General features: G+C 70.6%; 104 protein-coding genes (1 of these 104 cut by a window edge). 57 read left to right on the forward strand and 47 right to left on the reverse strand.

Features of this window, described 5'->3' with window-relative positions:
* Positions 1–331: 331 nt before the first annotated feature.
* Complete coding sequence (locus BM109_RS36410) at positions 332–1,582, forward strand: CaiB/BaiF CoA transferase family protein (protein ID WP_093354233.1); 1,251 nt, start codon at positions 332–334, stop codon at positions 1,580–1,582.
* A gap of 13 nt (positions 1,583–1,595) precedes the next feature.
* On the opposite strand, the gene BM109_RS36415 is transcribed toward BM109_RS36410, so the two are convergent.
* The 4 genes from BM109_RS36415 to BM109_RS36430 form a co-directional block, all read right to left on the reverse strand.
* Positions 1,596–1,853, reverse strand: coding sequence for an acyl-CoA-binding protein (locus BM109_RS36415; RefSeq protein WP_057592544.1), 258 nt, complete (start codon positions 1,851–1,853; stop codon positions 1,596–1,598).
* Positions 1,854–1,940: 87 nt separating this feature from the next.
* Positions 1,941–2,696, reverse strand: a complete 756-nt coding sequence (locus BM109_RS36420; RefSeq protein WP_093354236.1) for a GntR family transcriptional regulator — start codon at positions 2,694–2,696, stop codon at positions 1,941–1,943.
* Positions 2,693–4,450, reverse strand: coding sequence for a glycerol-3-phosphate dehydrogenase/oxidase (locus BM109_RS36425; RefSeq protein WP_093354238.1), 1,758 nt, complete (start codon positions 4,448–4,450; stop codon positions 2,693–2,695). The genes BM109_RS36420 and BM109_RS36425 overlap by 4 nt, the downstream gene beginning before the upstream one ends.
* Positions 4,447–5,973 carry an FGGY family carbohydrate kinase gene (locus BM109_RS36430; RefSeq protein ID WP_093354240.1) on the reverse strand — a complete coding sequence of 509 codons (1,527 nt, stop codon included), beginning with the start codon at positions 5,971–5,973 and terminating at the stop codon, positions 4,447–4,449. Before BM109_RS36430 ends, BM109_RS36425 begins: the two co-directional genes overlap by 4 nt.
* A 177-nt stretch (positions 5,974–6,150) precedes the next feature.
* Between BM109_RS36430 and BM109_RS36435 the strand changes: the two genes are divergently transcribed.
* From BM109_RS36435 to BM109_RS36460, 6 genes are all read left to right on the forward strand, one after another.
* Complete coding sequence (locus tag BM109_RS36435) at positions 6,151–7,203, forward strand: substrate-binding domain-containing protein (protein WP_057592540.1); 1,053 nt, start codon at positions 6,151–6,153, stop codon at positions 7,201–7,203.
* Positions 7,200–8,723, forward strand: coding sequence for a sugar ABC transporter ATP-binding protein (locus BM109_RS36440; RefSeq protein WP_256223017.1), 1,524 nt, complete (start codon positions 7,200–7,202; stop codon positions 8,721–8,723). Before BM109_RS36435 ends, BM109_RS36440 begins: the two co-directional genes overlap by 4 nt.
* Positions 8,724–8,830: 107 nt before the next feature.
* Positions 8,831–9,760, forward strand: coding sequence for an ABC transporter permease (locus tag BM109_RS36445; RefSeq protein WP_208509805.1), 930 nt, complete (start codon positions 8,831–8,833; stop codon positions 9,758–9,760).
* On the forward strand, positions 9,757–10,737 hold the full coding sequence (locus tag BM109_RS36450; RefSeq protein ID WP_093354243.1) for an aldo/keto reductase: 981 nt from the start codon (positions 9,757–9,759) through the stop codon (positions 10,735–10,737). Before BM109_RS36445 ends, BM109_RS36450 begins: the two co-directional genes overlap by 4 nt.
* A 51-nt stretch (positions 10,738–10,788) precedes the next feature.
* Entirely contained in the window at positions 10,789–11,652 is an 864-nt protein-coding gene (locus BM109_RS36455; protein ID WP_093354245.1) for a class I fructose-bisphosphate aldolase, read from the forward strand.
* Between the two features lie 163 nt (positions 11,653–11,815).
* Positions 11,816–16,531 (forward strand): LamG-like jellyroll fold domain-containing protein, encoded by a 4,716-nt coding sequence (locus tag BM109_RS36460; protein ID WP_093354248.1) that lies wholly within the window; start codon positions 11,816–11,818, stop codon positions 16,529–16,531.
* Between the two features lie 96 nt (positions 16,532–16,627).
* Here the strand turns inward: BM109_RS36460 and BM109_RS36465 are convergent, their stop codons facing one another.
* The 8 genes from BM109_RS36465 to BM109_RS36500 form a co-directional block, all read right to left on the reverse strand.
* Entirely contained in the window at positions 16,628–17,530 is a 903-nt protein-coding gene (locus tag BM109_RS36465) for a DMT family transporter (protein ID WP_177239552.1), read from the reverse strand.
* Positions 17,531–17,585: 55 nt separating this feature from the next.
* Positions 17,586–18,260, reverse strand: a complete 675-nt coding sequence (locus BM109_RS36470) for a helix-turn-helix domain-containing protein (RefSeq protein WP_093354252.1) — start codon at positions 18,258–18,260, stop codon at positions 17,586–17,588.
* Between the two features lie 50 nt (positions 18,261–18,310).
* Positions 18,311–18,895, reverse strand: coding sequence for a lipocalin family protein (locus tag BM109_RS36475; RefSeq protein ID WP_093354253.1), 585 nt, complete (start codon positions 18,893–18,895; stop codon positions 18,311–18,313).
* A gap of 51 nt (positions 18,896–18,946) precedes the next feature.
* Positions 18,947–19,798: a tetratricopeptide repeat protein gene (locus BM109_RS36480; RefSeq protein WP_177239553.1), complete on the reverse strand. Its 852-nt coding sequence runs from the start codon at positions 19,796–19,798 to the stop codon at positions 18,947–18,949.
* Positions 19,799–19,801: 3 nt separating this feature from the next.
* On the reverse strand, positions 19,802–20,506 hold the full coding sequence (locus BM109_RS36485) for a TetR/AcrR family transcriptional regulator (RefSeq protein ID WP_093354255.1): 705 nt from the start codon (positions 20,504–20,506) through the stop codon (positions 19,802–19,804).
* Positions 20,507–20,687: 181 nt separating this feature from the next.
* Complete coding sequence (locus BM109_RS36490) at positions 20,688–21,209, reverse strand: phasin family protein (protein ID WP_093354258.1); 522 nt, start codon at positions 21,207–21,209, stop codon at positions 20,688–20,690.
* 129 nt (positions 21,210–21,338) lie between these two features.
* On the reverse strand, positions 21,339–21,788 hold the full coding sequence (locus tag BM109_RS36495) for an acyl-CoA thioesterase (RefSeq protein ID WP_057594705.1): 450 nt from the start codon (positions 21,786–21,788) through the stop codon (positions 21,339–21,341).
* 136 nt (positions 21,789–21,924) lie between these two features.
* Positions 21,925–22,839 carry a LysR family transcriptional regulator gene (locus tag BM109_RS36500; protein WP_093354468.1) on the reverse strand — a complete coding sequence of 305 codons (915 nt, stop codon included), beginning with the start codon at positions 22,837–22,839 and terminating at the stop codon, positions 21,925–21,927.
* Between the two features lie 180 nt (positions 22,840–23,019).
* On the opposite strand from BM109_RS36500, the gene gtdA reads away from it, so the two are divergent.
* From gtdA to BM109_RS36535, 7 genes are all read left to right on the forward strand, one after another.
* Entirely contained in the window at positions 23,020–24,096 is a 1,077-nt protein-coding gene (gene gtdA, locus BM109_RS36505; RefSeq protein ID WP_093354260.1) for a gentisate 1,2-dioxygenase, read from the forward strand.
* A gap of 63 nt (positions 24,097–24,159) precedes the next feature.
* Positions 24,160–24,864 carry a fumarylacetoacetate hydrolase family protein gene (locus BM109_RS36510; protein WP_093354263.1) on the forward strand — a complete coding sequence of 235 codons (705 nt, stop codon included), beginning with the start codon at positions 24,160–24,162 and terminating at the stop codon, positions 24,862–24,864.
* An 11-nt stretch (positions 24,865–24,875) separates the two neighbouring features.
* Positions 24,876–26,129: a 3-hydroxybenzoate 6-monooxygenase gene (locus tag BM109_RS36515; RefSeq protein WP_093354265.1), complete on the forward strand. Its 1,254-nt coding sequence runs from the start codon at positions 24,876–24,878 to the stop codon at positions 26,127–26,129.
* Positions 26,130–26,191: 62 nt separating this feature from the next.
* Positions 26,192–27,178 (forward strand): Bug family tripartite tricarboxylate transporter substrate binding protein, encoded by a 987-nt coding sequence (locus BM109_RS36520; protein ID WP_093354268.1) that lies wholly within the window; start codon positions 26,192–26,194, stop codon positions 27,176–27,178.
* A gap of 69 nt (positions 27,179–27,247) precedes the next feature.
* Entirely contained in the window at positions 27,248–28,222 is a 975-nt protein-coding gene (locus BM109_RS36525) for a Bug family tripartite tricarboxylate transporter substrate binding protein (protein WP_093354271.1), read from the forward strand.
* Entirely contained in the window at positions 28,219–29,571 is a 1,353-nt protein-coding gene (locus tag BM109_RS36530; RefSeq protein WP_093354273.1) for an FAD-dependent oxidoreductase, read from the forward strand. Before BM109_RS36525 ends, BM109_RS36530 begins: the two co-directional genes overlap by 4 nt.
* A 98-nt stretch (positions 29,572–29,669) precedes the next feature.
* Positions 29,670–30,563, forward strand: coding sequence for an acyl-CoA thioesterase (locus BM109_RS36535; RefSeq protein WP_093354276.1), 894 nt, complete (start codon positions 29,670–29,672; stop codon positions 30,561–30,563).
* A gap of 9 nt (positions 30,564–30,572) precedes the next feature.
* Here the strand turns inward: BM109_RS36535 and BM109_RS36540 are convergent, their stop codons facing one another.
* The 6 genes from BM109_RS36540 to BM109_RS36565 all read right to left on the reverse strand — a co-directional run bounded on the left by BM109_RS36540 (position 30,573) and on the right by BM109_RS36565 (position 37,190).
* Positions 30,573–31,712: a porin gene (locus BM109_RS36540; protein ID WP_093354278.1), complete on the reverse strand. Its 1,140-nt coding sequence runs from the start codon at positions 31,710–31,712 to the stop codon at positions 30,573–30,575.
* A 154-nt stretch (positions 31,713–31,866) separates the two neighbouring features.
* Positions 31,867–32,730: a fumarylacetoacetate hydrolase family protein gene (locus BM109_RS36545; RefSeq protein ID WP_093354281.1), complete on the reverse strand. Its 864-nt coding sequence runs from the start codon at positions 32,728–32,730 to the stop codon at positions 31,867–31,869.
* 1 nt (position 32,731) lies between these two features.
* Entirely contained in the window at positions 32,732–34,051 is a 1,320-nt protein-coding gene (gene fahA / locus BM109_RS36550; protein WP_093354284.1) for a fumarylacetoacetase, read from the reverse strand.
* Positions 34,052–34,092: 41 nt separating this feature from the next.
* On the reverse strand, positions 34,093–34,896 hold the full coding sequence (locus BM109_RS36555) for a cyclase family protein (protein ID WP_093354286.1): 804 nt from the start codon (positions 34,894–34,896) through the stop codon (positions 34,093–34,095).
* 35 nt (positions 34,897–34,931) lie between these two features.
* Entirely contained in the window at positions 34,932–35,918 is a 987-nt protein-coding gene (locus tag BM109_RS36560; protein WP_177239554.1) for a Bug family tripartite tricarboxylate transporter substrate binding protein, read from the reverse strand.
* A 60-nt stretch (positions 35,919–35,978) separates the two neighbouring features.
* Positions 35,979–37,190 (reverse strand): acyl-CoA dehydrogenase family protein, encoded by a 1,212-nt coding sequence (locus BM109_RS36565; protein WP_093354292.1) that lies wholly within the window; start codon positions 37,188–37,190, stop codon positions 35,979–35,981.
* 261 nt (positions 37,191–37,451) lie between these two features.
* Here BM109_RS36565 and BM109_RS36570 point away from each other — a divergent pair, with 261 nt between their 5' ends.
* Genes BM109_RS36570 through BM109_RS36580 form a run of 3 tightly spaced genes read left to right on the forward strand, consistent with a single transcriptional unit; the run spans position 37,452 to position 39,152 of the window.
* Positions 37,452–37,877, forward strand: coding sequence for a VOC family protein (locus BM109_RS36570; RefSeq protein WP_093354294.1), 426 nt, complete (start codon positions 37,452–37,454; stop codon positions 37,875–37,877).
* Between the two features lie 11 nt (positions 37,878–37,888).
* A complete protein-coding gene (locus BM109_RS36575; protein WP_093354297.1) occupies positions 37,889–38,410 on the forward strand; it encodes a flavin reductase family protein in 522 nt (173 codons plus the stop codon).
* A 58-nt stretch (positions 38,411–38,468) separates the two neighbouring features.
* Positions 38,469–39,152, forward strand: coding sequence for a TetR/AcrR family transcriptional regulator (locus BM109_RS36580; RefSeq protein WP_177239555.1), 684 nt, complete (start codon positions 38,469–38,471; stop codon positions 39,150–39,152).
* A gap of 13 nt (positions 39,153–39,165) precedes the next feature.
* Here BM109_RS36580 and BM109_RS36585 read toward each other — a convergent pair whose 3' ends face one another.
* Positions 39,166–39,888, reverse strand: a complete 723-nt coding sequence (locus BM109_RS36585; protein WP_093354302.1) for a GntR family transcriptional regulator — start codon at positions 39,886–39,888, stop codon at positions 39,166–39,168.
* A 148-nt stretch (positions 39,889–40,036) separates the two neighbouring features.
* On the opposite strand from BM109_RS36585, the gene BM109_RS36590 reads away from it, so the two are divergent.
* The 12 genes from BM109_RS36590 to BM109_RS36645 all read left to right on the forward strand — a co-directional run bounded on the left by BM109_RS36590 (position 40,037) and on the right by BM109_RS36645 (position 52,170).
* On the forward strand, positions 40,037–40,816 hold the full coding sequence (locus tag BM109_RS36590) for an SDR family NAD(P)-dependent oxidoreductase (protein ID WP_093354305.1): 780 nt from the start codon (positions 40,037–40,039) through the stop codon (positions 40,814–40,816).
* A 59-nt stretch (positions 40,817–40,875) separates the two neighbouring features.
* Positions 40,876–42,087 carry an ABC transporter substrate-binding protein gene (locus BM109_RS36595; RefSeq protein ID WP_093354307.1) on the forward strand — a complete coding sequence of 404 codons (1,212 nt, stop codon included), beginning with the start codon at positions 40,876–40,878 and terminating at the stop codon, positions 42,085–42,087.
* A 16-nt stretch (positions 42,088–42,103) separates the two neighbouring features.
* On the forward strand, positions 42,104–43,006 hold the full coding sequence (locus BM109_RS36600) for a branched-chain amino acid ABC transporter permease (protein WP_057594695.1): 903 nt from the start codon (positions 42,104–42,106) through the stop codon (positions 43,004–43,006).
* 2 nt (positions 43,007–43,008) lie between these two features.
* A complete protein-coding gene (locus tag BM109_RS36605; protein WP_093354310.1) occupies positions 43,009–43,974 on the forward strand; it encodes a branched-chain amino acid ABC transporter permease in 966 nt (321 codons plus the stop codon).
* Positions 43,971–44,747 carry an ABC transporter ATP-binding protein gene (locus tag BM109_RS36610; protein WP_093354313.1) on the forward strand — a complete coding sequence of 259 codons (777 nt, stop codon included), beginning with the start codon at positions 43,971–43,973 and terminating at the stop codon, positions 44,745–44,747. Before BM109_RS36605 ends, BM109_RS36610 begins: the two co-directional genes overlap by 4 nt.
* Entirely contained in the window at positions 44,740–45,459 is a 720-nt protein-coding gene (locus BM109_RS36615) for an ABC transporter ATP-binding protein (RefSeq protein ID WP_057594693.1), read from the forward strand. The genes BM109_RS36610 and BM109_RS36615 overlap by 8 nt, the downstream gene beginning before the upstream one ends.
* 28 nt (positions 45,460–45,487) lie before the next feature.
* A complete protein-coding gene (locus tag BM109_RS36620; RefSeq protein ID WP_093354316.1) occupies positions 45,488–46,237 on the forward strand; it encodes an SDR family NAD(P)-dependent oxidoreductase in 750 nt (249 codons plus the stop codon).
* Positions 46,238–46,261: 24 nt separating this feature from the next.
* Positions 46,262–47,008, forward strand: coding sequence for an SDR family NAD(P)-dependent oxidoreductase (locus BM109_RS36625; protein ID WP_093354319.1), 747 nt, complete (start codon positions 46,262–46,264; stop codon positions 47,006–47,008).
* Positions 47,008–48,723, forward strand: coding sequence for an FAD-dependent oxidoreductase (locus tag BM109_RS36630; RefSeq protein ID WP_093354322.1), 1,716 nt, complete (start codon positions 47,008–47,010; stop codon positions 48,721–48,723). Before BM109_RS36625 ends, BM109_RS36630 begins: the two co-directional genes overlap by 1 nt.
* 22 nt (positions 48,724–48,745) lie before the next feature.
* Positions 48,746–49,354 carry a glutathione S-transferase gene (locus tag BM109_RS36635; RefSeq protein WP_057594709.1) on the forward strand — a complete coding sequence of 203 codons (609 nt, stop codon included), beginning with the start codon at positions 48,746–48,748 and terminating at the stop codon, positions 49,352–49,354.
* 328 nt (positions 49,355–49,682) lie between these two features.
* The gene (locus BM109_RS36640; RefSeq protein ID WP_093354325.1) at positions 49,683–50,393 is read left to right on the forward strand and encodes an SDR family oxidoreductase; all 711 of its coding nucleotides are present in this window, start codon (positions 49,683–49,685) and stop codon (positions 50,391–50,393) included.
* A gap of 319 nt (positions 50,394–50,712) precedes the next feature.
* On the forward strand, positions 50,713–52,170 hold the full coding sequence (locus BM109_RS36645) for a SulP family inorganic anion transporter (protein WP_093354328.1): 1,458 nt from the start codon (positions 50,713–50,715) through the stop codon (positions 52,168–52,170).
* 6 nt (positions 52,171–52,176) lie between these two features.
* On the opposite strand, the gene BM109_RS36650 is transcribed toward BM109_RS36645, so the two are convergent.
* Positions 52,177–53,127: an AraC family transcriptional regulator gene (locus tag BM109_RS36650; protein WP_093354331.1), complete on the reverse strand. Its 951-nt coding sequence runs from the start codon at positions 53,125–53,127 to the stop codon at positions 52,177–52,179.
* Between the two features lie 75 nt (positions 53,128–53,202).
* On the opposite strand from BM109_RS36650, the gene BM109_RS36655 reads away from it, so the two are divergent.
* Together BM109_RS36655 and BM109_RS36660 are read left to right on the forward strand one after the other, a co-directional pair.
* On the forward strand, positions 53,203–54,420 hold the full coding sequence (locus BM109_RS36655; protein WP_093354333.1) for a multidrug effflux MFS transporter: 1,218 nt from the start codon (positions 53,203–53,205) through the stop codon (positions 54,418–54,420).
* Between the two features lie 82 nt (positions 54,421–54,502).
* Positions 54,503–55,114: a class I SAM-dependent DNA methyltransferase gene (locus BM109_RS36660; RefSeq protein WP_093354336.1), complete on the forward strand. Its 612-nt coding sequence runs from the start codon at positions 54,503–54,505 to the stop codon at positions 55,112–55,114.
* Positions 55,115–55,121: 7 nt separating this feature from the next.
* On the opposite strand, the gene BM109_RS36665 is transcribed toward BM109_RS36660, so the two are convergent.
* The 7 genes from BM109_RS36665 to BM109_RS36695 all read right to left on the reverse strand — a co-directional run bounded on the left by BM109_RS36665 (position 55,122) and on the right by BM109_RS36695 (position 61,203).
* Positions 55,122–55,838, reverse strand: coding sequence for an ABC transporter ATP-binding protein (locus tag BM109_RS36665; protein WP_093354338.1), 717 nt, complete (start codon positions 55,836–55,838; stop codon positions 55,122–55,124).
* Positions 55,835–56,590 carry an ABC transporter ATP-binding protein gene (locus tag BM109_RS36670; RefSeq protein WP_093354341.1) on the reverse strand — a complete coding sequence of 252 codons (756 nt, stop codon included), beginning with the start codon at positions 56,588–56,590 and terminating at the stop codon, positions 55,835–55,837. The genes BM109_RS36665 and BM109_RS36670 overlap by 4 nt, the downstream gene beginning before the upstream one ends.
* Positions 56,587–57,537, reverse strand: coding sequence for a branched-chain amino acid ABC transporter permease (locus BM109_RS36675; RefSeq protein ID WP_093354343.1), 951 nt, complete (start codon positions 57,535–57,537; stop codon positions 56,587–56,589). Before BM109_RS36675 ends, BM109_RS36670 begins: the two co-directional genes overlap by 4 nt.
* Complete coding sequence (locus BM109_RS36680; RefSeq protein ID WP_093354346.1) at positions 57,534–58,454, reverse strand: branched-chain amino acid ABC transporter permease; 921 nt, start codon at positions 58,452–58,454, stop codon at positions 57,534–57,536. The genes BM109_RS36675 and BM109_RS36680 overlap by 4 nt, the downstream gene beginning before the upstream one ends.
* 97 nt (positions 58,455–58,551) lie before the next feature.
* Positions 58,552–59,745, reverse strand: coding sequence for an ABC transporter substrate-binding protein (locus tag BM109_RS36685; RefSeq protein ID WP_093354348.1), 1,194 nt, complete (start codon positions 59,743–59,745; stop codon positions 58,552–58,554).
* A 233-nt stretch (positions 59,746–59,978) separates the two neighbouring features.
* Complete coding sequence (atpE, locus tag BM109_RS36690) at positions 59,979–60,218, reverse strand: F0F1 ATP synthase subunit C (protein ID WP_057594681.1); 240 nt, start codon at positions 60,216–60,218, stop codon at positions 59,979–59,981.
* Between the two features lie 97 nt (positions 60,219–60,315).
* Positions 60,316–61,203 carry a DMT family transporter gene (locus BM109_RS36695; protein ID WP_093354350.1) on the reverse strand — a complete coding sequence of 296 codons (888 nt, stop codon included), beginning with the start codon at positions 61,201–61,203 and terminating at the stop codon, positions 60,316–60,318.
* Between the two features lie 102 nt (positions 61,204–61,305).
* Between BM109_RS36695 and BM109_RS36700 the strand changes: the two genes are divergently transcribed.
* Both BM109_RS36700 and BM109_RS36705 read left to right on the forward strand, forming a co-directional pair.
* Positions 61,306–62,076 carry a hypothetical protein gene (locus tag BM109_RS36700; RefSeq protein WP_143129331.1) on the forward strand — a complete coding sequence of 257 codons (771 nt, stop codon included), beginning with the start codon at positions 61,306–61,308 and terminating at the stop codon, positions 62,074–62,076.
* The gene (locus tag BM109_RS36705; RefSeq protein WP_093354355.1) at positions 62,073–62,552 is read left to right on the forward strand and encodes a type II toxin-antitoxin system VapC family toxin; all 480 of its coding nucleotides are present in this window, start codon (positions 62,073–62,075) and stop codon (positions 62,550–62,552) included. Before BM109_RS36700 ends, BM109_RS36705 begins: the two co-directional genes overlap by 4 nt.
* A gap of 27 nt (positions 62,553–62,579) precedes the next feature.
* On the opposite strand, the gene uvrA is transcribed toward BM109_RS36705, so the two are convergent.
* Both uvrA and BM109_RS36715 read right to left on the reverse strand, forming a co-directional pair.
* Positions 62,580–65,726 (reverse strand): excinuclease ABC subunit UvrA, encoded by a 3,147-nt coding sequence (uvrA, locus tag BM109_RS36710; protein ID WP_256223020.1) that lies wholly within the window; start codon positions 65,724–65,726, stop codon positions 62,580–62,582.
* Positions 65,723–67,090, reverse strand: a complete 1,368-nt coding sequence (locus tag BM109_RS36715) for a chloride channel protein (protein ID WP_093354358.1) — start codon at positions 67,088–67,090, stop codon at positions 65,723–65,725. Before BM109_RS36715 ends, uvrA begins: the two co-directional genes overlap by 4 nt.
* 138 nt (positions 67,091–67,228) lie before the next feature.
* On the opposite strand from BM109_RS36715, the gene ssb reads away from it, so the two are divergent.
* From ssb to pqqA, 4 genes are all read left to right on the forward strand, one after another.
* Positions 67,229–67,768, forward strand: coding sequence for a single-stranded DNA-binding protein (ssb, locus tag BM109_RS36720; RefSeq protein ID WP_093354360.1), 540 nt, complete (start codon positions 67,229–67,231; stop codon positions 67,766–67,768).
* Positions 67,769–68,304: 536 nt separating this feature from the next.
* Positions 68,305–69,351, forward strand: a complete 1,047-nt coding sequence (locus BM109_RS36725) for a ThuA domain-containing protein (RefSeq protein ID WP_256223021.1) — start codon at positions 68,305–68,307, stop codon at positions 69,349–69,351.
* A 117-nt stretch (positions 69,352–69,468) separates the two neighbouring features.
* Positions 69,469–71,685: an outer membrane protein assembly factor BamB family protein gene (locus BM109_RS36730; protein ID WP_093354362.1), complete on the forward strand. Its 2,217-nt coding sequence runs from the start codon at positions 69,469–69,471 to the stop codon at positions 71,683–71,685.
* 54 nt (positions 71,686–71,739) lie between these two features.
* Positions 71,740–71,814 (forward strand): pyrroloquinoline quinone precursor peptide PqqA, encoded by a 75-nt coding sequence (pqqA, locus tag BM109_RS41850; protein WP_093354476.1) that lies wholly within the window; start codon positions 71,740–71,742, stop codon positions 71,812–71,814.
* A 75-nt stretch (positions 71,815–71,889) separates the two neighbouring features.
* On the opposite strand, the gene BM109_RS36740 is transcribed toward pqqA, so the two are convergent.
* The 5 genes from BM109_RS36740 to BM109_RS36760 are packed head-to-tail and all read right to left on the reverse strand — an operon-like array spanning position 71,890 to position 76,698.
* Entirely contained in the window at positions 71,890–73,332 is a 1,443-nt protein-coding gene (locus BM109_RS36740) for an ELWxxDGT repeat protein (RefSeq protein ID WP_093354478.1), read from the reverse strand.
* Positions 73,332–74,612: a TRAP transporter large permease gene (locus BM109_RS36745; RefSeq protein WP_093354365.1), complete on the reverse strand. Its 1,281-nt coding sequence runs from the start codon at positions 74,610–74,612 to the stop codon at positions 73,332–73,334. Before BM109_RS36745 ends, BM109_RS36740 begins: the two co-directional genes overlap by 1 nt.
* A complete protein-coding gene (locus BM109_RS36750; protein ID WP_093354368.1) occupies positions 74,609–75,163 on the reverse strand; it encodes a TRAP transporter small permease in 555 nt (184 codons plus the stop codon). The genes BM109_RS36745 and BM109_RS36750 overlap by 4 nt, the downstream gene beginning before the upstream one ends.
* A 57-nt stretch (positions 75,164–75,220) precedes the next feature.
* On the reverse strand, positions 75,221–75,664 hold the full coding sequence (locus tag BM109_RS36755) for a type II 3-dehydroquinate dehydratase (protein WP_093354370.1): 444 nt from the start codon (positions 75,662–75,664) through the stop codon (positions 75,221–75,223).
* 26 nt (positions 75,665–75,690) lie between these two features.
* Positions 75,691–76,698, reverse strand: a complete 1,008-nt coding sequence (locus BM109_RS36760; RefSeq protein WP_218159448.1) for a TRAP transporter substrate-binding protein — start codon at positions 76,696–76,698, stop codon at positions 75,691–75,693.
* 158 nt (positions 76,699–76,856) lie between these two features.
* On the opposite strand from BM109_RS36760, the gene BM109_RS36765 reads away from it, so the two are divergent.
* Positions 76,857–77,639: an IclR family transcriptional regulator gene (locus tag BM109_RS36765; RefSeq protein WP_093354375.1), complete on the forward strand. Its 783-nt coding sequence runs from the start codon at positions 76,857–76,859 to the stop codon at positions 77,637–77,639.
* 261 nt (positions 77,640–77,900) lie between these two features.
* On the opposite strand, the gene rsmI is transcribed toward BM109_RS36765, so the two are convergent.
* Positions 77,901–78,854 (reverse strand): 16S rRNA (cytidine(1402)-2'-O)-methyltransferase, encoded by a 954-nt coding sequence (gene rsmI / locus BM109_RS36770; protein ID WP_093354378.1) that lies wholly within the window; start codon positions 78,852–78,854, stop codon positions 77,901–77,903.
* A gap of 54 nt (positions 78,855–78,908) precedes the next feature.
* On the opposite strand from rsmI, the gene BM109_RS36775 reads away from it, so the two are divergent.
* From BM109_RS36775 to BM109_RS36790, 4 genes are all read left to right on the forward strand, one after another.
* The gene (locus BM109_RS36775) at positions 78,909–79,292 is read left to right on the forward strand and encodes a YraN family protein (protein WP_093354381.1); all 384 of its coding nucleotides are present in this window, start codon (positions 78,909–78,911) and stop codon (positions 79,290–79,292) included.
* A gap of 81 nt (positions 79,293–79,373) precedes the next feature.
* Positions 79,374–80,018: an SIS domain-containing protein gene (locus BM109_RS36780; protein ID WP_057594006.1), complete on the forward strand. Its 645-nt coding sequence runs from the start codon at positions 79,374–79,376 to the stop codon at positions 80,016–80,018.
* Between the two features lie 179 nt (positions 80,019–80,197).
* The gene (locus BM109_RS36785; RefSeq protein WP_093354383.1) at positions 80,198–83,017 is read left to right on the forward strand and encodes a CehA/McbA family metallohydrolase; all 2,820 of its coding nucleotides are present in this window, start codon (positions 80,198–80,200) and stop codon (positions 83,015–83,017) included.
* A gap of 199 nt (positions 83,018–83,216) precedes the next feature.
* Positions 83,217–84,011: a BON domain-containing protein gene (locus BM109_RS36790; protein ID WP_256223022.1), complete on the forward strand. Its 795-nt coding sequence runs from the start codon at positions 83,217–83,219 to the stop codon at positions 84,009–84,011.
* Between the two features lie 72 nt (positions 84,012–84,083).
* Here BM109_RS36790 and BM109_RS36795 read toward each other — a convergent pair whose 3' ends face one another.
* Positions 84,084–84,992 carry an NAD(P)-dependent oxidoreductase gene (locus tag BM109_RS36795; RefSeq protein WP_093354386.1) on the reverse strand — a complete coding sequence of 303 codons (909 nt, stop codon included), beginning with the start codon at positions 84,990–84,992 and terminating at the stop codon, positions 84,084–84,086.
* Positions 84,993–85,096: 104 nt separating this feature from the next.
* Between BM109_RS36795 and BM109_RS36800 the strand changes: the two genes are divergently transcribed.
* Both BM109_RS36800 and BM109_RS36805 read left to right on the forward strand, forming a co-directional pair.
* On the forward strand, positions 85,097–85,582 hold the full coding sequence (locus tag BM109_RS36800) for a MerR family transcriptional regulator (RefSeq protein WP_093354388.1): 486 nt from the start codon (positions 85,097–85,099) through the stop codon (positions 85,580–85,582).
* Positions 85,579–87,129, forward strand: a complete 1,551-nt coding sequence (locus BM109_RS36805) for an MFS transporter (RefSeq protein WP_093354391.1) — start codon at positions 85,579–85,581, stop codon at positions 87,127–87,129. The genes BM109_RS36800 and BM109_RS36805 overlap by 4 nt, the downstream gene beginning before the upstream one ends.
* Positions 87,130–87,275: 146 nt before the next feature.
* Here BM109_RS36805 and BM109_RS36810 read toward each other — a convergent pair whose 3' ends face one another.
* Both BM109_RS36810 and BM109_RS36815 read right to left on the reverse strand, forming a co-directional pair.
* Positions 87,276–88,412, reverse strand: coding sequence for a PilT/PilU family type 4a pilus ATPase (locus BM109_RS36810; RefSeq protein ID WP_057594011.1), 1,137 nt, complete (start codon positions 88,410–88,412; stop codon positions 87,276–87,278).
* A 136-nt stretch (positions 88,413–88,548) separates the two neighbouring features.
* On the reverse strand, positions 88,549–89,592 hold the full coding sequence (locus tag BM109_RS36815; protein ID WP_093354394.1) for a type IV pilus twitching motility protein PilT: 1,044 nt from the start codon (positions 89,590–89,592) through the stop codon (positions 88,549–88,551).
* 51 nt (positions 89,593–89,643) lie between these two features.
* Between BM109_RS36815 and BM109_RS36820 the strand changes: the two genes are divergently transcribed.
* Complete coding sequence (locus tag BM109_RS36820) at positions 89,644–90,345, forward strand: YggS family pyridoxal phosphate-dependent enzyme (RefSeq protein WP_093354396.1); 702 nt, start codon at positions 89,644–89,646, stop codon at positions 90,343–90,345.
* 9 nt (positions 90,346–90,354) lie between these two features.
* Here BM109_RS36820 and BM109_RS36825 read toward each other — a convergent pair whose 3' ends face one another.
* Positions 90,355–90,822, reverse strand: a complete 468-nt coding sequence (locus BM109_RS36825; protein ID WP_057594014.1) for an Lrp/AsnC ligand binding domain-containing protein — start codon at positions 90,820–90,822, stop codon at positions 90,355–90,357.
* A gap of 111 nt (positions 90,823–90,933) precedes the next feature.
* Here BM109_RS36825 and BM109_RS36830 point away from each other — a divergent pair, with 111 nt between their 5' ends.
* Complete coding sequence (locus BM109_RS36830; protein ID WP_093354399.1) at positions 90,934–93,909, forward strand: L-glutamate gamma-semialdehyde dehydrogenase; 2,976 nt, start codon at positions 90,934–90,936, stop codon at positions 93,907–93,909.
* A gap of 28 nt (positions 93,910–93,937) precedes the next feature.
* Here BM109_RS36830 and BM109_RS36835 read toward each other — a convergent pair whose 3' ends face one another.
* Positions 93,938–94,408, reverse strand: a complete 471-nt coding sequence (locus tag BM109_RS36835) for a hypothetical protein (RefSeq protein WP_093354401.1) — start codon at positions 94,406–94,408, stop codon at positions 93,938–93,940.
* A 289-nt stretch (positions 94,409–94,697) separates the two neighbouring features.
* Between BM109_RS36835 and BM109_RS36840 the strand changes: the two genes are divergently transcribed.
* The 5 genes from BM109_RS36840 (at position 94,698) to BM109_RS36860 (ending at position 99,099) form a co-directional block, all read left to right on the forward strand.
* Complete coding sequence (locus BM109_RS36840; RefSeq protein WP_093354404.1) at positions 94,698–95,972, forward strand: Glu/Leu/Phe/Val family dehydrogenase; 1,275 nt, start codon at positions 94,698–94,700, stop codon at positions 95,970–95,972.
* A 57-nt stretch (positions 95,973–96,029) separates the two neighbouring features.
* A complete protein-coding gene (locus BM109_RS36845; RefSeq protein ID WP_093354406.1) occupies positions 96,030–96,566 on the forward strand; it encodes an alpha-ketoglutarate-dependent dioxygenase AlkB family protein in 537 nt (178 codons plus the stop codon).
* A 108-nt stretch (positions 96,567–96,674) separates the two neighbouring features.
* Positions 96,675–97,304 (forward strand): nucleoside/nucleotide kinase family protein, encoded by a 630-nt coding sequence (locus BM109_RS36850; protein WP_177239556.1) that lies wholly within the window; start codon positions 96,675–96,677, stop codon positions 97,302–97,304.
* Positions 97,305–97,397: 93 nt separating this feature from the next.
* Positions 97,398–98,087: a DUF2242 domain-containing protein gene (locus tag BM109_RS36855; protein ID WP_093354410.1), complete on the forward strand. Its 690-nt coding sequence runs from the start codon at positions 97,398–97,400 to the stop codon at positions 98,085–98,087.
* A 4-nt stretch (positions 98,088–98,091) separates the two neighbouring features.
* Positions 98,092–99,099, forward strand: a complete 1,008-nt coding sequence (locus BM109_RS36860) for an FUSC family protein (protein ID WP_093354413.1) — start codon at positions 98,092–98,094, stop codon at positions 99,097–99,099.
* On the opposite strand, the gene rocF is transcribed toward BM109_RS36860, so the two are convergent.
* From rocF to BM109_RS36880, 4 genes are read right to left on the reverse strand one after another with little or no spacing between them, the layout of a single operon-like run.
* Positions 99,096–100,007 (reverse strand): arginase, encoded by a 912-nt coding sequence (rocF, locus tag BM109_RS36865; protein WP_057594021.1) that lies wholly within the window; start codon positions 100,005–100,007, stop codon positions 99,096–99,098. The genes BM109_RS36860 and rocF overlap by 4 nt on opposite strands.
* A 10-nt stretch (positions 100,008–100,017) precedes the next feature.
* The gene (locus BM109_RS36870; RefSeq protein ID WP_093354416.1) at positions 100,018–100,968 is read right to left on the reverse strand and encodes a sterol desaturase family protein; all 951 of its coding nucleotides are present in this window, start codon (positions 100,966–100,968) and stop codon (positions 100,018–100,020) included.
* Positions 100,965–102,350: a sensor histidine kinase gene (locus BM109_RS36875; protein ID WP_093354418.1), complete on the reverse strand. Its 1,386-nt coding sequence runs from the start codon at positions 102,348–102,350 to the stop codon at positions 100,965–100,967. Before BM109_RS36875 ends, BM109_RS36870 begins: the two co-directional genes overlap by 4 nt.
* Complete coding sequence (locus tag BM109_RS36880) at positions 102,347–103,021, reverse strand: response regulator transcription factor (protein WP_093354422.1); 675 nt, start codon at positions 103,019–103,021, stop codon at positions 102,347–102,349. The genes BM109_RS36875 and BM109_RS36880 overlap by 4 nt, the downstream gene beginning before the upstream one ends.
* Before the next feature lie 172 nt (positions 103,022–103,193).
* On the opposite strand from BM109_RS36880, the gene BM109_RS36885 reads away from it, so the two are divergent.
* Positions 103,194–103,580: a hypothetical protein gene (locus BM109_RS36885; RefSeq protein ID WP_093354424.1), complete on the forward strand. Its 387-nt coding sequence runs from the start codon at positions 103,194–103,196 to the stop codon at positions 103,578–103,580.
* 13 nt (positions 103,581–103,593) lie between these two features.
* Here BM109_RS36885 and BM109_RS36890 read toward each other — a convergent pair whose 3' ends face one another.
* Complete coding sequence (locus BM109_RS36890) at positions 103,594–105,651, reverse strand: prolyl oligopeptidase family serine peptidase (protein WP_093354427.1); 2,058 nt, start codon at positions 105,649–105,651, stop codon at positions 103,594–103,596.
* Between the two features lie 208 nt (positions 105,652–105,859).
* On the opposite strand from BM109_RS36890, the gene BM109_RS36895 reads away from it, so the two are divergent.
* The 5 genes from BM109_RS36895 (at position 105,860) to BM109_RS36915 (ending at position 110,399) form a co-directional block, all read left to right on the forward strand.
* On the forward strand, positions 105,860–107,572 hold the full coding sequence (locus BM109_RS36895; RefSeq protein WP_093354429.1) for a WS/DGAT/MGAT family O-acyltransferase: 1,713 nt from the start codon (positions 105,860–105,862) through the stop codon (positions 107,570–107,572).
* 133 nt (positions 107,573–107,705) lie between these two features.
* Positions 107,706–108,263, forward strand: a complete 558-nt coding sequence (locus BM109_RS36900; protein WP_057594027.1) for a hypothetical protein — start codon at positions 107,706–107,708, stop codon at positions 108,261–108,263.
* 74 nt (positions 108,264–108,337) lie between these two features.
* Positions 108,338–108,862 (forward strand): phasin family protein, encoded by a 525-nt coding sequence (locus BM109_RS36905; RefSeq protein ID WP_093354432.1) that lies wholly within the window; start codon positions 108,338–108,340, stop codon positions 108,860–108,862.
* A 30-nt stretch (positions 108,863–108,892) separates the two neighbouring features.
* Positions 108,893–109,528 (forward strand): TetR/AcrR family transcriptional regulator, encoded by a 636-nt coding sequence (locus BM109_RS36910; RefSeq protein ID WP_093354434.1) that lies wholly within the window; start codon positions 108,893–108,895, stop codon positions 109,526–109,528.
* Positions 109,529–109,625: 97 nt separating this feature from the next.
* Positions 109,626–110,399: an esterase/lipase family protein gene (locus BM109_RS36915; RefSeq protein ID WP_093354437.1), complete on the forward strand. Its 774-nt coding sequence runs from the start codon at positions 109,626–109,628 to the stop codon at positions 110,397–110,399.
* Between the two features lie 18 nt (positions 110,400–110,417).
* Here the strand turns inward: BM109_RS36915 and BM109_RS36920 are convergent, their stop codons facing one another.
* Both BM109_RS36920 and BM109_RS36925 read right to left on the reverse strand, forming a co-directional pair.
* Positions 110,418–111,182, reverse strand: coding sequence for a winged helix-turn-helix domain-containing protein (locus tag BM109_RS36920; protein WP_093354439.1), 765 nt, complete (start codon positions 111,180–111,182; stop codon positions 110,418–110,420).
* A 150-nt stretch (positions 111,183–111,332) separates the two neighbouring features.
* Positions 111,333–111,828, reverse strand: partial view of a bifunctional cytochrome P450/NADPH--P450 reductase gene (locus BM109_RS36925; RefSeq protein ID WP_093354443.1) — the final stretch only. It continues 2,720 nt past the right edge of the window; 496 of the gene's 3,216 nt are visible here — the last part of the coding sequence; the start codon falls outside the window, past its right edge; it ends in the stop codon at positions 111,333–111,335.

The following is a 111,828-nucleotide window of genomic DNA, read 5'->3' on the forward strand; positions in this document are numbered from 1 at the left end:
TTTCCTTGTCTCTGCCGCTGGGCGGTTCTTCGGGATGCGTGACAGCTGGGGCGGACTGTACGAATCGCTCCCGATGCCAACAACCAGAGATGGCGGCTCGAATCGATACTTTTTTGATGCGGGGGCGAGGGCGGGTGGCGTGCATCGCGGCCTGCGCTGCGGCGCAGCAAAGGGCTTTCTCCCCGAGGGAAACGACCCGGGCGGGCCTGGATTGCTGCGGCGCGGAAGGGTGGGCGCGACCGCGCCGTGCCAGCGTCAAGAATTCATAGGTGTTTTCCCGCCCCGAAGCCTCGCAGAACGCTCGCGACGGCGCGCGGCACACTCGCAGGCCATGACGACATCCACCGCTTCCTCCTCCGCTCCCGCCGCCGGCCCGCTCGCCGGCCTCAAGGTCATCGAGCTCGGCCAGCTGATCGCCGGCCCCTTCGCGGCCCGCACGCTGGCCGACTTCGGCGCCGAGGTGATCAAGATCGAGCCGCCCGGCGCGGGCGATCCGCTGCGCAGTTGGCGGCTGATGAAGGACGGCACCTCGGTCTGGTGGCAGGTGCAGTCGCGCAACAAGCGCTCGCTGGCGCTGGACCTGCGCGAGGCCGAGGCGCAGGCCATCGTGCGCCAGCTCGCGGCCGAGGCCGACGTGCTGATCGAGAACTTCCGCCCCGGCGCGATGGAAGGCTGGGGCCTGGGCCCCGAGGCGCTGCTGGCGGCCAATCCCGCGCTCGTGATGCTGCGCATCAGCGGCTATGGCCAGACCGGGCCCTACCGCGACCGGCCGGGCTTCGGCGTGGTGGCCGAGGCCATGGGCGGGCTGCGCCACCTCACGGGCGAGCCGGGCCGGGTGCCGGTGCGCGTGGGCGTGTCGATCGGCGACACGCTGGCCTCGCTGCATGGCGTGGTCGGCGTGCTGATGGCGCTGCAGCACCGCCATGCGACCGTGAGCGCCGAGCATCCGAAGGGCCTGGGCCAGGTGGTCGACGTGGCGCTCTACGAGGCCGTCTTCAACTGCATGGAGAGCCTGCTGCCCGAGTACGGCGCCTTCGGCGCGGTGCGCGAGGCCGCGGGCAGCGCGCTGCCGGGCATCGCGCCGACCAATGCCTACCGCTGCGCCGACGGCGGCTATGCGATCGTCGCGGGCAATGGCGACAGCATCTTCCGCCGGCTCATGGGCTGCATCGGCCGGCCCGATCTGGCGGCCGATCCCGCGCTGGCGAACAACACCGGCCGCGTGGCGCAGGTGGAACTGCTCGACGCCGCCATCGGCGACTGGGCCGCCAGCCGCACCGTCGACGAGGTGCTGGCCGCGCTCGATGCCGCGCACGTGCCGGCCGGGCGCATCTACACCATCGCCGACATCGCGGCCGACCCGCACTACGCGGCGCGCGGCATGCTGCAGCGGCTGCGCATGGACGACGGCAGCGAGCTGTCGGTGCCGGGCTTCGTGCCCAAGCTCTCGCGCACGCCGGCCGCGCACCGGCTGAACGCGCCCGCGCTGGGCGCGGACACCGACGCGGTGCTCGAGGAGATCGGATTGACCGCCGGCCAGATCGCGGCGCTGCGCGAGCGCGGGATCATCGGCGGGGCGTGAGGGAAGCCGGCGCTCAGCCGCGCAGCGACTCGATCAGCGCGATGTATTGTTCCTTGGCCTCGTCGCCGCTCAGGCCCTTGCGCGAGGTCCAGGCGTCCCACTTGGCGCGCGCGACGATGTCGCTGAAGCTGGGCTTCTTGGCCGTGTTGTCGCCCTCGGTCGCCTGCTTGAACAGGCCGTAGATCTTCAGCAGCGTGGGGTTGTCGGGGCGCTCGGCCAGCAGCTTGGAATTGGCCTGGGCGGTCTGGAAGCGTTCGTCGAGGTCGGACATGGCGGGGGGCGGATGTGGGTGGAAAGAACCGGTCATCTTACTGACCCGACAGTCACCCTCGTCCGAGCCCGCGCCGCGTGGAGGGCCTCAGGTCGTGGTCTGCACGTGCAGCCGGCTCGACTTGCAGCGGTGCAGCGCGCGGTAGTGCTCGAGCGGCCTTCCGTTGAGCCCGTAGGCGATCGACTCGATGCGCAGCAGCGGCTCGGGCGCGGGCAGGTTCAGCAGCTCGCAGGTCTGGGCGTCGGGCAGCACGGCGTCGATCCAGCGCTCGGCGCGCACCAGGCGCAGGCCGTACTGGCGGCGCAGCACGTCGTAGAGCGAGCGGTCTTCCAGCCGGATGCGGTGCAGGCCCGGCGCCATGTCGGCCGGCACCACGGTCTCGACCAAGAGGCGCAGCTCGCCGTCCACGCTGCGCAGGCGCTTGAGCGCCACCACCTGCGTGTCCTCGGTCAGGCCGAGCGCGCCGGCCTCGAGGGCGGTGGGCAGGCGCAGTTCCTGGGTCAGGATCTGGGTGCGCACCGAGCGGCCCTTGCGCTCCATCTCGTCGGAGAAGCCCAGCACGGTGGAGACGAAGTCCTCGTCGCGTTCGCGCGCCGCGACGAAGGCGCCGCGGCCCTTGATCTTGTAGATGAGGCCGTTGCGCACCAGGTCGGCCAGCGCCTCGCGCACCACGATGCGCGAGATGCCGTACTGGTCGCCGAGTTCGGCCTCGGACGGCAGCTTGGCGCCGATCGGCAGTTCGCCCTGCAGGATCTGCAGGCGGACGGCGTCGCGAAACTGGGCCCACAGGGGCGATTCGGAATTCCGGTCGAGGGCGGGCGCGGTCAAGGTCGGGCTGTTCACGTGAGGACGGGCTTCGAGGCCATCAATGATGCATCCAAAGGGGAATCCGCTGCCGGGGCGGCGGTCTGCAGGCGCACGCCGTGGCGTTCGCGCAGCGCGGTGGCGCAGGCATGGAGCTCCTCGCGCTGGCGCTGCGCATCCCAGCCCAGGGCCTCGGCCGCGATGCCGGCGATCTCGGCCAGCGCGGCGTCGGTGACCTGGCCGCGGATCGCCAGCAGGGTGCGGCGCACCACCAGGTCCGACAGGTGGATCACGCCGGTCTCGAGGCACAGGTAGCCGATCTCGGCCACCGAGTAGTCGGGGGCATGCCGCAGCGGCACGTCGCCCGAGGCCGCGAGCCGCTGCGCCAGCGGCAGCGCCTTGGCGCCGTAGCGCGCGAACAGCGCCTGGGCGCGGCGGCGGCTCGCGCCGGTGGCCATCAGGCGCTCGAGCAGGCGCTCGGTGGCGGCCGCGTCGGCCGGGAACTCGGCACCGCCGCCGATCGGCAGCATGTCGGTGGAGGCGGTGCGCGCGCGGCCGAGGTGGCGCAGCACCGCGTCGGTGGCCTCCTCGGCCAGCGCGCGGAAGGTGGTCCACTTGCCGCCCACCAGGCAGACGATCGGGATGTCGCGCGTGGCGTTCGGCGGATCGATGGCCACCGAGTGGTCGCGCGAGATCTGGCCCGGCTTGTCGGCATCGGAGCGCGCCAGCGGCCGCACGCCGACATAGGTGTAGACCACGTCGGCCGGGTCGAAGGCGAGGTTCGGGAACACCTCGCGCAGCACCTCGAGCAGGTAGTCGACCTCCTCAGGCTCGGTGGCGATCTGGTCGGGGTCTTCCACCGGGATGTCGGTCGAGCCGACCAGCACGCGGTCGAGGAAGGGATAGACGATGCACACGCGCCCGTCCATCGCCTCGAAGTAGGCCATGCGGCCGTCGAGCGCGTCGCGCAGCGCGGGATGGTCGAGCACCAGGTGCGAGCCCTTGGTGCCCATCACGCGCGGCCCGCTGCCGCCGAGCACCGCGGTGCTGCGGTCCAGCCAGGCGCCGCTGGCGTTGACCACCGTGTCGGCCGTCACGCGCACCAGCTCGCCCGTGATCTCGTCGCGCAGGGTGAGGATGTTGCCGGCGCAGCCCATCACGCGGCAGTGGTTCACGGCGGTGGAGCGCGGCTGGTCGCGGCAGGCATCGGCGATCAGCTCGAGGATCAGCCATTCGGGATGGCTGATCCAGGCGTCGAAGAAGGTCGCGGTCCAGCGGATCGCCGCGCGGAACAGCTGGCGGTCGCGCGGCGGCACGCGGTCGATGCGGTGGCCCGGCATCACGCGCTGGCGCCGGCCCAGCAGGTCGTAGAGACGCAGCCCCAGCGCCACCGCGAGCAGGCCGCGCGTGCGCGGCGAGGCCGGCCGGCCGAGGAAGCGCAGCGCGCTGCCGAGCATGCCGCCGAACAGGCTCGCGAGCGGCACCACCGTCTTCAGCGGCTTCACCAGGTGCGGCGCGTTGCGCAGCAGCAGGTTGCGTTCGCGCGTGGCCTCGGCCACCAGCGAGAAGCTGCCGTTCTCGAGGTAGCGCAGGCCGCCGTGGATCATGCGCGAGGGCGCGCTGCTGGCGCCGGCGCCGAAGTCGCCCTTGTCGACGATCAGGCAGTCCACGCGCTGCAGCGAGAGGTCGCGGAACACGCCCACGCCGTTGATGCCGGCGCCGACGATGACGGTGGAGAAATGGCGTCCGGCGAGCGAGGCGGGACGGGTGAAGGGCAGTTGCCAGGCGCTCATCGTGCGGAATCCGGCATGCGGGTGGTGCCGGTGGTCAGGGTGAAGGCCGGTGCGAGGCTGTCGAGCAGCGCATCGAAGCCGGCCAGGAAATCGGCGCAGGCCGGGATGTCGCCCGCTTCGGGCGCGAGGGTCTCGCAGGGCGCGAGCAGGTGGGCGTTGGCGGGTGCGTCGAGGTCGAGGCCCTGCGAGATGGCGGCATAGAGCGCCGCGCCGCGCGCGCCGGTCTCGTCGTCGCCGCAGCGCGCGACCGGCCGGCCGAGGAAGCCGGCCAGCAGCCGCGCCAGCCGCGCGTCGCGCGCGCCGCCGCCGAGCATCGTGAGCGCTTCGGGCAGCAGGCCGTGGGCCGCGAGCCGGCCCAGGTGGCGCGCATGCAGCGCCACCACCGCGTCGACCACCGCGCGCGCCATGTCGGCGCGGCCATGGTGGCTGCGCAGGCCGACGAAGCCCGCGCTCGCGCCCGGCGGCGCGCTGCCGCCGTTGACGAAGGGCAGGAAGCGCACGCCGTGCGCGCCCAGCGGCGAGCCCATGGCGGCATCGATCACGGCCTGCTCGCTGCCGAAGCCCAGCGCCTCGGCGGCCCAGGCGATGTTGGCCATCGACGAGGGACTGTTCTCCATGTAGAGCCGGCGCTCGGCCGGCCCGAAGTTCACCACCGCGGCCACCGGCGGCTTGGGTGCGCCCGCGGGCGTGGCCGGGCCGATCGCGGCGTTCACGCTCCAGGTGCCGAACACCGCCACCGCATGGCCGCGCGCCTCGGCGCGGATCGCGGTCATCGAGGCCAGCAGGTCGATCGCGCCCATGGCCACCGGCACGCCCGCGGGCAGGCCGCAGGCCGCGGCCTGCGCGGGCAGCAGCCGGCCGTACACCTCGCCGCTGGGCACGATGCGCCCGAGCGTGCGCGGCGACAGGTCCGACAGGCCCGCGGCATCGAAGGCCTGCTGCGACCAGCGGCCGCTGGCCAGCGAGACCAGCCCGGCGGTGCTCGCGTCGCTGAGGTCGGTGGCGGTCTCCCCGGTCAGCAGGAAGCCCAGGTAGTCCTTGGCGAACAGCAGGCGCTGCAGTTCGCCGCGCTGCACCGCGTCGTGGCCGAACAGCTCGGCCGCGATCAGCGTCGGCTGTCCGGGCCAGGGCCCGCAGCCCACGTCGTCGAACAGCGCGGCGCCGTGGCTCCGTGCGAGCTTCAGCGCACGCGCGGTGGCGCGCTGGTCGGTGGAGGCGACCGCGCTGCCGCCGACCAGCCGGCCGGCCGCGTCGAGCGCATAGAGGCCGGCGCCGTGGCCGGTGCAGCCGATGGCGCGCACCGCGGCGGCCAGCGGGCCGAGCTGGCCCGCGATGGCGCCGAGCACGCGGCCCAGCGCCGCATGGATCGCCGCCTCGGCCACCTCGCAACCGCCGCCGGGGCGCCGGTCGTGCGGCAGCGCGGCGCGCGCCAGCGCCACCGTGCGCCCGCTGTCGGCATCGAGCGCGAGCGCCTTCAGGCTGCTCGACCCCATGTCTATACCCAGGTAGATGTTCGTTGTCATGTCATAACAGCTTCGGGCAATTTGGTTCAGATCGCAGTAGCGTTTCCCCTAGTATTCCAGCCAAAACGAGCCGCATACATTCTGACCTGTCATGACAACATGCATGGCACCAAGAGATCCAAAGCCACCCTCCAAGGCGGCCCATCTGCCAGGTCTGAGCAACACGAGGAGACAGAAGTGAGAAGAGATTTCCTGAAGTCCGCGGCGGCCGCCGCAGCCACCACCGGCCTGGGCCTGGCCGGCTCCAGCGCCTTCGCCCAGCAGCCCGCCGCACCGGCCGCCACCGGCCTGCGCGGCAACCCGAACGACGTCTACGTGATGAACGTGATGGTCTCGGGCGTCGAGTACTGGTTTCCGGTCTACGAAATGATGAAACAGCTGGGCCGCACGCTGGGCGTGCGCACCCGCTACACCGGCACGCCCGAGTACGACGTGAACAAGCAGCTCGCGTCCTTCGAGCAGGAACTCGCGCGCAAGCCCGCGGGCATCCTGCTGCACCCGATGAACCCCGACCCGTTCATCGAGCCGATCAACCGCGCGGTGGCGGCGGGCATCCCGGTCGTGACCTTCGCGGCCGACTCGCCGAACTCCAAGCGCGCCTCGTTCATCACCTCCGACAACGACCGCGAGGGCACGCAGGCGGCCGACGCGATCGCCGCCGCGCTCGGCGGCAAGGGCGAGTACGCGGTGCTCGAGAACCCGGGCCAGGACAACCACGACCGCCGCATCGCCGCCTTCGTCAACCGCATGAAGACCAAGCACCCGGGCATGAAGCTCGCGGGCCGCGCGGCCAGCAACCAGGACCCGAGCAAGGCCTACCAGGCGGTGCTGAGCCTGGCGCAGGCCAACCCGAACCTGGGCGCGCTGTTCATGCCCGAGGCCAACTCGGCGCTCGGCGCGGCGCAGGCCAAGATCGAGTCGAAGAAGAACATCCGCGTGATGTGCTGCGACGTCAACGCCAAGATCCTCGACATGATCAAGGCCGGCGACGTGTTCGGCGCCATCAATCCCAACCAGGGCATGCAGGGCTACATGGGGATGATGATGCTGTTCCTGGCCAAGAACCCGCAGCTCATCGACCCGATGAACGACGCCAAGCGCAACGGCACCAACCCGATGTCGGTGCCCTTCCTCGACAACGGCCTGTCGGTGGTGAGCAAGGCCAACGCCGACGACTTCTACTGGGACAAGTACCTGGCGCGCCGCGGCACCAAGGGAATCGGCGAGTGAGCGACGACCCGAAGCCGCTGCTCTCGCTGCGCGGCATCAGCAAGCGCTTCGGCGCTTCGCGCGCGCTCGCGGGCGTGGACTTCTCGCTGCGTGCCGGCGAGATCCACGCCCTGTGCGGCGAGAACGGCGCCGGCAAGTCGACGCTGATGAACATCATCGACGGCATCCACCAGCCCGACGAGGGCACGATCGCGCTCGACGGCCGCGAGGTGCGCATCGACGGCCCGGCCCATGCCATGCGGCTGGGCATCGGCCTGGTGCACCAGGAGATCGCGCTGTGCGGCGACGCCACCGTCGCCGAGAACATCTTCATGCCCGAGATCAACGCGGGCGGCCGCGCCTTCATGGACTACGGCGGCCTCAACGCGCGCGCCGCCAAGGTGCTGCGCCGGCTCGGCCAGGACATCGACCCGGCCGCGCGCGTGGACGAGCTCGGCATCTCGAGCCAGCAGCTGGTGGAGATCGCCAAGGCGCTCACGCTCGACTGCAAGGTGCTGATCCTCGACGAGCCCACGGCCGCACTCACCGAGCTCGAGTCGGCCGCGCTGTTCCGCGTGCTGCACGACCTCAAGGCGCAGGGCATCGGCATCATCTACATCAGCCACCGCATGGCCGAGATCTTCGCCAACTGCGACCGCGCCACCGTGCTGCGCGACGGGCGCAACGTGCACTGCGGCCCGCTCGCGGGCACCACGCCCGACGAGCTGGTGCGCCGCATGGTGGGCCGCGACCTCGGCAACTACTACCCGCCGCGCGCCACGCTGCCCGAGGCGCCCGAGACGCTGCTGCAGGTCGACGACATCGCCGACGGCGAGCGCGTGCAGGGCATCTCCTTCGCGCTCAAGCGCGGCGAGATCCTCGGCATCGCGGGGCTCATGGGCGCCGGGCGCAGCGAACTGGCCGAAACCGTGTGCGGGCTGCGGCCCGCGCGGCGCGGCAGCGTGCGGCTCGGCGGCAAGACGCTCGCGATCCGCAAGTACGCCGACGCGCTGCGCCACGGCATCGCCTACCTCAGCGAGGACCGCAAGGCCGCGGGCGTGTTCCTCGACCTGCCGATCGCGCAGAACGTCTGCGCGATGGCGCTGCGGCGCGTGAGCTCGCGCTTCGGCCTGATGGAACGCGCGGCCGAGCGCAAGCTGGCGCAGGACCTCGGCGCGCAGCTCAACCTCAAGTCCGACGGCGTGGCGATCGAGGTCGCGAGCCTGTCGGGCGGCAACCAGCAGAAGGTGGCGATCGCCAAGCTGCTGGCCACGAAACCGTCGGTGCTGCTGATGGACGAACCCACGCGCGGCGTCGACGTGGGCGCGAAATCCGAGATCCACCACATCCTGCGCGCGCTCGCGAACCAGGGCGTGGGGGTGATCGTGATCTCGTCGGAACTGCCGGAAATCATCGGCCTGTGCGACCGCGCGCTGGTGATCCGCGAAGGCCGGCTGGCCGGCGAGCTCGGCACGGCCGAGATGACGGAAGAGGGCCTGCTGCGGCTGGCCTCGGGACTGCGCGAACAGGAGATGCAGTGAGCTACCAATTCAGAATAGACGGCACCAACCCCGCGAGCACCGCCGGCACCGGCACGGCGGCGGGGGCCAAAGGAGACGCCGTGAACCTTCCTTTCCGACTCGGCAGCATGCGCGAGGCCGGCCTGCTGCTGATCATCGCGGTGCTGTGCGTGGGCATGAGCTTCGCGTCGCCGTACTTCCTCACCTGGGAGAACATCCGCGCGATGCTGCTGTCGTTCTCGATCGAGGGCATCGTGGTGGTCGGCATGACCATCCTGCTGATCGTGGGCGGCATCGACCTCTCGGTGGGCTCGGTGGTGTGCCTCGCGATGGTGATCACCGGCAAGCTGTTCCTCATGGGCGTCGACCCCTGGCTCGCGAGCGCGATGGCGATCGGCGCCAGCGCGATGATCGGCGCCATGATCGGCGGCTGCGTCACGCGCATCGGGCTGAACCACTTCATCGCCTCGCTGGCCTTCATGGTGATCGTGCGCGGCCTGTGCCTGGCCTTCACGCAGGGCACGCCGCAGTCGCTGTTCTCGCTGCCGGCCGAGTTCAAGTTCATCGGCCAGGGCACGCTGTTCGGCATCCCGGCCGTGATCCTGATCTTCGTCGCGATCGTCGCCATCAGCGACTTCGTGCTGCGCCGCGCCACCCTGCTGCGCAAGGTGTTCTACGTCGGCAGCAACGAGAAGGCCGCGCTCTATTCGGGCATCCGCGTGGGCCGCGTGAAGTTCTGGGTCACGGTGCTGTGCTCGGCCTCGGCCGGCCTGGCCGGCGTGATCTATACCGCGCGCTTCGGCGCCGCCACGCCCACCTTCGGCATGGGCATGGAACTCAACGTGATCGCCGCCGCCGTGATCGGCGGCGCCAGCCTCAAGGGCGGCTCGGGCACCGTGCTCGGCGCGGTGCTCGGCCTGGCGCTGCTGTCGGTGGTGACGAGCTCGCTGATCCTGCTCGACGTCTCGCCCTACTGGCAGGACGTGATCAAGGGACTGATCCTGCTCGTGGCCGTGACCATCGACCACCTGCTCAACGTGAGGAAGACCAAGAGATGAAGACGACGACGCTGGGACCGTCGGGCATACGCTGCTCGGCGATCGGCCTGGGAACCTGGGCCATGGGCGGATGGATGTGGGGCGGCGGCGACAACGCGGGCGCGACGCTGGCGATCCAGGCCTCGCTCGACGCGGGCGTGACGCTGATCGACACCGCGCCGGCCTACGGCCTGGGCCGCTCCGAGCGGCTGGTGGGCACCGCCCTCAAGGGCCGGCGCCACGAGGCCGTAATCGCCACCAAGTGCGGGCTGGTGTGGCATACGCAGAAGGGCACGCACTTCTTCGAGGAGGACGGCCACCCCGTCTACCGCTACCTCGGCCGCGATGCGATCGCGTACGAAGTGGAGCAGAGCCTCGCGAACCTGCAGACCGACTACATCGACCTCTACATCACGCACTGGCAGGACGCCACCACGCCGGTGGCCGAGACCATGGGCGCGCTGCTCGACCTGAAGAAGCAGGGCAAGATCCGCGCGATCGGCGTGAGCAACGTCGACGCCGCCACGCTTGCCGAGTACCTGCGCCATGGGCCGGTCGATGCGGCGCAGGAGCGCTACAGCCTGATCGACCGCGAGATCGAGGCCACGCTGGTGCCGCTGTGCAAGGAGCATGGCGTGGCGGTGATGGGTTATTCCTCGCTCGCGCTGGGCCTGCTCGCGGGGCCGATCGATCCCGCGCGCGCCTTCACGGGCGACGACCAGCGCGCGAGCAATCCGCGCTTCAGCGCCGACAACCGCGCGCGGCTCGCGGCCTTCTTCGCCGACCTCGAACCGCTGCGCGCCGCGCTGGGCTGCTCGTTCTCCGAAATGATGATCGCCTGGACGCTGGAGCACGGCGCCGTTTCGCTGTCGCTGTGCGGCGCGCGCAACCGGCAGCAGGCGATCCAGAACGCCGCGGCCGGCTCGGTCGCGCTCGGCGCCGACGCGCTGCTGCAGATCGATACCGCCGCGAAGCGGCACCTGGGCGCGCTCGGCTGAGACGCGTCCCGCCCCCTCGAACCATCTTCCACCTTCAAGGAGTTCTTTCGTATGTCGAAAGGCAAAGAGGTCCGCATCGCCCGCCTGCTGAAGGCCGGCCGCGGCCTGGACATCGCGCTCGATCACGGCGTGTGCAACGAGCCCAGCTTCCTCGACGGGCTCGAGGACATGCCGGGCGTCATCGACCGCCTGGTGGCCGCGGCGCCCGATGCGATCCAGCTCAACTACGGCCAAGCCGACCTGCTGCAGCTGCGCCCGGGCCGTGAGCGGCCGGCGCTCGTGATGCGGCTGGACATGGGCAATCCCTACAACGCCACGCGCCACCGCTCGATGTGGGCCGTGCTGCAGAACGAGCAGGACCCGGTGCTGCCCGCGGTGCAGATGGACGCGGCCTGCGTGGTCGTCAACCTGTTCATGCTGCCCGACGAGCCCGAGCTGTTCCGCCAGTGCGTGCAGAACATCGCGCGCGTGCGCGCCGACTGCGACCGCTACGGCATGCCGCTGATGATCGAGCCGCTGGTGATGCAGGCGCACGGCGCGGGCCGCGGCGGCTACATGGTCGACGGCGACGCCGAGAAGATCGTGACCCTGGTGCGGCTCGCGCGCGAGATGGGCGCCGACATCGTCAAGGCCGACCCGACCAGCGACCCCAAGGACTTCCATCGCGTGGTGCAGGCCGCGCGCTGCCCGGTGCTGGTGCGCGGCGGCGGCCGCGAGGACCTGCAGCAGGTGTTCGCGCGCTCGCGCGTGCTGCTCGACCAGGGCGCGGTGGGCATGGTCTACGGCCGCAACGTCTACCAGCACGCCAACCCGTCCGCGGTGGTGAGCGCGCTGATGGCGATGATCCACGAGGGCGCCAGCGCGGAAGCGGCGTGGGCCCTCTACGAATCGGGCGGCGCGGTGCGAAGCCGATAGCCCGGGTTCGGCGCGGCTTCCGGCGAACAGGTTTTTTCGTCACGGCAGGCGACGCCCGTCGCCCGCCGGGGTGCGCGCTGCGCGCGCATGTCGTGATTCGAGCCAGAGAAGAACGAGTCAGCAGATTCCCCTGCGAACTTCCAACAACACTTGGAGGCAAACGATGAAGATCCGGTATTACCTGATGGCATTGATGGTGCCGTTCGTCACCCTGTTGACGCACGCGGCGATCACCGGGGTCAGTCCGATGACGACCCTCGGCAACATGGCGACCGCGGTGTCCGAGGCCGTCGCCGATCCCCTCCCGCTGCAGGGGCCGGGGCTCGGCAACCTCACCTACACCTCGGAGGAACTGTTCAAGCCGGTGTCGGTGATCACCAGCCCGGCGCATCCGCTCGACCCCGCGCACAGCAGCGCCAACGAGTCGCGCGAGGTGCCCGCCACCTACCCGGGCCGCAAGGACTACGGCATGAACGCCGGCATCATGGTCAACGGCTATTTCCTCACGTCCTTCGCCCCCGACAGCGGCCTCGGCCCGGGCGGCTTCCTGCTGTACGACGTGTCGAACCCGCGCCAGCTCCGGCTCGTCAAGAAGATCTACGAGCCCGAGGGGCGCACCAGCGAGTTTCGCGAAACGCACTCCTTCGGCACCGCGCGGATCGGCGACAAGACCTACGTGGTGCTGCCCAGCATCAACGGCGTGGAGTTCTGGGATTTCACCGACGTCAACGACATCAAGCAGGTGAAGAAGCTGGCGCTGCCGGGTGTCAACGCCGGTGACTACGAGAACGTCGCCTGGCAGCTCTGGTGGCAGGCGCCCTACCTGTACGTGGCTTCGGCGGGCCGGGGCATGTTCATCGTCGATGCCGCCGACCCCGCGAACGCCGTGCTCGCCAACCGCGGCGCCGGCAAGGCCAACCCGGTGTCCACCGGCGAGCTCGGCGGCTTTCGCATCGGCCCGATCTTCACGATGGGCAACCACATGGTGCTGACCGCGATGGAGAGCAACGGCGGCTTCGCGAGCCTCGACATCTCCGATCCGCTCAATCCCAAGGTGCTCGACTCCATCGTGGGCACCACCCCGTTCTACTATGCGACCTGCTTCGACGGCCGGAACCTGCATGTCTCCACCCGCAACAGCGGCGCGAAGATGTACAGCTACGACCTGAGCGACCGCTCGAAATTCGTGGCCGAGGACAACCGCCTGGTCATCGACGAGCAGCTGTACTGCGCCACGCAGGACCACTACGTGATCCAGGGCGCGCAGACGCGCATCCACAAGGTCGACGTGAGCAATCCGCTCAATCACGTGGAGGTGGGCCGCGGCAGCATCCTGCGCGAGGACGATCCGAACTTCTCGCATTCGGACAACGGCCAGGTCGCGATGTTCGGCAACCTCGTGTTCGTGGGCAACGACCACGGCTCGGGCAGCGGATTCGTCGTGCACCAGGTCGACCCCGACACCACCCGGCCCGAGGTCAAGCAGGTCTCCCCCGCCAACGGCGCGAAGCAGCAGGCGCTGACCTCGCGCATCGGCCTGGGCATGACCGACAACATCCGGCCCGAGAGCGTCAACGCCAACACCTTCATCGTGCGGCCCGTGGGTGGCAACACGCTCGCGGGCACCTACAGCGTGCAGCTCGGCATCGTCAACTTCCATCCGACGCAGCCGCTGCAGCCGGGCACCAGCTACGAGGTGTTCCTGCCGGCCAACGGCGTGAAGGACTATGCGGGCAACGCCATCGGCGCCGACTTCAAGTCCACCTTCAACACCGGCAACGCGGCCGAGGTGGGCCTGAGCTACCACTGGGCGCTCAACGGCAAGCTCAGCGACCCGATCTCGAACAACGACGGCACGCCCGCCAGTGGCGACGCCTTCGAGAGCATCGGCCTGAACTTCGCGAACCGCGCGGGCGGCGTGCAGCTCAAGAACGACAGCGTGGCCACCGTGCTGGGCGGCACCGCCTCGCTGAGCTTCTACATGAAGACCACGCAGAACGGCAGCGCCAACGCCTGGACCGCGCCCGGCATCTTCGGGCGCGACCAGTCGGGCGGCGCCGACGACGTGTTCTGGGGCTGGCTCGACAACACCGGCCGGCTCAACCTGTCGGTGGCCAACGCGGCCACCAACAACCCGGGCACGCGCTCGACCTCGCCGGTCAACGACGGCAACTGGCACCACGTGGTGCTCACGCGCGACGCGGGTTCGGGCGCGCAGACCATGTACATCGACGGCGCGAAGACCAGCTCGAGCGGCCTCACCGGCGTGAAGGGCCTCGCGAACAAGTTCCAGTGGCTGGGCCAGATCCAGGGCAATGCCGACTTCTTCAAGGGCACGCTGGCCGACGTGCGGGTGTTCAACCGCGTGCTCGGCGACGCCGAGGTCGCGACCCTGCGCGGCCAGGCGGTCATCGGCGACCCCGGCATCGGCAGCGGGCCCAAGGTGGTCAACGGCACGCTGAACTTCAACCCGTCCACGCTCGGCAGCGGCGGCGCGCAGTTCCGCTGGAACTTCGGCAACGGCACCGTCACGGCCTTCTCGAGCCAGGCCGGCTACAGCTACACCTACACCACGCCCGGCCACTACACCGTGACCCTGACGGTGAAGGACAGCGCGGGCCGCGAGACCTACTACACCTACAACGTGACCATCATCGCGCCCGTCACCGCGAGCGCGCCGCGGCACACCGGCAACATCGCGGGCGACGCGAACCGGGTCTACGCGGTCAATCCCGACAGCGGCACGGTGGCGGCGATCGACGCCCAGAGCCTGGCCAAGCTGTGGGAGGTGTCGGTGGGCAGCGAGGCCAAGACGCTGGCGCTCGGCCCCGACGGCCGGGTCTGGGTCGCGGTGCAGGGCGAGGACAAGCTGGTCGCGCTCAACGCCGCCGACGGCAGCGTCTCGGTCACCGTGCCCTTCGACTACGGCAGCGGTCCCTACGGCGTGGTCTTCACGCCCGACGGCGCCAAGGGCCTGTTGACGCTGGAGAGCAAGTCGCGCCTCGTGAGCTTCAATCCCTCCACCGGCGCGGTCACGGCCACCCTGCCGCTCGACGGCACGGTGCGCGGCATCGCGGTCACGGGCGATGCGCAGGTCGCCTACGTCACGCGCTTCAAGTCGAAGATGACCGGCGGCGAGCTCTACAAGGTCAACCTGGCCTCGATGAGCGCGCTGTCGACCATCGCGCTGCCGGTGGACACCACCACCGTCGACACCGAGGCCGGCGCGCGCGGCGTGGCCAACTACCTGAGCCAGGTCGTGATCTCGCCCGACGGCAAGCGCGCCATCCTGCCCTCGAAGAAGGACAACATCGTGCGCGGCCGCTTCCGCGACGGCCGCGACCTGGTGCACGATCAGACCGTGCGCTCGATCCTGTCGCAGGTCGACCTGCAGTCGGCGGCCCACGTGGCCGGCGAGCAGATCGACTTCGACGACCGCGCACCGGCGCGCGCCGCGCTGTTCTCGCCCGCGGGCGACTACATCTTCGTGGCGCAGATGGAAGGCAACCGGGTCGCGATCGTCGACTCCTACACGCGCTCGGTGCGCGGCGAGATCGACACCAGCAGCGCGCCGCACGGGCTGTTCCTCGACGCCGCGCGCAAGCGCCTGTTCGTCAACAACTTCCTCGCGCGCTCGGTGTCGGTGCACGACGTGGCGGCGGTGCTGGCCTCGGAAAGCAACGCGGCGGTCTTCGTGCGCAACGTGCAGACCGTGGCGACCGAGCCGCTGGCCGCGGCCGCGCTGCGCGGCAAGCAGGTGTTCTACAACGCGGCTGACCGGCGCATGAGCAAGGACAACTACATCTCGTGCGCGAGCTGCCATGCCGATGGCGGCGACGACGGCATGGTGTGGGACTTCACCCAGCGCGGCGAGGGCCTGCGCCGCACCATCAGCCTGCAGGGGCGGCGCGGCACGAGCCATGGCCGGCTGCACTGGAGCGCCAACTTCGACGAGGTGCAGGACTTCGAGAACGACATCCGCAACGAGTTCGGCGGCACCGGCTTCCTGAGCAATGCCGACTACGCGGCCACCTCCAATCCGCTGGGCACGCCCAAGGCCGGACGCAACGCGCAGCTCGACGACCTCGCGGCCTACCTGTCGTCGCTCGACAAGTTCATGCGCAGCCCGGCGCGCACGGCCGACGGCAACCTCAGCGTGGAGGCCGCGCGCGGTCAGACGGTGTTCAACACCGCGCAGTGCGCGACCTGCCACACCGGCGGCACATTCCGCGACGGCCAGCGGCACGACGTGGGCACGATCCAGCTCTCGTCGGGCAAGGGCGGCAACCAGCCGCTGGCGGGCGTGGGCTTCGACACGCCGACGCTGTCGGGCACCTGGAGCGTGACCTCGTTCTTCCACAACGGCCAGGCCGCCTCGCTGCAGGCGGTGCTCGACAGCGGCCACGGCAACGCCAACGGCCTGCCGCCGGCCGACGTGGTGGCGCTGCGCGAGTACGTGCGCTCGCTCGACACCGCGCCGCCGCTGGTCGCGCGCATCCGCTCCGACGCCAGCACCCTGTGCGTGAACATCAAGGGCGTGTCGACCGCCAGCGGCGCCACCGCGGTGCAGTGGCCCTGCGGCAACGACGCCAACGAGAAGTTCACCGTGACCAGCAGCGGCGGCTACGTGCAGTTCGTGGCGCAGCACAGCGGCCTGTGCCTGGCGCAGAGCGGCAACGCGACCACCAATGCCGCCGTGGTGCAACTGGCCTGCACGGCCGGCAATGCGACGCAGTGGACGGTGGTCGGCTCGACCCTGCGCAACCGCGCCTCCGGATCCTGCCTCGACGTCCCGAACGGATCCACCACGCAGGACACGGCGCTGATCACCTGGACCTGCAACGGGGGCAACAACCAGAACTGGACCCAGCTGCCCTGAGCGGGCGGCCTTGACCGGGGAGGGCGCGCCTGCGGGCGCGCTTTTTTTTGCGCCCGTCGGGCCTTGGCCAAGGTCGGGAGCGGGCGCGGCGCGGTGTCACCGGGCCCGGCGCGCTTCGGTCCACACCACGATCAGCAGGCCGGCCAGCACCATCGCGAGCCCCGCGAAGGCCCAGGGGCCCGGGCGCTCGTGCAGGACGACCGTCGCGAGCCCGAAGGCCGTGACGGGCTCGGCCAGTGCCAGCGTGACGCCCGAGGCGCCGGAGATGTGCCGCAGCGCATGGCTGAACAGCAGGTAGGCGATGCCGGTCGACACCAGGCCCAGGTAGGCCACGAGGACCCAGCCCGCGGGCGTGGTCGAGAAGGGGCCGGAGATCAGCAGCGCGGCCGGCATGGCCGCCACGGAGGCCGTCGCGAAGAGCCACAGCGTGACCGTCGCCGGCGGCGACCGGCGCACCAGGCGCTGGCTGACCAGCGTGTAGATGGCGTAGCAGAGCCCCGAGCCCAGGCACAGCGCCAGGCCGGCGAGGTCGACGCGCGAGCCTTCGCCCGATCCCGACATCACCATCAGGCCGCCACCGCCGATCGCGAGCAGGGTGCCCGCCCACCAGGCCGGCGCGGGCGGTGTGCGAGACACGAGCGCCTGCAGCAATCCGGCCCATGCCGGCCCGCTGCCCACGGCGATCGCGGTGCCGATGGCCACGCCCGTGGCCCTGACGCCCGCGAAGAAGCTCAGGTTGTAGCCGGCCATGCACAGCCCCGCGAGCAGCACCCAGCGCCACGTGGCCGGCGCCATCGACAGCGCGATGGGCTCGCCGCGCTGCCGTCGCCAGCCGATGAAGGCCGCGAAGAACAGCGTGGCGATCGCCATCCGCAGCGTGCCGATCCAGAAGGGGGACGTGTCCAGGGGAGCGAAGCTCTGGGCGGTGCCGGTCGTGCCCCAGAGCGCGGCGGCGGCAAGCACCATGCCGGCGCCGGTGAGGGAAGCGTGCTTTGTCATGCGCGCATCCTCCAGCGCCGCGGCCGCGGCAACTGTCGAGAGACTCTCGACCTCGTCAGCCCGCGCGCGCGTGCCGGGCGCCCGACTGGCGGTCGCGCCGCAACGCGAAGCCGAGGGCGCTGGCCGAGCGGTAACCCGTGCGCAGGGCCGTCGCTTCGAGCGGCAGGCCGCCGCGCAGCAGGCGCTGGGCGGCGTCGAGCCGGCGCGCGCGCAGGTAGGCCTGCGGCGACAGCCCCGTCAGTTCGAGCAGCCGCGCATGGAAGCGCTGCGGGCTCAGGAAGAACAGGGCGGCCATGCGCGCGGTGTTCCAGGGCTCGTGCAGCGCGCCGCCGAGGGCGGTATCGAGCCGTGCCAGGTCGATGCCGCGGCGCGCGAGGATGGAGGGCGCCTCGAGCACGTGCGCCAGGTGCTGCGCGGCCCGGGCCGGGTCGACGTCGTTCCTGCAGGCCGCCGTGACCGCGAAGCGCCGGATGCGGTCGACGCCCGTGGCGGGGGGCGTGTCGATGACCACCATGCGCACGCCGCGCGGCGACATGAAGGTGTGGGCCACGCCCGCCGGAATGATCATTCCGCAGGAGCTGTCGGTGAAGGCGGCGCGGCCGCCGATCTCCAGCTCCATGCGGCCGTCCAGCGCGAACATGATCTGCGCGTGCGCATGGTCGTGGCCGGCGTATTCGCCCGCGTAGCTGCGCACGCTGTAGGCGATCCCGGAGACGAGCGGACTGTGCATGCCCGCGATTGTGCCCAGCCCCCGCGAACCCCGGCGCGCGGACGGCCGGGTCAGCGCTCCGGCCAGCGCTGCGGCACCCGGCGCAGCTTCGCGAGGTCGTAGCCCAGGGCCTCGATCTTGCGCAGCGCCTGGGCGTAGGCCTCGGGCGACAACTCGGGCGTGCGCGCCATCAGCCAGACGTAGTCGCGCTGGCTGCGCGCGACGATGGTGCTCTGGTAGTCGGGCGACACGTCGGCGATCACGTACTCGGCCTGGATCGGCCAGATGAACTGCATGCCCCAGACCGCGTTGCCGGTGCCGGGCCGCACGGTGGCCACGGGATGCAGGGTCTCGACCGGCGCGTCGAAGCTGCCGTCGCGGTAGCGGAAGTCGGTCTGGATGCGGCCGTCGGGCCGCTGCGCGTAGGACTCGACGGCGTTGAACGCGTTCTTCTCCGGAAAGGTCGGGATGTGCGCGATCACGTACCAGTCGCCCATGAAGCGCGCGATGTCGACCGCCGGCAGCGGCGCGATCGTCGGTGCCGGCGTCGCGCAGGCCGTGAGCGCGGCGCACACGCACAGGGCCAGCCAGCCGAGCGGGTGCCTGGGGCGCGCCGCGGGGGCGCGTTCGGGAGGGGGGTGTGGAAGGCAGGTCATCCGCTCAGTACGCAGCCGCGCGCCGACTGGATCCCCCGCCGTGGCAGCGGCCTATTCGGAGAGGCCGGCGCGCGCGAGCTCCACGTCCAGCCGTTCCTTCGCGTCGGCCGGCTTGAGCGCCGCGGCCTTCTCGTAGAGCCGCGTGGCCTCGGCCATGCGCGCGTCGCCATGCAGCATCAGCAGCGCGCGCGCGTATTCCATCAGCGCGCTGGCCGAATGCGGATGCAGCGCGATGCCGTGCTCGAACAGCTCGACCGCGGTCTCGGCGCGCACGCCGTAGGTCATGCGGCCGACCAGCGCGCCGACCTTGTCGATCACCTCGGCATGGAAGGCGGCGAGCGCGACATGGGCGTCGGCATGGCGCGGCTTGAGCGCGATCACGCGTTCGAGCGCCTCCTTGAGCCGCGTGCCCAGGCCCTGCGCGAGCGCGCGCGCCACGCTGATGCCCTGGCTGTAGCGGCCCATCGCATAGGCCTGCCAGTAGAGCGCCTGGCAATCGTCGGGCTCGGCCGCGACCTGCGCGCCGGCGCGTTCCACCACCTGGCGGAACATCGCGAGCCGCACGGCTTCGCGCGGCTCGAGGTAGTTGGCATAGATCGCGGTCGCCTGGTTGGCCAGGGCCAGGCCATCGGCGCCGTGCAGCAGGCCGATGGCCGCGGCGCGTTCGAACTCGCCGCTGTGATAGAGCGCCCAGCCCTCGGCCAGCGCCTCGTTGTGCTCGGGCGCCGGCATCTCGTGGCCGGCATGCAGGCGCGCCCAGTGCGCGATCAGGCTGCGCGCATCGAAGCGCGGCACGTCGGCGTAGGGCAGCGGCGCCCAGGGGCTGGAACCGGCGGTGCCGGGCGTACCGCCGGCCGTCGCGGTCGACATCAGCGGGAGCGGTTTGAAATCGTGGGGGGACATGGTTCAGGCGGCCATATCGGCAGGGGACGAGGCGGAAGGGCTGCTGGCGGCATCTTCGCCGCCGTAGGCCTGGCCCAGTGTCAGCAAATGGCGCCGTTGCTCGGCGCCGAGATAGGGCGCGAGCTGGTGCAGGGTGTGGCGGGCGCCGCGCAGCAGCGCGGCCTGCGCATGGGCCGGCTCGAGCGCCTGGCGCGGGTTGCGCACGTACTCGTAGCTGAGCCAGTAGGTCAGCACCACCACCATGCTCTGCGCCAGCGTGTCGACCTCCTGCGCGTCGATCTCGAGGTGGCCGGCGCGGCCCAGGCCCGCGATCAGCTGGCGCATCGCGCGCACCTTGTGCTTGAGCACGAGCTGGAACTGGGTCTCGAGGTGCCGGTTCTTGCTCAGCAGGTCGTTGAGGTCGCGGTAGAGGAAGCGGTGGCGCCAGATCAACTCGAACAGGCTGTGCATGAAGAACCAGGCGTCCTCCACGTCGTGGATGCCCTCGCTCGCATGGAGCAGCTCGCCGAGCTCGGTCTCGTAGCCTTCGTAGAGCTTGTTGATCAGCTCTTCCTTGGCCGGGTAGTGGTAGTAGAGGTTGCCGGGACTGATGTTGAGCTCGCCGGCCACGAGCGTGGTGGAGACGTTCGGCTCCCCGAAGCGGTTGAACAGGTCCAGCGCGGCTTCGAGAATGCGTTGTGCAGTGCGGCGTGGCGCTTTCCTGGCCATGTCGGTGCTCCCGGGTTGTCTCTTGGAAACACTCTAGCGCAGGAACGCCGCGCGAAGCGCGCAGGGGGACATTGATTTGCGGGGCACTGCGTTTGTGCAGTGCCGCATGCGCGATGCGCCTGGCAGCGCCTCGGCGCGCATTCGGCGCCGGAATCGGCCGCTTCGAGGCCGGAAAGCCGCTTTATTCGGCGCCGCTCGATTTGTTGCGCCGCACCGTGGCCTTGCGTGCCGGTGTCTCGACCGACTTGGCGTGGCGCGCGGCGCGCGCACCGCGCGCCGGACTGGCGGCGGGTTTCGCGGCGCCGGCCGCGCCGCGCAGGGCGGCCAGCTCGGCCTCGAGCGCCGTCACGCGCGCCTGCAGCGCGGCCACCTCGGCCGGCGGCGGCATGCCGAGCTTGTCGAGCGCGCGCGCCACGCGCTCCTCGAAGATGTTCTCGAGCTTGCCCCACTGGCCCGCGGCCTTGGTGCCGAACTCGTTCGCGAAGCCGGCCATGCGGGCCTGGGCCTGCGACAGGGTTTCCTCGGCCGCCTGCTGGGTGCGCTTCTGCATGCCCGCGCCGTCCTTGACCAGCGACTCGAAGGCCTTGCTGCCCTCCTGTTGCATCTTGGCGAAGGCGCCGAGGCCGGCCAGCCAGATCTGCTGCGCGGAATCCTTGATGCGGTCGGAGGTTTTGTCGAAGCGATCGTCGTCCTGGGTGGCCATGTGCGGTCCGAATGAAGGGGGAAGCGGGGAGGGGCGGTCTGCCGGAAACCGCCGAACTCTAGCCGCGCGGGCCGCGTGCGGTTAGAGCCTTTTGCCTATTCGGGTCTTTGGCGGGTCTTCGCGGACCGTTCAGGGCGTGCCCGAGGCCGCGCGGCTCGCGTCGAGGTGCGCCCGCGCGCGCTCGGCCAGCGCCATCTCGCCCGGCGTGCCCGGCACGTAGGCCTCGACCGGCAGCGGCCGGCCGTGCGAGTCGACCGAGACGAAGACGATCAGGCACTCGGTGGTCTTCTCCATCGCGCCGCCCTTCATGTCGCCGCTGCGCACCTCGACCGAGATGTTCATGCTGGTCTTGCCGGTGTAGGCCATGCGCGCCTCGACCTCGACCAGGTCGCCGATCATGATCGGGCGGTGGAAGCGGATGCTGCCGATGAAGGCGGTGACGCAGTAGCGCTTGGCCCAGCTCGTGGCGCAGGCGTAGCCGGCCTCGTCGATCCACTTCATGACCGTGCCGCCGTGGACCTTGCCGCCGAAGTTGACGGTGTTGGGCTCGGCGAGGAATCGCAGGGTGATGGAAGACATGCTGTGCCTTTTGCTTTCGGAAGGGGCCGCGGGGCCGGAACGTGGGGGAGGCGATTATGCGAGGGCGCGCATGACGGTTCGGCCGCCGCCCGTCGTCCAGGCATGCCCGCCGGGCCGCAAGCGCCATGCCACCGGCTCAGGCCGGGCCCGCCGCCTCGCCCTCGTTGAACAGCTGCGCCAGCGTGCGCCGCAGCCAGGCATTGCCGGCGTCGGCATGGAAGCGCTCGTGCCAGTGCTGCTTGACCGCGTACGAGGGCAGTTCGAACGGCGGCTCGAGCAGCTGCACCGGCTCCTGCGTGGCCAGCACCTGGCCGAGGATGCGCGGCACCACCACCAGCAGCTCGGTGTGGGCCACGATCCGCGCCACGCTGAGGAAGCTCGACAGCCGCGTCACCACGTGGCGCCGCAGCCCGAGCCGCGCGATGGTCTTGTCGACGATCGCATGGCCGGTGCCCGAGGAGGCCACCACCGCGTGCGCCTCGGCCTCGAAGCGCTTGCGCGTCAGCCGGGCACCCACGCGCGGATGGTTGCGCGCCGCCAGGCAGACGAAGTTCTGCATGAACAGCGTCTGCTGGTAGAAGCCGGCCTCGAGCTGCGGCATGAAGCCCACCGCGAGGTCGACCGCGCCGTCCTCGAGCCGGCGGCCGCTCTCGGTCGAGATGATCTCGGTCTCGATGCGCACGCCCGGCGCCACGTGCCGCAGGTGGTCGAGCAGGCCCGGCAGCAGCACCACCTCGCTGATGTCGGTCATGCAGATGCGGAAGCTGCGCTCGGCCGTGGCGGGGTCGAACACCGCGCGGCCGCCCTTGGCGCGGTTGAGCCGGTCGAGGATGTCGAGCACCAGCGGCTGGGTCTGGCGCGCATAGGGCGTGGGCTCCATGCCGCGCGAGGTGCGCACGAACAGCTTGTCGCCGAAGTGGGTGCGCAGCCTGGCGAGCGCCGTGCTCGCGGCCGACTGCGAGATGCCGAGCCGCTCGGCGGCGCTCGAGACGTTGGCGGTCTTGTAGACCTCGTCGAACACCAAGAGCCATTCCAGATCGAGTTGTGCCATGGGCGCGGCCCTCGCCGTGTGCGGCCCGCGGGCCGCCATTATCGAAAAACAGGATCGGAGCTATCGCCGGTCCCCCATTGCGCCAATAGTAGTGCGGGCGGATGATCCCGTTGATTCGGAAGTTCTAACCAGGCCGGCGCCCGAAGTCGCCGCCGCGCCATGCACCGCGAGAGACACGCCATGAACCCCTCCACCGCCCGCGCCGCGCCCTCCAATGCGCAGGAGCGCCGCGACTACTACGACCGCATCCGTCCGCTGCACCTCACGCCGCTGTGGGAATCGCTGCATGCGCTGGTGCCGCGCGAGCCGCAGACGCCCTGCGTGCCCGCGCTGTGGCGCTACGACGAGATCCGCCCGCTGCTGATGGAGTCGGCCGACCTCATCACCGCCGAGGAGGCCGTGCGCCGCGTGCTGGTGCTCGAGAACCCGGCGCTGCCCGGCAACTCCTCGATCACGCAGTCGATCTATGCCGGGCTGCAGCTGATCATGCCGGGCGAGGTCGCGCCCTCGCATCGCCACGTGCAGTCGGCGCTGCGCTTCATCGTCGACGGCCAGGGTGCCTACACCACCGTGGGCGGCGAGCGCACCACCATGTACCCGGGCGACTTCATCATCACGCCCTCGTGGGCCTGGCACGACCATGGCAACGAGGGCATCGAGGGCGTGGTGGAGCCGGTGGTCTGGCTCGACGGCCTCGACATCCCGATGCTGCGCTTCTTCGACGCCGGCTTCGCCGAGAACGACGACGCCAAGGTGCAGCACGTGGCGCGGCCCGAGGGCCACAGCCTCGCGCGCTTCGGCCACAACATGGTGCCGGTGCGGCACGACCACGCGTCGCAGACCTCGCCGATCTTCAACTACCCCTATGCACGCAGCCGCGAGGCGCTGGCGCAACTGCAGAAGCAGGAAGCGCCCGATGCCTGGCTGGGCCACAAGCTGCGCTACATCAATCCGCTGACCGGCGGCTCGCCGATGCCGACCATCTCAACCAACCTGCAGCTGCTGCCCAAGGGCTTCGCGGGCAAGACGCACCGCGCGACCGACGGCACGGTCTACAGCGTGGTCGAAGGCCATGGCAGCGCCGAGATCGCGGGCCAGCGCTTCGAGTTCGGGCCGCGCGACACCTTCGTCGTGCCTTCGTGGGCGCCGCTCACGCTGCACGCGCCCAACGGCGACTGCGTGCTCTTCAGCTTCTCGGACCGGCCCGTGCAGCAGGCCATGGGGATCCTGCGCGAAGCCTTCCTCGAGAACGCCTGAACCCCGGCCCTTTCGTTTTTTCCTTTCCCTCGACCGTTGCCGCCCCACGCGGCAGGAGCCCTCATGTCCTTCGTCTTCACGCCTCCTTCCATCGTCGGCCTGCCCATCGTCGGCAGCGACAAGCAGTTCCCCGTGCGCCGCGTCTACTGCGTGGGCCGCAACTACGCGGCCCATGCGCGCGAGATGGGCTTCGATCCCGACCGCGAGCCGCCGTTCTTCTTCTGCAAGCCCAACGACGACGCCTCGGTGGTGCCGGTGGCCGAGGGCGCGACCGGCGCCATTCCCTATCCGGCGCTGACCGCCAACTATCACTACGAGGCCGAGCTGGTGGTGGCCATCGGCAAGGGCGGGCGCGACATCCCGGTCGAGCAGGCCGCGAGCCACATCCACGGCTATGCCGTCGGCCTGGACATGACGCGCCGCGACCTGCAGATGAAGATGCGCGAGCAGGGCCGGCCGTGGGAGATCGGCAAGGCCTTCGACTTCTCGGCGCCGATCGCGCCGCTGCGCACGCTGGCCGAGGTGGGCGAGATCAATGCCGGCGAGATCCGCCTCGAGGTCGACGGCGAGGTGCGCCAGAAGAGCGACATCACGCACCTGATCTGGTCGGTCAACGAAGTGATCGCCAACCTGTCGACCCTGTTCGCGCTGCAGCCCGGCGACCTGATCTTCACCGGCACGCCCGAGGGCGTGGGCGCGGTGAAGCCCGGCCAGACGATCAAGGTCAGCATCGAGCGGCTGCCGTCGCTGAGCGTGCGCATCGACTGAGCGAGCCGCGCATGAGCCCGACCCCTTCCCCCACCGTGCTGCTGGTCGGCGGCGGCATCGGCGGCATGGCCGCCGCGCTGGCGCTGGCACGCCTGGGCGTGTCGATCGACCTGCTCGAGCAGAGCGCCGCCATCGGCGAGATCGGCGCCGGCCTGCAGCTCGGCCCCAATGCCTTCGCCGCGCTCGACGCGCTGGGCGTGGGCGAGGCGGTGCGCCGGGGCTCGGTGTTCACCGACCGGCTGGTGATGATGGACGCGGTCGACTGCTCGGAGGTGGCTTCGGTGCCGGTCGGCGAGGCCTTCCGCGCGCGCTTTCGCAACCCCTATGCGGTGAGCCACCGCGCCGACCTGCACGGCGCGATCCACGAGGCCGTGAAGCAGCATCCGCTGATCCGCTTCCACACCTCGGCGCAGGTCGAGACCCTCGACACCCGGGGGCAGGGCGTGGTCGCGGTCACGCGCGACGGCCGGCGCTTCCAGGCCGATGCCATCGTCGGCTGCGACGGCGTGAAGTCGGTGGTGCGCGCCGCGCTGATCGGCGACGCGCCGCGCGTCTCGGGCCACGTGGTCTACCGCGCGGTGGTGCCGGCGGCCGACATGCCGGTGGACCTGCGCTGGAACGCGCCCGTGGTCTGGGCCGGTCCGGACTGCCACCTGGTGCACTACCCGCTGCGCCATGGCGAGCAATACAACCTGGTCGTCACCTTCCACAGCCGCGAGCGCGAGGAATGGGGCGTGACCGACGGCAGCAAGGAAGAGGTGCTGTCGTACTTCGAGGGCGTGCATGCGCGTCCGCGCCAGCTGCTCGACCGCCCGACCTCGTGGCGCCGCTGGAGCACCGCCGACCGCGACCCGGTCGAACGCTGGAGCGAGGGCGCGGCCACGCTGCTGGGCGATGCCGCGCATCCGATGATGCAGTACCTGGCGCAGGGCGCCTGCATGGCGCTCGAGGACGCGGTGACGCTCGGCGAGGCCGTGAAGGCCTGCGACTTCGACCTGCCGGCCGCCTTCCGGCTCTACGAGGCGGCGCGCGTGGCGCGCACGGCCCGCGTGGTGCTGTCGGTGCGCGAGATGGGCCGGCTCTACCATGCCAAGGGCGTGGAGCGCCTGGTGCGCAACAGCCTCTGGCCGGGCCGCACGCCCGAGCGCTTCTACGATGCGGTCGAGTGGCTCTATGCCTGGCGCCCCGAGCGCTGCCTGGACGACGCGCCCGAGGCGCTGCGCCCGGCGGCACGCACCGAGGCCACCGTGCTTTCGCCGCACTGACACCCGACGCCTTCAAGATCCACAACCATCGAGGCCCAAAGGCCCACCGGAGACAAACGACCATGAACTTCCCGCGCGCACTGCTGACCGGCCTTCTCGCCCTGACCTCGCTGGCCATGGCCGGCGGCGCGGCGGCCCAGGCCGGCGACTATCCGAACAAGCCCGTGACGCTGGTCACGCCCTTCGCGGCCGGCAGCGGCCCCGACGCGGTGCTGCGTCTGGTCTCGGACAAGCTCTCGCGGCTGTGGAACCAGCGCGTGCTGATCGACAACCGGCCCGGCGGCGGCGGCTTCATCGCCATCGACCAGGCCCGGCGCGCCGCGCCCGACGGCTACACCCTGCTGCAGCTCGACAGCGAGCACGTGGCCGCGCTGCCGCACCTGTACAAGTCGCGCAACTTCGTGACCTTGCAGCACTTCGACCCGGTGGCCTCGCTGTTCCGCACGCCCTTCTTCGTGGCCGTGGGCAGCGACTCCAAGTGGAAGACCATGGCCGACCTGATCGCCGCCGCCAAGGCCGATCCCGACGCCATCGTCTACGGCTCCTGGGGCGTGGGCAGCCCGGGCCACCTGGGCGCGCAGCAGCTCGAGGCGCTGAGCGGCATCCGCATGCGCCACGCGCCCTACCGCGAGGTCTCGCAGCTGTACTCGAACGTGGGCACCGGCGAGGTGCCGTGGGCCTTCGCGAGCATTCCCTCGAGCCAGGGCATCTACAAGGCCGGCAAGCTGCGCTACATCGCCGTGGCCGCGCCGAAGCGCATTCCGCAGATGCCCGAGGTGCCGACCATGGCCGAGGCCGGCGGCCCGGCCGGGCTGGAGGTCAATTCCTTCGTCTCGCTGCTCGCGCCCAAGGGCGTGCCGGCGGCCATCAAGGCGAAGATCAACGCCGACGTGGCGAAGGTCATCGCCGACCCCGAGATCCGCGCCCGCTTCGACACCTTCGCCTTCGAGCCGCTGGCCTGGTCGCCCGAGGAGATCGAGCGCCAGGCCGAGGCCAAGTCCAAGGTCTACGGCGAGCTGGTGCGCAGGGGCAACATCAGCCTCGAATAGCGGCCCGTGCCTTGCTTGGGGCAGTTAAGCTGCCCGCCTGTTTTGACACTTTTTGACATTTCTTCTTCCATGCAAGCCACCAAGAGAGCCCTCCTGATCGCCTGCGGCCTGGCCGCCGCCACGCTGCCGCTGGCCGCGAGCGCGCAGGCGCCCGCCTGGCCCACCAAGCCCATCCGCCTGCTCGTCGGCTTCCCGGGCGGCTCCACGCCCGACATCGCCGCGCGCACCATCGCCGAGCCGCTGTCGAAGGCGCTGGGCCAGCCGATCGTGGTCGACAACAAGCCCGGCGCCTCGGGCAACATCGCGGCCGACACGGTGGCCAAGGCCAGCGACGACCACACGCTGGGCGTCGTCATCAACGGCAACCTCACGTCGTCGAAGCTGCTCTATCCCAAGTTGCCCTACGACCCGGCCAAGGACTTCACCTACCTCTCGCTGCTCGCGACCGCGCCGCTGGTGCTGGTGGCGCAGAACAACCTGCCCTCGGGCGAAGCCTTCTTCGACGCCGGCCGCAAGGCGGGCAACAAGTGGAACTACGGCTCGGTGGGCATCGGCTCGGTCGGCCACCTGGGCATGGAACTGCTCAAGAGCCGCGTGCCGGGCTTCAACCCCGAGCACGTGCCCTACCAGGGCAATCCGCAGGTCATCACCGGCATGCTCGGCGACCAGATCCAGATGGGCCTGATCCCGCCCGGCGTGGCGATGCCGCAGATCAAGGCCGGCAAGCTCAAGGCCATCGGCCTGACCGCCGGTCGCAGCGCGCTGGTGCCCGAGGTGCCGCCGCTGGCCAATGCCGGCGTGCGCGACTTCAACCTCGAGGTGTGGGTGGCGCTGCTGGGCCCGGCCAACCTCTCGAAGGCCGCGCAGGCGCGCATCGGGCGCGAGCTCGAGGCGGTGATGAAGCAGCCCGAGGTGCGCCAGAAGCTGTTCGAGCAGGGCTGGCAGGCCGTGGGCACCTCGCCCGACGGCATGCGCGCGCGCGTCAACGACGAGGCCGCGATCATGACCAAGATCATCTCGACCAAGGGCATCACTCTCCAATGACGGCTGCAATGACGATGGCCGAGCCGTCGCGTTCGCTGCCGGTCTACGGCAGCTACGACGTGGTGGTGGTCGGCGGCGGTCCGGCCGGCATCGCCGCCGCCGTGAGCGCCGCGCGCCACGGCGCGAACACCCTGCTGGTGGAGCGCTACGGCTTCCTCGGCGGCATGGGCACGGCGGGCGGCGTCACCAACTTCGCGGGCCTGTACGGCAAGCGGCGCGGCCAGATGACGCAGCTGGTGCGCGGCGTGGTCGACGAGCTGGTCGAGCGCATCGTGGCGCTCAACGGCATGAACGATCCGCAGGACGGCATGGGCGGGCGCATCCGCGTGCGCTCGTACGACACCTCGGCCTACAAGCTCGCGGCCGACCAGTTGCTCGAGGCGGCCGGCGTGAAGCTGCTGTTCCATGCGCTCGCGGCCTCGGTGATCCACGACGGCGAGCGCATCGCGGCGCTGGTGGTCGAGACCAAGTCGGGCCGGCAGGCGATCCGCGCCAATGCCTTCGTCGACGCCAGCGGCGATGCCGACGTGGCGGCCTTCGCGGGCGTGCCCTTCGAGGTCGGCGACGGCCACGGAAGCGGCCTGTTCCCGACCACCATGTTCCGCATCGGCCAGGTCGACGCGCCGGCCGCGCTCGAGGCGGTGGGCGAGTTCAAGGCCATCAACGACTTCATGGCGCGCGCCGAGGCGAGCAAGCCGGGCGCCTACCGCTTCCCGCGCGAGGGCGCGATCCTGCGGCCCAACAAGGACCCGCGCGAATGGCGCGCCAACGTCACGCAGATCCGCAATGCCGAGGGCCGCGCGATGAACGGCGTCGACGCGCGCGAACTCACCGAGGGCGAGCTCGAGGGCCGGCGCCAGATCGCCGAGTACTTCCGCTTTCTCAAGGCCGAGGTGCCGGGCTTCGCGCAGTCGGCCATCGTCGAGATCGCGCCGCAGGTCGGCATCCGCGAGACGCGGCGCATCCAGGGCCTGTACGCGCTCGAGCGCGAGGACATCCTGTCGTCGGCGAAGTTCGACGACGCCATCGGCCTCAATGCCTGGCCGATGGAGATGCATGCCGACGGCCGCATCGAGTGGGCCTTCCCGCGCGATGCCGACAACGCCTACAACCACCTGCCCTGGCGCATGCTGGTGCCGCGCACGGTCGCCAACCTGCTGGTGGCCGGCCGCTGCGCCTCGATGACGCACGAGGGCCAGTCGGCCGCGCGCGCCAGCGGCGGCTGCTTCGTGATGGGGCAGGCCGCGGGCACGGCGGCGGCCACGCTCGGCAGCGGCGCGTTCGCCGACGTGGACGTGGCGGCGCTGCAGGCGAAGCTGGCGGCGGACGGGGTCGACCTGGACCGCTGAGGGGCGGCAGGGGACAGAAGGCGCCCGAAGCGCGCGCGACAGCCCCCCGGCCCCATGTTTGCTATCGTTTGCGGCTCTCTTTCGTCCAGCCGCTCCCGATGACCCCCGATACCGCCACCGCCGCCCGCCTCGTCGACGACCTCGTCGCCCTCATGCAGCTCGAACCCCAGGGCGGCGACCGCTTCCTGGCGCAGAGCGAGGACATCGGCACGCCGGCCGTGTTCGGCGGCCAGGTGCTGGGGCAGTCGCTGATGGCGGCCAACCTCACGGTCGGCGCCGATCGGCCCGTGCATTCGATGCACGCCTACTTCCTGCTGCCGGGCGAGCATGCGCCCATCGAGTACAGCGTGGACCGCGTGCGCGACGGCCGCAGCTTCACCACCCGCCACGTGGTGGCGCGCCAGCAGGAGCGCATCATCTTCGAGATGTCGGCCTCGTTCCAGACCGTGGACGACGGCGTCGAGCACCAGATCGACATGCCCGAGGTGGCCGGCCCCGACGGCCTGGTCAGCGAGCTCGACCAGCGCATCGCGCTCGGCGACCGGCTGCCCGAGCCCTGGCGCAGCAAGGCGATCGAGCCGCACGGCATCGAGTACCGCCGCGTCCAGCCCGACGACCTGCTCGCGCCGGTGCCGCGGCCCGCGTCCGACAGCGCCATCTGGATGCGCGCGATCGCGCCGCTGCCCGACGACCCGATGGTGCACCGCGCGCTGCTGGCCTACGCCTCCGACCACGGCCTGCTGCGCGCCGCGATGCTGCCGCACGGCCTGAGCTTCATGACCGGCCAGGTGCGGCCCGCGAGCCTCGATCACGCGATGTGGTTCCACCGCGATTTCCGCTTCGACGACTGGCTGCTCTACGTCCTCGATTCGCCGAGCGCGAGCGGCGCGCGCGGCCTGTGCCGCGGCAGCATCTACACGCGCGACGGCCGGCTGGTGGCCTCGACGGCGCAGGAAGGCATGCTGCGCATCCGGGCGCTGAAGAAGGGCTAGACCCCAGCCTCAGAAGGTGTGGGCGATGCCGAGCTCGAAGCCCGTGGACCGGCCGCCCGCGAAATTGCCCGCGTTGACCGCGGGCCCGCCGGGCAGCGCCATGAACGACTGCCCGCGGTTCTCGATGCGCGCCGCCTGGGTGTAGAGCGTGGTGCGCTTCGACAGCGAATGCGCGTAGCCCACCACCCACATCGAACCGCCGTTGCCGTCGACGGGACCGGCCACGGTGCCGGGCGCGAGCTGGGTCGTGACCGTGCCCGACAGCCGCGTGCGGCCGTGCGAGAGCTGGATCTTGCCGCTAGACACCGGCACCGTCGCGGCCAGCATCCAGTTCGCCTGCCGGCTGCCGGCCGCGCGGAACTGGCGCCAGGTGCCGGCCAGCCGCACGGCGCCGAAGTCCCAGGCCGCGGTGGCGACCGAATCGTCGAGCCGGTTCGTCGGCGTTCCGGCGCGCAGCTGCACGTCCGAGACCGCATGCGCGACCGCCGCGCTGAAGGGCCCGCCGGCGTTGTAGCCGAGCCGGATCAGCCGCAGCCGGGCCGCGCCGGTGGCGACGGTTTCGTTCTCGCGCGGGGCCAGGGCCAGCGTGCCCGAGAAGCCATGGAGGCTGGGGCTGAAGTACTGCAGCATGTTGCGCGCGTAATGCAAGGTGGTGTCGTTCTTCGAGAGCGGGCCGAACACCGAGCGCAGGGGGCCGTTCTGCAGCGTGTCGTAGAGATTGCCCGAGCTGCCCATGCCGATGTTGAGCCAGGGATCGTTCTCCATCCAGGTGACGTAGACCGGATGGAGGTCGTAGCCCAGGCGCAGCGTGCCCCAGCCGCGTTCGAGGATCTCGACGTAGGAGCCACGGTTCCAGAACTGGCCCGGCATGCTGGTCGAGCCCACGTTGCCGGTGTCGACGCCGATCAGGGTCTCGAGCTTGATGCCCACGCGCAGGCCGCCGCCGAGGTCCTCCGAGCCGCGGATGCCGAGGCGGCTGGTGCGGTAGCCGCCACTGGACAGGCTGTCGATCGAGCCGACGCCGCTGTTGCTCACGTGGCGAAAGCCCGCGTCGACGATGCCGTAGAGCGTGAGCGACGACTGCGCCTGGACCTGTGATGCAAGGCCCGCGCACAGGGGCAGCGCGAACCGTAAAGCTCCGAACTTCATGATCTCCTCCTTGGGGTGGCGTGGAATGGGCGACAGCGCTCCGCCCAGGGGCGATGCGCCCCTGGGGTGTTGTTCTTCGCGGCCCGCGGGCCGTGGGTGGGGAAGGCGGCGCCGGTGCGGCGCTAGGGTCCCGGCGTCGGGAAGGCGCGGGCCTTCACTCGGGCGCGGCCTCGGCGGCCACGGGGTTCGACAGCAGGCCCACGCCTTCGATCTCGATCTCGATGCAGTCGCCGGGCTTCATCCACACCGGCGGGTTGCGCGCATAGCCCACGCCCGAAGGCGTGCCCATGGCCACCACGTCGCCGGGCTCGAGCGTCAGCGCCTCGCTCAGCAGCACCAGGGCCTGCGCCACCGTCACCAGCATGTGGTCGGTGCGTTCGCTCTGCATCAGGCCGCCGTTGAGGCGCGATTCGATCCGCAGCCCGCTCGCGCCGGGCGGCAGCGCCGAGGCCGCCACCAGCCAGGGACCGAAGGCGCCGGTGCCGTCGAAGTTCTTGCCGATGGTCCATTGCGCGGTGCGGCGCTGGTAGTCGCGCAGCGTGCCGTCGTTGAAGCAGGCATAGCCGGCCACGGCGTCGAGCGCCTGCGAGGGCGTGAGATGCCGGGCGCGGCGGCCGATGACGACGGCCAGCTCGGCCTCGAAGTCGAGCTTGTCGGACACGCGCGGGCGTATGAGTGGTGCCTCGTGCGCGATCAGCGAGGTGGCGCCGCGCAGGAAGAAGCTCGGGTAGTCGGGCGCGGCATTGCCACCCTCGGCCGCGTGCGCGGCGTAGTTGAGGCCCAGGCAGATCACCTTGCCGGGGCGCGCCACCGGCGTTTCCCAGCGCAGCCGCGCGGGGTCGAGCAGGGTGGCGCGCGACAGCATCGCCGCGCCCGGTCCCGAGGCCACGAGTTCCTGCCAGGCCGTATCGTGCGCGCCGGCCGGAACCTCGGCGCCCAGGCCCCAGAGTTCGCCATGGCGTTCCACCGCCCACTGGAGGACGCCGTCCGCGGGCGTCACGCGTGCATAGCGCGCCATGTCAGAGGCTCCCCGCCGGATGCGCGGCCAGCACCGTGCCGGCTGCTTCGCCGAAACCCACGCGCGCGCGTCCCGGCGCCTCGCACCAGCCGCGCAGGATCACGCGGTCGCCGTCGTGCAGGAAGGCGCGCCGGTCGTCGCTGTTCGCCAGCGCGACCGGTTCGCGACCGCGCCGGCTCAGTTCGATCAGGCTGCCGGCCTCGGGCGCGGTCGGCCCCGAGATCGTGCCGGTGCCCAGCAGGTCCCCCGCGCGCAGGTTGCAGCCGCCCACCGTGTGGTGCGCGATCATCTGGCCGATGCTCCAGTACTGGTGGCGGAAGTTGGTGCGGCTCAGGCGCGAGGCCGGCTGGCCTTCGGGCTGCAGCCAGGCCTCGAGCTCGATGTCGAGCGCGCCCGCGGCGCGATGGCCCGCGGACTCGAGATAGGGCAGCGGCTGCGGATGATCGGCCGGCCGGCGCCAGGGCACGCTGAACGGCGCCAGCGCATCGAGCGTGACGATCCAGGGCGAGAGCGTGGTCGCGAAGTTCTTGGCCTGGAACGGGCCCAGCGGCGTCATCTCCCAGGCCTGCACGTCGCGCGCCGACCAGTCGTTGAGCAGGGTGAGGCCGAACACATGGTCCATCGCATGCGCCAGCGCAACGGGCGTGCCGCGCGCGTTGCCCCGGCCGATGACCACGCCGAGCTCGAGTTCGTAGTCGAGCATCTCGCAAGGCCGCAGCACCGGCGGGTCGTCGCTCGAGGGCCGGGCCTGGCCCCAGGGGCGATGGATGCGCTCGCCGCTCACGCCGAGCGACGAACTGCGGCCGTGGTACGCGATCGGCATCCACTGGAAGTTGGGCGCGAGGCCCACGGGCGGATTGCGCAGGCGGCCGCCGTTCTCGGCATGGTGGATCGAGGTGTAGAAGTCGGTGAAGTCGCCGACGCGGATCGGCAGCGCATGCTCGATGTCCGCGAGCGGAACGAGCGCGGCCTGCAGCGCCGCGGCCTTCGGATGCAGCTCCTGCGCATCGAGCAGGCGCACCAGCGCATGGCGCAGCGCGCGCCATGCGGGCGGGCCGAGCGCGAGCAGCTCGTTGAGCGTGGAGCCGCCCGCGGCGCTCGCGGCTTGGCCGGCGAGACCGTCGAAGCAGCCGCGCGCCTGCGCCTCGGCCAGGCACAGGGCCTGGTCGCCGATCGCGACACCGCCCTGGAACGGGCCGTTGCCGCCCTTGCGGCGGAACACGCCGAACGGCAGGTTCTGCAAGGTGAAGTCGCAGCCGGGCGCATGCGCGGACGCGACGATGCAGCGGCGCGCGGGGTCGTGGGTGAAGTCGAGTGCCATGGAATCCTCGCTGGAGTGGATGGACGGTGCGTGGACGACGATCAGCCCGCGTTCAGGCGCTCGTCGAAGATCGCGACGGCGCGGGTCCAGCCGGCGGAGGCGCTGCGGATCTTGTGCGGGAAGCAGGCGACGTGAAAGCCGTCGGCGGGCAGTGCCTCGAGGTTGTGCAGCTTCTCGAGGTGGCAGTAGCCGATGTCGCGGCCGGCCTTGTGGCCTTCCCAGATCAGGCCCGCGTCGCCGGTGGCCTCGTACTTCTTCGCGGTGTGGACGAAGGGCGCGTCCCAGCTCCAGCCATCGGTGCCCGTGAGCCGGATGCCGCGCTCCAGCAGGTACATGGTGGCTTCGTAGCCCATGCCGCAGCCCGAGCTCACGTAGACCGGATCGCCGTAGAGCGCGCCGGCGCGCGTGTTGATCATCACGATCTCGAGCGGCCGCAGCGCATGGCCGATGCGCGCGAGTTCGGCCTCCACGTCCTGGGGCTGGACCACGTAGCCGTCGGGCAGGTGGCGGAAGTCGAGCTTCACGCCGGGCTGGAAGCACCACTCGAGCGGTACCTCGTCGATGGTGATCGAGGGCCGGGGCTCGCCGAGCGACTTGTCCATCGTGCTGTGGAAGTGATAGGGCGCATCGAGGTGCGTGCCGTTGTGCGTCGACAGCGACACGCGCTCCACGGCCCAGGCCTCGCCGTCGGGCAGGTCTTCCTTCTGCAGCTTGGGAAAGAAGTTCGTGAGCTGGTGGTGCGAGTTCTGGTGGTGGAAGTACTCGATCTTCGGGCCCTTGCCGGGCGGGTCCGAGAGCACGTCGTTCTCGAGGTAGATGGACAGGTCGACGAACTTGCGATGCATGGCGGTCTCCGGGGTGGGGTTCGTGGGGATGGGGTTCATTCGGGCGCGATGCCGGCCGCGGCCAGTGCCTTGGCCCACAGCGGTTCCTGGTCCTTGATGAAGCGGGCGAACTCGTCGGCCGACATCGGCATCGGCTCGCCGCCGAGGCCGCGCAGGAAGCTCGCGGTGTCCTCGCTCGCGAGGATCTGCTGCAGCGTCTCGTGCAACTTGTCGACCACGGCCTTGGGCGTGCCGACCGGCACGACGAAGCCGCTCCAGCCCGTGAACTCGGTGGCGCCGGGCAGCACCTCGCGCAGGGTGGGAACGTCGGGCAGCAGCGCGGAGCGCTGCGCCGAGGTGACCGCCAGCGCCTTGAGCTTGCCGGCGCGGATCTGCGGCAGCACCGCGCCGAGGTCGGTGAACAGCAGCGGCATCTCGCCCGAGAGGGTTTCGACCACCGCCTGCGGGCCGCTCTTGTAGGGCACGGCGACGATGTCGATGGCCGCGGCCTGCTTCACGCTCGCGCCCGCCACCGCGCCGGTGGCATGCGAGTAGGCGTACGACAGCTTGCCCGGGTTGGCGCGGGCGTAGGCCAGCATCTCGGCGAAGCTGCCGAATGCGCTGCCGCGGGAGTTCGTGACGACCGCGGACGGTATCTGGAACAGGCTCGCCACCGGCACCATGTCCTTGCGCGGATCGAAGGGCAGGCGCTTGAACATGTGCAGCGCCGCCACCGTGTTGGTGTTCGAGATCTGCGTGATGGTGTAGCCGTCGGGCGCGGCGCGCAGCCCCTGGGCGAGACCGATGGTGCCGGCCGCGCCGACCACGTTGTCGACCACGAAGGGCTTGCCGAGCGCCAGGCTCATCTTGTGGGCGAGGTGGCGCGTGACCGCGTCCGCCGTGCCGCCGGCCGGGAACGGCAGGATCAGCCGCACGGGCCTGGCCGGATAGGCCTGGGCCCAGCAGCCCAGCGCGGGAAGGCCGAGCGCGAGTGCCGAGAGACTGGCGCGAAGCCAGCCCCGGCGTTGCATCGAAGAAATCATGTCTCCTGCTCCTTGTGATTGCCGGCGCATCGAGGCTGCCGGTCAGGGTTGATCGAAGGTCTAGACGCCCAATCCGGGCATGCCGCTCGGCAGGCCCAGCCGCACCCGGCCATAGGCCGGGCCCGACACGTCCCACTGCAGGCCGAACTGCGCGGCGCCCGCATGCACGTCGCGCCACATGCGCTGGATCGGATCGCTCTCCTGCAGGCCGGCGCCGCCGGTGCCCGCGAACACCAGGTCGACGGCCTGCGTAACGAGGCGCGCGCAGAAGGCCGAGTCGCGGCGCAGGCGCGCGCCGAGGGCGCCGGGGATGGCGGGATGGCTCTCGAGCGAATCCATCGCATCGCACCAGCTGCGCCGCGCGACGAGCTGCGCCGTGTCGAGCAGCGCCTCGACATGGGCGACGCGGTCCTGCACGCCGGGCAGCTCGGCCTGGCTGCGCGCGCCGACCGTGGTCTTGCGCTGCCGCGTGCGTTCGACGTACTCGTTGGCCGCCGCGCGCGCGGCGCCGAGCAGCACCGGCAGCAGCACGAAGCCGCCGACGCCCTGCATGGTCACGCGGAACAGCGGTGCCGCGTGCAGGGCCAGGCCCGGTGCCTGCGCGGCGGCGACCTCGTCGAAGGACAGGCTGCGGTAACCGGGCACGAAGGCCTTGCCGACGGCGACGTCCTTGCTGCCGGTGGCGCGCAGGCCCACCACGTGCCAGGTGTCGAGCACCTCGTAGTCCTCGCGCGGCAGCAGGAAGTAGCGCGGCCGCGGCGGCTCGCCGGGCGCGTCGCTGGCCATGGCGCCGAGCACGCACCAGCCGCAGGGATCGATGCCGCTCGAGAACGGCCACTGCCCCTCGAGCTCGTAGCCGCCGTCGACCTGGCGCGCCGTGCCGCGCGCAAAGATGTAGGAGGAGCCGACCAGCGTGTCGGGCGACGGTCCCCAGACCTCCTGCTGCGCCCGGTCCGGCCAGAGTGCGAGGAACTGGTGGTGATAGGCCAGGTTCGACAGCACCCAGGCGCTCGAGGCACAGCCCTGCGCGACCTCCGCGCAGATGTCGAAGAAATCGGCCGGGTGCAGCTCGGCGCCGCCCACGCGCGCTGGCTGCAGGGCGCGGAACAGGCCCGCGCGATGGAAGTCGGCAATGGTCTCGTCGGGCACGCGGCGCAGCCGCTCGGCCTGCGCGGCGCGTTGCCGCAGCACGGACTGGAGTTCGCGCGCGCGCCGCAGCAGTTCGCTGGCGGCGGTGTCGGATGAAGTGCGGGAGGGAGCCTGTGTTTGCATGGTGGACGCGGCGGGTGGTGAGTCGTTGCGTCCGGATGCTAGTGATAGAACTATCAATTATTGATAGGGTTATCACCATGCGTGCAGGCATCCAACGCATCCTGAATCAATTGTTAATGCCTTGAATGAGGCATCTCGCATGCAGGCGCCTCGAAAGGCGCCAGGATATTTTGGTGATAACCCTATAAAGAAAGAACGAGCCGCTCGATACGATCGCCCGAGGCCGGCAATCGCGCCCCAGGCCACTCACGGGAGTTCTTCATGGGCATTCGCAGACTCGAACACTTCAACATCCGCACCGAACGGCTCGAGGCCACGCTGGATTTCTATACGCGCGTGCTGCTGCTGCGCGACGGGCCGCGGCCCGGCAATCCGCCGCGCGCGACCGGCGCCTGGCTCTACGACGCGGACGACGTGCCCGTGGTCCACGTCACGGCCTTCGACCGCAACGATGCGCAGCGGCTGGCCTGGATCAACGACTACCTCGGTCCGCGCGATCCCGATTCGCTGCAGGGCAGCGGGGCCATCGACCACGTGGCGCTGCTGGCCGAGGGCTACGAGGACACCATCGCGCGCTGCCAGGCGCTCGGCGTGCCGTACCGCGAACGGCTGGTCGCGGCTCTGGACCTGCGGCAGATCTTCGTCACCGATCCCAACGGGATCTCGATCGAGCTCAACTACCGCTGAGCCGCCACACCATGCACGCAGCCACCCCTTCCGCCATCGACCGCCGGCGGTTGCGCGACGTCTTCGGCACCTACATCACGGGCGTCGCCGTCATCACCACGCTCGACGCCGAGGGCCGCCCCTGCGGCGTGACGGCCAACTCGTTCAGCTCGGTGTCGCTCGACCCGCCGCTGGTGCTCTGGAGCCAGGCGCTCAACGCGCGCAGCTTCCCCGCGTTCAGCCGGCACGAACGCTTCGTCGTGAACGTGCTCGCGAAGCACCAGCGCGAGCTCTCGCAGCGCTTCGCGACGCCGGGCGCCGACAAGTTCGCCGGCGTCGAGTGCCGCCCGGGCATTGGCGGCCTGCCGATGCTCGCGGACTGCTGCGCCCATTTCGAATGCCGCAAGGTCACGACCTGGCCCGGCGGCGACCACGCGGTGTTCCTGGGGCTGATCGAGCGTTTCGAGCGTTCGGCCGCCGAGGGCCTGGCCTTCGGCGGCGGCCGCTACCTGGTCACGCGCGCTCATGCGGAGGCGGCGGGCGCGCCCGGGTGAACTGGTATCGTGCCGGCTCCCGCCGCACCGGCACCGGCCACCTTCCCAGCGATCTCGCATGCCTCGCGCCCCTTCCGCCTCCAGACCCACGGACTCCGCGGCCCCCGCCACCGGCGGCGTGGTGCGCCTGCGGCGCGCCGACCGCGAGCGCGAGATCGTGCAGGGCGCGATCCAGTACTTCGCCGACGTCGGCTTCGCGGGCGACACCACCGGCCTGGCGCGCCAGCTCGGCGTGGCGCAGCCGCTGCTCTACCGCTACTTCCAGAACAAGGAGGCGCTGATCGAGCGCGTGTTCCAGGAGACCTTCCTGTCGAACTGGAATCCGCTGTGGGAGGAAATGATCCTCGCGCCCGAGCAGGCCGTCGCGCAGCGCCTGCTCGAGTTCCACCGCGACTTCGCGCGCGTGCACCTGCGGCGCGAGCGCGTGCGGCTGTCGCTGTTCTTCGCCCTGCACGGCTGGGACATGTCGCCGTATTTCCGCGTCATGCGCCAGCGCGTCTACGAACCGATCGCGCTGTCGCTGCGCCAGTACACGGAAGCCGGCCGCGACGGCCAGCCCTTCGCGGTGCAGGAGATCGAGCTCGCGAAGACGGTGGTCGAGAAGATCCAGTACCACGGCATCCGCCAGTGGGTCTACGGTCTGCCGGTGCCCGAGATCGAGCCCGTGATCCAGGCCAGCGTGGCCAGCCTGCTCGACGGCGTGGGCGCGGTGCTGGGCAAGCCGGCGGCCAAGTCCCCGTGAGCGCGCGCGCCGCCTAGGCGCCGCCGCTCAACGCCAGCGGCGAATCCTGCGCGACCGCGCTGCCCGCGCGCTCGTCGAGCACGCGCTGGTAGTTGTCGCGCAGCAGGATGCCCGCGTAGTACACGTGCTCGCGCATCAGCTGCTCGGCGCGCGCCGCGTCGCCGTCGATCACGGCCTGCACGATGCGGTGGTGGTCGTCGTGCGAACGCAGGATCACGCCGTGGTCGTGCCACAGCATGATGCGGTCGGAGGCGAAGGGCACGGCCTGCGCCTGCGCGCCGAAGCGCACCACCCAGGGGTTGCGCGCGCCCTGCATCAGCGTGTTGTGCAGCGTCACGTTCATCTGCTGGTAGGGCGCGAGGTCGTCGAGCAGCAGCTGTCCCTTGGCCAGGATCTCGTCGCCGGTGCGCAGGCAGTCGCGCAGCAGCGCGGCGGTCGCGTCGTCCACGCCGAGCGCCGCGAAGCGCCGGCAGGCCAGGCCCTCGAGCACCGAGCGCACCTCGTAGGCGGCCAGGATGTCCTCGAGCGCGAAGGCGCGCACCAGGTAGCCCTTCTTCGGCTGGTGATCGATCAGCCCTTCCATCGCCAGCGCGGCGAGCGCGGCGCGCACCGGCGTGCGCGACACCTTGAGGGTCTCGGCGATCGGCACCTCCTCCACCCGCGTGCCCGGCGTGAGCCGTCCGTGCAGGATCCAGGTGCGCAGCGTCTCGGTGACTTGTTGGGAGAGTGTGTCCATGTCAGGTATACATGATGCCGTGGAAACTGGTTCAATAGTCGTCGAATAAGGGAAAACGAGGGCGTCCAAAGATCTTCATGTATACACAATGCGGTCCTCGATTCACTTTCACGCCGCATCCGACGCGGCTTCGGAGACCTCGCATCCCATGGCGGAACATCATGCACAAGCCCCCGGCCGGCTGGCCCTCGTGACCGGCGGCGGCCGCGGCATCGGCGAGGCCGTGTGCCGGCGCCTCGCGGCCAGCGGCCTGCGCGTCGTCGTGGCCGACATCGACGGCGACAACGCGCGTGCCGTGGCCGGCTCGCTCGGCGCGGGCCACCATGCGCGCCAGTTCGACGTGAGCGACGAGGCCGCGGTCGAGGCCGCCTTCGAGGACATCGAGGCCGGCATCGGCCCGGTCGGCGTGGTGGTCTGCGTGGCCGGGCTGCTGCTGATGCCCGGCGGCGAGCGCTCGCCGATCAAGGACACCTCGCTCGAGGACTGGGAGCGCACCTTCGCCGTGAACGCGCGCGGCGTGTTCCTCTGCGGCCGCGCCTACCTGCGCCGGCGCGAGGCGCGGCCGGTGGCGCACGGGCGCATCGTCACCTTCGGCTCGGTGGCCGCGCAGCTCGGCGGCTACCGCTCGAGCGCCACCTACATCGGCGCCAAGGCCGCGGTGCTGGGCCTGACCAAGGCCATGGCGCGCGAATCGGCGCACCTGGGCGTGACCGTCAACTCGGTCGCGCCGGGCCTGATCGACACCGAGATGCTGCGCGGCACCGTGCAGAGCAGCGGCGCGCTGACGGCCGCGGCCGCCAACATCCCGCTCGGGCGCATCGGCACGGTGGACGACGTGGCCGGCGCGGTCGACTACCTGGTCTCGGAGCAGGCAGCCTACATCACGGGCAACGTGATCGACGTCAACGGCGGCTACCGGATGCAGTAACGCCCCGCGCCGGCCCGCGCTCGCGCCTTTCACTCACCCATACCAACGGAGACAACGTCATGAAAAAGAACTTCCTCGCCCTGGCATTCGGCGCCGCGCTGTGCGCCCTGGCGGGCACCGCCGCCGCGCAGGCCGAGCCCGGCCTGACCGACAAGACCATCAAGATCGGCATGTTCTCGCCGATGTCGGGTGCGTCGATGAACTACGGCTTCGACGTCATCAACGCCGCGAAGATGTACTACGACAAGGTCAACAAGGAAGGCGGCGTGAACGGCCGCAAGATCGAGCTCGTGGTGGAGGACGACCGCTGCAACGCCAACGACCTGCTGGCCGCGGTCAAGAAGCTCACCGAGCAGGACCAGGTGTTCCTGCTCAACGGCGGCTCCTGCTCGGCGGCCGTGGTCGGCGCGCGCGAATACGTCGAGCGCGCGAAGATCCCGCTGGTGATGCTCAACGCCTCGGGCGACGGCGCGCTGTATCCGCCTTCCAAGTACATCTACGGCGCGTTCTCGATCTCGCAGCATGCGGTCGGCGGCTCGATGGTGCAGTTCGCGAGCGAGCACCTGAAGGCGAAGAAGATCGGCTACATCAACCACGACGACGCCTACGGCGGCTGGAACCTCGAGTCGGCCCAGGCGCAGGCCAAGGCGCTGGGCGGCGTCGACCTGCAGGTGCAGTCGGTCAACCCGAACATCACCGACGTCACGGCGCCGATGCTCAAGATCAAGGCCGCCAACCCCGACGTGCTGCTGCTGACCACCTACGCGCGGCCCGTGAGCCTGATCGTCAAGCGCGCCTTCGAGCTCGGCTTCAACAAGCCGATCGTGCTGGCCGTGAACTCCACCGCCGACCTCAAGCAGCTGGTGGAGAACGTCGGTAACAAGGACGCCTTCAAGAACGTCTACATCCAGGAAGTGCTGGCCGACGTGCCCGGCGGTCCCAAGCTCAAGTGGGTCTACGACATGTACAAGGCCGCCTACCCCGAGCTGGCCGCCAAGCCCGGCTATCCGCAGACCTACATGCCCTACGGTATTCCCTCGGCCATGGCGGTGGTCAACGCGCTGAAGGCGGCCGGCCCCAGCCCCACGCGCGAGAAGGTGCTCACGGCGCTGTCGACCATGAAGTTCGACTCCGGCGTGATGGCCGGCCCGATCGAGTTCGGTCCCGACGACCGCGCGGCGCAGGAGGCGGCCATCTACATCAAGTTCGACGCAACCAACATGACGCTCGTGCCCGGCAGCTACAAGAGCGTGTGGAAGTACAAGCCCTGAGGGCGGCTGCGATCTCATGAGCCTTTCCGACATCTGGCTGTTCGTGCAGCAGGGCGTGCTGTCCGGCATCGTCACCGGCAGCGTCTACGCGCTGCTCGCGGTGGCGATCGTCATGGTCTTCAAGACCACCGACGTGCCGAACTTCTCGCAGGGCGAAATCTTCATGGCCGGCGGCTACCTCGCGCTGTTCCCGCTGGTGGTGTGGGGCTGGCCCTACTGGGGCGCGGTGCTCGCGAGCCTCGCGGTCACGGCGCTCGTGGCCGCGCTGTTCCAGCGCGTGGTGATGCAGCGCGTGACCGCCTCGCGCGGCGTCGGCGTGCAGCTCGTGATCGCCACGCTGGGCTTCGCCTACCTGCTCAAGGGCCTGGTGCGCAAGACCGGGCTGGGCGACACGCCGCGCTCGCTGCCCTCGCTGGTGCCGCAGGACCCGATCACCATCGGCCAGGCCTCGCTCACGCTGCTCGACCTCGCGATCTTCGGCACCGCCGTGGTGGTGATGGTGCTGCTGTACCTGATGTTCACGCGCACCCGCACCGGCCAGGCCATGCGCGCGGTCGGCATGAATCCGCGCGGCGCGCAGATCGTGGGCGTGAAGCTGGGAACCATCCGCATGAAGATCTGGGCCCTGACCGGGCTGCTCTCGGCCATCGCGGCGCTGCTGATCACGCCCAAGATCCTGATCACGCCCGACATCGGCCACATCGCGATCCTGGCCTACGCGGCCGCCATCGTCGGCGGCTTCACCAGCCTGCCGGGCGCGGTGGTCGGCGGCTTCGTCATCGGCATCGTCGAGAACCTGGTGGGGCTGTTCATCTCGTCCAACGCCATCGTGGTCGCGCCCTTCGTCGCGATCATGGTGGTGCTGCTGGTGCGGCCGCAGGGCCTGTTCGGCGGCAAGCCGCAGGTGAAGAAGGTATGAGCATGCAGACGACTTCTCCCTGGTGGGATCGCGGCGTGCTGATCGCCATGGCCGCGGTGCTCGCGGTGCTGCCCTTCGCGGCCAGCGGCTACGTGCTCTACGTGGTCAACCTGCTGATGGTGTTCAGCGTGCTCGCGCTCGGCATGCACCTGGTGATCGGCGAGACCGGCCAGTTCGCGCTCTCGCACGCGGCCTTCTTCGGCATCGGCATCTACACGGCCGGGCTCATCAACAACCAGTGGCAGCCGCCGTTCGTGGTGTCGATCCTCGCGGGCGCGCTGCTCGCGGCCGCGCTGGGCTGGGTCATCGGCCTGCTCGCGCTGCGCATGCGCGACATCTACCTGGCGCTCGCCACCTTCGCCTTCGGCGAGGCGATGCAGTGGGTGTTCCTCAACTGGGAGCAAGTGACCAACGGTTCGAACGGCCTGCAGATGAAGCCGGCCGCGCTCGGCGGCCTGCGGCTGATGAACGACCTGCAGGCCTATCCCTTCGTGGTCGCGATCGCGGCGCTGATGCTGTGGCTCACGGTGGCGCTGTCGCGCTCGCGGCTGGGTTCGTCGTTCCGCGCGGTGCGCGAGAGCGACGTGGCGGCGATCGCGATGGGCGTGAACACGCGCGCGGTCAAGGTCACGGCCTTCGTGCTGTCGGCCGCCTTCGCGGGCGTGGCCGGCGGCATGTACACGCTGTTCACCTCCTTCATCCATCCCGAGAGCCTGGGCTTCCAGACCACCATCCTGATCCTCACCATGGTGGTGGTCGGCGGGCTGGGCTCGGTGCGCGGCGCGGTGGCGGGCGCCATCGTGTTCGGCCTGGCCTCGGAGCTGCTGCGCCAGGCACCGTCCTACCAGGAGATCATCTACGGTGGCATCCTGATGCTGTTCATGATGTTCCTGCCCAAGGGCATGGCCTCGCTGTTCGCGGCGCGCAAGGCCACGCGCCGCGCGGTCCCGGCGGGAGGCGCGCGATGAGCACGAGTGCTTTCCTCGACGTGCGCGACATCAGCGTGGTGTTCGGCGGCCTCAAGGCGGTCAACGGCCTGTCGTTCCAGGTCGAGCAGGGCCGCATCCATGCGCTGATCGGACCCAACGGCGCCGGCAAGTCGACCACCTTCAACTGCATCTCGCGCTTCTACACGCCCAGCAGCGGCAGCGTCGTCTTCGAGGGCCGCGAGCTCACGCGCGTGTCGCCCTACCGCATGGCCTCGCTGGGCATCGCGCGCACCTTCCAGAACCTCGAGCTGTTCGCCGAGCTCTCGGTGCTCGAGAACGTGCTGCTCGGCACCCATGCGCGCGGCACCGGCACGCTGGGCCGGCTGCTGCGTCGCCCCGACCGCGAGACCGAGGACTTCGCGCTGCACCTGCTCGAGCGCGTGGGCCTGGCCGACGAACGCCACCAGCCGGCGCGCGACCTCGACTTCGGCCGCCAGAAGCTGCTCGAGCTGGCGCGCGCGCTGGCCATCAAGCCGAAGCTGCTGCTGCTCGACGAGCCCGCGGCCGGCCTGCGCAACCGCGAGATCGAGAGCCTGGACCGGCTGCTCAAGGAGCTGGTGGCGCGCGACGGCATCACGGTGCTGCTGGTCGAGCACGTGATGCAGCTCGTGATGTCGATCTCGGACCGCATCACCGTCATGGCCTTCGGCGAGAAGATCGCCGAGGGCACGCCCGCGCAGATCGGCAGCGACGCGCGCGTGATCGAGGCCTATCTGGGCAAGGGAAGTGCAAAGGGGGCCGCGCATGGCTGAATCGCTGTTGTCGTTGCGCGCCATCTCGGCCGCCTACGGCCGCATCCAGGCGCTGAGCCATGTCTCGGTCGACGTGCCCGAGGGCGAGATCGTCGCGCTGCTCGGCAGCAACGGCGCGGGCAAGACCACCACGCTCAACTGCATCTCGAACATCGTCGACTGCACCGAGGGCGAGGTGCGGCTGGCCGGCGAGCGGATCGACCGGCTGGGCTCCGACGCGCTGGTCCAGCGCGGCATCGTGCAGGTGCCCGAGGGCCGGCAGGTGTTCCGCGACATGAGCGTGCGCGAGAACCTCGACCTGGGCGCCTACCTGCGGCGCGACCGCGCGGGCATCCGCAACGACCTCGAGGCCGTGTATGCGATGTTCCCGCGCCTGAAGGAGCGCCAGGGCCAGATGGCGGCCACGCTGTCGGGCGGCGAGCAGCAGATGCTCGCGATCGGCCGTGCCGTGATGGCGCGCCCGCGCGTGATGCTGTTCGACGAGCCCTCGATGGGCCTGTCGCCGCTGCTGGTGGAGCAGATGTTCGAGATCATCGAGCGGCTGCACCGCGAACAGAAGATCACCATCCTGCTGGTCGAGCAGAACGTGCAGCTCGCGCTCGCGGTGTCGAGCTACGGCTACATCCTCGAGAACGGCGAGATCTCGCTGCACGGCCCGGCCGCGCAGCTGGCCAACGACGAGGCCGTGCGCCGCGCCTACCTCGGCGTCTGAACGGCGCCGCTTTCGCAAAGGAATTCCCATGCTTCTGAAGGACAAGCTCTCGCTCGTCACGGGCGCCGCGCGCGGCCTCGGCGAGGCCATCGCGCGCCGCATGGCGGCCGAAGGCGCGCACGTGCTGGTGGTCGACCGCGACCTCGAGCCCGCGCAACAGGTGGCGGCCTCGATCCGCGCCGCGGGCGGGCGCGCCGATGCCGACAGCGTCGACGTCAGCGATGCGGCGGCGGTCGACGCGCTCGCCGCGCGCATCGCCGCGGCGCACGGCGACATCGACGTGCTGGTGAACAACGCCGGCATTTCCGCGCGCTCGAAGTTCGACGAGCCCGGCGCGCGCGAGGCCTGGGACCGCGTGCTGTCGGTCAACCTGCAGGGCGTGTTCAACGTCACGCAGGCCTTCGTGCCCGCGCTCAAGCGCACGCACGGCAGCATCGTCAACCTGTCGTCGATCGTGGCCTTCGGCGCGGGCATCTCCTCGGCCGGCTACGTGGTGGCCAAGGGCGGCGTGCGCTCGCTCACGCAGGTGCTGGCACGCGACCTCGCGCCCTGGGGCGTGCGCGTGAACGCGGTGGCGCCCGGACTCATGGTGACCGACATGACGGCCGGCCAGCGCGAGACCGAGCACGGCACCGACTGGTACATGAGCCGCGTGCTCACCAAGCGCCACGGCGAGGCCGACGAGATCGCCGGGCCGGTGGTCTTCCTCGCCTCGTCGATGGCCAGCTACGTCAATGGCGTGGTGCTGCCGGTCGACGGCGGCTACCTCGCGGCCTGAGCGCCGCGCTTCGACGGAACAACGATGAACAACAGCAGTGATGACAACAAGCCGCTGGTCCTGGTGACCGGCGGCGCCAGCGGCATGGGCCGCGCCATCGTCGAGCGCCTGGCGCGCGACGGCTGGCGCGTGGTGATGGCCGACTACAACGGCGCGCTGGCCGAGCGCGAGACCCAGGTGCTGCGCGCCGCCGGCCTCGACGTCGACTACCGCGCCATCGACCTGACCGACGAGGCCGCGGTGCGCGCGATGGTGCAGTCGCTGCCGCCGCTCGCCGCGCTGGTGAACAACGCCGGCATCTTCGACGAGCGCGCCTTCATGGACGTGAGCTCGGCCGACTTCCGCCGCATGTACGAGGTGAACCTGCTCGCGGTGGCCACGCTCACGCAGGAGGCCGCGCGCAAGATGGCCGACGGCGCGCGCATCGTCAACATCGCCTCGCGCGCCTACCTGGGCGCGAAGAACCATCCGCACTACGTGGCCTCGAAGGCCGCGCTGGTGGGCTACACGCGCGCCAGCGCGATGGAGCTCGCGCCGCGCGGCATCCTGGTGAACGCGATCGCGCCGGGCCTGATCGACACGCCGCTGCTGCGCGCGCTCACGCCCGAGCGCCGCGCCGCGCAGCTCGCGCTGCAGCCCACGGGCGCGGCCGGCCGGCCCGAGGACATCGCGCAGGCCGTGGCCTTCTTCGCCTCGCCGGCCACCGGCTTCGTCACGGGCCAGGTGCTGTTCGTCGACGGCGGCAAGTCGCTCGGCGGCTCGGGGGCGTGATGGCGCAGCCCCAGGAGAAGACCGGCTACGACGTGGTCGTGATCGGCAGCGGCGCGGGCGGGCTCGCGGCCGCGCTGACGGCGAAGCTCGAGGGCCTCGACGTGCTGGTGATCGAGAAGACCGACCGCATCGGCGGCTCGACCGCGATCTCGGGCGGTGCGGTGTGGGTGCCGCTCAACGACCAGGCCGAGGCCGCGGGCCATCCCGACACGCCCGAGAAGGCGCTGACCTATCTGCGCAACACGGTGGGCGCGGCGGGCGACGAGGCGCTGCGCCATGCCTTCCTCGATGCCGGGCCGCGCGCGCTGCGCTATCTGCGCGAGCGCACCGACGTGCAGCTCGCCGCGCGCACCTACTCGCCCGACTACCACCCCGACCGCGAGGGCGCCGCGATGGGCGGCCGTTCGCTCGACCCGATCGAGTTCGACGGCCGGCTGCTCGGCCCGCACTTCCGCACCCTGCGCGATCCGCTGCCCGAGTTCTGCGTGCTCGGCGGGATGATGGTCAACATGACCGACGTGAAGCACCTGCTCGCGGTCACGCGCTCGTTCGCGTCGTGGAAGCACGGCATGAAGCTGGTGCTGCGCTACTTCGCCGACCGCTTGAGTGGGCACCACCGCGGCACGCGATTGCTGCTGGGCAATGCGCTCGCGGGGCGACTGTTCCACGGGCTGCTGAAGGAGAAGATCCCGTTCTGGCTCGAGACGCCCGCGCTCGGGCTCGAACAGGATGCAGGCGGTGCGGTGACCGGCGTGCGCGTGAAGCGCGATGGCCGCGAGATCGTGCTGCAGGCGCGGCGCGGCGTGGTGGTCGCGACCGGCGGCTTTCCGTGGAATGCGCAGATGCGCGCCGAGCACTATCCCGCGCCGACCGGGCCCTACTCGATGTCGCCGCAGGGCAATGTCGGCGAGGGCATCGCGATGGCGCGGCAGGCCGGTGGCGTGCTCGGCACCGGCCACACGGGTCCGGCGCTGTGGGCACCGGTGTCGATGATGAAGCGCCCCGACGGCAGCGTGCTGCGCTATCCGCACCTGGTGTGGGACCGCGCCAAGCCCGGGCTGATCGCGGTCGACGCGCGCGGCGAGCGCTTCGTCAACGAGGCTAGCTCGTACCACGAGTTCGTGCGCGGCATGTACCAGGCCAACGAGGCCGGCACGAGCATTCCGGCGCTGCTGGTGTGCGACAGCGACTTCATGGAAAAGTGGGGCCTGGGCCTCGCGCTGCCGGGCGGGCGCTCGCGCGAGCACTTGGTGCGCGCCGGCTACCTGTACCGCGCCGACACGCTCGAGGCGCTGGCACGCCAGGCCGACGTCGACCCCGACGGCCTCGCGCGCACCTTGGCCGCGTTCAACCCACCGGCCGCGCGCGGCGAGGACCCGGCCTTCGGCAAGGGCAGCACGGCCTACAACCGCTACCTCGGCGACCCCGAGCACCAGCCCAATGCCTGCGTGGCACCGGTCGCGAAGGCGCCGTTCTACGCGGTCAAGGTCTATCCCGGCGACATCGGCACGGCCCTGGGCGTGCGCGCCGATGGCCATGCGCGCGTGCTCGATGCGCGTGGCACGCCGATCGCGGGCCTCTACGTGGCCGGCAACGACATGCACTCGGTGATGGGAGGCGAGTATCCTGCGCCCGGCATCACGCTCGGACCGGCCCTGACCTTCGGCTGGGCGGCCGGCATGCACCTGGCCCATGGCCGCGACGAACACGCCTGACACCACACACTTCACACCCATCATGAAGATCTTCTATTCCCCCGCTTCCCCCTTCGTGCGCAAATGCATGGTCGTCGCGCACGAGCTCGGCATCGCCGAGCGCATCGAGCGCCTGCCGAGCGCGGCCGGCCCGGTGAAGCGCGACGCGACCATCCTGCCGACCAACCCGCTGGGCCAGGTGCCGACCTTCCTCACCGACGACGGCCAGGCCCTGTTCGACAGCCGCGTGATCTGCGAGTACCTCAACGACCAGCAGGGCGGCACGCTGTTCCCCGCCTCGGGCAAGGCGCGCTGGGCCCGTCTCACCGAACTCTCGCTGGCCGACGGCATGACCGCCGCCGCGCTGCTCGCGCGCTACGAGAACGTGCTGCGTCCGCAGGAATTCCGCTGGGCCGACTGGACCGACGGCCAGCTCGCCAAGGTGCGCACCGGTCTCGAATGGCTCGAGAAGGAAGCGGCTGGATTCGGCGAACGTGTGGACATCGGGACCATCGCTTTCGGCTGTGCGCTGGGGTACATGGACTTCCGGTTTCCGGATGTGGATTGGCGTGCTCAGGCGCCTCGCAGCGCTGAGTGGTTCGAGGCGTTCAATCGGCGAGCCTCCATGCAGGCGACGTTGCCTACTGCTTGAGGTTGGAGCGGGCTCACGCCGACGGGGTACTCCCCTCCGCGAATGTCCCCCGGCCTTCGGCCTCCTCCTTTATTTCGCTGCGGGGAGTACCCCGCCGACGTGCGCCAGACGCGCAGCAGTTGATCGGCCGGCACCACCGCTGCGCCTCCCGTGCACAGGGCAGTGGGTGCTTCCCGCAGCGAAATAAAGGAGGAGCCGAAGGCGGGGGACATTCGCGGAGGGAAGTACCCGCTGTCCTGTGCACGCGCCCCGAACAAAAAGCCCGATCTGGCAAGACCGACGATTCCTTGGCTAAATGCCACCCTCCGCAAGAAACCAAGGACCCCGAATGTCTTCTGAGCAAAAAAAGGTAGCCATCGTCACGGCAGGCGGCAGCGGCATGGGCGCCGCCGCGGCCCGCAAGCTCGCGCAGGACGGTTTTCGTGTCGCCATCCTGTCCTCCTCGGGCAAGGGCGAGGCCCTCGCGAAGGAGCTCGGTGGCATCGGCGTGACCGGCTCCAACCAGTCGAACGACGACCTCAAGCAACTCGTCGACCGCGTCATCGCCGAGTGGGGCCGCATCGACGTCCTCGTCAACAGCGCCGGCCACGGCCCGCGCGCGCCCATTCTGGAAATCACCGACGACGACTGGCACCGCGGCATGGACGTCTACCTGCTGAGCGCCGTGCGGCCCAGCCGCCTCGTCACGCCGCACATGGTCAAGCAGGGGGGCGGCGCCATCATCAACATCTCGACCTTCGCCGCCTTCGAGCCCGATCCCGTGTTCCCGACCTCGGGCGTGTTCCGTGCCGGCCTCGCCGCCTTCACCAAGCTCTTCGCCGACCAGTATGCGGAGCACAACGTGCGCATGAACAACGTGCTGCCCGGCTTCATCGACAGCCTGCCCGAGAAGGAAGTGTTCCGCGAACGCATCCCCATGGGCCGCTACGGACGCAGCGACGAGATCGCCGCCACCATCGGCTTTCTCGCTTCCGACGGCGCGGGCTACATCACCGGCCAGAACCTGCGCGTCGACGGGGGCATCACGCGCTCCGTCTGAGGCCGTCATGGGCGCTGCCTACAATCGGCGCCCATGTGCCCGAGGACGTCCCGCTACCCCAGCAAGCTTCGCGCGGACGTCCTTCTCTTCAGCCGGCACGTGCGCCAGCGCGCCTCCTGCTATGCGCTCGCTCGCATCGCGCGCGACAGCCAGTCCCGGCAATCGGGCTGCTCCCGGCTGACTCCCCCTTGAGCCCGGCGCATTGAATGAAGCGCGGCGGCAACGCCCGCCGCTTTCTCCCTTGCGCCGTCAGCCGGCGCGATGCCTTCCAACGTCCCGCGATGCCTTGCCGGCACGCGGGCTGCTTTCCGCTTTCTCCATGTCTTCCCGCTACAGCCGCCTGCGCACCGAGTGGTGCCCGAGCATTCCGCGCGAACTGATGGCCGGCGCCGTCGCCACCTTCGCGCTCATTCCCGAGGTCATCGCCTTTTCCTTCGTCGCCGGTGTCGATCCCGCGGTGGGCCTGTTCGCCTCCTTCGTCATCGGCATCGTCATCGCGTTCACCGGCGGGCGCCCCGCCATGGTCTCGGCCGCGGCCGGGTCGGTGGCGCTGGTGGCCGCGCCGCTGGTGCATGCGCACGGCCTGGCCTATCTGCTCGCGGCCGGCCTGCTCGCGGGTGCGATGCAGATCGCCTTCGGGCTGCTGCGCCTCGGCGTGCTGATGCGCTTCGTGTCGTCGTCGGTGCGCACCGGCTTCGTCAACGCCCTCGCGATCCTGATCTTCGCCGCGCAGATGCCGCACTTCATCGGCGCCAATGCCGCCACCTGGGCGATGGTCGGCCTCGGGCTCGCGGTCATCTACCTGCTGCCACGCCTCACCACCGCGGTGCCGTCGCCGCTGGTGTGCATCGTGGTGGTCACGCTCGCGGGCCAGTGGCTGGGCCTGCCGCTCAAGACCGTGGCCGACCTCGGCCAGCTGCCCGATGCCTTGCCCGCGTTCGCGCTGCCCGCCGTGCCGCTGACCCTCGAGACGCTGCGCATCATCGCCTTGCCCGCCTTCGCCATCGCGATGGTCGGCCTGCTCGAATCGATGATGACCGCGAGCGTGGTCGACGAGCTCACCGACACCCCGAGCTCGAAGAACCGCGAGTGTGGCGGCCTCGGCCTCGCGAACGTGGCGGCCAGCTGCTTCGGCGGCATCGCGGGCTGCGGAATGATCGGCCAGACCGTGAGCAACGTGCGCTACGGCGGCCGCGGCCGGCTCTCGACCCTGTTCGCGGGCGCCTTCCTGCTGATCCTCATGGTGCTGCTCAAGCCCTGGGTGTCGCAGGTGCCGGTGGCGGCGCTGGTCGCGATCATGGTGATGGTCTCGGCCTCGACCTTCGACTGGGGTTCGCTGCGCACCCTGGTGCGCCATCCGCGCCTGTCGAGCGTCGTGATGCTCGCCACCGTGGCCGTCACCGTCGCCACCGACAACCTGGCCGCGGGCGTGGGCATCGGCGTGCTGCTCAGCGGCGTCTTCTTCACCTTCAAGGTGGCGCGGCTGCTGCGGGTGCAGGCGCGGCAGGACGAAGAAGGCGCCTGGTGCTTCGCCGTGAGCGGCCAGGTCTTCTTCGCCTCGGCCGACATGCTGGTCGATGCCTTCGACGTGCGCGAGATCGACGGCGCGCCGGTGCGCATCGACGTCTCGCAGGCCCACTTCTGGGACGTCACGGCCGTGGCGGCGTTGCGCAAGGTGGTCGAGCGGCTGCGCAAGCACGGCAGCGCGGTCGACGTGAGCGGCATGAACCAGGCCAGCCGCGACCTCGTGCTGCGGCTCGACGCGGCGCCCGAGTGAAGCAGCTCAGGCCGCGGCGGCCGCCTCGGCGCGCACCTGGCTGCGAAAGCGCCCCGGGCTCTCGCCCACCGCGCGCCGGAAGGCCGCGCTGAACGCCGTCTCCGACTGGTAGCCCACGCGCTCGGCGATGCGCGCGATGCCCTCGTCGCCGTGCCGCAGCGCATGGCGCGCCACCGTCATGCGCCAGCCGCCGAGATAGCCGAGCGGCGTCGAGCCCGTCAGCGCCTTGAAGCGCAGCGCGAAGGCCGTGCGCGACATGCTGGCCGTCTGCGCCAGGCGCTCCACCGTCCAGGGCTGCGCGATGTCGGCATGCATGCGCGACAGCGCGGTGCCGATGCGCGCATCGGTCATCGCGCCGAGCCAGCCCTCGGGCTGCGGCGCATTCGCGAGGTGCACGCGCAGCGCCTGCACCAGCACCAGCGCCGCGAGGTTGGTGCGCGCCAGGGTCGAGCCCGGGCGCAGTTCGGCCGTCTCCCAGCCCATCAGGTCGAGCAGCCCCTCGAGCGGCCGCGCGCCCGGATCGCTCGCGCGCAGGTGGATCAGCGGCGGCAGGTGGCGCAGCAGCAGTTCGCCGGCCTCGCCCGACAGCGCGAAGCGCCCGCTCGCGAGCACCACGCGCGTCGTGTCGCTCGCATCCAGCCCGTCATGGCGCAGCACCCCGTCGGGGCCGCGCTGCTCGTGGCTCAGGCGCGTGCCGTCCTGCAGCGGCCCGGGCGGATCGCTCGCGGCCGAGAAGGGCAGGCCGTTGGTCAGCAGGAAGAAGTCGCCGGCCTCCAGCATCACCGGCGCGGCAGCGCCGTCGACCTGGATGCGGAAGCGCCCCTCGAGCACGCAGCCCAGCTTGATGTGCGAGGCGTAGTGCCCGTAGCGGAAGGCCCAGCGGCCGCGCGCCTCGAAGCGCGACGAGAGCGTGCTGCTCACCGTGAGCATGGCCAGCACATCGGACAAGGGATCCATGATTCTGTACGAATGAATAGGAAATGCGTGCTGATGATTATTCAATCATTCAGACCAACGCGCGACCATCGGGGCATGTCCTCCTCGAACGCTCCAGTTTTCCGTCACGCCGTCGTGCTGGGTCTGCTCACCACCATCGGCCCCTTCGCCATCGACATGTACCTGCCCGCGCTGCCTGCCATCGGGCGCGCGCTGAACGCCGATCCGCATGCGATGCAGGCCAGCCTGATGGCCTTCTTCATCGCGGTCGGCGCCGGCCAGCTGGTCGCGGGCCCGCTGTCGGACATGTTCGGCCGCCGCCGGCCGATGGTCGCGGGCCTCGTGCTGTTCATGCTCGCCAGCATCGGCTGCGCCTTCGCGCCCAGCGCGGGCGTGCTGGTCGCGCTGCGCTTCGTGCAGGGGCTCGGCGCCTGCGCCTGCATGGTCACGCCGCGCGCCGTGGTGCGCGACCTGTACACCGGGCCCGAGGCGGCGCGGATGATGTCGCTGCTGCTGATGGTCTACAGCGTGTCGCCGATCCTCGCGCCGCTGGCCGGCAGCCTCGTGGCCGAGAGCCTGGGCTGGCGCGCCGTGTTCGTCGCCGTTGCCGCCGTCGGGCTCGCGGGCCTCGCGATGCTGCTGGCCCTGCTGCCCGAGACCCGGCCCGCCACCGCGCGGCTGTCGAGCAACTTCCGCAGCGCCATGGCCGGCTACGGCGTGCTGCTGCGCGACCGCCACTTCATGGCGCAGGCCTTCATGGCCTCGTTCACCGTCTCGAGCTTCTTCGTCTACGTGGCCAACTCGCCCTTCGTGATGAGCGCGCACTTCGGCGTCTCGCCGCGCCTGTACGCGGTGCTGTTCGCGCTCAACGCCGTGTCGCTGCTCGCGCTGTCGCAGGCCAATGGCCGGCTGGTCGCGCGCTTCGGTATCCGGCGCGTGCTGCGCACGGCGGTGATCGCACAGGCCGCCACCATCGGGCTGCTGCTGGTGCTCACGCTCGCGGGCATGGACCGGCTCTCCGTGTTGGTGGCGCTGCTGATGATCGGCTTCGGCCTCAACGGCCTGATCGTGCCCGCGGCCTTCGTGCTCGCGATGGAAGGCCATGCCGCGCTCGCGGGCACGGCTTCGGCGCTGATCGGCACGATGAACTTCGCGGGCGGCGCGGTGATGGTGGCGCTGGTCGCGCCGTTCGCTGACGGCAGGCCGCTGCCGATGGTGACGGGCATCGCCGGCTGCGCCGCGGTCGTGCTGACGCTGGCCTTGCGCACCCTGCGGCCGGTGCGGCGCGTGCCCGGTGTCATGCAGGGGTTCTAAGTGATTGCCCCGTGAGCAAGGCGCGCCCTTGGGCCTAGCCTTTGCGCGTTCCGTCGGCGCCCGATGGACCGGAAAGGCTTCCATGGACATCCCCGCCCCGGTGCTCGACAGCATGCAGCGCACCCTCCAGTCCTACGAGGCGTCCGCGCGCGACTACGACGCGATCGTGGCGGACCATCCGCCGCCCGAGATCGAGGACGCGCTGCGCCGCATGGTGGCGTGCATGCCCGCGGGCGGCAGCGTGCTCGAGGTCGGCTCGGGCACGGGGCGCGACGCCGACTTCGTCGAATCGCTGGGCGTGATCGTCAGGCGCACCGATGCGACGCAGGCCTTTCTCGACCTGCAGGCCGAGCGCGGCAGGCAGGGCGCGCTGCTCAATGTGGTCACCGACCCGCTGGGCGGGCCCTATGACGCCATCCTCGCGATGGCCGTGCTGATCCATGTCGATCGCGCGCAGATCGCGCCGGTGCTGCGCAAGGTGTTCGACGCGCTCGCGCCCGGTGGCGTCTTCCTCGCGGGCATGCGCATCGGCGAGGGCGAGACCAACGGCGACTACCAGACCGTGTACTGGGACCGCGACCTGTTCGCCGCGCAGCTCGCGGCGGCCGGGCTGCGACTGGATTGGGAGCGGCAGTGGATCGGCCGCGAGGACGTGCGCTGGGCCAGCTTCCTGGCCTGCCGTCCGCCCGGATGAACGCCGCCTACACGCCCAGGTAGCGCGTCCACAGCGAGCGGTCGGCATCGAGCGCGGCCGAGTCGCCCTGCCACACCACGCGCCCGCGCTCGAGGATCACGTGCCGGTCGGCCAGCGGCAGCAGGCGCTGCACATACTTGTCGACCACCAGGATCGCCTCGCCCTCGGACTTGAGCGTGGCGATGCAGTGCCAGATCTCCTCGCGGATCACGGGCGCGAGGCCTTCGGTGGCCTCGTCGAGGATCAAGAGGCGCGGATGCGTGGACAGCGCCCGCGCGATCGCCAGCATCTGCTGCTCGCCGCCCGAGAGCTGGTTGCCCGCGTTGGTCTTGCGCTCCGCGAGGCGCGGGAACAGGCCGTACAGCGCCTCGACGGTCCAGCGCGGCGCGCTGCCGGGGCGCGGGCGCGCGAAGGCGCGCAGGTGCTCGTCCACGCTGAGATTGGGGAACACGTGCCGGCCCTCGGGCACGATGGCCACGCCGCGGCGCGCGATGGCGTCGGGCTTGTGGCCGCCGATGGCCGCGCCGCCGAAGCGCAGCTCGCCGCGCATCGGCGCGAGCATGCCGGTGATGACCTTGAGCAGGGTGCTCTTGCCCATGCCGTTGCGGCCCAGCAGCGCGAGCACCTCGCCCGCGCCGATGCGCAGGTCGATGCCGAACAGCACCTGGCTGGCGCCATAGCCCGCTTCGATGGCCTGTGCCTCGAGCAATGTCGTCGAACTCATGCGTGACCTTCCGCTTCGGTGCCCAGGTAGACCGCCTGCACGTCGGGATGCCCGCGCACCTCGTCGGCCGTGCCGCTCATCAGCACGCGGCCCTGCACCAGCACCGTGAGCCGGCTGGCGAGGCGGAACACGGCGTCCATGTCGTGCTCGATCAGGAGGATCGCCATCGAGGCGTGCAGCGACTCGATCAGGTCGACCATGCGCGCCGACTCGTCAGGGCCCATGCCGGCCATCGGCTCGTCGAGCAAGAGCAGCTTGGGTTCGGCCGCGAGCGCCAGCGCCACGTCGAGCGCGCGCTGCGCGCCGTGCGGCAGCGTGCCGGCGATGCGGTCGCGCTCGCGCGCCAGGCCCACGCGCTCGGCCAGCGCCGCGGCGCGGTCGGCCAGGTCCTTCTCGCGCGAACGCGGCGCGAGGAAGCGCAGGCTGCTGCCCGCGTGCGCCTGCGCGGCCAGCATCAGGTTGTCGTGCACCGTGTCCTTGGCGAACACGCGCGTGACCTGGAAGCAGCGCGACATGCCCGCGGCCACGCGCTGGTGGTCCTTGAAGCCGGTGATGTCCTTCTCGTCGAGCAGGATGCGGCCGGCATCGGCCTTGAGCAGGCCGGTGATGAGGTTCACCAGCGTGGTCTTGCCCGCGCCGTTGGGGCCGATCAGCGCATGCACTTCGCCGCGCTCCACCGTGAGGCTCACATGGTCGGTCGCCAGCAGGCCGCCGAAGCGCTTGACCAGTCCTTCGATCCTGAACAGGCTCATGGCGTGGCCTTTGCAAGCGGTGCGCGGCGGCGCGACAGCGCGGCCAGTCCCTTGGGCGCCCACAGGGCGACGGCGATCAGCAGCAGGCCCAGCGGCATGTGCCAGTGTTCGGTGTGCTGCTTGAGCGCCTCCTCGAGCAGCAGCCACACGGCGGCGCCCACCGGCCCGCCCCAGCTGCGGCCGAGGCCGCCGATCACCACCATCACCAGCAGCGTGGCCGACTGCGTCCAGTGCATGGTGGCCGGGCTCACGAAGCCGTTGCCGCCCGCGAGCAGCGCGCCCGCCAGGCCGGCGATGGCGCCCGCGATGGCGAAGGCCGCGAGCTGCAGCCGGAACACCGGGTAGCCGAGCGCGCGCATGCGCGTCTCGTTGTCGCGGATGCCCATCAGCGCATGGCCGAAGCGCGACTGCGTGGCGCGCTGCAGCCACCACAGCGCGAGCGCCACCAGCGCCAGCACCACCCAGTAGAAGTTGCTCTCGTTGCCGAGGTCGAGGCCCGGCAGCAGGGTGGGGCGGCTCATCAGCGTGTAGCCATCGTCGCCGCCGTACTTGCGCAGCGAGACCGCGACGAAATACAGCATCTGCGCGAAGGCCAGCGTGGTCATGATGAAGTAGACGCCGCGCGTGCGCAGCGCCACCGTGCCGATCAGCGCGGCGGCCAGGCCGGCCGCCAGCACGGCCGCGGGCCACAGCACCCAGGCCGAGGTCGTGCCGGCGTCGCTGAGCGCCACCACCGTGTAGGCACCCACGCCGATGAAGCCCGCATGGCCGAGCGCGACCATGCCGCCGAAGCCGAGGATGAAGTTGAGGCTGGCCGCGGCCAGCGCGACGATCAGCACGCGGCGCACGAAGCCGATGTAGAACTCGAAGCCGAACAGCGGTGCGATCAGGGGAAAGGCGGCGAGCAGCAGCAGAAGCAGCCCGAGGCCGATGTGACGGGTTTTCATGCGCGTGCCGAGAAGAGGCCCGAGGGCCTGAAGAGAAGGACCGCCACCATCAGCGCGTACATCGCGACCTCGGCCACCAGCGGGCCGAGGTCGGCCGCTGTGGCTGGCGGCAGCGTGGCGCGCAGCAGCATCGGCACGAAGGCGCGGCCGATGGTGTCGACGATGCCCACCAGCAGCGCGGCCACGAAGGCGCCGCGCACCGAGCCGATGCCGCCGATCACCAGCACCACCAGCGCCGGGATCAGGATCTGTTCGCCCATGCCGACCTGCACCGCGACGATCGGGCCCATCAGCGCGCCGGCCAGCGCGGCGAGTGCCGCGCCGAGCAGGAACACGCCGTTGAAGATGCGGCCCACGCGCACGCCCATGAGCTCGGCCATCGGCCGGTCGGAAGCGCCCGCGCGCACCCGCATGCCGATGCGCGTGTGGTTCACCAGCAGGTAGAGCGCCAACGCGACCAGCATGCCGCCGACCAGGATCACCAGCCGGTACGAGGGATAGGGCAGGCCGTCCATCAGTTCGACCGGGCCCGAGAGCGCGGCGGGCGTCGGCGCCATCACCGGCGACGGGCCCCAGATCATCTTGACCAGGTCGTCGGCCACCAGGATCACGCCGAAGGTCGCGAGCACCTGCGCGAGGTGGTCGCGCGTGTAGAGGCGGCGCATCAGCAGCACCTCGAGCAGCAGCGCCACCACCACGGTGACCGCCACCGCGACGACGATGGCCGCGGCGAACGAGCCGGTGCGCGTGTGCGCCTCGGCCGCGACATAGGCGCCGGCCATGAACAGCGAACCGTGCGCGAGGTTCAGCACGTCCATGATGCCGAACACCAGCGTGAGGCCCGCGGCCAGCAGGAACAGCATCAGGCCGTAGCCGAGGCCGTTGAGCAGCTGCTCGAGAACGAGGATGGAGGTCATGGGGAGGAAGAGGGAATGCGGATGGCCGTACGCCAGGGGCGCGCGAATCTCGCGTCCCCGGCGTGCGGAAATTCGGAAGGCCGAGGCGGCCCGCCGTTCACTTCATCGGGCACTTGTCGGCGTAGCTGTCGCCGTAGTTGGTCAAAACGGTGTTGATCAGCTTGTTCGTGACCTTGCCCTGCGCATCCTTGCCGATCACGCGCAGGTAGAAGTTCTCGATGGGGTAGTGGTTGTTGGCGTACTTGAAGGTGCCGCGCGTCGAGGCGTAGTTGGCCTTCTTGAGCGCCGCGATCACGGCCTCGCGGTTCTGTGCGTTGCCGCCGGCCTGCTTCACGGCGGCGTCCATCGCGAGGATGGCGTCGTAGGCCTGCGCGGCGTAGACCGACGGGTAGCGGCCGTTGTATTCCTTGCGGAACGCGGCCACGAAGGCCTTGTTGGCGGCGTTGTCGAGGTCGTGCGCCCAGTGCGAGGTGTTGAACAGGCCCAGCATCGGCTCGCCCACGGCGCCGATCACGTCTTCGTCGGCCGAGAAGCCGCTGGTGACCAGCGTGATGTCCTTCGACAGGCCCGCGCCCACGAACTGCTTGATGAAGTTGATGCCCATCGCGCCGGGCAGGAAGAAGTAGATCGAATCGGGCTTGGAGGCGCGCAGCTGCGCGAGCTCGGCCGCGTAGTCGATCTGGCCAAGCTTGGTATAGAGCTCGTCGGCCACCTGGCCCTTGAACTGGCGCTTGAAGCCGCCGAGCGCGTCCTTGCCCGCGGGATAGTTGGGCGCGATCAGCACGATCTTCTTGAAGGCGCGGTCCTGCGCGAACTTGCCGGCGGCCTCGTGGAACTGGTCGTTCTGGTAGGCGGTGCCGAAGAAGTAGGCATTGCACTGCGCGCCCGCGAACTGGCTCGGGCCGGCATTGGCCGAGAGGTAGGGCACCTTGGCGTTGAACAGCGTCGGGCCGACGGCCAGCGCCACGTTGGAGCCGATCGGGCCGCTGAAGATGTCGATCTTGTCGCGCTGGATCATGCGGTCGACCAGCTGCTTGGCCTGGTCGGGGCTGCCGGCCATGTCGGCCTGCACGAACTCCACCTCCTGCCCGCCGAGCTTGCCGCCCAGCTGCTTGATGCCGAGCGCGAAGCCGTCGCGCGCCTCGGCGCCCAGCGCCGCGAACGGGCCCGAGATGTCGAGCGCCAGACCGACCTTGACCGGCGCGGCCAGGGCCGAGGCCGCGGCGCCGCACAGCAGCAGCGAAAGCAGGGTGCGCGGCAGCGCGGACGATTTCGGGGACGGTTGGCTCATCGGATTCTCCGGCAGGGATGGGGGTGAAACGGCGTCGAACCGTTGATAGCTAAATACTTTAGCCGTAAACAATTCGGTGTCAACGGTGCTAGCACGAATGGTGCCAGTGGCCGGCACGTGCGCGGCCCCGATGTCCCCAAAAAAAGAAGCGGCATCGACCCGGATCGATGCCGCCTGCGATGCCCTCGAAGAGGGCGCGGCGCCTGCGTGGTGCGCCGCTTCTTTCGCGCCGATCAGCCGAAGGGGCTGGCGGTCGCGAACCACAGGCCGATGCCGGTGGCGATGATGAAGGCCCCGTCGGTCACGCCCGCGACCAAGAAGAACTTGGTCTGCAGCGTGTCGACCATCTCGGGCTGGCGCGTCGTGCCCTCGAGGAACTTCTGCCCCACCAGCGCGATGCCGATGCACGAGCCCAGTGCCGCGATGCCGATCAGCAGGGCGACCGCGAGGGGGAGGATGTTGAAGCCGTTCATGGTGCTTTCTCCAGTGGTTAATGCCTGGACGTACTGTCTTGCATCGACTGCACCGGGTCCATGACCTCGCGGGTCATGCGCGCACGGCAGCGGCGGCTCAGCTCCGCGCGGCGCGCGAGGGCCACAGCACCGAGGCGATCGCCACCATCATCAGCGCCACCGCCACCCAGTCCTGCCAGTGCACCGCCTCGCCGAGCCACACCGCGCCGCTGAACACGCCGAGCACCGGGATGAACATCACGCTGAGCGTGGAGGCCACGGGCGGCAGCCCGCGCGCGAGATAGAACCACGCCGCGTGCGCGAAGCCGAAGATCAGCACCGCGTTGTAGAGGATCGCGCCCCAGGTCACGCTGCCGGGCCAGCGCCACTGGTCGCGCTCGAACAGCGCCGACAGCACCGTCATCACCACCGCGGTGAGCGCCGTCATCCAGAACGAGAGCGTGAGCGTCGGCAGCCCGATGCGCGTGTGGCGCAGCAGCTGCGTGCCCAGCGCCCAGGTGGCCGCGGCCACCAGCGCGAGCGCCACATAGCCGGGCCGCCCCGCGAGGTCGGTGAGCTCGTGCCACAGCAGCAGGCCCACGCCGATCGCGCAGGCGCCCACGCCGGTCCAGGCGCGGCGCGAGAGCGCGGCCGAGAACAGCAGCGCGCCGATCACGGCCGAGAACACCGGCATGGTGTAGCCGAGGATGGCCGCGCGCCCGCCCGACAGCGCCTTCACCGCGAGGATGATGCAGGCGTGCCAGACGAACATGTTGGTGGCGCCCAGCCACAGCAACTCGGGCCAGGCACCGCGCGGCACGCGGAACGGCACCTTCATCCACGCCAGCGCCAGGCCCAGCACCGGCAGCCCGAGCCAGATCGAGATCGCGCGGAAGGCCAGCGGCGGATAGTCCGCCACGCCGAGCTTCATCACCGGCCAGTTGAGGCCCCAGGCAAGGGTCAGCAGGACGAGGATGACGAACTGGCGCGGGGTGAAGGAAGGCATGGGGCGCGATTGTGGCGCGGACCGTGGTTTCGTGCCTGGGGCCGAGGAAGATGCAGTGGGCCTCCTCTACAACGAAATGACCTCGACACCTAGAATGGCCCGATGGAAGCGCAAGCCTTGCTGATAGCTTTGCACGACGAGTCGGCCGGATACGAAATCTCGCCGGAGCGGGTGCCGCTGTCCGTGTTGCGCGGCTTCGCCAGGGACGTCGACGAGTTTCTGCGCGGCGATGGCAATGATGTCGACACCAGTGCGCTGGATGTCTCCGTCGAGAAAGGTTCGCTGGCCATTCGCACGGCACCGACGGCCAACCCGGTGCTGATGAACGACCTGCGAAGACTCGCGGGCAGCCAGCAGATGGAAGGCATCGCGGCGAAGCGCCGCGCCGTGGTCGAGCGCTGGCAGAAGAGTGCGCGCGGCGGCCGTGGCTGGCGCGTGAGCATCGCGGCGGATTTCCTCTCCGCCGCCATCGTGATCGACAGCGAATCGGACTTCAGGGCCGACGACGCGGACCAATGGGTGCGCGTCGAGCGCTATGTGCGCGGCGAGATCGAGGACATGGGCGGGCACACCAAACCCAATGCCCACATTCGCCTGCCGGACGGCAAGACGCTGCTGGTCGATGCGGCCCGCGAGATGCTGCGGGACGAGAAGGTCAACCGTCTCTACAAGCCCGCCATGATCCGGATCGTCGCCGAATACAACGTCATGACGCGCGAGTACCGGAACGCGAGGCTGCTCGAATTCGTCGAGCACGAAAGCCGGCTCGATGAGAAGGAGCTCGATCGCCTGACCCAGCGGGGAGCGAAGGCATGGCGCGATGTGCCCGATGCCGGTGCGTGGGTCGACGAGTTGCGGGGAAGCAAGGAGTGAGCGCCATCCTGCTCGACACGAGCTACCTGATCTCGCTCGCCGATCCGGCACGTGCGCATCATCCGGCGGCGGTCGGCTATCTGCGCGAAGCGCTCAAACGCGGCGTGCCGTTGTACCTCTCGGCCATCGCCGCATCGGAGTTCCAGGTCAAGCAGGCCGTGACCGATCTGCCCTTGCGCAACTTCGAGGTGCTCCCTTTCAACATCGACCACGTGATGACCGCGGGCTTGCTGATGCGCGGGCTGGCACGGGACGCCGCCGACGATCGAAGCGCCGTCAAGGACGACATCAAGCTGATCGCCCAGGCCATCTGCGAATCGCTGACGCACATCCTCACCGAGGATGCGCATACGCTGGTGAAGTACCTTCGCAGGCTGAATGCAGCGGGCACCTGTGCAGTGCAGCCGATCCTGCTGGCCGATGGCTTCGATTCGGCCTGGTTCGACAACGGGCAACGCGGCCTGCTGAGCGAATAGGCGAAAGGGCTCCTGGAGCCCTTCGTATCAACCCGGCAGCAGCCGCTTGAGGTAGTGCCCCGTATGGCTCGCCTCGTTCCCCGCCAGGTCCTCCGGCGTGCCCGCGCCCACCACCGTGCCGCCGCCGGCGCCGCCCTCGGGCCCCATGTCGATCAGCCAGTCGGCGGTCTTGATGACGTCGAGGTTGTGCTCGATCACGACGATGGTGTTGCCCGCGTCGCGCAACTGGTGCAGCACCTTGAGCAGCAGCTCGATGTCGGCGAAGTGCAGGCCGGTGGTCGGCTCGTCGAGGATGTAGAGCGTGCGGCCGGTGTCGCGCTTGCTGAGCTCGAGCGCAAGCTTCACGCGCTGCGCCTCGCCGCCCGACAGGGTGGTGGCCGACTGGCCGAGCTTGATGTAGCTGAGGCCCACGTCGAGCAGGGTGCGCAGCTTGCGCTCGATGGTCGGTACGGCCTTCAGGAACTCGTGCGCGACCTCGACCGTCATGTCGAGGATCTGCGCGATGTTGCGACCCTTGTACTGGACCTCGAGCGTCTCGCGGTTGTAGCGCTGGCCATGGCAGACCTCGCAGGGCACGTAGACGTCGGGCAGGAAGTGCATCTCGACCTTCACCACGCCGTCGCCCTGGCAGGCCTCGCAGCGCCCGCCCGCCACGTTGAAGCTGAAGCGGCCGGGCCCGTAGCCGCGCTCGCGCGCGGTGTTGGTCTCGGCCATCAGCTCGCGGATCGGCGTGAACAGGCCCGTGTAGGTGGCCGGGTTGCTGCGCGGCGTGCGGCCGATCGGGCTCTGGTCGACGTTGATGACCTTGTCGAAGTATTCGATGCCTTCGACCGCCTCGTGCGGCGCGGGCTCCTCGTGGGCGCGGTAGAGGGTGCGCGCGACGGCGCTGTAGAGCGTGTCGTTGACCAGCGTGGACTTGCCCGAGCCCGAGACGCCGGTGACGCAGGTCAGCAGGCCGACCGGAAAGGCCACGCTCACGTTCTTGAGGTTGTTGCCGCTGGCGCCGACCACGCGGATCTCCTGCAGCGCGGTCTGCGAGGCGAGGTGCGCGGCCTCGCGCGCGGCGCGGCGCTCGGCCGCGGGGCTCTGCGGAAAGCGCGAGGCCTTGCGCGGCTCGGCGGGCACTTCCTTCTTCACCACCGGCAGCCACGGCGTGCGGCGCTTCGGCACCTCGATCTTCTTCGCGCCCGACAGGTACTGGCCGGTCAGCGACTCGGGGTTGGCCGCCACCTGCGCGAAGCTGCCCTGCGCCATCACGCGGCCGCCGTGCACGCCGGCGCCCGGGCCCATGTCGATCACGTGGTCGGCGGCGTGGATCATGTCCTCGTCGTGCTCGACCACGATCACGCTGTTGCCGATGTCGCGCAGATGCTTGAGGGTGCCGATCAGGCGGTCGTTGTCGCGCTGGTGCAGGCCGATGCTGGGCTCGTCGAGCACGTACATCACGCCGGTCAGGCCCGAGCCGATCTGCGAGGCGAGGCGGATGCGCTGCGCCTCGCCGCCCGACAGCGTCTCGGCGCTGCGGTCCAGGCTCAGGTAGTTGAGGCCCACGTCGTTGAGGAACTTGAGGCGCAGGCCGATCTCGCGCACCACCTTGTCGGCGATCTCGGCCTTGGCGCCGCGCAGCTGCAGGCGCTGGAACCACGAGAGGCTGTCGCGCAGGGTCAGGCGGCTGAGTTCGAAGATCGCCATGCGCGGCGGCTCGCCGCCATCGGCCGGGCGTGCCGACTCGTCGACCAGGAACACGTTGCGCGCCTCGCGCCGCAGCCGCGAGCCGCCGCATTCGGGGCAGGGCTGGAAGCTGCGGTAGCGCGCGAGGTCCTCGCGCACCATCACCGAGTCGGTCTCGCGGTAGCGCCGCGCCATGTTCGGGATGATCCCCTCGAAGGGATGCTTCTTCGTGAGCTTCTTGCCCGCGAAGTTGCCCGACTCCATGGTGTAGTTGAACTTGATCTCCTCGCCCGCGGAGCCGTGCAGCAGCACCTGCTGCACCGAGGCCGGCAGCGATTCGAAGGGCGCGTCGACGTCGAACTTGTAGTGCTTCGCGACGCTTTCGATCATGCTGAAGTAGTAGCCGTTGCGGCGGTCCCAGCCCTTGATCGCGCCGCTGGCCAGCGACAGCGAGGGGAAGGCCACCACGCGTGCCGCGTCGAACACCTCGCTGTGGCCCAGGCCGTCGCAGCTCGGGCAGGCGCCCACGGGCGAGTTGAACGAGAACAGCCGTGGCTCGAGCTCGGCCAGCGAGTAGTGGCAGATCGGGCAGGAGAACTTGGCGTTGAACAGGTGCTCGCGATCGGGCTGGCCCTCGCCACCGAGTTCGAGCACCAGCGCGCGGCCCTCGGCCAGGCGCAGCGCGGCCTCGAAGCTCTCGGCCAGGCGCTGCTGCATGTCGGGGCGCGCGCGCAGCCGGTCGATCACCACGTCGATGTCGTGCTTCTCGGTCTTCTTGAGCTTGGGCAGGTCGTTGTATTCGTAGGTCTGGCCGTCGACGCGAAAGCGGATGTAGCCCGCGGCCTGCATCTCGGCGAACAGCTCGACGAACTCGCCCTTCTTTTCGCGCGCCACCGGCGCGAGGATCATCAGCCGCGGCTCCTCGCCCAGGCCCAGCGTCGCATCGACCATCTGCGAGACGGTCTGCGCCTGCAGCGGCAGGTGGTGGTCGGGGCAGAAGGGCGTGCCGGCGCGCGCATAGAGCAGGCGCAGGTAGTCGTGGATCTCGGTCACCGTGCCCACGGTGGAGCGCGGGTTGTGGCTGGTGGCCTTCTGCTCGATGCTGATCGCGGGCGACAGGCCCTCGATCACGTCGACGTCGGGCTTGTCCATCAGCTGCAGGAACTGCCGCGCATAGGCCGACAGGCTCTCGACGTAGCGCCGCTGGCCCTCGGCATAGAGCGTGTCGAAGGCCAGGCTCGACTTGCCCGAGCCCGACAGGCCGGTGATCACCACCAGCTTGTTGCGCGGGATGTCGAGGTCGACGTTCTTGAGGTTGTGGGTGCGCGCGCCGCGGATGCTGATGCGCTGCTGGGCGAGCACGGCGCCCAGGTACGCTTCGCGTTGGGCGTCGCGCTCGCTTTCGCGTTCAGCTTCTGCTTGCGCAGTGTCTTCGGTGGCTTTTGAATTCAAGGGGCGATCGTCCGAGGGCAACCGGACATGATAGACCGCCCGGGATGTCATGGCGAGCGGGGCGGTTCTTCGCGGGCGACGGGCTCCTGCGGCTGCGCCGCGAGCCGCCCGGTCGCCACGCCCACCATGTGCTCGGCCAGCGTCTCGTAGAGCGGCCGGCTGATCATGCGCGAGACCAGGCTCGCGAGCATGGCCGAGGCCATCAGGCTCAGCACCATGGCATGGCCGTCGACCATCTCCATCACGATGATGAAGGCCGTCAGCGGCGCCTGCGTGACCGCGGCCAGGAAGCCGGCCATGCCGAGCGCGATCAGCGCCGGCCCGAACTCGGGGCTCGCGAGCCGCGCGATGGCGTCGCCGATGCCGGCGCCGATCGACAGCGAGGGCGCGAAGATGCCGCCGGGCGCGCCGCTCCAGGCCGTGAGCCAGGTGGCGATGAACTTCAGCAGCGTGTAGAGCGGCGAGAGCGGGGCCTCGCCATGCAGCATCCGCTTGACCGCTTCCGAGCCCGCGCCGTAGGTGACGCCGCCCGTGGCCAGCCCGATGACGGCCACGGCCAGCCCGCAGGCGGCCGCGAAGCGCACCGGATAGCGCCGGCGCCAGTGGTTCAGGCGCTGCGGCGCGCCGGTCAGCGAGGCGATCAGCAGGCGCGCGAACAGCCCGCCCGCCACGCCGCTGAGCAGCGCCACTGCCAGGCCCGGGCCGAGCAGGCTCCAGTCCAGGTGCGGCACGCGGATCACGCCGAAATAGCTGAGGTTGCCGAAGGCCGACACCGCCACCAGGCCGGCGAGCACGATGCCGGTGATGATCACGCCGCTGGCGCGTGCCTCGAGCCGGCCCGACAGCTCCTCGATGGCGAATACCACGCCCGCGAGCGGCGCGTTGAACGCGGCCGCGATGCCGGCCGCGCCGCCGGCCACCAGCAGCGCGCGCATGTCGATGGTGCTGCCGGGCGACAGCCAGCGTTTCGCGTGCTGCATCACGCCGGCCGCCACCTGCACCGAGGGCCCTTCGCGCCCCACCGACAGGCCGGCGGCGAAGCCCGCGGCGCCGAGCCCGATCTTGGCCAGCGTCAGCCGCAGCGAGGCGAACAGGCCGCGCCGCTCGGAGGGCAGATCGGGATCGAGCGCGGCCTTGATCTGCGGGATGCCCGAGCCCGCCGCGCCCGGAAACCAGCGCCGCGTGGCCCAGACGATGGCGGCCGTGAGCGCCGGCGTCCACAGCAGCACGGCCCAGGGATGGCGCCGGAACAGGCCCTCGAACAGCGCGAAGGCCCATTCGGCCGCGTGCGTAAAGCCGACCACGAACAGGCCCGCGAGCACCGCGTAGCCGAGCACGATGGCGCGGTCGATCCACAGGCGCCAGCCCGAAAACTCGGCGCGCAGGTTCTGCAGGAAGTCGGGCTCGTGATTCATCGGTCCAGCCCGCCATTCTGCCGCGCGGTATCCGGCCGCCGTGCCAGCGGAGGCCGCGTCGTCCGGCCCATCGGGCACAATGCGTGTCCTTCTTTTTCCTTCAAACCTCCTCTTACGCATTCATCAGGGGCAGCGCACATGGCATCGGTCAACAAAGTCATCCTCGTCGGCAACCTCGGCCGCGATCCCGAAACCCGTACCTTCCCGAGCGGCGACCAGGTCTGCAACGCGACCCTCGCGACCACCGACAAGTGGAAGGACAAGCAAAGCGGCGAGATGCGCGAAGCCACCGAGTGGCACCGTCTCGTGTTCAACGGCCGCCTGGCGGAAATCGCCGCGCAGTACCTGCGCAAGGGCTCGCAGATCTACGTCGAAGGCCAGATCCGCACGCGCAAGTACACCGACAAGGACGGCGTCGAGAAGTACGCCACCGACATCCGCGTCGACCAGATGCAGATGCTCGGCAGCCGCCAGGGCCAGGGCGCCCCGGCGGGCGGCGGCTACGACGACGGCGGTTATTCGCAAGGCAATGGCGGCGGGGGTGGTGGTGGCGGTTACGCCCCCGCACCGGCACGCGCGCCGGCCGCCGCGCCGCGCGCACCGGCGCCCGCACCGCGCCAGGCACCGGCCAAGTCCTCGTCGGGCTTCGACGACATGGATGACGACATTCCGTTCTGACCGGACAGCGCGGCGAGGGCTTGCCTCTCGCCGCCTCCCGCCAGCCGGCCAAGGGCCGATCGCCATGCGCGATCGGCCCTTTTTCTTTGCGCCGTCCAGCCTGGGAAAAGCGCGAGGCCGAAAAAGGAAGGGATTTCTATAGTGGAAATACTTTCCAATTCTGCTTATGATCGTCCGCAGCCGGGCCCTCTGGCCCTGCGCTTTCAGCCCTGGAGACGATCCGTGCCACTGCCTCGCCCGTTGTCCGTGTCCGATCTGCGGCGCGTGCCGAACGCGCCGTCCTGAGCGTTCGCCCGCGCCCCCGCGCTTTTTTCGCGCACCTGCTTCCGCCGTCGCAACCGCAGCTTCCTTCGCTCGCCGAGGGAGGACGGCCTGCTGCACCCGGTCGAGGCAGGGCGCCGCTTTCCCGCTTTCCCGTCTGAGGCCGGCATTCCTTGGTGCTTCGTCGGCTGCTTCCCCGGCCACCGGAAGCAGCCGAGCCATCCCGGCAGGGCGCGTCCGCGCGGCCCCGGCCACGACTACAAGTAGGAGACTTCGTGAAACCAGCTCATTCCCTGACCCTCGGCCTCGTGTCGAGCGCGGCGCTCGCCCTGGTCCTGACCGCCTGTGGCGGCGGCAGTGGCGGCGGTGCCGGCTTCGTGCCGGTCGCGGTGGCGCCGCCACCACCGCCCGCCGCGCCCGAAGAACCGGTGGACGACCGTCCCACCGATCCCGTGGCCGAGGCGCCCGACACCAGCTTCGACACCTACTACAACGTCTGCCGCGGCACCGACCCCAAGTGCTACAACGACTGGGGCGCCTTCGCCACCACGCCCGACCGCGTGCTGATCTACTCGCGCACCGCCGGACCGCGCCACGCCAACCTCGGCACGCCGATGGGCACGGGCCTCAACCCGGTCATGAACCCCGACAACGTGATGCAGGCCGGCCTGGTGCGCATGCTCAAGGACGCGGGCATCACGGCCGACTGGACCGAGGACGTGGCGGTGCTCGGCAGCCGCATCAACAACTACAAGGCCGTGATCTTCGCGAGCTCGAACCGCGACACGCTGTGGAACGGCTCGGTCGCGACCAGCAACGACGCCGCGCGCACGGCGCTGCGCAACTACATGCGCCGCGGCGGCGGCTTCGTCGGGCTGCACAACGCCTTCGGCGCCGAATACAACTGGCCCTATTACGAAGGCCTGCTGGGCAACGCCAACTTCTACAACCACGGGCCCAACCGCTCGGGCGACGTCGAGATCATTGCCGACGACCCCTCCACCGTGGACCTGCCCAAGCGCTTCACCTTCCAGGACGAGTGGTACAACCTCGCGCCGTTTCCGACCAACGTGAAGTTCCTCGCCAAGGTCGACACCTCCACGCTCAAGCCGCTGACCTCGCCGCCGCATCCGGGCCATGCGGACTTCCATCCCGTGGCCTGGTGCCAGTACTACGACGGCGGCCGCGCCTGGCTCAGCACGCTGGGCCACAACGACCACTCGTTCAGCGCCAGCTCGACCGGGCCCGGCGCGGACCAGTTCCAGAAGCTGGTGGTGCAGGGCGTGAAGTCGGCCATGGGCCTGACGCCCTTCTGCACCTGAGCTGACCCCAGCGGCCTCGCGGCCCGCACGGCGCCCCGGCGCCGTGCGCGCGGTGCTGCGCGCCGCCTTCCTCTTCCCATCGCGGACAACCCTTCCTTCGGAGCGGAGATCTTCACCATGCGACTCACATCACTGGCAGCGACGCTGCTCGCCTGCGGCGCGATCGGCGCGCCCCTGCTGCTTTCCGGCTGCGGCGGCGGCGACTCGGGCGGCGGCGCCTTTCCCTGGTTCTCGGCGCCCCCGCTGGCACCCAACCCGCCGGCCCCGCCGCCGGCACCGCCCGCGGCCGGCCCCTCGGCCGCCGAACTGGCCGACTGCTGCACCGCGGGCGACCGCGACTTCCCCAAGGTGGGCGGCAACCTCGGCAACCAGAACTACTCGAGCCTCGCGAAGATCGACAAGGCGCGCGTCGGCCAGCTCGGCGGCGCCTGGCTCAACCGTATCGAGGGCGGCACCAATACCGGCAACAGCCAGAGCACCACGGTGGTGGTCGACGGCGTGATCTACATCGAGTCGGCGCTCGGCAACCTGATCGCGGTCGACGGCAAGACCGGCGTCACCAAGTGGAAATGGACCACGCCCTACGGCGCGATCACGCGCCGCGGCGCGGCGGTCGCGAAGGACCTGGGCCTGGTCTACACCGTGGCCACGGGCAACCGGCTGGTGGCGCTCGACACGAACACCGGCAAGCCGGTCTGGATCAAGCAGTACCCGAGCAGCGCCACCGACGCCGACTATCAGGGCGCGGTGCAGAAGGTGGCGCTGGTCTATCACGACAAGCGCCTCTACGTGGGCACCAACGACGGCAACCGCGGCGCCGCCTTCTCGGCCGACGCGGCCACCGGCAAGGTGCTCTCCACCTTCTGGGGCGTGCCGCGCGTGGGCGAGCGCGGCTACGACACCTGGGGCGGCGCGCCCGAGTCGGACCGCACCGGCGCCACGCCGTGGATTCACCCCGCGGTCGATCCCGAGCTGGGGCTCGTCTACTGGACCTTCGGCAACGTGCGCGGCGGCTCCTCGCAGAACGGCTCCACGCGGCCGGGCCTGAACCTGTTCGCCAACTCGATCGTCGCGCTCGACCTCAAGACCGGCGAGTACAAGTGGCACTTCCAGTCGGTGCACCACGACATCTGGGACATGGACAACGTGATGTCGCCCGTGCTGGCCAACGTGAGGATCGCGGGCCAGGAGCGCAAGGTCGTGATCTACGGCAGCAAGACCGGCATGTACTACATCCTCGACCGCAAGGACGGCAGCGCGCCGCTGGGCATCGACGAGATGCCGGTCAAGCAGGACGCCCGCCAGGCGAGCTGGCCGACCCAGCCCTTCCCGCGCCAGGGTGCCTGGACCGAGACCTGCATCGTCGACCAGCCGCTGGGCACCGCGATCCCCGGCGACCCGAACCGCGCCGTGCCCAACTACCTCAAGGGCTGCCTCTACGACGCGCACTGGGACGTGCCGCTGCTGTCGATCCCGGGCCATGGCGGCGGCGCCAACTGGAACCACCAGTCCTTCAGCCCGCGCACCGGCCTGGTCTACACCGGCATGGGCTACGTCTCGGCCGCGCACTCGCTGACCGAGTCGAGCAACGGCCTGCGCCCGCCGGGCACCTACATGACGGGCGCGGTGGTGGCGGTCGATCCCGGCACCAACCTGGTCAAGTGGAAGAAGCCCATGCCCTATTCGCTGGCGCACGGCAACGGCATCCTGAGCACGGCCGCCGACCTGCTGTTCATCGGCCAGCCCGACGGCAACCTGCTCGCGCTCGACGCGGGCGACGGCAGCGAGCTGTGGCGTTTCCAGACCGGCGCGGCCATCGCCGCGAGCCCGGTGGCCTACGAGGTCGACGGCGAGCAATACATCGCGGTCTATGCGGGCGGCACCAGCATTCCCTACGGCGACTCGGCGCCGCGCGGCGACTACCTCTGGGCCTTCAAGGTCGGCGGCACGGTGGCGCCGGCGGCCACGCCGAAGCCGCCCGAGGTGCGCCGGCCGGTGTCGGGCCAGGCGGTGGAAGGCGCGGCGCTGCCCACGCCCAACACTGTGTTCCTCGCGCGCGTGCAGACCGCGGCCAACGCGCCCGGCGCCAGCGAGAGCACCGCGGTCAACGCGATGACGCCGACCTGGATGCGCGTGCCCGCGAACACCACCGTGACCTTCACCAACCCCGCCGGCAATGCCAACCAGCACTGCGCCACGCAGTTCTTCGAGGGCCGCTTCGACTTCAAGCTCGCACCGGGCCAGTCGGCGCAGCATCGCTTCGACACGCCCGGCGAGTACTTCTACAACGACTGCCACAGCGCGCGACCGACCGGCAAGATCGTCGTGTACTGAGCCTGCGGGCGTTCCTCTTCCTCATTTCCCCCCAACCTAGAAAGGAGCAAAGCGATGACCTGGAGCAAGCCCGCGTTCGTGGACCTGCGGTTCGGTTTCGAGATCACGATGTACATCGCCGCGCGCTGAGCGCGGCGCAACGAACGAAGGCCCCGGTGCGAACCGGGGCCTTTTTCGTTGGTGCAGGAAAGGAGCCGGGGCGGTTCAGCGCAGCCGCTCGCGCAGCGGATCGCCGATCAGCGTGGCGCGGCGCGCGCCGCCCTTCGTGCTGCGTGACCACAGGCGCTCGTTGCCGAGGCCGTCGTCGGCCACGAACAGCACTGCGTCGCCGAGCGCGACGAAGCCCAGCGGCATCGCGTGGCGCGGTCCGGGCGCGACATCGGCCGCGAGCCGCGTGCCGGCCGCGCTGCCATCGGTGGACCAGGGCTCCACGCCGTGCACGCCGTCGTTCGCCGAGAACCACAGCCGGCCGCCGGCCTGCGCGAAGCGCGCGGGCGAGCCGCTGCCGGGTCCCGGCCCCAGGTCCTTCACGCGCCGGGTACCGGCCGCGCTGCCATCGCTGGTCCAGAGTTCGGCACCCGTCTCGCCGTCGGTGGCGGCGAAGTAGAGCCGGCCGCCGAAAGCCGCGAGCGGGCCGGGCACCGAGCTCGCGGCGCCGGGCCGCAGGTCCTTCACCAGCCGCGTGCCGGCCTCGGTGCCGTCGCTGCGCCAGAGCTCGATGCCATGCGTGCCGTCCTCGGCCGCGAAGTAGAGCGTGCCGCCCACGGCCGTGAGATGCGCGGGCCGCGACGCGCCCTCGCCGGGCCGGATGTCCTTGACCATGCGCGTGCCGGCCTCGCTGCCGTCGCTGGTCCAGAGCTCGATGCCATGTTGGCCATCGCTCGCGGTGAACCAGAGCCGGTCGCCGATCGCCACCAGGTTCTCGAGGTTGCTGTCCTCCGCGCCGGGGCGGATGTCCTTCACCAGCCGCGTGCTCTGGGGCGTGCCCTCGCTGACCCAGAGCTCGTGGCCATGGGCGCGGCTGGTGGCGGTGAAGAACAGCCGCGGGCCGGCCGGGGTGAGCTGGCGCACCACCGCGCCCGGCCCCGCGTCGACCGAGGACACGCGTTGCGTGCTGCGTGCATCGCCGCCGGTCTTCCAGAGCTGGAAGCCGTGGCGGCCGTCGTTGGCGACGAAGTACAGCGCATCGCGCCAGGCCGTCAGTTCGGCCGGCATGGCGTCGGCCTCGCCGGGGTTCAGGTCGGTCACGCGCTGCGTGCCGCGCGCGGTGCCGTCGCTGCGCCATAGCTCGAGGCCGTGCGCGCCGTCGGTGGCGGTGAAGTAGACATGCGCGCCGAAGCGCGTCTGCCAGCTCGGGAAGGCGCCGCGAAAGCCGGGGCGGATGTCCTTCAGCAGCACGGTGCCGGCAGTGGTGCCGTCGCTGCTCCAGAGCTCCTGCCCGGTGGCCACGTGGAAGGCCGAGAACAGCACGCGCGGGCCCAGCCGCACCAGGCCGGTGGGCCCGACGAAGGCGCGCGGCTGCAGCTGCTCGGGCAGCACGTCGCGCGCCGGATCCTGTGCCGACGCGGCCAGCGGGGCGAGCAGCGCGAGCGCGGCGCACAGCGCGCGCAGCCGGCAGCGCGCAGGGAGGAGGGCGGGCGCGCGCATCAGCCGCCGAACCATTTCGCGGGCACCGTCACCAGCTGCGGGAACAGCACCATGAGGAACATGATCGCGAACTCCGCCACCATGAAGGGCAGCACGCCGCGCGTGACCTCGTCCATGCGCATGCGGCCCACGCCCGCCACCACGTTGAGCACCACGCCCACCGGCGGCGTGATCAGCCCGATCGAGTTGTTGATGATGAACATCACGCCGAAGTAGACCGGGTCGATGCCGGCCGCCACCACCACCGGCATCAGCACCGGCGTGAGGATCAGGATGGTCGGCGTCATGTCCATCGCCGTGCCCACCGCCATTACCAGCAGCATGATCGCGATCATCAGCACGATCTTGTTGCCCATGAAGGGCTCGAGCAGCGCGACCACCTTGGCGGGCAGGTCGGCCACCGTGATCAGCCAGGCGCTGACCATCGCGGCGGCGATCAGGAACATCACGACCGCGCTGGTCTTGGCGGCGCTCACGAAGATCTTGTAGAGATCGGGAAAGCGCAGCTCGCGGTAGACCACGGTGGCCACGAAGAGCGCGTAGACGGCGGCCACCACGGCCGCCTCGGTGGGCGTGAACACGCCCATGCGCAGGCCCACCAGGATGATCACCGGCAGCAGCAGCGCCCAGCCGGCCTCGCGCGCGGCCGCGACGATCTGGCGGCCGGACTGGCGCGGCGGCGGCTCGATCTTCTCGTGCCGCACCAGCCAGGCCCAGGTCACCCACAGCGCGCCGCCGATCAGCAGGCCGGGCACGATCGCCGCGAGGAAGAGCTTGGAGATCGAGACGTTGGCCGCCACGCCGAAGATCACCAGCCCGATGCTCGGCGGGATCACCGGGCCGATGACGCCGGTGGCCGCGATCAGCCCGCCCGCGCGGGCGCGGTCGTGGCCGGCCGAGACCATCATCGGCAGCAGCAGCGCGGTCAGCGCCGCCGCGTCGGCCACGGCCGAGCCCGACAGCGCCGACAGCAGGCAGCCGGCCATGATGGTCACGTAGCCCAGGCCGCCGCGCACATGGCCCACCAGCGCGAGCGCCAGCGCGACGATGCGGCGCGACAGGCCGCCCGCGTTCATGATCTCGCCCGCGAGCATGAAGAAGGGCACGGCCAGCAGCGGGAAGCTGTCGGCGCCGCCGATCAGGTTCTGCGCCAGGATCTGGGCATCGAACAGGTCGAGCTGCCACATCAGCGCCACGCCGCTGGCCAGCAGCGCGAAGGCGATCGGCATGCCGATCGCCATGGCCAGCAGCAGCGATCCGAGGAAGACGGCGATCGTCATGCGCGGCGCTCCCGTTCGGCCTCGAGCACCTGCGCGAGCGCGGCGGCTTCTTCCGATTCCTGGATCGCCACCAGCTGGTCGTCGGCCAGTTGGCCCGTGAGCAGGCGCAGCAGCTCGATCAGCAGCAGCGCCGCGGCCAGCACCGAGAACACCAGGCCCGAGGCATAGACCACGGCCATCGAGGCGCCCGTGACCGGCGCCTCCACGTCCCAGTTGATCCGCGTCTGCGCCAGGCTGCCCTGGAACAGCAGCCACAGGATGTAGAGCATCAGCAGGTGGCTGGCACCGAGGCACAGCTTGCGGCCCAGCGGCGGCAGCTTGCCGACCACCATGTCCACGCCGAGGTGGGCATGCTCGCGCAGCGCCACCAGCGCACCCAGGAAGGTGATCCAGATGAACAGCCAGCGCGAGACCTCCTCGGACACGGTGATGCCCGAGTTGAGGCCGTAGCGCAGCACCACGTTGCCGAACACCAGCACCACCATCACGGCCAGGAAGGTCGCGATCAGCGCCTCCACCACGCGGCAGGCGCGATCGATCCATCGATTCATGTCGTCCTCTTCAATCCAGTCGGTGGGCGTGCGCCGTGCAACGGCGCACGCGCGGGCTCACTGCTTGCCGTCGCGCACGATCTCGACCAGCGCGCGCAGCGCCGCGAGATAGGACTGCGGCCCGAGCCCCTGCACCGTGCCGCGCACGGCCGGCGAGATGATCGAGTGCGCGCGCCAGGCCTCGCGCGCCGCGATGTTCGACATGTGGACCTCGATGGTCGGGAACGGCATGGCCTTGATCGCGTCGTGCAGCGGCACGCCGTGCTGCGTGAGGCCCGCGGGGTTGACCAGCGCGCCCTGTGCCTCGTCGATGTGCTGGTGCAGGAAGTCGACCAGCGCGCCTTCGTGGTTCGACTGGATCGTCGCCACCGTGATGTCGAGCTCGTGCGCGAGCTTGTCGATGCGCGCGTCGATCTCGGCCAGGGTGGTGCGGCCGTAGATGTGCGGCTCGCGGCGGCCGAAGAGGTTGAGGTTGGGGCCGTGCAGGACGAGGAACTTCATGGTGGATGCTCGCGGTTGCCGTGCGCTCACTGCTTGGCGCCGCGGATGCGCGCGAGCTCGTCGTTGTAGAGCTTGACCGTGGCCGGGTCGTACTGGGCCGCGAACTTGTCGATCACCGGCTGCGCGATCTCGCGCATGCGCACCTGCTCCTTCGGCGCCACCTCGTTGAACTGCGCGCCCTTGGCCTGCAGCTCGCCCACGGCCTTCTGCGCCGCGGTACGGCTGGCCTGGCGCTGGTAGCCCCGCGCCTCGTCGGCGGCCTCGCGCATCCACTTCTGCTCGGTGGGCGAGAGCTGGTCCCAGAACTTCTTGCTCACGAGCACGATGTTGGCCGCGTACACGTGGTTGGTCGCGCTCACGAACTTCTGCACCTCGTAGAACTTGTTCGACAGGATCACGGCGAACGGGTTCTCCTGGCCGTCGACCGCCTTCGACTCGAGCGCGCCGTAGAGCTCGGCGAAGGGCATCGGCACCGGGTTGGCCTTGAAGGCCTTGAAGGTGTCGAGGAACACCGGGTTCGGGATCACGCGGATCTTCAGGCCCTGCAGGTCCTCGGCCCTGGTGATCGGGTGCTTGCTGTTGGTCACGTTGCGAAAGCCCAGGTCCCAGTAGCCGAGCGCCACCAGGCCCTTCTCGGGCAGCTTGGCGATCAGCGCCTGGCCCAGCGGTCCGTCGAGCAGCTGGTCGGCCTGCTCGAAGCTGGCGACCGCGAACGGGAAGTCGACCAGGCCGAACTCCTTGACGATGCCCGCGAGCGAGGTGGTCGCGGGCGCCGACATCTGCTGCACGCCGCCCTGCAGCGCCGACTGCTGCTGCATCTCGTTGCCGAGCTGGTTGGCCGGGTACTCCTGCACCTTCATCTTGCCGCCGCTCTTGGCCGCCAGCAGCTCGGCGAAGCGCTTCACGCCCAGGCTCACCGGATGGTCGGTGTTGTTGAGGTGGCCGAAGCGGATGGTGCGTTCCTGCTGCGCCAGGGCGGGCGCGGCGAGGCCGATGCAGAGGCTGGCGAGGGCGAAGGTGCGAAGAAGTTTCACGGGTGGGCTCCAGGGAAGGACGGAAGGCGGCATGGCCGATGCGATGGGAGGAATTCTGTGTTGAATCGGAAAATCTTTCCACTATGGAAATCCCTTCCCTTCATCTGCTAGAGTGCGCCTGTCGCCATCGGTCCGCGACGTGAACCGGGAGTACTGACATGAGCGAAATGCTGGGACGCAGCTTCAGGGTGCTGGAATATCTGGCGTCCCATCCCGAGGGCGTGCCCCTGTCCCTGCTGGCGGGCGATCTGCAGATCCCGCTGAGCGCCTCGCACCGCCTGCTGACGGAGCTGATCCGCTACGGCTACGTGCGGCAGGAGCAGCGCGACGGCCACTACGTGCTGACCATCAAGCTGGTGTCGATCGGCCTCTCGTTCCTCAGCAACTCGGGCGTGGTCGACGTCGCGCAGCCGCTGCTCGACCAGCTCGCCAAGGCCTCGGGCGAGCTGGTGCGCCTCGCGGTGGTCGACGGCGACGAGCTCACCTTCGTGGCCAAGGCGCAGGGCGCGACCCACGGCCTGCGCTACGACCCGGACATGGGCCTGTCGGTGGCGCTGTCGTGCAGCGCGGCCGGCCATGCCTGGCTCTCGACCCTGCCCGAGGACGACGCGATGGCGCTGGTCGCGAAGAAGGGCCTGGGCAAGCCCGAGGACTTCGGCCCCAAGGCGCCGACCACGCTCAAGGCCGTGATGGTCTACGTGAAGGCGGCGCGCCAGCGTGGCTTCAGCCTGATCAACGAGGTGTTCGCGCCCGGCATGACCGCGATGGCGGCACCGGTCTTCGGTCCGTCCGGCCCGGCGATCGGCGTCATCACCATCGCCGGTCCCGCGGTGCGGCTGACGGCGCAGCGCATGGAGACGCTCGGGCCCACGCTGATGCAGGCGGCGGCCGAGGTGGCCACGGCGAGCGGGGCCTCGGCGCTGTTCAAGAAGCGCGCTTAGGGCCTGTTAACACTATTCAAGGGGTCGCGTTGCCCCGCAAAGGGGCTGGATGCAAGGCGCCCGCGCGCAGCAAGGCTGATGCCTTGCAAGCGCGGGCAACGCCGCAGACGGCCTCTTTGCGGGGCAACCCGGAGGGAAGCTCGCCAAAGCCCGCCCCTCGGCGTTGCGCTCCTAGCGTGTGCGCACGCACACGCGTCGTCGCGCGCCTTGATGGGCGGGCTTTGGCGAGCTTCGCGACCCCTTGAATAGTGTTAACAGGCCCTAGTCGGCGTCTTCGTCCGACGCGTTGCGGATCCGCAGCGCCGCGTCGTAGAGCGTGTTGCGCGGCGCGCCCGTGATCTCGGCCGCGAGCTTCACGGCGGTCTTCACCGGCAGCTCGGCCAGCAGCAGGCGCAGCACGCGCTCGCCCTCGGCGCCATCGTCGGCTGCCACCGCCACCGGGTGCAGCACCAGCGCGAACTCGCCGCGCGTGCGGTCGCGCTCGGCCGCGAACCAGCCGGGCAGGGCACTGGCCGCCAGCGTCGCGATCTCCTCGAACTGCTTGGTGAGCTCGCGGCCCACGGTGACGCGGCGCTCGCCGAGCACGGCCAGCGCGCGCGCCAGCGGCTCGATGCGGTGCGGGGCCTCGAGCAGCACCACGGCGCGCGGTTCTTGCGCGAGCGCCTGCACGGCGCTGTCGCGCTCGCCGGCCTTGCTCGGCAGGAAGCCCGCGAACACGAAGGCGCTGCTCGCGCTGTCGCCACCGCCATCGGACACCAGCCCGGCCGCGCCGACCAGCGTGGTGACGCTGCTGGCGCCCGGCAGCGGCAGCGCGCGCAGGCCGGCGGCATGCACCGCGGCCACCAGCCGCGCGCCGGGGTCGCTCACGCCCGGCGTGCCGGCGTCGCTGACGTAGGCGATGCGCTCGCCCTGCGCGAGCCGCGCGACCACGGCCTGCGCGGCCTCGGCCTCGTTGTGCTGGTGCAGCGCGAGCAATTGCGCGCCGGGGCGGTCGATGCCGTAGGCGCGCAGCAGGCTCTGGGTGTGGCGCGTGTCCTCGCAGGCGACGGCGTCGACCAGTTGCAGCACGTGCAGCGCGCGCAGCGTGATGTCGGCCAGGTTGCCGATCGGCGTGGCGACCACGTAGAGGGTGCCCTGCGGATAATGCTGCGCACCGGCGGCGTCGCGCGCGGCCCCGAGGGCGGCACCGAAAGAGGCGGGTGCGAGTGAGGCCAAGCGCTTTTCTCCGAGGGACGTCGACACAAGAACAAACGGGAACAGGGAGCGGTCATGAAGACCACGACGACGGCGTCGGCCGTCACGACCAAGGGCCGCGGCGACGCGGCCGAGGACGCCGCACTGGCGCACCTGGAGCGCGCGGGGCTGCAGCTGGTCGCGCGCAATTATCGGACGCCGGGCCGCGGCGGCGGCGAGATCGACCTGATCATGCGCGATCCGCGCGACCGCACGCTGGTGTTCGTCGAGGTGCGCCAGCGCAGTTCCACCGGCCATGGCGGCGCGGCCGGCAGCATCACGGCGGCCAAGCAGCGGCGCATCGTGTTCGCGGCGCGCCACTATCTCGCCCGCCTGCGCGAGCCGCCGCCGTGCCGCTTCGACGTGGTGCTGGTCGAGGAGCGCATCACGTGGTTGCGCGCGGCTTTCGACGCGGGCTGAGCGGCGCGCGATGCGCGAAGGTGTAGGGCGGATCACAGCGCGGGGTCTTTCGCTGCATCCCCGCAGTTATCATCCCGCCCCATGCTCGAGCAACGGATTCAGCAGCACTTCATCGACAGCGCCGACCTCAAGTACCAGGCCGGCCCGATTCTGAGCAAACCCATTTCGCAGGCGATGCAGGCGATCCTGGCGTGCGTGACCAGCGGCGGCAAGGTGCTGGCCTGCGGGTCGGGCGTGTCGGGCCTGCTGGCCACGCAGTTCGCGTCGCAGTTCGTCGGCCGCTTCGAGCGCGAGCGGCCCGAGCTCGCGGCCATCGCATTGCCCGGCGACAGCACCGATCCCGCAGCCGACGGCGCGAATGCCGTCGATGGCGATCGCTTCGCGCGCCAGGTGCGAGCGCTCGGCCAGGCCGGCGACGTGCTGCTCGCGCTCAGCGTCAGCGGCCAGTCGGCCCCGGTGCTCGCGGCGGTGCATGCCGCGCACGAGCGCGACATGACCGTGGTGGCGCTGCTCGGCAATGCCAACGCGGGCGCCTCGGCCGCGCCCGGCACCGGCGGCGTGATCGGCCGCGCGCTGCGCGAGACCGACGTGCAGATCAGCGTGCCGCACGAGCGCGGCGCGCGCATCCACGAGATACACCTGCTCGCGCTGCATTGCCTGTGCGACGGCGTGGACGCGCAACTGCTCGGCGATCCGGACAGCGACGTGCTGTCGCCGTCGAGCTGAACCCTTCACGCACGACGCTCCCCGGCGCGCGGGGTATGCGTTTCGCTGCGCCGGGGTCTGAGTTTTTCTCAGAACGATTTCATAAATATGTTGAACAAAGTTCATGTGATTGACATGGCGGCTTCCTAGCATCGCGGCCGAGCGCGCTCGCTCCTCAACTCTCCGGCGCGCCGCCCCCCATGAAACTCCCGAACTTCCCCTCCCTGCCCGCGGTCCGCGGCAGGCTGTCATCGGCCCCTTCCAGGCGTCGCACACCACGCGCCGCGCTGGCCACCCTGAGCGCCGTCTGCGTGCTGGCACTGAGTGCCTGCGGCGGCGGCAGCGGTGGCGGCGGCTTCTTCGGCTTCGCGCCGCCCTCGGGCGGCGGCCCCGCGCAAGGCGACAACGGCCAGGACGGCGGCACGCAGCCCGCGAGCTTCGCGCTGTCGCTCGCGGTCGAGGGCAGCGGCGACGTCGAATCGCTCGACGCCAGGCTGGCCTGCGGCCCCGGCAGCTGCACCGGCGCCAGCGCCGACTACGCCGAAGGCAGCACCGTCACGCTCAACGCCACGCCCGCGCACGGCTTCGTGTTCGCGGGCTGGCAGGGCACCTCGTGCGAGAGCGGCGACACGCGCTGCGTCGTGACCGTGAAGGCCGCGCAGCGCATCGCCGCGAAGTTCACCCAGGCCGCGCCGTCGATCCCCGCCGGCACCTGGCTCAAGGGCGACACGCACGTGCACGACGACCACTCGTCCGACGGCAGCGCGGCGCGCCAGCTCAACGACGACAAGGGCCCGGGCAACACCGGCATCGCCGACCAGATCGGGCAGGGCACGCGCATGGGCCTGGAGTTCATGCCGCTGACCGACCACCGCACCTACGACCAGCACTACGACTGGAACTGGGAGTCGCCCTCGCTGCTGCTGGTGCGCGGCGAGGAAGCCAACGGCAGCCCGCACGCGACGGTGCAGGGCGGCGTCGATTCGATCGTGCAGGGCGCCGCGCGCGCCGACCGCCAGCCTTTCACGCACCTGCAGCAGTCGATCTGGGACGCGCACAGCCAGGGCGCGAACTGGACCGTGGCGCACCCGAACGACGGCGAGACCAATGCCGACGGCTCGTTCAATGCCTATGCCAACGTGCAGGGCGTGGACCTGGTCGAGACCTGGAACGGCACGCCGAGCCCCGAGACCGTGCTGGCCGACGCCTATGCCGAGAAGCTGTGGAACGCGGGCTTCCGCTTCGGCATCGCGGGCGCGAGCGACAGCCACATGCGCGAGCTGTGGGACGGCGAGGGCACGGTCTATCCGATCTCGAACCCCGGCATGCCGGCCACGCAGCTGCTGTCCAGGGCCTACAACGAGCGCGCCATCGTGCAGGCGCTGCAGCGCGGCCACACCAGCCTCTCGTACGACCCGAACGGCCCCTTCGTCTCGATCGCCACCGACCTGCGCGGCGGCGGCTACACCGCGATCGGCGGCGACGAGGTGTTCGTGCCGGCCGGCACCGCCGGCCACCTGCGCATCGACGTGCGCCGCGCCGCGGGCCTGGACGTGTTCGTCTACCGCGCGCCCGGCAAGAGCGCCGGCCCGCTCAAGAGCTTCAAGCCCAAGACCGATGCCGAGAGCTTCATCGTCGACATCGCTGCCGGCGACAAGCCCGACTGGTACCGCGCCGAGGTGCGCGGCATGAGCACGCCCCAGCCCTGGGCGCCGGTGTCGGTCGACGAGGTCAAGGCCACCGTGTCGCCGATCTTCGTCTCGCCCGCGCCAGTCGAGGCCAAGCCCGCGACGCCGATTCCCGCCGATGCCGGCACCGAGGACGGCGCGCTGCGCGTGGCGGGTGCGCGCGGCGGCTTCGCGGGCTTCCCCGACATCGCGGTCGCCGACGGCGCGCTGCACTTCGTGGCCGAGCTGCATGGCGCCTCGAGCAGCACCGTGGTCTATCGCCAGCGCGATGCCAAGGGCGTGTGGCGCGACGCGGGCCGCACGCTCAGCGGCCAGGGCCAGGCGCGCTTTCCGCGCGTGGCCGCGCGCGGCAACGAGGTCTGGGTGGCCTGGGAGGAAGACGCGGTGCAGGTGCCGCACCGGCCCGAGATCAAGCTGCGGCATTCGGCCGACGGCGGCGCCAACTGGGACGCCACCGTGAACGTGCGCGCGGTCGAGGGACGCGCCGAGCATCCGGCGATCGCGCTGTCGGCCGGCGGCAAGCCCGTGCTCGCATGGCAGGAGATCGCGGCCCATCAGGCCTTCGACATCATGGCGCAGGAGATCGGCACCGACGTTCAGCCGCGCAACCTGTCGGCCGCCGGCAAGGTGACCGATCCGGGCATCGCCAGCGACACGCGCACCCCGCGCTATCCGGCCTCGGTGCTGCCCTCGGTGGCGGTGGCGGCCGACGGCCGCGTCGCCGTGGCCTGGCAGGACGACCGCAGCGACAAGGATCCGCTGTGGACCGGCGCCGCGAGCTACGGCGAGGGCACCACGCCCGACGACTGGCAGGTGCAGGTGCTGGTGCGCGAAGCCGGTGGCGCCTGGGCCGCGAAGCCGGCCGAGATCGGCACCTCGGACCGCGCCGACCGCCATCCGCAGATCGCGTTCGGCGCCAAGGGCGAGCTGGTCGCGGTCTGGGAGAGCAAGGAGCTCGCCGCGAGCGGGCGCAACCTCTCGGTGCGCGCCGCGGTCTCGGGCGACGGCGGCAAGTCCTTCGCGGCGCCGGTGGTGGTCGGCGCCGACGACAAGACCATGAGCGAGCGGCCGCGCCTGGGCGTCGATGCCGACGGCGCGGTGCGCGCGGTCTGGTACGACTCGCGCTCGGCCGACTGGCGCTGGCGCGTGATGACCGCGGTGTTCCGCCCCGACAGCGGCTGGGAGCCCGGCACTCTGCTGATGGCCCGCGGCAACAACACCTGGCCCGTGACCGCGGGCGGCCAGGTGGCGTTCGCCAGCACGCGCAATGCGCAGCGGCTGCAGCGCGATCCGACGCAGCAGGTGTTCCTGCTGTCGCTCGCGAAGCCCTGAGCTGAAGACGAACTGAAGAAGCGGCGGCGGCCGCATCCGGCGCGGGCCGCGGCGTTCCCTCGGGAACTCCGCGGCCGTCTTCATTTCTACCAACAAGCCGTAACGGAGCGGCAAATCCGCTGGGCTAAACTCGCCGCGAACCCGGGCCAGGGCCTAGCGGCAGCGCCCATCTCGCACCTCCATTCCAGGGAAATCACACATGCAGAAGACCGCCTCGACGCCTCGCGCCATGCACCGCCTCGTTCTCGCACTCGCCTCGGGCGCGGCATTGGTCGCGGGCCTCTCGGCCTGCGTGCCGCTGGTGGTCGGCGGCGCGGCGGCGGTGGGCGTGGGCATGGTGGCGACCGACCGCCGCAGCTCGGGCGCCCAGCTCGACGACCAGGGCATCGAGCTGCGCGCCGCGGCCCGCGTGCGCGACATCGCCAACGACCAGATGTACGTCAGCGTGACCAGCTACAACCGCCAGGTGCTCTTGACCGGCGCGGTGGGCAACGAGGCCGACCGCCGCCGCGTCGAGGACGTGGTGCGCGGCGCCGAGAACGTGCGCTCGGTGGTCAACGAACTCACGCTGGGCACGCCCAGCACCTTCCAGGACCGTTCCAACGACCTCTACGTCACCGGCAAGGTCAAGGCCTCGCTGCTCGACGCCAAGGACATCTTCGCCAACTCCTTCAAGGTCGTGACCGAGCGCGGCACGGTCTACCTGATGGGCATCGCCACGCGCCGCGAGACCGACCGCGCGACCGAGGTGGTGCGCAGCGTGACCGGCGTGCAGAAGGTGGTGCGCGTGGTCGAGATCGTGAGCGAGGCCGACCTGACCGGCGCGCAGCGCGGCGGCACCGGTGTTTCCGCGCCCGCGCCCGTGGTGCCGGCCTCGCAGCCGCAGCCCGGCACCTCGTCGCGCGTGCCGCTGCCGCCGATGGAGCCGCTGCCGTCTTCGTCGGCACCGGCGCCCGCGCCGGCCGGTGGCGTGACGACCAGCCCGATCCGCTGAAGTCCTTTCGCCCACCAACGAACAAGGCCCCTCGACGGGGCCTTGTTCGTTTCCGGGGGAGCGGAGGGCTGGCTACTTCAGCCGCGTGATCAGGCTCGAGGTGTCCCAGCGCTGGCCGCCCGACTGCTGCACGTCGGCATAGAACTGGTCGACCAGCGCGGTCACGGGCACGCGCGCGCCGTTGCGCTTGGCCTCGTCGAGCACCAGGCCCAGGTCCTTGCGCATCCAGTCGACCGCGAAGCCGAAGTCGAACTTGCCCGCGATCATGGTCTTGCCGCGGTTGTCCATCTGCCAGCTCTGGGCGGCGCCCTTGCCGATGACCTCGAGCACCGCCTGCATGTCGAGTCCCGCGCGCTGGCCGAAGGCGATGGCCTCCGACAAGCCCTGCACCAGGCCCGCGATCGCGATCTGGTTGACCATCTTCGCGAGCTGGCCCGCGCCGCTCTCGCCGAGCAGCGTGACCGCGCGCGCGAAGGCCGCGGCCACCGGCTTGATGCGATCGAAGGCGGCCGCGTCGCCGCCGCACATCACGGTGAGCGCGCCGTTCTGGGCGCCGGCCTGGCCGCCCGACACCGGTGCGTCGATGAACTGCAGGCCGCGTTCGAGCGCGGCCTTGGAGAGCTCGCGCGCCACGTCGGCCGAGGCGGTCGTGTGGTCGACGAAGACCGCGCCCTTCGCCATGCCGGCGAAGGCGCCGTCGTCGCCGAGCACCACCGAGCGCAGGTCGTCGTCGTTGCCGACGCAGCAGAACACGAGGGTGGCGCCGGCCACCGCTTCGCGCGGCGTGGCCGCATGGCGGCCGGGGGCGCCGAACTCGTCGACCCAGGCCCGGGCCTTGGCTTCGGTGCGGTTGTAGACCGTGACGCTGTGGCCGGCCTTGGCCAGGTGGCCGGCCATCGGCCCGCCCATGACGCCGAGGCCCAGGAAGGCCACCGTCTGCGCGGGAGTGGATTCGTAGGTGCGGGGGTTGATGCTGCTCATGGGCCCGAGCTTAAAGCCATTCGGCGACAGCCTGCACCTCGGAGGACATGGCCGTGCCGGCCTAAACATGTACGTGAACGTACACGTTGGAGTAGAATCGCCCCATGAGCTCCCCGGCCCCCCCGCCCAAGTCCCTCACCGTTCGCGATGCCGCGGCGCAGCTCGGCGTGACGCCGCGCACGCTCAAGTACTACGAGGAACTGGGCATCGTGGTGCCGGTGCGCAGCGAGGGCCGCTACCGGCTCTACGAGCCGGCCGACCTCGAGCGGCTCGCGCGCGTGCTGCGCATGCGCTCGCTGGGCTTCTCGCTCACCACCATCACCGAGATGCTGCGCCAGCCGATGGAGGCGCCGGCCGAAGGCGGCCGGCCGCGGCTGTCGAATGCCTCGCTCAAGTCGCTGCGCGAAACGCTGGGGGCGCAGCTCGCCACGCTCGACACGCGCATGGCCCAGGTGCGCCGCGAGCTCAAGGAAGCCGCGGCCCTGCAGGCCCAGCTGCGCCGCGACCTCGACTACGTCGAACGCCGCCTGGCCGGCGAACCGCTGGAGGAGGCCCTCGCGCAGCGGCGCGCGGAGCGCCCTGCGTCATGACCGCACCGGCCCTCGCCCGGCATCCGCGCGGCCTCTCGGCCGTGGCGTGGATGCCCTGGGCGATCGGGCTGGTCACGGCGGTCGACTACTTCGACAACGCGCTGTTCGCGTTCTTCGCGAGCTACATCGCGGGCGGCGTCAACGCCTCGCCCGACGAACTGGTGTGGGCCTCGAGCGCCTACGCGCTGGGCGCGGTGCTCGGCATCCTGCAGCAGCATGCGTGGATCGAGCGGCTCGGCTACCGCCGCTACCTCGCGCTGTGCATGTTCGCCTTCGCCGCGGGCGGCCTCGGCGCAGCCTGGTCCGACAGTTCCACCCAGCTCGCGCTGGCGCGCGGCGTGCAGGGCTACTTCGTGGGGCCGATGCTCGGCGCCTGCCGCATCCTGATCCAGATCGGCATGCCGGCCGAGCGCCGCGCCAAGGCGCTCAAGGCCTTCATGGTGCTGATCGTCTTCGGCGGCGCGCTGGCGCCGGTGGCCGGTGCCTTCTTGGTCTCGAACTTCGACTGGCGCTGGCTGTTCGGCTGCACCGTGCCGGCGGCGGTGCTGATCGGCCTGCTGGTGCTGTGGGCGCTGCCCGACCTCGGCGACGTCGAGCCGCACGAGCGCACCGCGCCGCACCATGCGCCCTACCTGGTGTTCGCGCTGGCGCAGGCGGCGCTGCAGGTGGTGCTCACGCGCACCCACTTCGAGCTGTTCACCGGTTCGCCCGCGCTCGTGGGGCTGGCGCTGGCCGGCCTCGCGGGGCTCGCGTGGTTCGGCTGGCACCAGTGGCACCATCCCGCGCCGCTGGTGCGGCTGCATGCGCTGCGGCAGCCGGGCTTTCGCGTCGGGCTCGCGCTCTACGTCGTCTACTACTACCTGTCGACCGGCTTCAGCTACCTGCTGCCGCGGCTGATGGAAGGCGGGCTCGGCTTCAGCGTGGGCAACACCGGCTACTTCACGGGCGCGATGTCGCTCGCCACCGGGCTGCTGGTGTTCGTCTACCTGCGCTACTCGGCGCGCCTCGCGCACAAGAAGTGGCTGATCGTCGCGGGCTTCGCGATCGCCGCGCTGGCTTCCGCCTGGCTCGCGCGCGTCACGCCGCAGTCGGGGCGCGAGGCGCTGGTCGGACCGCTGCTGCTGCGCGGCCTGCTGATGCTGTTCGTGGTGCTGCCGGTCGCGAACCTCACCTTCCGGCCCTTCGCGGCCGAGGACTTCGCGCACGGCTACCGGCTCAAGAACCTGGTGCGGCAGCTCGCGATCTCCTTCGCCACCTCGAGCGTGATCGCGCTGCAGCAGCACCGGCTCGCGCTGCACGAAACCCGGCTCGCCGAATCGGCCAACGCCGGCAACGCGGGCTTCATGCAGGCGCTCGAGGGGCTGACGCGGCATTTCGCGGCGCCCGGCCATGCGGCAGGCGAGGCGCATGCGATGGCGCTCGGCACCCTGTGGCGCACGCTCGAGCAGCAGGCCACCTTCATGGCCTCGCTCGACGGCTTCACGGCGATCGCGGTGGTCGCGCTCGCGGCGGGCGTGTTCGCCGCCTGGCAGCGGCAGATCGACTGACCAAAGCGGAAGCGGACAGCCGAACGCAGAGGGCGCGAAGGTCTCGCGAAAGTCGCAGAAGAAGGCAGGAAGAATTCTAAAAATTCTTTTCTGCGACTTCTGCGCTCTTTGGTCTTCCTTCTGCGTTCGGCTGTCCGCTCCCGAATTCAGACGATCGCGAAGTGCTCCGTGCCCGCGGCCAGGTCGGTGCTGCGCGCGCGCTGGCTGTTGAGCTTGATCTGCAGCCGCAGGTCGTTGGCCGAGTCGGCATTGCGCAGCGCATCCTCGAAGCTGATCGCGTGGCCCTCGAACAGGTCGAACAGCGCCTGGTCGAAGGTCTGCATGCCGAGGTTGCGGCTCTTCTTCATGATCTCCTTGATCTCGCCGACCTCGCCCTTGAAGATCAGGTCGGAGATCAGCGGCGTGTTCAGCAGGATCTCGACCGCCGCCACGCGGCCCAGGCCGTCCTCGGTCGGCACCAGGCGCTGCGAGACCAGCGAGCGCAGGTTCAGCGACAGGTCCATCAGGAGCTGCGCGCGGCGTTCCTCGGGGAAGAAGTTGATGATCCGGTCGAGCGCCTGGTTGGCGCTGTTGGCGTGCAGCGTGGCCATGCAGAGGTGGCCGGTCTCGGCGAAGGCCACCGCGTGCTCCATGGTCTCGCGGTCGCGGATCTCGCCCATCAGGATCACGTCGGGCGCCTGGCGCAGCGTGTTCTTGAGCGCCGCCTCCCAGCTGTCGGTGTCGATGCCCACCTCGCGCTGCGTCACCACGCAGTTCTTGTGCGGATGCACGAACTCCACCGGGTCCTCCACCGTGACGATGTGGCCGAAGGAGTTCTCGTTGCGCCAGTCGATCATCGCGGCCAGCGTGGTCGACTTGCCCGAGCCGGTGGCGCCCACCAGGATGCACAGGCCGCGCTTGGTCATCGACACGTCCTTGAGCACCTGCGGCATGCCCAGGTCGTCGATGGTCGGCAGCTTGGCCGGGATGGTCCGCAGCACCATGCCGACCTTGCCCTGCTGCACGAAGGCGTTGACGCGGAAGCGGCCGATGCCGGTCGGCGAGATCGCGAAGTTGCACTCCTTGGTGCGCTCGAACTCGGCCGTCTGGCGGTCGTTCATCACCGAGCGCGTGAGCGCCAGCGTGTGCTGCGCGCCCAGCGCCTGCTGCGAGACCTTGGTGACCTTGCCGTCGACCTTGATCGCGGGCGGGAAGTCGGCCGTGATGAACAGGTCGCTGCCGTTGCGGCTCACCATGAGCTTGAGCAGGTCGTTGATGAACTGGCTGGCTTGATCGCGTTCCATGAGAGCTCTCCTTGATCTGTTTAGGTTGAACGCGTTGGCGGCCGACCGCCGGGCCGCCCCAAGGCGGCCGCGCCTCCCCCTTGGGGGGTGGAGTTACACGCAGCGAAGCGAAGTGAAAAGCCGGGGGGCCTCATGACTAGCCGGGGAAGTTTTCGGGGATCTTGGCCTTGCTGCGGGCTTCCGCGGCGGAGATCGTATTGCGCCGCACCAGGTCCGTGAGGTTCTGGTCCAGCGTCTGCATGCCCTGGCCCTGGCCGGTCTGGATGGTGGAGTACATCTGCGCCACCTTGGCCTCGCGGATCAGGTTGCGGATGGCCGGCGTGCCCAGCATGATCTCGTGCGCCGCCACGCGGCCCAGACCGTCCTTGGTCTTGCACAGGGTCTGCGAGATCACCGCCTGCAGCGACTCCGACAGCATGGCGCGGATCATCTCCTTCTCCTCGCCCGGGAACACGTCGATGATCCGGTCGATGGTCTTGGCGGCCGACGAGGTGTGCAGCGTGCCGAACACCAGGTGGCCGGTCTCGGCCGCGGTCATCGCGAGGCGGATGGTCTCGAGGTCGCGCATTTCGCCGACCAGGATCGCGTCGGGGTCCTCGCGCAGCGCCGAGCGCAGCGCATTCGCGAACGACAGCGTCATCGGCCCGACCTCGCGCTGGTTGATCAGGCACTTCTTCGACTCGTGCACGAACTCGATCGGGTCCTCGACCGTGAGGATGTGGCCGTACTCGTTCTCGTTGAGATAGTTGACCATCGCGGCCAGCGTGGTCGACTTGCCCGAGCCCGTGGGGCCGGTCACCAGCACCAGGCCGCGCGGCTTGAGCGCGAGTTCGCCGAAAATCTTGGGCGCATTCAGCTGCTCGAGCGTGAGGATCTTCGAGGGGATGGTCCGGAACACCGCGGCCGCCCCGCGCGCCTGGTTGAAGGCGTTGACCCGGAAGCGCGCCAGGCCGTCGATCTCGAACGAGAAGTCGACCTCCAGGAACTCTTCGTAGTGCTTGCGATGGGTGTCGCTCATGATGTCGTAGACCATGGCGTGCACCGCCTTGTGGTCCAGCGCATCGACATTGATGCGGCGCACATCGCCGTGAACGCGGATCATCGGCGGCAGGCCGGCCGACAGATGCAGGTCGGAAGCCTTGTTCTTGACGCTGAACGCGAGCAGTTGGGTGATGTCCACGGGGCTCCTCGATCGGGTTTCGGTGACGTTTTGATACGAATTTGGACGATTATGACGATGATTGGCGACGACCTCCAGCACGTGCGGCAGCGGATCGCGAAGGCCTGCGCCGACGCCGGCCGCGACCCCGGCGCGGTGCGGCTGCTGGCGGTATCGAAGACCTTCGGGCCCGAGGCGGTGCGCGAGGCGCAGGCGGCCGGCCAGTCGGCCTTCGGCGAGAACTACGTGCAGGAAGGCCTGGACAAGATCGCCGCGCTGGCCGACCTGCGCGCCGGCCTCGAGTGGCACTGCATCGGCCCCCTGCAGAGCAACAAGACGCGGCCCGTGGCCGAGCAGTTCGACTGGGTGCACAGCATCGACCGGCTCAAGATCGCCGAGCGGCTCTCGGCCCAGCGCCCGGCTCATCTGCCGCCGCTGCAGGTCTGCCTGCAGGTCAACGTCGACGGCGGCGCCAACAAGTCCGGCGTGACGCCCGAGGAGGCGCTGCCGCTGGCGCGCGCTGTGGCGGCGTTGCCACAGCTGGTGCTGCGCGGGCTCATGGCGATCCCCGAACCGGCGCCCGATTTCGAGGCCCAGCGCGCGCTGTTCCTGCGCGCGAAGGCGCTATTCGATGAAATCCGCGGCGCCGGCATCGCGCTCGACACCCTGTCGCTGGGCATGAGCGCCGACCTCGAGGCGGCGGTCAGCGCGGGCAGCACGATGGTGCGCATCGGCACTGCGATCTTCGGCGGCCGCCCGCGGAAGGCGGCCTGAGCAGCAGGCTCAGATCCCCAGCGGGATCCGCGCGCTGCTCTTCACTTCCTCCATCACCGCGTAGGTGCGCGTCTCGCGCACGCCCGGCAGCTGCCACAGCACCGTGCCCGCGAAGTCGCGGTAGGCCGCCATGTCGGCCATGCGCGTCTTCAGCAGGTAGTCGAAGCCGCCGGCCACCATGTGGCATTCGACGATCTCCTCGCGCACCTGCACCGCGGCCTTGAACTGGTCGAACACGTTGGGCGTGGTGCGGTCCAGCAGCACCTCAACGAAGACCGTGAAGCCGCGGCCCAGCCGCTCGGCGTCGAGCCGCGCCTCGTAGCCCTGGATGAAGCCCTCGCGCGTGAGCCGCTGCACGCGCGCGAGCACCGCCGTCGGCGAGAGCGCCACCGCCTCGGCCAGCTTGAGGTTGGTGATGCGGCCGTCTTCCTGAAGAATCTTCAGCAGCCGGAGATCGACGCGGTCCAGGTCGGTCATGGAATGTGGGATGGCAAGGGTTCTGGTGAATTATCCGGAAATGCTGTCGAATTTTGGTGAAAGATTCGACATCAAGGCATGGACCATAGCCAATCCAACCAAGGAGAAGACATGCGCCTGCCCGACCCCTACCGACCCGAGACCGAGGTCGTCGCCCATCGACTCGCCCTGCTCGAGGGTGCGCTCGACTGGACCGCGGCCTCGACCGTTGCCACGCCCTGGGTGCAGGCGGTGCGCGACCATCCGCCGCCGTTCTGGGCCATGGAGAGCCTGCTGCGCGAATACCCGATCTCGAGCGCTGAAGGCCTCGCGCTGATGCGCCTGGCCGAGGCGCTGCTGCGCGTGCCCGATGCCGAGACCGCCATCGCGCTCACGGCCGACCAGCTCGGGCGCGCCGATTTCGAGGGCGCGGCCGATTCCACGCTGTCGCGCCTGTCGTCGGCCGCGATCGCCATGTCGAAGCGCTTCCTGCCCGAGGCCGACCATCCGCCCGGCCTGATGGCCCGGCTCGGCGCGCGCACCGTGGTCGCCGCCACGCTGCGCGCGGTGCAGCTGCTGGGCCGTCAGTTCGTGCTGGGCCAGACCATCGCCGAGGCGATGGACGAGGCCCGTGCCGCGCACCGCAAGCAGTCCGCCCTGTGCTTCAGCTACGACATGCTCGGCGAGGGCGCGCGCACCGACGAGGATGCGCTGCGCTACCTCGAGAGCTACACCCGCGCCATCGCCGCGATCGCCCAGGGCGCCGATCCCACCGCCGCGCCCGAGCGCAACGACGGCATCTCGATCAAGCTCAGCGCGCTGCATCCGCGCTACGAGGACGCGCAGCGCGAGCGCGTGCTGCGCGAGCTGGTGCCGCGCGTGTGGCTGCTGTGCGAGCGCGCGGCCGCGGCCAACATCAACCTCACCATCGATGCCGAGGAGGTCGACCGGCTCGAGCTCTCGCTCGACGTGTTCGACGCGCTCGCGGCCCGTGTCGCCGCCGAGCATCCGCAATGGCGCGGCTTCGGCCTCGCGCTGCAGGCCTACCAGACGCGCGCGCTCGAGCTGATCGAACACGTCACCGCGATCGCGCGCCGCTACGGCCTGCGGCTGATGTGCCGGCTGGTCAAGGGCGCCTACTGGGACGCCGAGATCAAGCGCGCGCAGGAACTCGGCCTGCCGCACTACCCCGTGTTCACCCACAAGCACCACAGCGACGTCAGCTACCTGGCCTGCGCGCAGGCGCTGCTGGCCGCGCCCGACGCGATCTATCCGCAGTTCGCCACCCACAACGCGGGCACCATCGCGGCCATCCTGCAGATGGCACAGCGGCAGGGCGCGCCCTTCGAGCTGCAGCGGCTGCACGGCATGGGCGAGGGCGTCTACCGCGAGGTCATGAAGCACACCGGTGCCTCGGTGCGCGTGTATGCGCCGGTCGGCCGCCACAAGGACCTGCTGGCCTACCTGGTGCGCCGCCTGCTCGAGAACGGCGCCAACTCCTCCTTCGTCAACCAGCTCGGCGACCCCGGCGTGCCCATCGCCACGCTGCTGGTCTCGCCGCTGTGGCTGGAACGCGAGAGCCCGCAACTGCCGCTGCCGCCGCTGCTCTACGGCCCGGCGCCCGCGCGGCGCAACAGCGACGGGCTCGACCTCACGGTCGACGCCATGCGCGCGCCGCTGTTCGCGGCGCTGGCCGCGACCGCGGTGCCGGTCGTGCCCGAGGCCGATCCCGCGGGCGCCGCGCGCGCCGTGGCCACGAGCGCGACGGCCTTCCGCGCCTGGCGCAACACGCCGGTGGCAACGCGCGCCGCCGCGCTGCGCCGCGCGGCCGATGCCTTCCAGGCGCAACTGCCGCGCCTGTGCGCGCTGCTCGTCAAGGAGGCCTTCAAGACCTGGGGCGACGCGGTGTCCGAGGTGCGCGAGGCGATCGACTTCCTGCGCTACTACGCCGACGAGGCCGAGCGCCTGATGCAGCCCGTGCTGCTGCCCGGCCCGACCGGCGAGCGCAACGAGCTGCGGCTCACCGCGCGCGGGCCCTGGGTCTGCATCAGCCCGTGGAACTTCCCGCTGGCCATCTTCACGGGCCAGGTCGCGGCCGCGCTCGCCACCGGCAACACCGTGCTCGCCAAGCCCGCCGAGCAGACGCCGGCCATCGCGCGCGAAGCGGTCGCGCTGCTGCAGGCCGCGGGCATCCCGGCCGACGCGCTGCAGCTGCTGCACGGCCCCGGCGAGACCGTGGGTGCCGCGCTGGTGGCCGCGCCCGGCGTGGCCGGCGTGGTGTTCACCGGCTCGACGCAGGTGGCGAAGATCATCCATCGCGCGCTGGCGGGCAAGGACGGTCCGATCGTCCCGCTGATCGCCGAGACCGGCGGCATCAACGCGATGCTGGTCGACTCGAGCGCGCTGCCCGAGCAGGTGGCCGATGCCGTCGTGCAGAGCGCCTTCCGCTCGGCCGGCCAGCGCTGCTCGGCGCTGCGGCTCCTGGTGCTGCACGAGGGCATCGCCGACGGCGTGATCGAGATGATCCGCGGCGCGGCGGCCGAGCTGTCGGCCGGCGATCCCGCGCTGCTCGCGACCGACGTCGGCCCGGTGATCGACCGCGAGGCGGCCGACAACATCCGCCGCCATCTGGCGCGGCTGGACCGCGAAGCGAAGCGCGTGCTGGCGCCTGCGGCAGCGGACGACGCATCGTCCACGCTGATCGCGCCGGCGGCTTATGAAGTGGGGGCCATCGAGGACGTGCGCAGCGAGATCTTCGGCCCCGTGCTGCAGATCGTGCGCTGGGGCTCGGGCGCGCTCGGCGACCCGGCCGAGGTGATCGAGCGCATCAACGCGCTCGGCTACGGCCTCACGCTCGGCATCCAGACGCGCATCGATTCGCGCGCCCAGGCGCTGGCCGTGCGTGCCCACGTGGGCAATGTCTACGTCAACCGCAACATCATCGGCGCGGTGGTCGGCGTGCAGCCCTTCGGCGGCGAGGGCCTCAGCGGCACCGGGCCCAAGGCGGGCGGGCCGAACTACCTGCCGCGCTTCTGCGCCGAGCAGACCGTGACGGTCAACACGGCGGCCGCGGGCGGCAATGCGGCCCTGCTGAGCACGGTGGCGTAGCGCCGTTGCGCCACGCCACCGCGCGACCTCAGCGCACCGTGCTCTGGCCGTGCGCGGCGGCCTGGCGATCGAGCTGCTCGATCAGCGCACCGTAGGCCGGGCTGGCGCGCAGCCGCGTGTATTCGGCCTGCGCCTGGCGATAGCCCGCGCGGGTCGGGTCGGCACCCGCTTCGCCCGACTGCTTCGCGGCCAGGCCCGACTGCATCCACAGCCGCGTGTCGGCGGCCACCGCGGCGCGGCTGTTGGCCGACACCGTGGCCACCTGCTGCTGCGGCGTGCCGTCGGTGTAGCCCTGCGTGGGCGCGGTCTTGAGCCATTGGCGCGCTTCGGCCGTCACGGCTTCGCGCGTCGTCGACGAGCTGAACGACGCGGGGCGCGGATCGCCTTCGGCGTAGTTGCCCGCGAAGCTCGGCGCGGCGGCGGCGGCCAGCAGCGCGGCGAAGGCGGCGGTGCCCAGCAGGCGGGTGGTGCGGACGGTGCGGTGTTGCGAAGTCTTCATGTCGTCGTTCCTTTCAGTGGTGGGACGTGGTGGTTGAACCCGGTGGGAGCGAAGCGGGCCGGTGGGCCTCGTGGTCTTCGTCTTTCCTTGCCACCGACTCTAGGGAGGGCAAACCGGCGATCGATAACCCGTTGATGACGATTTCGTCATCTGCCGCGCCGCCGCAAAAAACCGCGCGGGGGGGCGTCAAGCGACTCTTGCATAACCGCCTGTCGCGGCATGCATAAGCCATGGCGCGGCGCGCGAGACGGGACTATCGTTCGCCCATCATTCCAACCAAGGGACTCTCATGAGCGAAAAACTCTCCTTCGTCACGCCGACGGCCAACAGCCCCTGGGGCACGTACCTGTCGCAGGTCGATCGCGTGGTGCCCTACCTGGGCCCGCTCGCGCGCTGGGTCGAAACCCTCAAGCGCCCCAAGCGCGCGCTGATCGTCGACGTGCCGATCGAGATGGACGACGGCACCATCGCCCACTTCGAGGGCTACCGCGTGCAGCACAACATGAGCCGCGGCCCGGGCAAGGGCGGCGTGCGCTTCCACCCCGACGTCACGCTCGAGGAAGTGATGGCCCTGTCGGCCTGGATGACCATCAAGACGGCCGCCGTCAACCTGCCGTACGGCGGCGCCAAGGGCGGCATCCGCGTCGACCCGAAGAAGCTCTCGCTGCAGGAGCTCGAGAAGGTCACGCGCCGCTACACCAGCGAGATCGGCATCATCATCGGCCCGCACACCGACATCCCCGCGCCCGACGTCAACACCAACGCCCAGATCATGGCGTGGATGATGGACACCTACTCGATGAACGTCGGCGGCACCGCCACCGGCGTCGTCACCGGCAAGCCGCTGCACCTGGGCGGTTCGCTGGGCCGCGTCAAGGCCACCGGCCGCGGCGTGTTCGTCACCGGCCGCGAAGCCGCGCGCCGCCTCGGCCTCGACCTGCGCGGCGCGCGCATCGCGGTGCAGGGCTTCGGCAACGTGGGCTCGGTCGCGGCCGAGCTGTTCGCCGAAGCGGGCGCCAAGATCGTCGCGGTGCAGGACCACACCGGCACCATCGTCAACGACAAGGGCCTTGACCTCGCGCAGCTGGTGCCGATCTCGCGCACCGACGGCGTGGTCGGCTTCAAGGCCGGCGGCGACATCGTGCCGAACGAGGACTTCTGGGACATCGCCTGCGACATCCTGATTCCCGCCGCGCTCGAAGGCCAGCTCACGGCCGATCGCGCGAAGAAGACCACCGCCAAGCTGGTGCTCGAAGGCGCCAACGGCCCCACCGTGCCGCAGGCCGACGACATCCTCGCCGAGCGCGGCGTGCTGGTGGTGCCCGACGTGATCTGCAATGCCGGCGGCGTGACCGTCAGCTACTTCGAATGGGTGCAGGACTTCTCGTCCTTCTTCTGGGACGAGGATGAGATCAACGTGCGCCTCGACCGCATCATGATGAACGCCCTCAACCAGATCTGGGACACGGCCGACAAGCACAAGATCACGCTGCGCACCGCGACCTACGCGGTGGCTTGCGAGCGGATCCTGATGGCGCGGCAGGAGCGCGGTCTGTACCCCTGAGCGACGCCTGTCGTTCCGAGGCCGTTGCCGGCCTCGGCGTCTGTATCCTGCGGGCTTATGAACCGTCCGCCGATCTACCTCGACCCCGCGTTCGTTGCGTCGCCCGATGCCCTGCTCGGGTGGCTCCAGGCCGCGGTGACGTGGGATGAGCGCATGAAGGCGCGCAAGACGGCCAGCTTCGGCGTGCCGTACGACTATTCGCAGATCAGCTACGAGGCGGTGCCGATGCCGTCCGTGCTCGACGATCTCTGCGAGCGGATCGAGGCGAGGCTGGGGTTCCGTCCGAACAACTGCCTGCTGAACCACTATCCCGACGGCGCTTCGTCGATGGGCTTCCACTCCGACGACACCGAGGTTCTTTCCCCGGGCACGGGCGTGGCCATCGTGTCGGTGGGCAGCGAGCGCTCGATCGTCTACCGCAGCAAGGCCGACAGCAGCATCCGGCACGACTTCCCGCTGCCGCACGGATCGCTGCTGTACATGTCGGATGCGGTCCAGCGGGACTGGTTGCACGCAATCCCCAAGGCACAAGTCGTTGGCGAGCGGATCAGTCTCACTTTCAGATCCATCCATCGTCCGACGAATTCGGCCTGAATTTGCCGGGCGTCCGTCGGCGTGCGACGGGCGGTGCGCTATCGTTGGCGGGGTGGCGAAACCACCGAGACATCCTGCCTGAATGGCATCTCCCCCGAGGCTTTTTCCGTGAACACACTTGGCTCCGTCGAGAACGCGCGCATCCAGAAACTCCTTGCCGGCGGCCAGCGCAAGCTGCTCGGCCTGGTCGGCGCCCCCGGCGCCGGCAAGTCCACGCTCGCGGCGCTGCTGCGCGACGCGCTCGGCGCCGAGCGCGCGCAGGTGGTGCCGATGGACGGCTTCCACCTCGCCAACGTCGAGCTGCGCCGGCTCGGCCGCGCCGACCGCAAGGGCGCGCCCGACACCTTCGACAGCGCCGGCTACGTGGCGCTGCTGCAGCGGCTGCGCGCGCAGCGGCCCGGTGGCGACATCGTCTATGCGCCCGAGTTCCGGCGCGAGATCGAGGAGCCGGTGGCGGGCGCGATCGCGGTGCTGCCGGAAACGCAGCTCGTGATCACCGAGGGCAACTACCTGCTGCACGACACCGGGCCCTGGGCCGGCGCGGCGGCGCTGCTCGACGAGGTCTGGTACGTGGACATCGACGATGCGCTGCGCGAGGCGCGGCTGGTGCGCCGGCATGAGCAGTTCGGCCGCAGCGCCGAGGCGGCACGCGCGTGGGTAGCGCAGACCGATGCGCCGAACGCGCGGCTGATCGCGGCCACGCGCGCGAGGGCCAGCCACGTCGTCGTGCTTTCCTGACCGGCGCCTGATCCCGGGGATCGCCGGGGAACGCGCGGCCCTCATCGCGCTCGAAGGCAGGCCGGCGGCCCGCCGGTTAGCATCCGCCACGCCATGCCGACCCTGCCTTCGACCTTCCTCCGCCCCCGTTCCTCCATCCTCGTCCTGGCGCTGCTGTCGGCACTGGTGCTCGCGGGCTGCGGCAGCAGTGCGCGCCGCGTCGCCTACGACACCGAGGAGTTCGACTCCACCACCACCCACACGCGCAGCTACGAGGCCACCGAGGCCCAGACCTGCGAAGCCGCGCGCCGCGCGCTGCTGAGCCAGGGCTACATGGTCACGGCCTCCAATGCCGACCTGGTGACCGGCCGCAAGAGCTTCCAGCCGGCGGCCGAGGTGCACGTGGAGGTCGAGTTCCGCGTGGTCTGCGCGGCCGAGGGCGGCCGGGGCGGCAAGAGCGCCAGGCCGAAGAGCACGGTGGCTTTCGCGACCGCGCTGCAGGACCGCTACGGCCTCAAGAAGGTCAACAACTCGGCGAGCCTGGGCGTGGGCGCCTTCGGCTCGCTGTCGCTGCCGCTGACGGGCAGCGACGACGCGATGGTCAAGGTGGCGAGCCAGACGCTGACCGACGAGCGCTTCTACGACCGCTTCTTCGCGCTGCTCGACCGTTTCCTCGAAGGGCAGGAGCCGGGCGCGGAAGAGCCCGAGGACCTGCCCGAGCCCGCACCGCCGGCACCAGCCGCTACCCCGTCCCCGGCCCCGGCCACCACCTTCCCGGTGCCGACCTCGCCCAACCGCGGCTGACGGCATGGCCACCCTCCCGTTCGCGGACCGGCTGGCCTTCCTGCGCGAGCCCGGCCGCTGGCGCGCGGGCGCGCAGCTCGCGGCGGCGGTCGCCATCGCCTGGAGCGTGTCGCACCTGATCGGGCTGCCCGAGAGCTTCTGGGCCGTGATGAGCGTGCTGATCGTGATGCGGCCGAGCGCCGGCTCCACGCTCGAGGCCGGCTGGGACCGCGTGCGCGGCACCTTCGCGGGCGCGCTGGCCGGGCTCGCGGGCGTGTGGCTCGCGCACCATGGCGTGCCGATGCAGGCCGACGCGCTCGCGATCGTGCTGCTGCTGGCCTTCGTCGGCGCCGCCGTGCCGGGGCTGCGCAGCGCGCCGGTGGCGGCGCTGATCATCCTCTCGGCCGGCAGCCTGCCGGGCCATTCGGCGCTGCAGGTGGCGCTGCTGCGCATGGCGCAGATGGGCATCGGCGTGGGCGTGGCGCTCGCGATGGCGCTGGTGACGGCCGAGTACCGGGCCGGCGCGCGCTTCGACGCGGGCTGCGCGGCGCTGCTGCGCGGCATGGCGAAGCGGTTGCTGGCGCTGGCCGCGGGCGATGCGACCGAGGGCGACGGCGAGCGCGCCCGCGCCGCGCTGGCGCGGCTCACGGTGCTGGCGGGCGGCGCCGACCTCGAATCGCGCTGGCCCTGGCGCCACCGCACGGTCGGCGCGCCGAAGGACGCGCACCGGCAGCGCGCGCGCAGCATGGCGCGGCTGATGCAGGACGTGGCGTTGCTCGGCCGCGCGATCGGGCAGCAGCCGCCGGCCTCTCACGACGAGACCGCGAAGGCCGCGCGCGCCTCGGCCGGCGCGCTCGCCGCGCTGGCGGACGCGCTCGAAGGCAAGGGCATGGCGCCCGATCTGTCGGTGCTCGAGCGGCTCGCGGCGCGCCATGCGTCGCGCGACGACGCGGCCCGGCCGCTGCTGGCGGCGCCGCTCGCGCTGCTGCTCGAGGACCTGCGCGCGCTGCAGGCCACGCGCGTTGCGGCCTAACGCACCAGCGTCGACTTCCCGAACAGGCTCTCGATCAGCTCCACCGCGATCTCGGCCGTCTGGTTGCGCACGTCGAGCGCGGGATTGAGCTCGACCACGTCGACCGAGCCGAGCCGGCCGGTGTCGGCGATCATCTCCATGCACAGCTGCATCTCGCGGTAGGTCGGCCCGCCGCGCACGCCGGTGCCCACGCCGGGCGCGATGTTGGGGTCGAGGCAGTCGAGGTCGAAGCTCACGTGCAGGTGCGTGTCCTCGTCCACGTCCTGCAGCGCCTCGGTCATGGTGGTGCGCATGCCGTGCTCGTCGATGTGGCGCATGTCGAACACGTTGAGGCCCAGCGTGCGGATGGCCTCCTTCTCGTCGGCGTCGACGCTGCGGATGCCGATGAAGCGGATCGCCTCGGGCGGCAGCGCCGCGCGCTCACCGCTCCAGCCGGTCAGCACCGCGGGCCCGTGGCCCAGCAGGCACGACACCGGCATGCCGTGCAGGTTGCCGCTGGGGCTGGTGGTCTCGGTGTTGACGTCGGAGTGGGCGTCGAGCCACAGCACGCGCAGCTTGCGACCGCGCTTGCGCGCATGCCAGGCCACGGCGCTGATCGAGCCGATCGCCAGGCAGTGGTCGCCGCCCAGCATCAGCGGCACGTGGCCCGCGCCCAGCACCTCGTCGACCGCCGCGTACACGGCGCGGTTCCAGGCGATCACCTCGTCGAGATGGCGCAGCCCGTTGGCCGGCGGCGCCCAGGGCGTGGCCGGGCCCGCGAGGTTGCCGCGGTCGACCAGCGCGAAGCCCTGGCGCACCAGTGCCTCCGCCAGCCCCGCCACGCGCAGCGCGTCGGGGCCCATGCCCGCGCCGCGCACGCTGGCGCCGACATCGGTGGGCGCGCCGATCAGTTCGAGGGTGAGGTTCATGCGTGGGCCTTCATGTCCTGCCGATCCGGTCCCCGGCATCCGGGGGGCTAGCCGGGCCATTGTGCCGAGGAACCGGTGACAGGCCCATGATCCGCCGCGTGCCCGACGCGGTGAAGGGCTGCGCCAGTTGCGCCAGGAAGCCGGCCGCGATCTCGCCGTCGATGCCGATGTCCGCCGGCGGCCGCCGCGCCGGGCGGTACCAGGTGCCGAACAGCAGGTCCCACAGCACCAGGTTCTCGCCGTAGTTGCGGTTGCCCTCGGCCGGCGAGCGCGAGTGGTGCCAGCGGTGCAGCGCCGGCGTGCTGAAGACGCGGTCGAGCCAGCCGGTGCGCAGCTCGATGTTGCAATGGGTCAGCAGGCCGGTGACGGCCGTCACCGCGCCCACCCACAGGAACACCGCGAGCGGCGCGCCCAGCAGGTACAGCGGCAGTTGCCCGAGCAGGGCCTTGAAGGCGCTGTCGACCACGTGGAAGCGGCCGGTGTTCGCCACCCACAGCCGACGCACGCCGTGATGCAGCGCATGGAAGCGCCACAGCGGCGGCCATTCGTGCGCGCCGCGGTGCGCGATGTAGAGGCCCAGTTCCACCACCGCGAGCGCGAGCACCACCTGCGCGGCCAGCGGCCAGTGCAGGGGCCAGGCCGTGCCATGCGCCGAGGGCCGCAGTGCCATCGCGCCGGCCAGCGGCAGGCTTGCCGCGAACACGCCCACGACCTGGGCCGTGCCCTTGGTCAGCAGCGTGTGGGCCAGGTCGCAGGGCGTCTGGCCGTCGTCCGCGAGCCAGCGCGGCTCGTGCGGCAGCCAGCGCTCGAGCAGCGCGATCGCCAGCGCGAGCGAGAGGTAGGCCGCGTTGAACCACGCCAGCGGTGCCGCGCTCGCGAAGGCGGCCGCCGCGGCCAGCAGGCCCGCGGCGTAGAGCGCCGGCCACAGCAGCCACGGCAGCCAGCGGCGCGCGGCCTTCATGCCGGCGCCTCGCCGCTTCGCCCGGGCCGCAGCCGCAGCCGGAACAGCGCGCCGCCGCCCGGCGCATCGTGCACCGTGACCTCGCCGCCATGCAGGCGCGCGATCTCCTGCACCAGGCTCAGGCCGAGCCCGGCGCCGGGCCCGGTCGCATGCCCGCGGTGGAAGGGCTTGAAGATCTGTTCGCGCAGCGCGGCCGGGATGCCGGGGCCGTCGTCGATGACCTCGATGTCGCCCGGCGGCATCACCCGCACCGTCACGGCCCCCATGCCGCCCGCATGCTCGATCGCGTTGCGCACCAGGTTGGCCAGCGCGCGCGCGATCGCGTCGCGGTCGCCCTCGATCTCCACGCGCGCGGCCAGCGGCTCGAACGAGACCTCGTAGCCCGCGGCGAGCGCCAGCGGCGCCATCTCGGCCACCACCTCGCGCGCCATCGCCACCAGGTCGATGCGCTGGCGTCCCGTGCCCTGGGCCTTCATGCGCTGCAGGTCGAGCAGCTGTCCCGCCAGCACCGACAGCCGCGCGGCATCGGCCAGCAGCCGCGTGCGTTCGGCGCCCTCGGCCAGGTTCTCGATGCGCGTGTGGAGGATCGCGATCGGCGTGCGCAGCTCGTGCGCCGCGTCGGCCAGGAAGCGCTCCTGCCGCGCATGGCCGTCGTCCAGCCGCTGCAGGGCGTCGTTGAAGGCGCCCACCAGCGTCGCCACTTCGGCCGGTACCTCGGCCAGCGGCAGGCGCACGCCGCGCTGCTCGGCATCGATCTGGCCGGCGCGCGCCACGATGGCGTGCAGGCCCGAGAGCGTGCGCCGCACCACCACGTGGCTGGCCAGCAGCGTAGCCGCCACGGTGATCGCCAGGATCGGCAGCACCACCTCGAGCAGCACCAGCAGCAGCGACAGGCCGAGGTTGCGCCAGGTGATCGGGCTGTCGGCGCCGGTGAGGATCTGCACCGGGCCGGCGGCGGAGTCGACCCAGCGCATGCGCGCCGACTGCCGCGGCGGATCGCCCATGTTCCAGCCCAGCCGGGCCTGCCCCACGCCGTCGAGCGTGGCGCCGATGTCGGCGAACTCGTCCGGGATGCGGCCCTCGACCAGCCGGCCGCCCTGGCGGTCGCGCACCGAGAACCACAGCGGCGGCTGCGCCTCGCGCAGCGCGGCGAGCCGCGGCGTCGCGCGCATCGCGAGGCGGCCGTCGGCCCCGCGCATCACCGCCTCCTGCAATATCTCGACGGTGTTCTCGGGCGAGCTGAAGTTGATCAGGTGCCCCGTGGCCACCAGGGCACCGATCACCAGCAGCTGGATCGCCGCCTGCAGCAGCACCAGCCGGCGGACCAGGCGGCGCTTCAGCGAGGAGGGCGAGGAGGGCGCTGCGTTCGTCGCTGTGCTCATGGCACGGCCCGCAGCAGGTAGCCCACGCCGCGGATGCCGCAGATCTCCACGCCGGCGCCGGTGTCCGCGAGTTTCCGGCGCAGCCGCGAGACGTGGGTGTCCAGCGCGTTCGACTGGATCTCGACGTCGAAGCCGAACACCGCGCGTTCCAGCGCCTCGCGCAGCACGGTGCGGCCGCTGCGGCGCATCAGCAGCTCCAGCGCCAGCAGTTCGCGCCGCGGCAGCTCCATGCGATGCCCCGCCACGCTGGCTTCGCGGTGCGCGAGGTCGAAGCACAGGCGCGCGACCTGCAGCAGCTCCTGCCGGGTCTCGGCCGGGCGCCGCAGCAGCGCGCGCAGCCGCGCCAGCAGCTCCTCGACCGCGAAGGGCTTGCCCAGGTAGTCGTCGGCGCCCGCGTCGAGGCCGCGCACGCGCTCGTCGAGCGCATCGCGCGCCGTGAGCATCAGCACCGGCACCGGATCGCCGGCGGCGCGCAGCCGCGCCACCAGCGCGAGGCCGTCGCCGTCGGGCAGCCGGCGGTCGAGCACCAGCGCGTCGTAGGGCGTGGCCTCGACATGGCGCGCGCCGTCGGCCAGCGTCGCGGCATGGTCGACCAGGATGCCGCGCCGGTGCAGCGCGGTGAGCAGCACCGAGGCCATTTCGGGTTCGTCTTCCAGCAGCAGGATGCGCACGCGCGTGTTCCTTTCAGGGCGGCGCCGGAGCTCCGGCGTGCCGCACTGTAGGGAGGCTGGATTGCGCGAGTGTTGCGTGCGCGCGCCCCGCGCGACGCAATGCTGGCTCCATGTTGGCGGCCGATGCTGGCGTCAGGCCCGCGGTCGCGGGTCATCTGCCAAGGAGCACCGCATGCATGTCCTTCATGTCCAGACCACCCTGCTGCCGGAGGCGATCGTCCTGGCGCTGTCGCTGATGCTCGCGTCGGTCGCGGCGGCCGAGGTGGTGTCGGGTTTCGACGCGCCGCCGCCCGTCTACGACCCCTGCCACGATGGCCGCTACAGCCAGGGCCGCGCGATGAGCTGCGGCGAGCTGTTGCGCCAGCTCGACCGCGAGGAAGCGTTGCGCCGCTCCGAACGCTGGCGCAGCGATCCCTGCCGGGATGGCCGCTACAGCACGGGCCGGCCGATGACCTGTGCCGAGCTGCGCGAGCGGCTGGACCGCCGCGAGCGGCGCCTGCCCCCGTGGCGCGACGAACGGCCCTACGGCCTGGGCGAGGCGGCGCGCGACAGCGGCTGACGCGCGCCGCCGCTCAGGCGATGTGGTCCCACAGGTAGGCGTAGCCCAGCGCGTCCATGAAGGCGGACTGCTTGTTGTCCGAGGCCGCGCTGTGGCCGCCCTCGAGGTTCTCGTAGAAGGCCGTGTCGTGGCCCTGCGCGGCCAGCTTCGCATGCATCTTGCGCGCATGCACCGGGCCCACGCGGTCGTCGCGCGTCGAGGTGGTGAACAGCGAGGGCGGGTACTTGGCGTCGGGTTTCGCGTTCTCGTAAGGCGAGAAGTGGCGGATCCATTCCCACTCCTCTGGCGCTTCGGGGTCGCCGTACTCGGCGATCCACGAGGCGCCGGCCGACAGCTGCGTGTAGCGGCGCATGTCGAGCAGCGCCACCTCGCTCACGATCGCGCCGTAAAGCTCCGGATGGCGCGTGAGCATGTTGCCCATCAGCAGGCCGCCGTTGCTGCCGCCCATGGCGCCCAGGTGCGCGGGCGAGGTGATGCCGCGCGCGATCAGGTCCTCGGAAACGGCTGCGAAGTCCTCGCTGCTGCGCAGGCGGTTCTGCTGCAGCGCAGCCTGGTGCCAGCGCGGGCCGTACTCGCCGCCGCCGCGGATGTTGGCCACCACGTACACGCCGCCCTGCTCGAGCCAGGCGCGGCCGATGCCACCGCTGTAGCTGGGCGTGAGCGAGATCTCGAAGCCGCCGTATGCGTACTGCAGGGTCGGGTTGCGGCCGTTGGCTACCAGGTCCCTGGGCGCGATCTCGAAGTAGGGCACGCGCGTGCCGTCCTGCGAGCGCGCGAAGTGCTGGCTGACCGTGTAGCGCGAGGCATCGAAGAAGCCCGGGCTGTGCTTGAGCGGTTCGGCCTCGCCCTGGCCCAGGGTGCCGATGTAGAGCGTGGTCGGCTGCAGGAAGCCGCTCACGGTGAGGAAGTAGTCGTCGCTCTCGTCCTCGTCGATGGCACCGGCCGCGATGGTCGACAGCGCGGGCGCGCCGCCCAGGCTCTCGCGTTGCCACGGGCCCTTGCCGTCGGCCGGCGGCGTGAGCACCTCGATGCGGTTCACCACGTCGTGCATCGCGTTCACGATCAGGTGATGGCGCGTCCATGAATGGCTGTCGAGCGCGCTGGTGTCGGTGGGCTCGAACAGCAAGGTGAGTTCGCGCGCGCCGGCCATGTAGTCGTCGAAGTTCGCGGCCAGCAGCGAGCCGGCCTTGTAGCTGGCGCCGCCCACCTCCCAGTCGCTGCGCGGCTCGATCAGCAGCCATTCGCGAGTGATGTCGGTCACCGCATCGTCGGGCACGTCGATCTTGGCGAGCGTGCCGTCGGCCGCGCGCACCCAGGTCTCGCTGTCGTAGAAGTCGATGGCGCGCGAGACGAAGTCGCGCTCGAAGCCCGGCGTGGCATCGCGCCAGCCCGAGGCCGAGAGGTCCTCGGTGTCGGCCTCGTAGACCGTGACGGCCTCGGCCAGCGGCGTGCCGCGCTTCCACTCCTTCACGATGCGCGGATAGCTCGAGGTGGTCATCGAGCCCGGGCCGAAGTCGGTGGCCACGTAGAGGTGGTCGATGTCCTTCCAGGCCACGGTGTTCTTGGCTTCCGGCAGCGCGAAGCCGCCCTCGACGAAGGCCTTGCGCACCGGGTCGAACTCGCGCACCACGTCGGCATCGGCGCCGCCGCGCGAGAGCGACAGCAGGCAGCGGCCATAGCCGGGGTAGAGCCAGTCGGCGCCGTGCCAGACCCAGTTCTCGCCCTCGGCCGCGGCCAGCGCGTCGAGGTCGAGCACCGTCTCCCAGGCCGGTTGCGGCTTGCGGTATTCCTCGAGCGTGGTGCGGCGCCACAGGCCCTTGGGATGGGCCTTGTCGCGCCAGAAGTTGTAGTAGAGGGTGTCGACCTTGTAGACCATCGGGATGCGGTCGTCGGAGTCGAGCACCTCGAGCAGGCCCTGCTCGATCTGCTTGAAGCGCGCCGACTGCGCGTGGCGCTGCACCGTCTCGGCGTTGCGGGCCTTGGCCCAGTCGAGGGACTGCGTGCCGTCGATGTCCTCGAGCCAGAGGAAGGGGTCTTGGTCTTGCGCTTGCGGGCGGGGGGAAGAGGTCATGGACACAGTGTACGAACGCACCGTGAAGGCCCCGCGTCGGATGGACCTTTCGCATTACCCGCGGCCGGTCCCAGAACATCGCTCGGGGCAAACCCGGGTGCGCTCCCCGGTGGAAACACTGAAGGGCGCGGCCCCCCGGCGCAGCGGCCGCACGGTATCCTGCCGAAGCCGAATGCGACGGCATTCCCCGACCTAGGAGACACAACACATGAAACACCTGAGCGGTCTCGATGCCACCTTCCTGCATCTGGAAACACCGGAGATGCCGATGCACGTGGGCTCGCTCAACGTGCTCGACCTGCCCAAGGGCTACAAGGGCGACTTCTACGAGGATGCCAAGCAGTTCATGGCCAGCCGCATCCACCTGGCCGACGTGTTCACGCGCAAGCTCGCGCTGATGCCCTTCGACATGACGAACCCGGTGTGGGTGGAGGACGACGACATCGACCTCGACTACCACGTGCGCCACATCTCGCTGCCGCGGCCCGGCACCAACCGGCAGCTGCAGCAGTACGTCGCGCGGCTGCACTCCTCGCTGATCGACCGCAGCCGGCCGATGTGGGAGTTCTACATCATCGACGGCCTCAAGAGCGGCCAGGTCGCGCTCTACACCAAGGTGCACCACGCGGGCATCGACGGCCAGGCCGGCGTGGAAGTGGGCAAGGCCATCTTCGACCTCGAGGCCACGGGCCGCGTGGTGAAGCCGCCGCGCTCGCGCCCGCGCAACAGCGGCTACCAGCTCGGCATGGCCGAACTCGCGAGCGCCGCGCTGCGCAACACGGCGCAGCAGTACGTCAAGCTGTTCAAGATGGCGCCGGCCATCGTGCGTGCCATCAGCGGGCTGGCCAAGCCCGACGAGAAGGCGGCCGAGAAGCTCACGACCACGGCGCCGAAGAAGTTCAACCTGTTCGCGCCGCGCACCTCGCTCAACGTCTCGATCACCAACCAGCGCACCTTCGCGGGCCGCACCATCTCGCTGGCCGAGACCAAGTACATCGCCAAGCACTTCGGCGTGTCGCTCAACGACGTGGTGATGGCCACCGTGGCCGGCGCGCTGCGCCACTACCTGGCCGACAACAACGAGCTGCCGGCCAAGCCGCTGGTGGCGGGCGTGCCCGTGAGCCTGCGCGAGGCCGGCGACGACACGGCCAACAACCAGGCCAGCATGATCCTCGTGAGCCTGGCCACCGACATCACCGATCCGCTGCAGCGGCTCAAGGCCATCAATGCCTCGTCGACCTCCTCGAAGTCGACCATGAACCGCTTCAAGGCCGTGATCCTCGACGACTTCCCGACCTTCGCCGCGCCCTGGCTGGTGTCGGGCATCGCCTCGATGGTGGGCCGCTCGGGCCTGGTCAACATGCTGCCGCCGGCCGCCAACGTGGCGATCTCCAACGTGGCGGGCGCGCCGTTCCCGATGTACTTCGCGGGCGCGCTGGTCACCTGCTACTACCCGGTGTCGATCGCGAGCCACGGCACCGCGCTCAACGTCACGGTGCAGAGCTACAACGGCCGCATGGACTACGGCCTGATCGCCTGCCGCCGCGCCGTGCCCGACATCACCGAGATCGGCGACTACCTGCTGGCCGAGCACAAGCTGCTGATGGAGCTGACGCAGAAGCATCCGTCGGTGGCCGGTGCGCCGGCGCCGAAGCCCGCGGCCGTCGTCGAGGCGCCCGCCGATGCGGAACCCGCGGCCAAGGCACCCGCGAAGAAGGCTCCGGCGCGCAAGGCCGCGGCGAAGAAGACGCCGGCACCGGCGGCCACGAAGGCGCCCGCGAAGAAGGTGGCGGCCAAGACATCAACCAAGGCCGCCACCAAGACCCCCGCCAAGGCCGCCCCGAAGCCCGCCGCCAAGACCCCCGCCCGAAAGGCCCCCGCGCGCAAGAGCGCGCCACGCGCCGCGGCCGCCGCCGCTTGAGGATCGCCCGGGCCCGAAAAATTGGGGCAGTTGGACTAGTTTTCCGACGCTTCTAGTTTTTCAGGCCTAGGCCCTTGGGAAGAAGATCACCCCATCGCGAATCCCGCGACCGATCAACTTCCAGGAACAACCCATGTCCACCTCGCAAACCTCCATCGCTTCCGCCGCCGTCCACGTCATCGGCCAGTACAACGACGCCGGCAAGACCCTGGTCGGTGCCTACCGCACCGGCGTGCAGCGCCTGCTCGACGGCGCCGCCTCGCGCTACAGCGACTTCCTCGGCCAGCGCGAGCTGCCGCTGGTGAACGACAAGATCAAGGCCAACCTGATCGGCGCGCAAGCCAAGGTCAATGGCTTCCTGGCCAACCGCCTCGAGATCGACACCGGCCGCATCGTCTCGGTGATGGACCGTGTCGCCACCGGCACCACCAGCGGCATCGAATCGGTTGCCAACCGCGTGGCGCAGGTCGAGTCGCCGGTCGCCACCTCGGTGATCAACGCCCTGTCGGCCGTGAACCAGCCCTTCGCGACCGTGTCGGTGCAGATCGCCGATCGCATCGCCGCCGGCGCCAGGCAGATCGAAGTCCGCGTCGCGGGCAGCGAGGAGGCCAAGCCCGTGCGCACCGTGAAGGCCAAGGCCGCCGCGGTCAAGAAGCCGGTTCGCCGCGCTGCCGCCCGCAAGGCGGCCTGAGTTCCGCAGGCGCCTTCGGGCGCCTTTTTCTTTTGCGGTACCGTCGAAGGTACCGAGTTCCCCTGGAGTGATGCATGGCGACCCGCCGCGATGAACCCGCAGAACTGAAGAAGAAGGCGACGCCCGCGAAGAAGACCGCCGGCGCCAGGACCCCCGCGAAGAAGGCCGCGGCGCCGCGCAAGCGCAGCGCCGCCAAGGCCAAGGCAGGCACGGCGGGTACGGCGGGCACTGGCACCAAGCCCGCGTCCTCCGGCGAAGGCCTGCTGCGCGCCGGCCTCAAGGCGCTCGACACCGTGCGCAACGACGTCGCCAAGCGGCAGGCCAGCGTCACCAACGTGATCGAAGGCCTCTTGGGCATCGGCGGCAAGGGCGGCGAGGAAGCCAGCGGCGCCAAGGCCGTGCTGACGCGCGGCTTCCCGGGCCTCGACAGCTTCGGCATCCGCAAGTTCGAGGACGTGTTCGACCAGCGCGTGGCCACCGCGCTGCAGCGCCTGGGCATGCCCACGGCCGAGGAGGTGCAGGCGCTGCAGTCGCAGATCGCGGCGCTCGCCGAGCGGCTCGATCGCCTCGAGCAGGCCGCGCGCGGCGGCAAGCGCTGATCGATTCCCGCACGACCCGCAGAACCGCCAGTGGCCGGCTCCAACACCACGCGCGACCGCATCCTGCTGACCAGCCTCGCGCTGTTCAACGAGCAGGGGCTCGCGGCGGTGTCCACCCACAAGATCGCGGCCGAGCTCGGCATGAGCCCGGGCAACCTGCACTACCACTTCAAGGCCAAGCAGCTGATCGTGGAGTGGCTGTTCCGGCGCTTCGAGCAGAGGCTCGAATCGCTCAACGGCTCCTCGGCCGGCATCGCGGCCATCGACGACCTGTGGCTCGCGCTGCACCTGCGCTTCGAGGCGATCAACGAGTACCGCTTCATCTACCGCGACATGGCCTTCCTCGCGAGCGAGTACCCGGTGCTCGGTCAGCGCGCGCAGGCCCTGACCGCGCAGAACCTGCTGGCGGCCCAGTCGCTGTGCGAAGGGCTGGTGGCCTCGGGCGTGATCGAAACGAGTGCCGAGCAGGCGCGCATCCTGGCGCTGCAGATGGTGTTCACCACCACCTGCTGGCTGTCGTTCGAACGGCTGGTGCCGGGCCGCGACGCGCTGGCGCAGGCCGATCCGGGATTGGCGGCTTTTTACACGCTGACCCTGGTTTCTCCTTATGTTTCGGGCGAATCGAGGGCTTACCTCGATTACCTGAGGGCGAAATACCTCGGATAACAGACGACACCGTCCGACGGGGGGCCTCGCGGCGGAACCCGAGACTGGCAATGAAGAACCAACAGAAGCGCAGAGACACGCAAGAAAGGACCCGCTCATGACCACCGCCACCCGTGAACACATCTCGCCGCCCTCGCGCCTGCTGCTGCTGGCCGAAGGCCGCGCGCTCTGGGAAACCGGCGCGGGCCTCGCCATGTGGCCGCTGCTGCAGCTCACGCCGCGCGGCGATGGCCATCCGGTGCTGGTGCTGCCGGGCCTGGTGGCCGGCGATGCCTCCACGCTGGTGCTGCGCCGCTATCTCGCGAGCCGCGGCTACGACGCGCACGGCTGGGGCCTGGGCCGCAACTTCGGTCCGCGCGAAGGCGTGGAGGACGGCATGGTCGAGCTGCTGCACAAGCTGCACGACGACAGCGGCCAGAAGGTCAGCTTGGTCGGCTGGAGCCTGGGCGGCGTGTATGCGCGGCTGCTGGCGTCGGCGCATCCCGGTGTGGTGCGCAGCGTGGTCACGCTCGGCAGTCCGTTCTCGGGCAGCCCGCGTGCCACCAATGCCTGGCGCGTCTACGAAGGCGTGAGCGGCCAGAGCTCGCACGACCCGCGCCGCATGAAGTTCGTGCAGCCCACGCCCTCGGTGCCGACTACCTCGATTTTCAGCCGCACCGACGGCGTCGTGGCCTGGCGCTGCAGCATCGAGAAGACCGGGCCGAAGTCCGAGAACATCGAGGTCATCGCGAGCCACCTGGGCCTGGGCGCGCACCCCGCGGTGCTCTATGCGCTGGCCGACCGGCTGTCGCAGCCCGAGGGTGGCTGGAAGCCCTTCAACCGCGGCCTGCTGGGGCCGCTGGTCTATCCCGATCCCGACCGCGCGAACTGAGGTCCGCCGCCGGAGCCTTCAGGCCTCGGCGTAGCCGGCCGGCTCGCAGGCGAACTCCGCCTGCGAGCGCACTTCCTGCAGCATGTAGCCGCGCCCGTAGGCGGCGCGCAGCACCAGCCCGCCATCCTCCTGCAGCCCGAGCTTCTTGCGCACGCTGGCAGCGGCGATGTTGAGCGCGCGGGCGCCCTCGTGCGGCGGCCGCTTCCACAGCGCGATCCAGAGGAACTCGCGCGTCAGCAGCTGGCCGAGGTGTCGGAACAGCATCAGCGCGAGGTCGAACTCGCGCGGATCGAGGCGCACCTCGCGCCCGCGCCGCAGCACCAGCCGTTCGTGCGCGAGCAGGCGGTAGTCGCCGCAGACCAGCTCCTGTGCCCCGGCGCTCGGCCGCGCCGGCGTGCGCGAGCGCGACAGCAGGGCGCGCAGGCGCCATTCGAGTTCGTGGTCGGCCAGCGGCAGCGGCGCGAAGTCGACCAGGCCGTGGCCATGGCACAGCGCCTCGACGGCGGGCGGCGTGCGCCAGGCCGAGTCCTCGGCGAGCAGCAGCATCGGCATGCGCCGCAGCCTGCAGGCGGCCGAGAGGTCGGCCCAGGCCGTTTCATGTTCGGGATGGAGCAGCAGCAGGTCGAAGCGCCAGCCGCCCTGCAGCGCCTTGAGCAGGCCGGTGGCGCCGTGGAACGGCATCGCGCCGTAGCCGCGCCGCGCCATGCGCTGCGCGAGCGCCGCACCCCGGACGGCATCGCCGTCCACCACCGCCGCGCGCAGCGGTTCGTCTGCCCTGAGCATTCGCCATGCCTCCCGGTTGTTGATCGGATCGCGGATCCCGTGGATCTCGCGAGAGGCCGATCTTCGGCGGGAGGGTCTAGGCGTGAAAAACCAGAACCGGCGGAAAGTTAGTCCAATTGCTCCAACTTTTTTCGCGCGGCGAGGGGCGCCTCAGCTGCCGGCCCAGACGTCGAGCACGTAGCGCTGGTCCGCGATCATCCGGTCCATCCAGGCGGCGCTGTCCTGGCCGTGCTCGCGCGCGATGTCGGACAGCGCGCGCCGCACGTCGGGCTCCATGCGCGAGCCGTCGCCGCAGACGTAGACCACGGCGCCGGCCTCGAGCAGCGCCCACACCTGCGCCGCCTGTTCGCGGATCAGGTCCTGCACGTAGACCTTGCGCTCGCCCGCGCGCGAGAAGGCGGTGTGCAGCTTCATCAGGCCGCGGTGCGACCAGGCCTTCAGCTCCTCGGCGTAGATGAAGTCCTGCTCGGGATGGCGGCAGCCGAAGAACAGCAGCGCCTCGCCGAGCGCGGTGCCGGCCTCGGCCTGCGCCGCGCGCTCCTGCAGGAAGCCGCGGAACGGCGCCAGCCCGGTGCCCGGGCCGATCATGATCAGCGGGCGCTGCGTGTCCTCGGGCAGGCGGAAGCCCTCGGCCGTGGTCTCGCGC

It is taken from the genome of Variovorax sp. PDC80 (genome assembly GCF_900115375.1).
Classification (GTDB): Bacteria; Pseudomonadota; Gammaproteobacteria; order Burkholderiales; family Burkholderiaceae_C; genus Variovorax.

Excerpts from the sequence above, each read along its gene's own strand:
- BM109_RS36410 (WP_093354233.1), top strand. The coding sequence starts at position 332 with ATGACGACATCCACCGCTTCCTCCTCCGCTCCCGCCGCCGGCCCGCTC.
- BM109_RS36415 (WP_057592544.1), bottom strand. The coding sequence starts at position 1,853 with ATGTCCGACCTCGACGAACGCTTCCAGACCGCCCAGGCCAATTCCAAG.
- BM109_RS36425 (WP_093354238.1), bottom strand. The coding sequence starts at position 4,450 with ATGAGCGCCTGGCAACTGCCCTTCACCCGTCCCGCCTCGCTCGCCGGA.
- BM109_RS36430 (WP_093354240.1), bottom strand. The coding sequence starts at position 5,973 with ATGACAACGAACATCTACCTGGGTATAGACATGGGGTCGAGCAGCCTG.
- BM109_RS36445 (WP_208509805.1), top strand. The coding sequence starts at position 8,831 with ATGCGCGAGGCCGGCCTGCTGCTGATCATCGCGGTGCTGTGCGTGGGC.
- BM109_RS36450 (WP_093354243.1), top strand. The coding sequence starts at position 9,757 with ATGAAGACGACGACGCTGGGACCGTCGGGCATACGCTGCTCGGCGATC.
- BM109_RS36455 (WP_093354245.1), top strand. The coding sequence starts at position 10,789 with ATGTCGAAAGGCAAAGAGGTCCGCATCGCCCGCCTGCTGAAGGCCGGC.
- BM109_RS36460 (WP_093354248.1), top strand. The coding sequence starts at position 11,816 with ATGAAGATCCGGTATTACCTGATGGCATTGATGGTGCCGTTCGTCACC.
- BM109_RS36465 (WP_177239552.1), bottom strand. The coding sequence starts at position 17,530 with ATGACAAAGCACGCTTCCCTCACCGGCGCCGGCATGGTGCTTGCCGCC.
- BM109_RS36470 (WP_093354252.1), bottom strand. The coding sequence starts at position 18,260 with ATGCACAGTCCGCTCGTCTCCGGGATCGCCTACAGCGTGCGCAGCTAC.
- BM109_RS36475 (WP_093354253.1), bottom strand. The coding sequence starts at position 18,895 with ATGACCTGCCTTCCACACCCCCCTCCCGAACGCGCCCCCGCGGCGCGC.
- BM109_RS36480 (WP_177239553.1), bottom strand. The coding sequence starts at position 19,798 with ATGTCCCCCCACGATTTCAAACCGCTCCCGCTGATGTCGACCGCGACG.
- BM109_RS36485 (WP_093354255.1), bottom strand. The coding sequence starts at position 20,506 with ATGGCCAGGAAAGCGCCACGCCGCACTGCACAACGCATTCTCGAAGCC.
- BM109_RS36490 (WP_093354258.1), bottom strand. The coding sequence starts at position 21,209 with ATGGCCACCCAGGACGACGATCGCTTCGACAAAACCTCCGACCGCATC.
- BM109_RS36495 (WP_057594705.1), bottom strand. The coding sequence starts at position 21,788 with ATGTCTTCCATCACCCTGCGATTCCTCGCCGAGCCCAACACCGTCAAC.
- BM109_RS36500 (WP_093354468.1), bottom strand. The coding sequence starts at position 22,839 with ATGGCACAACTCGATCTGGAATGGCTCTTGGTGTTCGACGAGGTCTAC.
- gtdA (WP_093354260.1), top strand. The coding sequence starts at position 23,020 with ATGAACCCCTCCACCGCCCGCGCCGCGCCCTCCAATGCGCAGGAGCGC.
- BM109_RS36510 (WP_093354263.1), top strand. The coding sequence starts at position 24,160 with ATGTCCTTCGTCTTCACGCCTCCTTCCATCGTCGGCCTGCCCATCGTC.
- BM109_RS36515 (WP_093354265.1), top strand. The coding sequence starts at position 24,876 with ATGAGCCCGACCCCTTCCCCCACCGTGCTGCTGGTCGGCGGCGGCATC.
- BM109_RS36520 (WP_093354268.1), top strand. The coding sequence starts at position 26,192 with ATGAACTTCCCGCGCGCACTGCTGACCGGCCTTCTCGCCCTGACCTCG.
- BM109_RS36525 (WP_093354271.1), top strand. The coding sequence starts at position 27,248 with ATGCAAGCCACCAAGAGAGCCCTCCTGATCGCCTGCGGCCTGGCCGCC.
- BM109_RS36530 (WP_093354273.1), top strand. The coding sequence starts at position 28,219 with ATGACGGCTGCAATGACGATGGCCGAGCCGTCGCGTTCGCTGCCGGTC.
- BM109_RS36535 (WP_093354276.1), top strand. The coding sequence starts at position 29,670 with ATGACCCCCGATACCGCCACCGCCGCCCGCCTCGTCGACGACCTCGTC.
- BM109_RS36540 (WP_093354278.1), bottom strand. The coding sequence starts at position 31,712 with ATGAAGTTCGGAGCTTTACGGTTCGCGCTGCCCCTGTGCGCGGGCCTT.
- BM109_RS36545 (WP_093354281.1), bottom strand. The coding sequence starts at position 32,730 with ATGGCGCGCTATGCACGCGTGACGCCCGCGGACGGCGTCCTCCAGTGG.
- fahA (WP_093354284.1), bottom strand. The coding sequence starts at position 34,051 with ATGGCACTCGACTTCACCCACGACCCCGCGCGCCGCTGCATCGTCGCG.
- BM109_RS36555 (WP_093354286.1), bottom strand. The coding sequence starts at position 34,896 with ATGCATCGCAAGTTCGTCGACCTGTCCATCTACCTCGAGAACGACGTG.
- BM109_RS36560 (WP_177239554.1), bottom strand. The coding sequence starts at position 35,918 with ATGATTTCTTCGATGCAACGCCGGGGCTGGCTTCGCGCCAGTCTCTCG.
- BM109_RS36565 (WP_093354292.1), bottom strand. The coding sequence starts at position 37,190 with ATGCAAACACAGGCTCCCTCCCGCACTTCATCCGACACCGCCGCCAGC.
- BM109_RS36570 (WP_093354294.1), top strand. The coding sequence starts at position 37,452 with ATGGGCATTCGCAGACTCGAACACTTCAACATCCGCACCGAACGGCTC.
- BM109_RS36575 (WP_093354297.1), top strand. The coding sequence starts at position 37,889 with ATGCACGCAGCCACCCCTTCCGCCATCGACCGCCGGCGGTTGCGCGAC.
- BM109_RS36580 (WP_177239555.1), top strand. The coding sequence starts at position 38,469 with ATGCCTCGCGCCCCTTCCGCCTCCAGACCCACGGACTCCGCGGCCCCC.
- BM109_RS36585 (WP_093354302.1), bottom strand. The coding sequence starts at position 39,888 with ATGGACACACTCTCCCAACAAGTCACCGAGACGCTGCGCACCTGGATC.
- BM109_RS36590 (WP_093354305.1), top strand. The coding sequence starts at position 40,037 with ATGGCGGAACATCATGCACAAGCCCCCGGCCGGCTGGCCCTCGTGACC.
- BM109_RS36595 (WP_093354307.1), top strand. The coding sequence starts at position 40,876 with ATGAAAAAGAACTTCCTCGCCCTGGCATTCGGCGCCGCGCTGTGCGCC.
- BM109_RS36600 (WP_057594695.1), top strand. The coding sequence starts at position 42,104 with ATGAGCCTTTCCGACATCTGGCTGTTCGTGCAGCAGGGCGTGCTGTCC.
- BM109_RS36605 (WP_093354310.1), top strand. The coding sequence starts at position 43,009 with ATGCAGACGACTTCTCCCTGGTGGGATCGCGGCGTGCTGATCGCCATG.
- BM109_RS36610 (WP_093354313.1), top strand. The coding sequence starts at position 43,971 with ATGAGCACGAGTGCTTTCCTCGACGTGCGCGACATCAGCGTGGTGTTC.
- BM109_RS36615 (WP_057594693.1), top strand. The coding sequence starts at position 44,740 with ATGGCTGAATCGCTGTTGTCGTTGCGCGCCATCTCGGCCGCCTACGGC.
- BM109_RS36620 (WP_093354316.1), top strand. The coding sequence starts at position 45,488 with ATGCTTCTGAAGGACAAGCTCTCGCTCGTCACGGGCGCCGCGCGCGGC.
- BM109_RS36625 (WP_093354319.1), top strand. The coding sequence starts at position 46,262 with ATGAACAACAGCAGTGATGACAACAAGCCGCTGGTCCTGGTGACCGGC.
- BM109_RS36630 (WP_093354322.1), top strand. The coding sequence starts at position 47,008 with ATGGCGCAGCCCCAGGAGAAGACCGGCTACGACGTGGTCGTGATCGGC.
- BM109_RS36635 (WP_057594709.1), top strand. The coding sequence starts at position 48,746 with ATGAAGATCTTCTATTCCCCCGCTTCCCCCTTCGTGCGCAAATGCATG.
- BM109_RS36640 (WP_093354325.1), top strand. The coding sequence starts at position 49,683 with ATGTCTTCTGAGCAAAAAAAGGTAGCCATCGTCACGGCAGGCGGCAGC.
- BM109_RS36645 (WP_093354328.1), top strand. The coding sequence starts at position 50,713 with ATGTCTTCCCGCTACAGCCGCCTGCGCACCGAGTGGTGCCCGAGCATT.
- BM109_RS36650 (WP_093354331.1), bottom strand. The coding sequence starts at position 53,127 with ATGGATCCCTTGTCCGATGTGCTGGCCATGCTCACGGTGAGCAGCACG.
- BM109_RS36655 (WP_093354333.1), top strand. The coding sequence starts at position 53,203 with ATGTCCTCCTCGAACGCTCCAGTTTTCCGTCACGCCGTCGTGCTGGGT.
- BM109_RS36660 (WP_093354336.1), top strand. The coding sequence starts at position 54,503 with ATGGACATCCCCGCCCCGGTGCTCGACAGCATGCAGCGCACCCTCCAG.
- BM109_RS36665 (WP_093354338.1), bottom strand. The coding sequence starts at position 55,838 with ATGAGTTCGACGACATTGCTCGAGGCACAGGCCATCGAAGCGGGCTAT.
- BM109_RS36670 (WP_093354341.1), bottom strand. The coding sequence starts at position 56,590 with ATGAGCCTGTTCAGGATCGAAGGACTGGTCAAGCGCTTCGGCGGCCTG.
- BM109_RS36675 (WP_093354343.1), bottom strand. The coding sequence starts at position 57,537 with ATGAAAACCCGTCACATCGGCCTCGGGCTGCTTCTGCTGCTGCTCGCC.
- BM109_RS36680 (WP_093354346.1), bottom strand. The coding sequence starts at position 58,454 with ATGACCTCCATCCTCGTTCTCGAGCAGCTGCTCAACGGCCTCGGCTAC.
- BM109_RS36685 (WP_093354348.1), bottom strand. The coding sequence starts at position 59,745 with ATGAGCCAACCGTCCCCGAAATCGTCCGCGCTGCCGCGCACCCTGCTT.
- atpE (WP_057594681.1), bottom strand. The coding sequence starts at position 60,218 with ATGAACGGCTTCAACATCCTCCCCCTCGCGGTCGCCCTGCTGATCGGC.
- BM109_RS36695 (WP_093354350.1), bottom strand. The coding sequence starts at position 61,203 with ATGCCTTCCTTCACCCCGCGCCAGTTCGTCATCCTCGTCCTGCTGACC.
- BM109_RS36700 (WP_143129331.1), top strand. The coding sequence starts at position 61,306 with ATGGAAGCGCAAGCCTTGCTGATAGCTTTGCACGACGAGTCGGCCGGA.
- uvrA (WP_256223020.1), bottom strand. The coding sequence starts at position 65,726 with ATGACATCCCGGGCGGTCTATCATGTCCGGTTGCCCTCGGACGATCGC.
- BM109_RS36715 (WP_093354358.1), bottom strand. The coding sequence starts at position 67,090 with ATGAATCACGAGCCCGACTTCCTGCAGAACCTGCGCGCCGAGTTTTCG.
- ssb (WP_093354360.1), top strand. The coding sequence starts at position 67,229 with ATGGCATCGGTCAACAAAGTCATCCTCGTCGGCAACCTCGGCCGCGAT.
- BM109_RS36730 (WP_093354362.1), top strand. The coding sequence starts at position 69,469 with ATGCGACTCACATCACTGGCAGCGACGCTGCTCGCCTGCGGCGCGATC.
- BM109_RS36740 (WP_093354478.1), bottom strand. The coding sequence starts at position 73,332 with ATGCGCGCGCCCGCCCTCCTCCCTGCGCGCTGCCGGCTGCGCGCGCTG.
- BM109_RS36745 (WP_093354365.1), bottom strand. The coding sequence starts at position 74,612 with ATGACGATCGCCGTCTTCCTCGGATCGCTGCTGCTGGCCATGGCGATC.
- BM109_RS36750 (WP_093354368.1), bottom strand. The coding sequence starts at position 75,163 with ATGAATCGATGGATCGATCGCGCCTGCCGCGTGGTGGAGGCGCTGATC.
- BM109_RS36755 (WP_093354370.1), bottom strand. The coding sequence starts at position 75,664 with ATGAAGTTCCTCGTCCTGCACGGCCCCAACCTCAACCTCTTCGGCCGC.
- BM109_RS36765 (WP_093354375.1), top strand. The coding sequence starts at position 76,857 with ATGAGCGAAATGCTGGGACGCAGCTTCAGGGTGCTGGAATATCTGGCG.
- BM109_RS36775 (WP_093354381.1), top strand. The coding sequence starts at position 78,909 with ATGAAGACCACGACGACGGCGTCGGCCGTCACGACCAAGGGCCGCGGC.
- BM109_RS36780 (WP_057594006.1), top strand. The coding sequence starts at position 79,374 with ATGCTCGAGCAACGGATTCAGCAGCACTTCATCGACAGCGCCGACCTC.
- BM109_RS36785 (WP_093354383.1), top strand. The coding sequence starts at position 80,198 with ATGAAACTCCCGAACTTCCCCTCCCTGCCCGCGGTCCGCGGCAGGCTG.
- BM109_RS36790 (WP_256223022.1), top strand. The coding sequence starts at position 83,217 with ATGCAGAAGACCGCCTCGACGCCTCGCGCCATGCACCGCCTCGTTCTC.
- BM109_RS36795 (WP_093354386.1), bottom strand. The coding sequence starts at position 84,992 with ATGAGCAGCATCAACCCCCGCACCTACGAATCCACTCCCGCGCAGACG.
- BM109_RS36800 (WP_093354388.1), top strand. The coding sequence starts at position 85,097 with ATGAGCTCCCCGGCCCCCCCGCCCAAGTCCCTCACCGTTCGCGATGCC.
- BM109_RS36805 (WP_093354391.1), top strand. The coding sequence starts at position 85,579 with ATGACCGCACCGGCCCTCGCCCGGCATCCGCGCGGCCTCTCGGCCGTG.
- BM109_RS36810 (WP_057594011.1), bottom strand. The coding sequence starts at position 88,412 with ATGGAACGCGATCAAGCCAGCCAGTTCATCAACGACCTGCTCAAGCTC.
- BM109_RS36820 (WP_093354396.1), top strand. The coding sequence starts at position 89,644 with ATGACGATGATTGGCGACGACCTCCAGCACGTGCGGCAGCGGATCGCG.
- BM109_RS36825 (WP_057594014.1), bottom strand. The coding sequence starts at position 90,822 with ATGACCGACCTGGACCGCGTCGATCTCCGGCTGCTGAAGATTCTTCAG.
- BM109_RS36830 (WP_093354399.1), top strand. The coding sequence starts at position 90,934 with ATGCGCCTGCCCGACCCCTACCGACCCGAGACCGAGGTCGTCGCCCAT.
- BM109_RS36835 (WP_093354401.1), bottom strand. The coding sequence starts at position 94,408 with ATGAAGACTTCGCAACACCGCACCGTCCGCACCACCCGCCTGCTGGGC.
- BM109_RS36840 (WP_093354404.1), top strand. The coding sequence starts at position 94,698 with ATGAGCGAAAAACTCTCCTTCGTCACGCCGACGGCCAACAGCCCCTGG.
- BM109_RS36845 (WP_093354406.1), top strand. The coding sequence starts at position 96,030 with ATGAACCGTCCGCCGATCTACCTCGACCCCGCGTTCGTTGCGTCGCCC.
- BM109_RS36855 (WP_093354410.1), top strand. The coding sequence starts at position 97,398 with ATGCCGACCCTGCCTTCGACCTTCCTCCGCCCCCGTTCCTCCATCCTC.
- BM109_RS36860 (WP_093354413.1), top strand. The coding sequence starts at position 98,092 with ATGGCCACCCTCCCGTTCGCGGACCGGCTGGCCTTCCTGCGCGAGCCC.
- rocF (WP_057594021.1), bottom strand. The coding sequence starts at position 100,007 with ATGAACCTCACCCTCGAACTGATCGGCGCGCCCACCGATGTCGGCGCC.
- BM109_RS36870 (WP_093354416.1), bottom strand. The coding sequence starts at position 100,968 with ATGAAGGCCGCGCGCCGCTGGCTGCCGTGGCTGCTGTGGCCGGCGCTC.
- BM109_RS36875 (WP_093354418.1), bottom strand. The coding sequence starts at position 102,350 with ATGAGCACAGCGACGAACGCAGCGCCCTCCTCGCCCTCCTCGCTGAAG.
- BM109_RS36885 (WP_093354424.1), top strand. The coding sequence starts at position 103,194 with ATGCATGTCCTTCATGTCCAGACCACCCTGCTGCCGGAGGCGATCGTC.
- BM109_RS36890 (WP_093354427.1), bottom strand. The coding sequence starts at position 105,651 with ATGACCTCTTCCCCCCGCCCGCAAGCGCAAGACCAAGACCCCTTCCTC.
- BM109_RS36895 (WP_093354429.1), top strand. The coding sequence starts at position 105,860 with ATGAAACACCTGAGCGGTCTCGATGCCACCTTCCTGCATCTGGAAACA.
- BM109_RS36900 (WP_057594027.1), top strand. The coding sequence starts at position 107,706 with ATGTCCACCTCGCAAACCTCCATCGCTTCCGCCGCCGTCCACGTCATC.
- BM109_RS36905 (WP_093354432.1), top strand. The coding sequence starts at position 108,338 with ATGGCGACCCGCCGCGATGAACCCGCAGAACTGAAGAAGAAGGCGACG.
- BM109_RS36915 (WP_093354437.1), top strand. The coding sequence starts at position 109,626 with ATGACCACCGCCACCCGTGAACACATCTCGCCGCCCTCGCGCCTGCTG.
- BM109_RS36920 (WP_093354439.1), bottom strand. The coding sequence starts at position 111,182 with ATGCTCAGGGCAGACGAACCGCTGCGCGCGGCGGTGGTGGACGGCGAT.